The organism is Pseudomonas flavocrustae, from assembly GCF_029872515.1.
Lineage (GTDB): Bacteria > Pseudomonadota > Gammaproteobacteria > Pseudomonadales > Pseudomonadaceae > Chryseomonas > Chryseomonas aestiva.
The window spans coordinates 1-112,753 of record NZ_JAPDIQ010000005.1 but is presented as its reverse complement, the minus strand read 5'-3'; the positions used below and the strand labels follow the sequence as shown (position 1 = coordinate 112,753).

The window sequence follows — 112,753 nt, the reverse complement described above, 5'->3', positions numbered from 1 at the left end:
GCACCTGATCACGCTCCTCGAAGGTGACCTGGAACATCTTCATGTACTGGCGCAGCTGATCCTGGTCGTAGAAGGCCGAACCGTGATCGTTGTCGTCCAGGGTCGCCTGGATGCGCATGGCGTTCTTGCGCAGCCACTGCTTGTAGGGATGGCGCGCCTTGAGGCGATTGTCGATGTCGTCGGTCTGCAGCACCTCGCCGGTCTCGGTGTCCACGGCGAGGATCTGGCCCGGGCCGACCCGGCCCTTGGCGATGACGTCGTCGGGCTGGTAGTTCCAGACGCCGACTTCCGAAGCCAGGGTGATGTAACCGTTCTTGGTGGTCACCCAGCGCGCCGGGCGCAGGCCGTTGCGGTCGAGCAGGCAGACCGCGTAGCGGCCTTCGGTCAGCACCACGCCGGCCGGACCGTCCCAGGGCTCCATGTGCATGGAGTTGAATTCGTAGAAGGCGCGCAGATCGGCGTCCATGGTCTCGACGTTCTGCCAGGCCGGCGGAATGATCATGCGCACGGCGCGGAACAGATCCATGCCGCCGGTCACCAGCAGTTCCAGCATGTTGTCCATGCTGGAGGAGTCGGAACCGACGCGGTTGACCAGCGGACCGAGCTGATCGAGATCCGGGATCAGTTCGTTGACGAACTTGGTCCGCCGCGCCTGGGCCCAGTTGCGGTTGCCGGTGATGGTATTGATCTCGCCATTGTGGGCGAGATAGCGGAAGGGCTGCGCCAGCGGCCACTTCGGCAGGGTGTTGGTGGAGAAGCGCTGGTGGAAGACGCAGATGGCGGTGGCCAGACGCGGATCGCCGAGGTCCGGATAGAAGGCGGCGAGATCCGCCGGCATCATCAGGCCCTTGTAGACGATGACCCGGGACGACAGGCTGCAGATGTAGTGCTCGGCGTCCTCGGCGTTGCGCACCGAGGAACGGCGGCGGGCGGAGAACAGCTTGACGCCGAACTGCTGGTCGTCGAGACCCGGACCGGCGACGAACACCTGCTCGATGCGCGGCAGGCGGGCCAGGGCCAATTCACCCAGCACCGAGGTGTCGATGGGCACCTTGCGCCAGCCGACCAGGGTCAGGCCGGCGGCCTCGATCTCCAGGTTCATGTTGGCACGGGCCCGTTCGGCACGGGCCTCGTCCTGGTTGAAGAACACCACGCCGGCAGCGTACTGCTCGGGCAATTCGGCACCGAACTGCTCCTGGGCGATGGCGCGCAGGAAGGCGTCCGGCTTCTGCATGAGCAGACCGCAACCGTCACCGGTCTTGCCGTCCGCGTTGATACCGCCCCGGTGGGTCATGCAGGTCAGGGCTTCAATGGCCGTTTCCAGCAGGTCGTGGCTGGGCTCGCCCTGCATATGGGCGATCAGGCCGAAGCCGCAGTTGTCCTTGAAGCTATCGGGATTGAACAGGCCTGCTTTCATAGCGCTCTCACCGGCAATCAGGTTATTGCGAAGGCATCACAAAACGGTCCGCTTATTTGAACTTTTTTCGGACAGTCAAAGGCCGACCAGTGTAGCGAAAAAATCGCTTACGACAAACACTGATGACACCTGATGAAAATTTGGTGACGCAAAAAAGAAAGCCCCGGCATCACGCTCGTGATAGCACCGGGGCTTTATTTGCATTTCAGGCAAGAATCAGCGACTGGTGGCGATGTCCTGCTGGATGCTGGCGAAGGTCCGCGGCCAGGGTTTGCTGGCCTGCACCTTGGCCGGCAGCTGCTTGACCGCCGCTTCCGCCGCCGCCCGATTGGCGAAGTTGCCGTAGGTCACCACATAGAGCGCCTTGCCCTGGTAGCTCTTCTTGAAATAGCGGAAGTTGCCACTGTCGGACTGGCCGGCGATGAAGTCCTGCGCGGCCTTTTCGGTGCTGGTGCCCACCACCTGCAAGGCGTATTTGCTACCGGACTGGCTGCCGTACCAGCCCGCCGCGGCACTGCCGGCGTGGGCAGGCGCCGCCGTCGGGGCCGGCTTGGCCGGTGCCGGCGCGGCGGTAGGCGCAGGCGCGGTATGCCGGGGCGCCGGGGCAGCCACTGCCGGCGCACTGGGCGCTGGCGTGCGTGCCGGTGTCCGGCTGGGCAGTTCGTCTTCGTCACTGACCGGCGGGGCCTCGGTGGTCACGGTCGGCGGCACGCCGCCAGCGCCCATGTCGTTACCGGCCGCGGTACCCGCCTGCCGGCCACCAGCCGCTTCCGCCAGGGGTTCACGGATGACCGGCTGCGACTCACCCACCAGCGGCAGGGGCAGCGGCTTGGAAGAGCCGTCGAACTGGATGGGCGCCCCTTGGGCGTCCTTGCCGGCAGAGGCGGTGTTCTGGCCACCCATGGGCAGGTCCTGTCCGGCCGTGCCGGTGGCCGGGGCCTCGCTCTTGCCGCCCTTCAGCGACAGCGCCGCGGCGCCGACTGCCAGCACCACCACCCCGAGAATGACCAGGTGCTTGCGCGGCAGCGCCGCCAGCAGATTGCGCGAGCCCTTCGCCGGTGCGGCGGCCTTCTTGCGCCGGGCGCTCATGCCCGCCACCAGGACATCCCGGGCTTCTTCGTTGAGCCGACCGGGCCAGCCGCCGGAGCGCTGGTGGATGGTCGCGAGTTGCTCGTCGGTAAAGATCTCCAGGCCCTGGCCGGCACCCTCCAGGCGCTGGGCCAGATATTCCTCGGCCTCGCTCTCGCTGTAGGGCAGCAACTCGATGGCGTGATAGCGCTCTTCGCCCTGGGCGATGTCTTCCAGGCGCATCACCACTTCCGCTTCGCCGAACAGGAAGACGTGCAGGCGCTCCTTTTCGCCGCCACCGGCCAGTTCCAGCAGGGCTTCCAGCGCGGGGGTGGCCAGCGCCTCGGCGTCATCCACCAGGATGTAGACCTCCTGCCCCGCCAGGCGCACTTCCGCCGCCTGCGCGAGAATGGCCGCCGGCGTCTGGCTGTCGGCTCCCACGCCCTTGGCGACCTGGGCCAGCACGGTACGGGCGTCGCCGCCGTTCTGCGCGGAAATCACCACGCAGTGCACGGCCTCCTTTTTGGTACTGGCCGCCAGCGCCTGGCGCAGCAGCGTCTTGCCACTGCCCTCGGGGCCGCTGACTACCAGCAGCAGCTGGCTGTAGCGGGCCAGATGATGCAACTGGCCCAGCACCGGCTTGCGCTGCGCCGGAAAGAATTTGAAACCGGGAACGCGGGCGGCGAACGGGTCGTGAGTGAACTGATAGTGACCGAGGAAAGCTTCGTCGGCGTGCAGATTGGACATGGGACTCTCTTGTTCTCCTTACTGGGCGGTCAGCGCTTGGTAATCGGTACGCAGCGTCTGCTCGAGAATGTCGCGGGCGAAGTCGGCGGTCACCACGGCCTGGCCCAGGTCACTGAGCAGTACCAGCCGGAGTTGTCCATCCAGGACCTTCTTGTCCACCGCCATGAGGCGTTCGAAATCGGCCGGCTGCATGTCCGCCGGCGGTACCACGGGAAGTCCTGCCCGGACCAGCAGGCGCAGGGCGCGGTCGCGCTGGGCAGCCGTGAGCCAGCCCAGCAGCAGGGACATCTGCAACGCCATGACCATGCCGGCGGAAACCGCCTCGCCATGCAGCCAGACGCCATAGCCCTGGTGGGTCTCGATGGCGTGACCGAAGGTATGGCCGAGATTGAGGATGGCACGCAGGCCCGACTCGCGCTCGTCGCTGCCGACCACCTGGGCCTTGGCCGCGCAGGAACGCTCGATGGCTTGGGTGAGGGCCTGCTGGTCCAGCGCCAGCAGCGCCTCGACATGCTCTTCGAGCCAGCCGAGGAAGGGTTCGTCGCAGATCAGGCCGTACTTGATGACCTCGGCCAGACCCGCCGACAGTTCGCGCGCCGGCAGGGTCGCCAGGCTGTCGGTATCGATGACCACGGCCTTGGGCTGGTAGAAGGCGCCGATCATGTTCTTGCCCAGCGGGTGGTTGATGCCGGTCTTGCCACCCACCGAGGAATCGACCTGGGACAGCAGCGTGGTCGGCACCTGGATGAAGTCCACCCCGCGCTGATAGCAGGCCGCGGCGAATCCGCCCATGTCGCCGATCACCCCGCCACCGAGGGCGATGAGGGTGGTCTTGCGATCATGGCGATCCTGCAGCAGGCCGTCGAAGATCAGCTGCAGGGTTTCCCAGTTCTTGTGCGCCTCGCCATCGGGCAGCACGATCGAGCTGACCTGGCGGTCGCCCAGGGTGCGCAGCAGGCGCTCCAGATAGAGCGGCGCGATGGTTTCATTGGTGACGATCGCCACCTTGCGCCCGGCGAGATGGGGCAGGAAGCAGTCCGGCCGATCCAGGAGGCCCTGGCCGATGTAGATCGGGTAGCTGCGCTCACCGAGCTCGACGTGAAGAGTCCGCATGCCGTCACCTTGATTCAAAGGGCGCCTAGCATAGCGCAGAACGCACGCGGCTTTAATGCGGCGCCAGGGCTTTCAGACGGTCGAGTATCTGCAGCACGACCAGCCGGGGTGGCCGCTCGTCGGTCTCGATGATGATATCGGCGATCTCGCGGTACAGCGGGTCGCGCATGGCCATGAGATTGCGCAGCACCGCCGCGGGATCGGCGGTCTGCAGGAGGGGACGGTTGCGATCGCGGGAGGTGCGTTCGATCTGCTGCTCGATGGAGGCATGCAGATAGATGACCCGTCCGCCGTGCTTGAGCGCCTGGCGATTGTCCTCGCGCAGCACGGCGCCCCCGCCGGTGGCCATTACCAGGCCGTTTTCCGCGCACAGCTCGGCGATCGCGGCGCGTTCGCGCTCGCGAAAGCCCTGCTCGCCTTCCACATCGAAGATCCAGGGGATGTCGGCACCGGTACGTTCTTCGATTACCTTGTCGGAATCCTTGAACGGCAGCCGCAATTCCTTCGCCAGGAGCCGGCCGATGGTGCTCTTGCCCGAGCCCATCGGTCCTACGAGAAACAGATTACGCACTTATGTCATCGACCAACCGCTATCGCCTGGTTGTTCATGATACGCGGCGTGAGGAAGATCAGCAGCTCGACTTTGCTGTCGGTGACCGAATCCCGGCGGAACAGTCGGCCGACATAGGGAATATCCCCCAGCATCGGCACCTTGGTGGTGGACTTGGTCTGGGTATTGGAGAACACCCCGCCCAGCACGATGGTCTCGCCATCGCTCACCAGCACCTTGGCATTGACCTCGTTCTTGCTGATCGGCGGCACGCCGTTGAGGGCATTCTGGTAGTCAGGGGCATCCTTGTTGACCTTGACCTCCATGATGATGCGGTTGTCCGGGGTGATCTGCGGTGTGACCTCCAGCGACAGGGCAGCCTGCTTGAAGCTGGTGCTGGTGGCACCGCTGGAGCTGGCTTCCTGGTAGGGGATCTCGGTACCGCGCAGGATCTTGGCGGTCTCCTTGTCCGAGGTCACCACCTTGGGCTGGGAGATGATTTCACCATTGCCGCTGGATTGCAGCGCGGACAGCTGCAGGTCGAGCATCTTGCCACCGACCATGAAGCCGACGCCGATGCCCGAGGTGCTGCCGGAAACGCCCATGTCGACGAAGGGCGTGGGCGCGACGCCGTTGGTAGAAGTGAAATTACCCACGGTACTGGTGCCCGGCAGGAAGGCCTGACCGGTAGTAGGATCGACCGTGGTGGCGCCGTCCTTGCCATAGACCGCGAAGTTGCCCGAACTGGCGTTACCGCCCCAGCGCACGCCCAGCTGCTTGCTGTAGTCGACGTTGGCCTCCACCAGCCGCGCCTCGATCATCACCTGGCGCACCGGGATGTCCAGTTGCGAGACGATGCGCCGGAGTTCGTCCAGGCGATTCTGGGTCTGGTAGGCAATGATGCTGTTGGTGCGCTCGTCCACCGAGATGGAGCCGCGCTCGTCGGCGGTCTTGTCGGCGCTGGTCACCGACTGGAACAGCTTGGCGATATCGGCGGCCTTGGCGTAGTTGACCTGGATCAGGTCGCGACGCAGCGGGGCCAGTTGCTGGATCTGCTTCTGGGATTCCAGCTCCTGACGCTCGCGCGCGGCGATCTCGTCGGCCGGCGCCACCAGCAGCACGTTGCCGATCTGGCGCTTGTCGAGACCCTTGGTCTTGAGGATCAGATCCAGCGCCTGGTCCCAGGGCACGTTCTGCAGGCGCAGGGTGATGTTACCCTGCACGGTGTCGCTCGCCACCAGGTTGAGATTGGTGAAATCGGCGATCAGCTGCAGCACCGAGCGGACGTCGATGTCCTGGAAATTCAGCGACAGTTTTTCACCGGTATAGGTGAAGCGATCGGCTGCGCGCTTTTCCTTTTCCTCGGTGGTGAGCGGCTTGACGCTCAGGGTCAGACGATTGTTGGTCTGGTAGGCCAGGTAGTCGTAGGTCCCGGTCGGCTCGATGACGATGGACGCCCCGCCGCTGTCAGCGGAGGCGTTGACGAACTGCACCGGGGTGGCGAAGTCCTTGACGTCCAGGCGCACGCGCAGCTCTTCGGGCAGCTGGGTACCGGCGAAGGTCAGGCGGATCTTGCCGCCCTGCTCCTGGATGTCCGGGTTGATGCCGGTCTCGCTCAGGTCGATGACCACGTTGCCCTCGCCCTGGGGACCCCGCTGGAAATCGATATGGCGGATCGCCTTGCCGCGCAGTTGCGGCCGCGGCGCGGTCATGGCCGCTACGGTGGAAGTGGCCTGGGTCGGCGGCAGCGGCGTGCGGGCGACCGCACCGGGCAGGGGGGCGGACGAGGGTGCGGTCACGGTGGCCGGCGCGGCGGCGCGCGGCAGGTTGGGCGTCAGATTGGCCTGGGCGCTGGCAGTCTGGCGACCGGCGGTGCCGCCGATGGTGACGAACAGGTTGCGGCCGTCGGCCCGGGTGTCGTAGCTGGCCAGGTTGGTGAGGTTGATGATCAGGCGGGTGCGATTTCCCGCCTCGACCACCGTCACGCTGCGAGCATTGCCATTGCCCAGCTCGCGGCTCTTGGTACCCAGCTTGTTGGCCACGCCGGGCAGATCCAGGGCAATCCGCGCCGGCTGCTCGATGGTGTAGCCCTTGGGCACCGGCACCGGCTGATCGAAGGTCAGCTTGAGTTCGATACGATCCCCGGGCAGGGAGGCGACGTTCAAGGCCTGCAGATCGGCTGCCAGGGCCTGACCGGCCAGGCTGCTCAGCAGCAGGGCCAGTCCCAGTCGTCCCGCGATAGTAGTGTTCACAGTGCTCGCCCTGCCCATTTAAGTCTTTTCCTTCAAGGTGATGGTGCGCGGCCGTTCCAGCCAGCCACCCTCGCCATCCGGGACGATTTCGATCACGTCGATCTCGCCATCGGTAATCTTGGTGATGCGCCCATCGTTGCGCCCCAGGTAGTCCCCCACCTTGACGCGATGCACGCCCCCGGCACCGTTGACCAAAGCATAGCGGCCGCTGGCATTGGCCAGGATGCCGACCATGCTGAAGGTCTCGATGTTGAAGCCTTCGAGAAACTGCTTGGGCCGATTCGCGTCCGGCTTGATGTTGCCGGTTCCGCGCTGGCGCACCGTGGGATCGATGCGCACCGGCGCCTGGAAGGGGCTGCGCAGGGCCGCGGCGGCGTAGGTGAAGGGTTCGTAGGCGCGAAACTGCGGCAGCGGCTCGATGGAACCGCGCGGCTTGGCCCGGGTTTCGTCCATGAAGGCCTGCAGATCGCTGGTATCGCTGGAACCACAGCCGACCAGCACGCCGGTCAGCAGGCAAAGCAACAGGGGCGTCCTCATTTGCCGAGCCCCTTGTCGTTGTACCTGTAGGTCTTGGCCAGGACGTTCATGCGCAACTTGCCGCCGCCTCCGGAGACCGTACCGCCACCATTGGCATTCTTGTCGTCCACCGGCTTGAGATCGAAGTCGTGCAGGGTGACGATGCGCGGCAGGCTGGAGACGCTGCTGACGAAGGTCGCCAGGTCGTGATAGTTGCCCACCACGGTGATCTGGATCGGCAACTCGACGTAGAACTGCTGGGTGACTTCGGGCAGCAGCTTGATCTGCTCGAATTCCAGACCGCTGCCGAGACCGGTGCGGGTGATGTCTTCCAGCAGCGCCGGCACCTCGGTATCGCCGGGCAGTTGCCGCAGCAGGGCACCGAAGGACTCCTCCATCTCCACCATCTGCTGCTTGTAGGCATCCAGATTGGCGGCCTGGAAGGCCTTGCTGGCGTATTGCTGCTTGAGCGTCTCTTCCTGATTGCGCTGACTGTCCAGCTGGGCCTGCATGTCGCTGAGATGGAACTGATAGCCGAGCAGCAGCACCACCAGCATGATCAGCAGGCAGGCGATGACCTTGACCGGCTTGGGCCAGGAACCGAGGTTCTCCAGGCTGAGTTCGTTGATGTCAACCTTGCGCAGGCTGGCCAGGGAATCGGCGAGACTCATGGTTTGCCTCCCTTGGCGAGCGGGGCCGGGGCAACGGGGGCGCCGGGCTGGGTCTGCTTGACAGTGAGCTGGAAGGTGTTGGCCTGGTCCACCGCTCCGGCAGTGGTCGCCTTGACCTCGATCAGCGTAGGCGACGCGAACCAGTCGGAGGCATCCAGGTTACGCATCAGGTTGGAGACGCGGTTGTTGGATTCCGCCTCGCCGCTGATCGACAGGGTGTCGCCCTGCATCTTCAGCTCGCGGAAGTAGACGCCGTCCGGCAGGGTACGCACCAACTGGTCGAAGACGTGGCCGATGACCGGGCGGTTGCCTTGCAGGTCCTGGATGATCTTCATCCGCGCCAGCAGTTGCTGACGACGGGTCTTGAGTTCGCTGATCTCCTTGATGCGCACGTCCAGCTGGGCGATGTTCTGCTGGATGAAGGCGTTGCGCGCCTCCTGCCGGGCAATCTCGCCGGACAGGTACTGATCCCCGAGAAACACGGCGCCGCACGAGAGCACGAAGATACCGCCCAGGATCACCAGGAACTGCTTGCGCCTTTCTTCGCGCAGCTGCTCCCGCCAGGGCAAGAGGTTGATGCGGGCCATCTAGTCGAAACTCCTCATGGCCAGGCCGCAGGCGATCATCAGCGCCGGGGCGTCACCCGCCAGGGCTGCCGCATTGACCTTGTTGCTGACGGTCATGTCGGCGAAGGGATTGGCCAGGACCGTGGGGGTGCCGATTTTCTGCTGGATCAAGCGGTCGAGTCCGGAAATTGACGCGGTTCCTCCAGCAAGCAAGATGTAGTCCACATCATTGTATTGCCCGGCGGCGAAAAAGAACTGCAGCGAACGCGCCACCTGCTGCACCACGGCCTCGCGGAAGGGCGTCAGCACCTCGCTCTGGTAGTCGTCCGGCAATCCACCCTGCTTCTTGGCCAGACCGGCCTCCTCCACCGAGAGGCCGTAGCGGCGCTGGATTTCCTCGGTGAGCTGACGACCGCCGAACAACTGCTCGCGGGTATAGATGGTCTTGCCGTTGTGCAGCACGCTCAGGGTGGTCATGGTGGCGCCGATGTCGACCACCGCCACGGTCAGGTCGTCGACATGGCCGCCGAGCTGGTTGGCCAGCAACTGGTAGGCGCGCTCCAAGGCATAGGCCTCGACGTCGACCACCTTGGCCGCGACACCGGCCAGCGCCAGGGCCGCCTCGCGAACCTCGACGTTTTCCTTCCGGCAGGCGGCCAGCAGCACCTCGACGCGCTCGGCGTTGCGCGGCGACGGCCCCTGCACCTCGAAGTCGATGGCGACCTCGTCCAGCGGATAGGGAATGTACTGGTCGGCTTCCAGCTTGATCTGGTTTTCCAGCTCGTCGTCGGTCAGGCCGGCATCCATCTCGATGGTCTTGGCGATCACCGCCGAGCCGGAGACGGCCACCGCAGCGCTGCGCGCGGAGCTGCGCGCCTTGACCAGCACCCGGCCGATGGCCAGGCCCACGCCTTCGAGTTCGGCGATGTTCTTTTCCACCACGGCATTGGCCGGCAGGGGCTCGACCGCATAGGCCTCCACCCGGTAGCGTCCGCCTGAACGGCTCAACTCGATGAGTTTCACGGATGTCGAACTGACGTCGATACCCAGCAGCGTATTCGCCTTCTTTCTGAATAGCCCTAGCACATCAGTTCCCTATGAGCGACGGTGGTCTTCCGCGGACGGGCATTAGATAACAGACTTGACACCCGAGCAAATAGCGGCCAACCGCCAAACGCGCCTATAATGGCGACGCCGTGTAGGCTGACCCTCACCTGTCGCCCTTTCCTTCTTTCCATTCGAAAAGTCTCTTGATGCGTGTTCTGAAATTTTTCTGGTGGTCGTTGGTCGCCCTGGTCTGCAGCCTTTTGCTGGGTCTCAGCGGTGCCTTCCTCTACCTCAGCCCCAGCCTGCCCTCCATCGACGCCCTGCGAAACGTGCAACTGCAGATCCCTCTGCGGGTGTACAGCGCGGACGGCAAACTCATCGCCGAATTCGGCGAAATGCGCCGCTCGCCGCTGCGGTTCAACGAGATACCGCCCAACTTCATCCATGCCCTGCTCTCCGCCGAGGATGACAACTTCGCCAATCACTATGGCGTGGATGTGAAAAGCCTGGCGCGCGCAGTGAGCCAGCTGGTCAAGACCGGACATATCCAGACCGGCGGCAGCACCATCACCATGCAGGTCGCCAAGAACTACTTCCTGACCAGCGAACGCAGCTTCTCGCGCAAATTCACCGAGATCCTCCTGGCGCTGCAAATCGAGCGCCAACTGAGCAAGGACGAGATCCTCGAGCTCTACGTCAACAAGATCTACCTGGGCAACCGCGCCTACGGTATCGAGGCCGCCGCCCAGGTCTACTACGGCAAGTCCATCAAGGACCTGACCGTCGCCCAGATGGCGATGATCGCCGGTCTGCCCAAGGCGCCGTCGCGCTACAACCCGGTCGCTAATCCTGAGCGTAGCCTGGAAAGACGCAACTGGATCCTCGAACGCATGTTCAAGCTCGGTTATATCGATCAGGCGGCCTACCAGGCCGGCATCGCCGAGCCGCTCGAGGCCTACCACCACGTCGCCGTGCCTGAACTCAACGCTCCCTACATCGCCGAAATGGCGCGGGCGGAAATGGTCGGGCGCTACGGCGGCGACGCCTATACCGACGGTTATCAGGTCTATACCACCATCGACAGCCGGCTGCAGACGGACGCCTTCAACGCCGTGCGCGACGGCCTGACCGACTATGACCGCCGCCATGGCTATCGCGGCCCCGAGGCCCAGTGGCCCAACCGCAGCCGCCCCGAGTGGACCGCGCTGATCCAGAAGCAGCGCATTGTCGGCGGCCAGGATCCGGCCATCGTCACCCAGGTGGAGAAGAGCGGCATCCTGGTCCTGACCCGCGAGGGCAAGGAAGAGGCGGTCTCCTGGGACTCGATGAAGTGGGCACGCCCCTACCTCAGCGCCAACAGCCTGGGGCCGCGCCCGAACGGTCCGGCCGACGTGGTCAAGGTCGGCGACCTGATCCGGGTGCAGCGCCAGGACGATGGCAGCCTGAAGTTCTCGCAGATCCCCAAGGCGCAGAGCGCCCTGGTGTCGCTTGATCCCCAGGATGGCGCCATCCGCGCCCTGATCGGTGGTTTCTCCTTCGAGCAAAGCAACTACAACCGCGCGACCCAAGCCCGCCGCCAGCCCGGCTCCAGCTTCAAGCCGTTCATCTATAGCGCGGCCCTGGAGAAGGGCTTCACCGCCGCCAGCCTGGTCAACGATGCGCCCATCGTCTTCATGGACGAGAATCCCGACGAAGCCTGGCGACCGAAGAACGACAACAACACCTTCCTCGGCCCCATCCGCCTGCGCGAGGCGCTGTATCGCTCGCGCAACCTGGTGTCCATCCGGGTGCTGCAGGCCATCGGCATCGACTATGCGCTGGATTACGTCAGTCGCTTCGGCTTCGAGCGCGATCAGTTGCCGCGCAACCTGTCCCTCGCCCTCGGCACCCCGGGCCTGACGCCGCTGGAGGTGGCCACCGGCTGGTCGGTGTTCGCCAACGAAGGCTACAAGGTGACGCCCTACGTGGTCGATCACGTGACCGATCGCGACGGCAAGGTGGTCTATCGCACTGCCGCGCCGCGGGTGCCCCAGCAGGTGCAGGCCAAGGCCGCAGCCGGCGTCGAGGTCACACCGGTGGCCGATACCACCGCTGCCGATCCGGCCAATCCGCCGCCGGTGTTCGCGCCCCAGGTCATCGACCCGCGCAACGCCTTCATCATGAACAGCATGCTGCAGGACGTGATCAAGCGCGGTACCGGGCGCAAGGCGCTGGAACTGGGTCGCAACGACCTGGCCGGCAAGACCGGCACCACCAACGAATCCAAGGACACCTGGTTCTCCGGCTACAACGGCGACTACGTGACCACGGTCTGGGCCGGCTTCGATCAGCCCGAGACCCTGGGTCGCCAGGAATTCGGTGGCACCGTGGCCCTGCCGATCTGGATGAGCTACATGGGCGCGGCGCTCAAGGACAAGCCGCCGCATCAGCTCAAGGAACCGGACGGCATCGTTTCCATCCGCGTCGATCCCACCACGGGTCGCGCCGCGCCGCCCGGCACGCCCAACGCCTATTTCGAGCTGTTCAAGAGCGAGGACACCCCGCCGAGCCTGGACGAGCTGCCGCCCGGCGTCGCGCCCGGCACGCCACTGCCCTCCAGCGAAAACGTGCCCATGGACATCTTCTGATCCGCGCCCAATAAAAAACCCCGCCTTGGCGGGGTTTTTTTTGCTTCGGGCCTTACTTGGCGAAGACGTCATCCACCGACTTCAGCGGATAGTTCGCCGGATAGGGCAGCGTGGCCACGCCGGTCTCGATGGCGGCCTTGGCCACGGCATCGGATACCAGGGTGATCAGGCGCGCGTCCATCGGCTTGGGAATGATGTACTCGCGACCGAAGCTCAGGCTGTCGACGTTGTAGGCGGCGCAGACTTCCTTGGGCACCGGCAGCTTGGCCAGATCACGCAGGGCCAGGGCCGCGGCGATCTTCATCTCTTCGTTGATCACCCGGGCGCGAACGTCCAGGGCACCGCGGAAGATGAAGGGGAAGCCCAGCACGTTGTTGACCTGGTTCGGATAGTCGGAGCGACCGGTGGCCATGATCACGTCGTCGCGGGTGGCGTGGGCCAGCTCGGGGGTGATTTCCGGATCCGGGTTGGAGCAGGCGAAGACGATGGGGTTGGCCGCCATGCGCTTGAGGCCTTCCGCCGACAACAGGTTCGGACCGGACAGACCGACGAAGACATCGGCGCCTTCGAGGGCGTCGTCCAGGGTGCGCTTGCTGGTCTCGGTGGCGAAGGCCGCCTTGTACTGGTTCAGGTCGCTGCGACCGCTGTGGACCACGCCCTGACGGTCGATCATGTAGATGTTCTCGACCTTGGCGCCCATGCTGGCCAGGAGGCGCATGCAGGAGATGGCGGCAGCGCCGGCACCCAGGCAGACGATCTTGGCGTCTTCCAGACGCTTGCCGGCGATTTCCAGGGCGTTGAGCATGCCGGCGGCGGTGACGATGGCGGTGCCATGCTGGTCATCGTGGAAGACCGGGATGTCGCACTGCTCGATCAGGGCGCGCTCGATCTCGAAGCACTCGGGCGCCTTGATGTCTTCGAGGTTGATGCCGCCGAAGGTGATGGAGATGCGCTTGACGGTGTCGATGAAGGCCTGGGGGCTCTCGGCGTCCACCTCGATGTCGAAGACGTCCACACCGGCGAAGCGCTTGAACAGCACGCCCTTGCCTTCCATCACCGGCTTGGAGGCCAGCGGGCCGAGGTTGCCCAGGCCGAGGATGGCGGTACCGTCGGAGATCACGGCGACCAGGTTGCCCTTGCCGGTGTAACGGTAGGCCAGTTCGGGATCGCGACCGATCTCGCGGACCGGTTCGGCGACGCCGGGACTGTAGGCCAGGGACAGGTCACGGGCGGTCGCGGTGGGCTTGGTCAGCTCGACGCTGAGTTTGCCGGGGCGCGGTTGGGCGTGGTATTCGAGGGCGGCGGTTTTGAGATCAGACATTATTGGTATATCCGCGTGGTGTGGGTCTTGGGTCGGGCGAGAATACGCAAAGACTCAAGGTGCCACAAGCAATCGGCCATATGCCTGAAATCAATCGCAATACGACTTTCGGCTAAAACGATTCAACCCGCAAACCCAGCATGTGCGGGTCGCTCAGGGTCATCTGCCAGCGCCCGCGACCCGCTTCCTGGCGCCGACTGCGATCGACGATCCAGCCTCGGGCTTCGAGGTCGCGCCCTGTCCATTGGCGCAGCGGCACCTCGTCGAAGGCCGCGACGAAGCGCTCGGGGACATTGACCACCAGATCGCCTTCGAACTGCAGCCAGAGGCCGCCACGATTGCGCTCGACGTCCAGCAGACGCCCCCGCACCACGGCGAAACCACTCTCTTCCAAGCGGGTCGAGGCGATGGTCGGATCCTGCTTCCAGACGCCCCGTCGCGCCTTGCGCGCCTGGCTTTCCGCGGCGGCCTGACAGGCGGCCAGCCGGGTATTGGGCGCGATGGCGACGGCATAGCCGAAGCCCTCGGCTATCAGCCGGGCTTCCAGGTTGCCGCCCTGGCGATCATAGAGATGCGCCAGGGTGCGACCATAGTGGTCGGTCGCCTCGCTGCCCGGCACCAGCCGCAGGCGCTGGTCGCTGGCCGCGACCAGCTCAAGCAGCCGCCGACGCGCCGCCTCGGCATAGGGCTGGGCGGTACCGCCGGACGTGCCCAGCTCCGGAGCATTGACGCCGATCAGGCGCACCGAACGGCCGTCGACCAGGCGCAGGGTATCGCCGTCGACCACCTGGCGGACCACGACCTCCTGTCCGCCCGGCAGCAACGGACAGTCCGCCGCCTGGGCCACCGGGGCGCCAGCTAGGCCACAAACAAAAAAGGCGCCCCAGAGGGACGCCTTTTTCAGTGTCGAACCATGCAGAGATGGCCGACGGCAGCGCATTACTTGTTGCTGCCGAACACGCCGAAGCGCTGCTTGAAGCGATCGATACGGCCGCCAGCGTCCAGGACCTTCTGCTTGCCAGTGTAGAACGGGTGGCATTCGGAGCAGACGTCCAGGTGAATGTTCTTGCTCAGGGTCGAGCGGGTCTTGATGACGTTGCCGCAGCTGCAGGTGGCTTCGATGGCATCGTACTGCGGATGGATATCAGCTTTCATGGGACTATCCTCGGGGTCTAGCTGTGCCGCCACCCGGCGCCATTGCCGGATACCGCACAGATTTGGGCTGCAAATCATACCAGAGCAGATAGGAGGTGCAAGCAGCCCCCTCACCGCCCGTCTGCTACCATCGGGCTTTCCTCCTGCGAGCCCTGCCGTGCCCCTGATCCTGCGCCTGGCGCTGCCCTCCCCACTGCGCCGCCTGTTCGACTATCTGCCGCCCAAGGGAGTGGTCGAGGAGCAGTTGCGCCCGGGCGTGCGGCTGCGGGTACCCTTCGGTCGCCGCGAGGTGGTCGGGGTGCTGATCGAGGTGGCCCGGGAAACCGAGGTGCCGCCGGACAAGCTGCGCAAGGCACTGCAACTGCTCGACGAGCGTCCGCCGCTGCCCAGCGCGCTGTTCGAGCTCTGCCAGTGGTCTGCCCAGTACTATCAGCACAGCCTCGGCGACACCCTGAGCTGGGCACTTCCTGCCCTTTTGCGTCAGGGGGAGCCGGCCGAGCGACGACTGCAGCGCTTCTGGATCGCCCAGCCCGATGCGCGCCCGGAAGATCCACGCCTGGCCCGCGCGCCGCGCCAGCGCGAGGCACTCAAGACCCTGCGCCAGCACCCCCACGGGGTGCTGCACGAATTGCTCGGTCAGCTCGGCCTGGTCAAGGACAGTCTCGATCTGCTGCAGGCCAAGGGCCTGGTCACGGTGGAGACCCGCTATCACCAGCCGACGCGGCACCAGGGTTCCTGGCTGGCCCAGGCCGAGTTGCCACTCAACAGCGAGCAGCGCCTGGCCTACGAAGCGGTCCGCGCCGGCAGCGGCTTCCACTGCCATCTCCTGGAAGGGGTGACCGGCAGCGGCAAGACCGAGGTCTATCTGCAACTGATCCGCGCCACCCTGGAAGCGGGGCGCCAGGCGCTGCTACTGATCCCCGAGATCAACCTGGGCCCGCAGACCCTGGGGCGTTTCGAGCAGCGCTTCAATGCCCGCATCGCCCTGCTGCACTCGGCGCTGACCGATCGCGAGCGCATGGATATCTGGCTGGCCGCCCGCGATGGCGAACTGGACATCGTGGTCGGCACCCGCTCGGCGCTGTTCACCCCACTCAAACACCCTGGGCTGATCATCGTCGATGAGGAACACGACGCCTCCTATAAACAGCAGGAGGGCCTCAGGTACCACGCTCGCGACCTGGCGGTGGTTCGCGCGCGCTTCGAGAATCTGCCGGTGGTGCTGGGCTCGGCCACGCCCTCGCTGGAAAGCCTGCACAACGCCGACCAGGGGCGCTATGCCCACCTGCGCCTGTCGCTCCGTGCCGGTGGCGCCCAGCCGCCGCGCTTCGAGCGCCTGGACGTGCGCAGCCGTCCGCTGGACAGCGGCCTCTCCCAGCCACTGCTCAAGGCCATGGGCGCGACCCTGGAGCGCGGTCAGCAGGTGCTGGTGTTCCTCAATCGTCGCGGCTTCGCTCCCACCCTGCTCTGCCACGACTGCGGCTGGCTGGCCCAGTGCCCGCGCTGCGATGCGCGCATGACCTATCACCGCGGCTCCGGCGAATTGCGCTGCCACCACTGCGATCAGCGCCAGACGCCGCCGCGGCATTGCCCGTCCTGCGGCAAGCTCGACCTGCGCCCGGTGGGTGCCGGTACCGAACGCGCCGAGGAACGCCTGCAGCTGCTGTTTCCGGACGTCCCGGTGCTGCGCATCGACCGCGACACCACGGCACGCAAGGACGCCTTGGGCAAACTCCTGCGCACCATCCACAGTGGGGTGCCCTGCATCCTGGTCGGCACCCAGATGCTCGCCAAGGGGCACCACTTTCCAAAGGTGACCTTGGTGGCCGTGCTGGACGCCGACAGCGGGCTGTTTTCCGCCGACTTCCGCGCCAGCGAGCGCATGGCCCAGCAGATCGTCCAGGTGGCCGGTCGCGCCGGTCGCGCCGAGGAGCCGGGGCAGGTGCTGATCCAGACCCATCTGGCCGATCATCCGCTGATGGTGCAGCTGGCCGAGGAGGGTTATCCGGCCTTTGCCCGCCAGGCTCTGCAGGAGCGCCGCGCCGCCGGGCTGCCGCCCTTCGCCTATCTGGCGCTGCTGCGCGCCGATGCCCATCGCCAGGACCAGGTGGAGAATTTCCTGGAGGCGGCCTATCACGTCGCCGAGGGCCTGGCGGTCAATCTCGCCCTGCCTCAGGTGGAGTTGCTGGGGCCGGTACCGGCGCCGATGGAGCGCCGCGCCGGTCGCCACCGGGCCCAGTTGCTGCTGCAAAGCAGCAGCCGCGCGCCTCTGCATCGCCTGCTGGGCATCTGGGTCGTCCAGCTGGAAAGCCTGCCTGAAGCCCGTCAGGTGCGCTGGTCGCTGGACGTGGATCCCATCGATCTCTTCTAGTGGCATTGGCTTACCATTGGCAAGGCCGGGCTCGCCACGGATAATGCCGGGTTTTCATCGCAGTGCGCGCTCGGCGCACGCCGAAGGCCAATGACCATGAAAGACAGCATCCGCCAGCTCATCCAGCACGCCCTCGACCGCCTGATCGCCGACGGCACCCTGCCGGCCGACGTGGCTCCGGCCATCCAGGTCGAAAACACCAAGGACAAGAGCCACGGCGACTTCGCCAGCAACGTCGCCCTGCTGCTGGCCAAGCCGGCTCGCGCCAAGCCCCGCGACCTGGCCGAAAAGCTGCTCGCCGCCCTGCCCGCCGATCCGGCGGTCAGCAAGGTGGAAATCGCCGGCCCCGGCTTTCTCAACTTCTTCCAGAATCACGCGCAACTGGCCGCGCGCCTGGATGCCGCCTTTGCCGATCCGCATCTGGGGGTGCCCAGGCACGAGCCGCGTCAGCGCGTCGTGGTGGACCTTTCCTCGCCGAACCTGGCCAAGGAGATGCACGTCGGTCACCTGCGTTCGACCATCATCGGTGACGCCGCGGCGCGGGTGCTGGAATTCCTCGGCGACGAGGTGATCCGCCAGAACCACGTGGGTGACTGGGGCACCCAGTTCGGCATGCTGCTGGCCTACATGGAAGAGCAGCCGCAAGCCGCCGAAGGCGAGCTGGCCGATCTCGAGGTGTTCTATCGCGCCGCCAAGGGGCGCTTCGACGCCTCGCCGGAATTCGCCGCTCGCGCGCGCGAACTGGTGGTGGCGCTGCAGGCCGGCGATGCCCACTGCCTGCGACTCTGGGAACGCTTCAATGCCGTCTCCCTGTCCCACTGCCAGGAAGTCTACGACCGCCTCAACGTCCGCCTGACCCCGGCCGACGTCAAGGGCGAGAGCGCCTACAACGACGACCTGGCCCAGGTGGTGAGCGATCTGGACGCCGCCGGCCTGCTCACCGAGAGCGACGGCGCCCGCTGCGTCTTTCTCGACGAATTCAAGAACGCCGAGGGCAATCCCCTGCCGGTGATCGTGCAAAAGGCCGGTGGCGGCTATCTCTATTCCACCACCGACCTGGCCGCCATGCGCTACCGCAGCCGCCAGCTGCACGCCGATCGGGCGCTCTACTTCGTCGACCAGCGCCAGGCCCTGCACTTCCAGATGGTCTTCGAGGTGGCGCGCCGCGCCGGCTTCGTCGCACCGACCATGCAACTCGAGCACATGGGCTTCGGTACCATGAACGGTGCCGACGGTCGCCCGTTCAAGACCCGCGACGGCGGTACCGTCAAGCTGGTCGACCTGCTCGACGAAGCCGAGGAACGTGCCTACCAGCTGGTCAAGGAGCGCAATGCCGGTCGCGCCGAGCGTGGCGAGGCGCCCTTCAGCGAGGACGAACTGCGCCACATCGGCCGCGTGGTGGGCATCGCCTCGGTCAAGTACGCCGACCTGTCCAAGCACCGCACCAGCGACTACAGCTTCAACTTCGAGCAGATGCTCAGCTTCGAGGGCAATACCGCGCCCTATCTGCTGTACGCCTACACCCGCGTCGCCAGCGTGCTGCGCAAGGCCGAGCAGAGCGAACCCGCCGGCAGCATCCGCCTGGATGCCACGCAGGAGCAGGATCTGGGCGGTCGCCTGGCGCAATTCGGCGAAATCCTCGCCAGCGTTGCCGACAAGGGTACCCCGCACCTGCTGTGCAGCTACCTCTATGACCTGGCCGGCCTGTTCTCCAGCTTCTACGAGAATTGCCCGATCCTGACCGCCGAGGACCCCGCGCTGCGCCAGAGCCGCCTGCGGCTGGCGGCCCTCACCGGGCGCACCCTCAAGCAGGGTCTGGAATTGCTCGGCCTGCACACCCTGGAACGCATGTAAGAGACGGATCACCGCCTGATGGCTACCAAGAAAGCCCCACCCAAGCGCGGCGCCAGTCGCAACACCTCGACTCCCAAGAAACAGCCCCTGCCCGGCTGGGTCTGGCTTGCGTCGGGTCTGGCCATCGGGGCCTTCGTGGTGTTCCTGATGAAGCTCGAACCAGGCAACAAGGCGGTGCAGCGTGCCAAGCCGGAAGAAGGCCGCCCGGCCGCCACGGCGGGTAATGGCAAGTCGTCGACTGCTACCGGCAAGACCGAAGGCACGCCGCCCACGCCGATCAAGCCCAAGTACGACTTCTATACCCTGCTGCCCGAATCCGAGGTGATCGTGCCGCCGGACGCCGTGCCGCGCAATCCGGCCGCCAAGCCGACCACCCCGGCCAAACCGGATGCCGCCGCGACCCCGGCGCAACCCGGCCAGCCGGCGACCGCGACGTCGGCCACGCCCGCGACCACCCCGGGCCAGCCGGCCGCCACGCCGCCCAAGGAAGCCACCACCAAGGCCCAGCCGCCGGTAACCCTGTTCTTCCTCCAGGCCGGTTCCTTCCGCACCCAGGCCGATGCCGACCGGGTCCGCGCCCAGATCATCATGCTCGGCCAGGACGTGCGGGTGGAGTCGGGCAAGGTCAAGGACGACACCTGGTACCGGGTACTGGTCGGTCCCTACAGCGATCGCGACCAGCTGACCCAGGCGCAGAAACAGCTCGCCGGCAGCGGCTTCAAGAATCTGTTGCTGCAACAGCGACGCGGTCACTAAAGAGTCTGCCCATGGCCTGCTGCGAGTCAGCCAAAAGGCGTTGAAAACTCTCTCGGAATGCTCATTTACCACGCGTAAACTGCGCTTCCTCGAGAATTTTCGCCTGGTTTGGCTCCAGCTCGCGAGGCCGTGAACAGACTCTCACCTGCCGAATCCCCCCGCCGCGACGCTTGAAGGGCGCCGCGGCCATCCCCATATCTCCGCTTAACCGGGGCCGACGCCCCAAGCAACGCGGAGAGATTCCCTTGACCACCATCGTTTCTGTACGCCGCAACGGCAAGGTCGTGATCGGCGGCGACGGCCAGGTTTCCCTGGGCAACACCGTCATGAAAGGCAACGCCAAGAAAGTCCGGCGGCTGTACCGGGGCGAGGTGCTGGCCGGTTTCGCCGGCGGTACCGCCGACGCCTTCACCCTCTTCGAGCGCTTCGAGGCGCAACTCGAGAAGCACCAGGGCCACCTGGTCCGCGCCGCCGTCGAGCTGGCCAAGGACTGGCGCACCGACCGTGCCCTGCGCCGTCTGGAAGCCATGCTGGCGGTCGCCAACAAGGACGCCTCCCTGATCATCACCGGCAACGGCGACGTGGTGGAACCCGAAGAAGGGCTGATCGCCATGGGCTCCGGTGGCGCCTATGCCCAGGCCGCCGCTCGCGCCCTGCTCATGCACACCGACCTCAGTGCCCGCGAAATCGCCGAGACTTCCCTGAATATCGCCGGTGACATCTGCGTGTTCACCAATCGCAACCTGACCATCGAGGAGCTGGACGCGCCCCAGGCGTGATCCGGTTTAGAGACTGCCCATGTCCATGACCCCCCGCGAGATCGTCCACGAACTCAATCGCCACATCATCGGCCAGGACGACGCCAAGCGCGCCGTGGCCATCGCCCTGCGCAACCGCTGGCGGCGCATGCAGCTGCCCGTCGAGCTGCGTCCCGAGGTCACCCCCAAGAACATCCTGATGATAGGCCCCACGGGTGTGGGCAAGACCGAAATCGCCCGGCGCCTGGCCAAGCTGGCCAATGCGCCCTTCCTCAAGGTGGAAGCCACCAAGTTCACTGAGGTCGGCTATGTCGGCCGCGACGTCGAGTCCATCATCCGCGACCTGGCCGACGCCGCCGTGAAGATGCTGCGCGAACAGGAAATGGTGCGTAACCGCCATCGCGCCGAAGACGCCGCCGAAGAGCGCATCCTCGATGCCCTGCTGCCGCCGGCGCGGCCGTCGGTGGGCTTCAGCAACGAGCCCCAGCCGGCATCGACCGATAGCAACACCCGTCAGCTGTTCCGCAAGCGCCTGCGCGAAGGCCAGCTGGACGACAAGGAAATCGACATCGAGGTGGCCGATGCCCCCGCTGGCGTCGAGATCATGACCCCGCCCGGCATGGAGGAGATGACCAGCCAACTGCAGAATCTCTTCGCCGGCATGCACAAGGGCAAGACCAAGCAGCGCAAGCTCAAGGTCAAGGAAGCGCTCAAGCTGGTGCGCGACGAAGAAGCCGCGCGCCTGGTCAACGAGGAAGAACTCAAGGGCCGTGCCCTGGAAGCCGTCGAGCAGCACGGCATCGTCTTCATCGACGAGATCGACAAGGTCGCCAAGCGTGGCAACACCAGCGGTGCCGATGTCTCCCGCGAGGGTGTGCAGCGTGACCTGCTGCCGCTGATCGAAGGCTGCACCGTCAACACCAAGCTGGGCATGGTCAAGACCGACCATATCCTGTTCATCGCCTCGGGCGCCTTCCACCTGTCCAAGCCCAGCGATCTGGTGCCGGAGCTGCAGGGTCGTCTGCCGATTCGCGTCGAACTCAAGGCGCTGACCCCGCAGGACTTCGAGCGCATCCTCACCGAGCCGCATGCCTCCCTCACCGAGCAGTATCGCGAACTGCTCAAGACTGAGGGGCTGCTGGTGGAATTCGCCGCCGACGGCATCACCCGCATCGCCGAGATCGCCTGGCAGGTCAACGAGAAGACCGAGAACATCGGTGCCCGGCGCCTACACACCCTGCTGGAACGCCTGCTGGAAGAGGTGTCCTTCAGCGCCGCCGACCTCGCTGGCCAGCAGAATGGCGAGCCCATCGTCATCGACGCGGCCTATGTGAACGGCCACCTGGGCGAACTGGCGCAGGACGAAGACCTGTCGCGCTATATACTGTAACGGTAGGTTTGGTGCATTCGTAATCGCGGCCATGGGCCGCTCCTACAGGGTTCGATGTCTCCTGTAGGAGCGGCCCATGGCCGCGATGGCCTCAGGCAAAGACTGCAAAACCGCTCAGAGAACCTCACCATGCGTACTCCCACCGCCATCCAGCTCCACAAGGCTTCCAAGACCCTCAGCGTCAGCTATGGCGCGGAAACCTTCGAGCTGCCCGCCGAATTCCTGCGGGTGCACTCGCCTTCGGCCGAGGTCCAGGGACACGGCAATCCGGTATTGCAGTGGGGCAAGCAGCAGGTCGGCATCAGCGCCGTCGAACCGGCGGGGCGCTACGCCATCAAGCTGACCTTCGATGACGGCCACGACAGTGGTCTGTTCAGCTGGGACTATCTCTATGAACTGGGCAGTCGCCGCGACGAACTCTGGGCCGACTACCTGGAACAGCTGGCCCGCGCCGGCAAGACGCGGGACCCACACGTCAGCGCGGTCAAGCTGATGCTCTAGCCCTGGCTCAGGCCGCCAGGGCCTTGTCCAGCTTGCGCTCGATCTCTTTCTCGATCTGGCCACTGAGCATCGAGAACATCATGCCCAGGGTCGCCAGCACCCGCACCCGGTCTTCACCGACCTCGATCCGTCCATCCACGCCGCTGCGCGTGAATGTCAGGGTATCGCCTTCCCAGGCGCAGGCCACCCCATAGTCACGCGTGAGTTTTTCGGCCAGTTGATCGGCCTTCTGGCGAACGCCTTCCAAGCCAAGCGAATGGCTGCGTTCGATGGTGATCTGGGACATCGGGGAACTCCGGATAAGGGGCCCTGACTATAGCGAGGGCCCGCCACGTCGCCAATCGCGAGAACCGAGCGGTCAGCCCCGGTTTTAGCCGGGCATGCCGGGCGATCGGCCTGCTAGAATGCCCTCTTGTCCCTGTCCCAGGTGTAGCCCCATGAGCGATCCGCGCAAAGGCCCCGAGGCCGAATCCCAGACCCACTTCGGCTACCAGAGCGTTCCGGAGAGCCAGAAGGCTTACAAGGTCGCGGAGGTCTTCCATTCGGTGGCGGCCAAGTACGATGTGATGAACGACCTGATGTCGGCGGGCATCCACCGGCTGTGGAAGAGATTCACCATCGAGCTGTCCGGCGTGCGCCGTGGCAACCGCGTACTGGACATCGCTGGCGGCACCGGCGACCTGACCAAGCAGTTCGCCCGTCTGGTCGGCCCCACCGGCGAGGTGGTCCTGGCCGACATCAACGATTCCATGCTCCGGGTCGGCCGCGACCGCCTGCTCGACGAAGGCGTCGCCAGCAATGTGCGCTTCGTCCAGGCGGATGCCGAGAAGCTGCCCTTCCCCGACAACCATTTCGACTGCATCACCATCGCCTTCGGCCTGCGCAACGTCACCCACAAGGACCAGGCCCTGGCTTCGATGCTGCGCGTGCTCAAGCCGGGTGGCCGGCTGCTGGTGCTGGAGTTCTCCAAGCCCACCAATCCGCTGGTGTCCAAGGCCTATGACGCCTACTCCTTCGGTTTCCTGCCCCTGATGGGCAAGCTGGTGGCCGGTGACGCCGAAAGCTATCGCTACCTGGCCGAATCCATCCGCATGCACCCCGATCAGCAGACCCTCAAGGCCATGATGGAAGAGACCGGTTTCGCCCGGGTCACCTTCCACAACATGACCGGCGGCGTGGTCGCCCTGCATCGCGGCATCAAGCCCTGATGGCCCTCGTCACCCAGGCATTGCTGGCCGCGCTGGAGCGTGGCCTGAATCCACTACTGGCGCTCGACCCCGTGGCCTTGCCGCGGCTGGCCGGCCTGACCGGCCGGGTGATCGCGGTGCAGACCCGGCAACCGGCGCTGCGCCTGTACGTCCTGCCCGCGGGTGACGGCCTGCATTTCGCCGCCCATCACGAAGGCGATATCGACTGCACCCTGAGTGCCCCGGCGACACGTCTGGCCGAACTGGCCCTGGCCCGTGACAAGCAGCGGGTGCTGCACCAGCCGGACGTGCGTCTGGAAGGCGACAGCACCCTGCTGATCGAGCTGGCCAACATCCTGCAGAAGCTGGAGCTGGACTGGCAGCACGAGGTCAGTCGCTGGCTCGGCCCGCTGCCGGCGGCGCTGCTGGGCGATCTGGCCCGGCGCGGCCAGGCGCTCGGTGAACAGAGCCGTGACAGCCTGCAACTGACGCTGTCCAACTGGCTGAACGAGGAGAGCCGCCAGCTGGTGGGTCGTCTCGAAGGTGAGGCCCGCTTCGCCGAGATCGATGCCCTGCGCCTGGACGTGGATCGTCTCGACGCCCGTCTCGCCCGCCTGGGCACCGCCCGCAACACCAGGGATAACCCCGACGAATGAAGCTGTTCGCTGCCCTCAACCGCCTGTTGCGGATCTTCTTCGTGGTCATCCGCTATCGGCTTGACGACATCGTCTATGCCCTGCCGCTGCCCTGGTACCTGCGTGCCACCCGCTACGTGCTGCCCTGGCGCTGGTTGCCACGTCCGAGCAAGACCCTGCCGCGCGGCGCCCGTCTGCGCCTGGCGCTGGAAGGTCTGGGACCGGTGTTCGTCAAATTCGGGCAGATCCTTTCCACCCGGCGCGACCTCATGCCGGAGGATATCGCCGACGAACTGATGTTCCTGCAGGACAAGGTCCCGCCCTTTCCGCCGGAAAAGGCCGTGGCGCTCATCGAGTCCCAGCTCGGCGTACCCATCAAGCAGGCCTTCGCCCGCTTCGATCACCAGCCGCTGGCCTCGGCCTCGGTGGCCCAGGTCCATGCCGCCCAGCTGCGGACTGGCGAAGAGGTGGTGGTCAAGGTGGTGCGCCCGGGGCTTAAGAACATCATCAGCCAGGACATCGCCTGGCTGTTCCTGCTGGCGCGCCTGGCCGAACGGCTGTCCGCCGAAGCCCGCCGCCTGCACCCGATGGACGTGGTCAGCGACTACGAGAAGACCATCTACGACGAGCTGGACCTTTTGCGCGAAGCGGCCAACTCCAGCCAGCTCAGACGCAATTTCGACGGCTCCGAGCGCCTCTATGTGCCCCAGGTGTACTGGGACTGGTGCCGCGAGCGGGTGCTGGTCATGGAGCGCATCTACGGCATCCCGGTAACCGACCTGGCCGCCCTGCGCGACCAGGGCACCGACTTCAAGCTGCTGGCCGAGCGAGGGGTGGAGATCTTCTTCACCCAGGTCTTCCGCGACAGCTTCTTCCACGCCGACATGCACCCGGGCAACATCTTCGTCAGCACCGCCAAGCCCTGGGATCCGCTCTACATCGCGGTGGACTGCGGCATCATCGGCAGCCTGACCCCCGAGGACCAGGACTATCTGGCGCGCAACCTCTGGGCCTTCTTCCAGCGCGACTACCGCAAGGTCGCGCAGTTGCACATCGACTCCGGCTGGGTACCGGCCAACACCCAGGTCAACGAACTGGAAGCGGCCATCCGCACCGTCTGCGAACCCATCTTCGAGAAGCCGCTCAAGGACATTTCCTTCGGCCAGCTGCTGTTGCGGCTGTTCCAGGTGGCGCGCCGCTTCAACATGGAGATCCAGCCGCAACTGGTGCTCCTGCAGAAGACCCTGCTCAACATCGAAGGCCTGGGCCGCCAGCTCTATCCGGACCTGGATCTCTGGTCCACCGCCAAGCCCTACCTGGAAAAGTGGATGCGCAAGCGGCTGAGTCCGCCGCAGGTCGCCCGCAATATCCAGCAGCAACTGGAGCAGATCCCCCATCTGGCGCAGATGGCGCGCGATACCCTGGAACGCATCACCCAGCCGCATCGCAAGGATCCGCCCAATCCCTGGGGCAGACGCAACGACGACTGGATCGTGCGGGTGGTCGGCGCGGTCCTGCTGGTGGGTGCGGCACAACTGGGTCTCGAACCCCAGCCCCACGCCTGGCCGGCCTGGGCCATGCTGGTCGGCGGCCTGGTTCTGGTGATCAGGCGCTGAACTCCTTAAGCTGTAACCGTCCTGTCATTTTTATCGGGCGAAATACACGCCCTCAGCCACTGGTGCCCTGCCGCTGTATTCGAGTTGCGTCTTGTGCGAGGCTAGGGCCTGTCTGAAAAGTCGCCGAGCGAAGGTCAGGCAAGGCGCAACGACCAACGGGAGTAACAGCCAAGGGTTGGCCCGAAGGGTGAGCGCCAGCGAATCAAATCCGTGAGGAAGCGGAGTTTACGAACGGTAAATGAGCATTCCGAACGGATTTTTAACGCCACATGACCGAGCGCAGGCAATTTTCGGACAGAGCCCAGTACCCTAATTCGTAGTATTGAACAGACTCATGAGCGACTGGTTAGACGAGATCCACTGGAACAGCGACGGCTTGGTACCGGCTATCGCCCAGGACCCCACCTCGGGGCGCATCCTGATGATGGCCTGGATGAACCGCGAATCCCTGGCCCTGACCGCCGCCGAAGGCCGTGCGGTCTACTGGTCGCGCTCGCGCAACCGCCTGTGGCGCAAGGGCGAGGAGTCCGGTCACGTACAGCGCGTCATCGAACTGCGCCTGGATTGCGACGCCGACGTGGTGGTGCTGCAGGTGGAGCAACTTGGCGGCATCGCCTGCCACACCGGTCGGGAGAGCTGCTTCTATCGCGTGCTGCGCGATGGCGAGTGGACGACCGTCGACCCGGTGGTCAAGGATCCCCAAGCCATCTATGCCGGAGGGCACGGCCATGACTGACACCCTGGCGCGTCTGGCGCAGGTACTGGAAGAACGCAAGCAGGCCGCCCCGGATTCCTCCTATGTGGCCAGCCTCTATCACAAGGGCCTGAACAAGATCCTGGAAAAGGTCGGCGAAGAAAGCGTCGAGACCATTCTCGCGGCGAAAGACGCCGCCATCAGCCAGCAGTACGACGACGTCATCTACGAGACCGCCGACCTCTGGTTCCACAGCCTGATCATGCTCTCGGCCCTCGGCCAGCATCCCCAGGCCGTGCTGGACGAACTGGATCGTCGTTTCGGCCTCTCCGGGCACGCCGAAAAGGCCGCCCGCACTCAATCCTGACCCCAAGCTTCGCAACGAGGAAAGACCATGGGTATCTTCGACTGGAAACACTGGATCGTCATCCTGCTCGTCGTGGTGATCGTCTTTGGCACCAAACGCCTGAAGCATCTGGGCTCCGACGTGGGCGAGGCCATCAAGGGCTTTCGCAAGGCCATGCACACCGACGAGGACGACAAGGCCGAACAGCCGACGCCTACCACCAGCACGGCCAACCCGAATGCTCCCCTGAATCGCCCCCAGACCTTCGACGCCGAGCACCGCAAGGTCGAAGAGCCGGTGGTACGCAAGGACTAAGGCCCCGCCATGTTCGGAATCAGCTTTCCCGAAATGATGCTGGTGGGGTTCGTCGCCCTGCTGGTGCTGGGCCCGGAACGCCTGCCGGGTGCCGCACGCACCGCGGGGCTGTGGATCGGTCGCCTGAGGCGCAGCTTCAACAGCATCCGCCAGGAAGTGGAGCGCGAGATCGGTGCTGACGAAATTCGCCAGCAATTGCGCAACGAGCATATCCTGTCCATGGAACAGCGCGACAACCGGCCCAAGCCTGCCGCTTCCACGCCGGAAGTCCAGACACCGCCCGCCGCCGCTGCTCCGCCCATGCCCCAGGACGTGGTTGCCGAACGCCCGCAGGATCCGCCCCAGACGCCGCCAAGAGCACCATGAGCGACAAGCCCTCCGAACACGATGACCAGGAAATGCCCCTGGTCTCGCACCTCACCGAATTGCGCACCCGTATCCTCAGATGCGTGCTGGCGACCTTTCTGATCTTCCTCGGCCTGTTCTACTTCGCCCAGAAGATCTATGCCTTCGCTTCCGAGCCGATCCGCCGCGTCCTTCCCGAAGGCGCGACCATGATCTCCACGGACGTCACCTCGCCGTTCCTCGCACCCTTCAAGCTGACCCTGGTGGTGTCGCTGTTCATCGCCATGCCGGTGATCCTGCACCAGGTCTGGGGCTTCATCGCGCCGGGTCTTTATCGTCACGAGAAGAAGGTCGCCATCCCGCTGTTGATCTCCAGCATCGTGCTGTTCTACACCGGCATGGCCTTCGCCTACTTCCTGGTGTTCCCGATCATCTTCCACTTCTTCAGCAGCATCACGCCGGAAGGCGCTGTGATGATGCCGGATCTGAATGCCTACCTGGACTTCATCCTGACGCTGTTCTTCGCCTTTGGCGTGGCCTTCGAGATTCCGGTGGCCACCGTGCTGCTGATCTGGATCGGCGTGGTCGACGTCGCCTACCTGAAGAAGATCCGCCCCTACGTCATCATCGGCTGCTTCGTGGTCGGCATGATCCTGACCCCGCCGGATGTCTTCTCCCAGACCATGCTGGCCGTGCCCATGTGGCTGCTGTTCGAGATCGGCCTGCTGTTCGGTCGCTTCGTGCAGAAGCGCGAGCGCCCGCTCAGCGACGAAGATGCCAGTCCCGACGTCCAGCCGCCCGCCGAACGCCCGTGAATCTGATCCTGCTCGAGGCGGCCGACTTCACGGCCGCTGACCGGGTCGTGCTGCGCGATCCGCGCCGTCTCGCCCATCTGCGCGAGGTCCACCAGGCGGCCGCCGGCGACCGGATGCGCGTTGGCCTGCTGAACGGCCTGATGGGTACCGGCCACATCGAATCCCTCGATGCCGGCCAGGCCTGCCTGATCGTCACCCTCGATCAGCCGCCGCCGGCCAAGCTGCCGCTCACCCTGCTGCTGGCCCTGCCCCGCCCCAAGATGCTGCGCCGGGTGTTGCAGACCGTATCCGCCATGGGCGTCGCGCGGCTGGTGCTGCTCAACAGCTATCGCGTGGAAAAGAGCTTCTGGCAGACGCCGTTCCTGGCGCCCGAGGCCATCGAGGAGCAACTGCGCCTGGGGCTGGAGCAGGCCCGGGACACGGTGCTGCCGGAGGTGCTGATCGAAAAGAGATTCAAGCCCTTCGTCGAGGATCGCCTGCCCGCACTCGCCGCCGGCACCCGTGGCCTGGTTGGGCATCCGGGCAGCTATCCAGCCTGCCCTCGCGCGCTCAGCGAGCCCGTGACGCTGGCGATCGGGCCCGAGGGTGGTTGGATACCCTACGAGGTCGAGAAGCTGCAGGAAGCGGGCCTGGCGCCCGTGCAGCTCGGTGAACGCATCCTGCGCGTCGAGAACGCGGTACCCGCCCTCCTCGCCCGCCTGTTCTAGCCGGATCACGGACAAGAAAAAGCCCCGGTGTCTCGCGACACCGGGGCTTTTTCGCTGGCGGAGCGCCTCCTCAGGAGGCGGGTCGCGGGGTCATGCTGGCCGGACTGGCCGCGGCATCCGCCGCCGAATCGCTGTGGGAGCGCGGCCGCAGGGTGGCATAGGCCTCCCGCCAGTTGCGGTGCTCCTCGGCCTTCCACACCTGCAGGTGCAGTTGCGCCATGCCGTCCGGATCGCTGAGCAGGCGCCACTGGTCGTCGCCCTTGGTCTTCTCGGGACCGGCGGCCAGGACCCGCGCCACCCGCTCTTCGCGCAGCCGGCGGGCCGGCTCCACCACCTTGCCGTGGCGACCGCGGGCCATGCCGATGGCCAGGGCATTGAGCACCGGATCGACAGTGGCGCGCAGGAAGCCCTTGGTCAGGGCGTTGCGGTTGTTCAGGTGCAGGTACTCGTCGGTCGCCACCAGTTCGCGCGGCGGTGCGTACTCTTCCGGGATCAGGAACAGATGATGACGACGACTGCCCAGCCCCAGGTTGGTCCGACTGGAGATCACCGATACCGGCGCCGACAGGATCAGCGACACCACGATGGGCGACAGCCACCAGAGGAAGCGCGGGTCCAGCCAGGCCACGCCGGCGGTCCAGATCAGGCCGAGCAGCATCTGCGAACCATGGCGGCGGAAGGCTTCGCTCCAGGGCGTGTCGTTGTCGTCACGCTGGGGCGAATTCCACTGCACCGACCAGCCAAGGAAAGCGGCGGTCACGAACACCGTGTGGAAGAGCATCCGCACCGGTGCCAGCAGCACCGAGAAGAGCATCTCCAGCATCATGGAGAGGAACAGCCGCAACCCACCGCCAAACTCCTTCGCGCCCTTGGCGATGATCAGCACCACGCTGAGCAGCTTGGGCAGGAACAGCAGGATCAGGGTGGTGGAGAACAGGGCTATGGCCTGCTCCGGATGCCACTGGGGCCAGACCGGAAACAGCTGGCGGGGCTGGAAGAAGTACTGGGGTTCCAGCAGCTTGTGGATCGCCAGCAGCGCCGTGGACAGCACCAGGAAGAGGAACCACAGCGGCGCCGACAGGTAGGACATCACCCCGGTGAGGAACACCGCGCGGTGCACCGGGTGCATGCCCTTGACCAGGAACAGCCGGAAGTTCATCAGGTTGCCATGGCACCAGCGGCGGTCACGCTTGAGTTCGTCCAGCAGGTTGGGCGGCAGTTCTTCGTAGCTACCCGGCAGGTCGTAGGCGATCCACACGCCCCAGCCGGAGCGCCGCATCAGGGCGGCTTCGACGAAGTCGTGGGAGAGAATCGCACCGGCGAACGAACCCGTGCCCGGCAGTGGAGCCAGGGCGCAATGGTCGATGAACGGCTTGACCCGGATGATGGCGTTGTGGCCCCAGTAGTGGGATTCACCGAGTTGCCAGAAGTGCAGGCCGGCGGTGAACAGCGGTCCGTACACCCGGGTGGCGAACTGCTGCAGACGCGCGTACAGGGTATCCATGCCGGACGCCTTGGGCGCGGTCTGGATGATGCCGGCACGGGGATTGGCTTCCATCAGCCGGACCAGGCTGGACAGGCATTCGCCACTCATCACGCTGTCGGCGTCGAGCACCACCATGTACTTGTACTGGCTGCCCCAGCGACGGCAGAAGTCGTCGATGTTGCCGCTCTTACGCTTCACCCGACGGCGGCGGCGACGATAGAAGATGTGTCCGAAGCCGCCGACCTCGCGGCACAGCTCCAGCCAGGCCTTCTCTTCGGCCACGCATTTGTCGGGGTCGTTGCTGTCGCTGAGGATGAAGAAATCGAAGTGCTCCAGCTCGCCGCTGGCGCGGACCGACTCGTAGGTCGCGCGCAGACCAGCAAAGACCCGCGGCACGTCTTCGTTGGCGATGGGCATCACCAGGGCGGTACGCGACTGGGGATCGATCGGCTCGGTGCCGGTGGAGCTGGCCGAGATGCTGTACTTGTCACGTCCGCTGAGCAGTTGCCAGAAGCCCATCAGGGCGGTCCAGAAACCGGCGGAGACCCAGCAGAACAGCAGGGCGAAGAGCAACAGGATGCTGGTCTGCACCACATAGGGCAGCACCTGGCGGATGGACTCGCCCCAGCCCTGGCGGTAGACCTCGCTAAGATCGACCAGCGCCCAGCCCTGATAGGGCAGCACGGCCTTCATGTACCAGGTGGCGATGCCGGTCTGCACCAGCATCAGGATGAGCAGGATGAAGCGCCGGAAGGAACCCACCTTGCGCCAGTGCGCATGGGCATCGGCTTCGGGATCGGGCTGCCAGCGACTGTGGTCCTTGCGGCCGAGCAGACGCTTCCAGCTCCGCGCCACGGGATTGGTGCGCCAGGGATCGGGCACCATCATGGAGCGGGTCATGGGCGGGGTGGCCTTGATGAAGACACGCCCCTGGGCATCGCTGCCCAGCAGCTCGCCGTCGTCCAGCGTCTCGTCCCAACCGGCGGCCAGACGCGCCTCGGTGGAGGCGATCACCGCGTCGGCGCCCTGGGCGCCCTCGCCGCGGGCACCGGCCAGTTGCCGGTGCAGCGACTCGACATCGGTCGTCTGGTCCAGCGCCTGCCGCTGCCCGGTGGGCAACGGCAGGTGTTCGAGGTAGTCGCCAGTGGCGGCGACCGAGGTATCGCGGGTGGTGTTATTCATTGGCAGGTAGCTGGTAAGTCCAGGTTTCGCTGAGCGGTTTGTCACCCTGGGCGAGGTTGGCGCGCATTTCCACCGGCTTGGTCTGATCCTTGACCTTGAGTCTCAAGGTCAGGCGATAGCCCTTGGTAACCGGGTTGTAGCGCACAGAGTTCTCGACCAGTTCACCGTTGGCGTCCAGGCTGACCTGGGAGCCGACCTGCGAATCCTCGGGCAGATCGTCGAGATTCGGCCCTTCGAAATCGATGATGTAGGCCAGGCTGCCATCGGTCTGACGGACCAGGTTGGACTGCCGCACATCGCCGGTGGACAGGCGCGTCTGAGCGACCCAGGCCAGGTCCTTGGTGTGCAGGTTGGGTTCGTCGGTGGTGAAGTGCAGGCGATAGCTGACATCGATCGGCTGGCCCTTCTCCGGCAGGGTGTCCGGCGTCCAGAAGGCCACGATGTTGTCGTTGGTCTCGTCCGGGGTGGGGATTTCCACCAGTTCGACATGACCCTTGCCCCAGTCGCCCTTGGGCTCGACCCAGCCACTGGGACGCTTGTCGTAACGCTCGTCCAGATCCTGGTACTTGTAGAACTCGTGACCGCGCTGCAGCAGACCGAAACCGCGCGGATTCTCGATGGTGTAGGTGCTGACCGAGAGCCGACGCGGGTTGTTCAGCGGACGCCACAGCCACTCGCCGTTGCCGGCGTGGATCGCCAGGCCATTGGAGTCGTGCAGGGCCGGACGATAGTTGACCTGGGCGCTCGGCTGGTTGGGACCGAACAGGTACATGCTGGTCAGCGGCGCGATGCCGAGCTTGTTGACGTTGTCGCGCAGGAACACCTTGGCTTCGACGTCGACGGTGCTGTCCTTGCCAGGCGTCAGCACGAAGCGATAGGCACCGGTGGCCCGCGGCGAATCGAGCAGTGCATAGATCACCAGGTTGCGACGATCCGACTGGGGTTGTTCGACCCAGAACTCGGTGAAGCGCGGGAACTCCTCGCCGGACGGCAGGGCGGTGTCGATGGCCAGACCACGGGCGGACAGGCCATAGACCTGGTTCTTGCCGATCACGCGGAAATAGCTGGCGCCGAGCATGGTCATCAGCTCGTCATGCTTGTCCGCCTTGTTCAGCGGATAGAGCACCTTGAATCCGGCGAAGCCGAGATCCTTGAGCTGGGCCTGATCGATCTGCAGATTGCCGAAGTTGAACATCGAGGGATCGTATTTGATCTCTTCGACGTTGTTGGCGGTGACCTCGTTGATCTTCACCGGCACGCTGTAGTGCATGCCCTCGTGATAGAAATTCAGCCGGAAGGGCGTCTTGGCGTCCTTCCAGTAGGCCTTGTCCTGATTGAAGGTGATCTGCTGATAGTCGGCATACTTCATGCCGCTGAAGGATGCGGGCAGGTTGCTCTTGGGCGCGACGAACTTCTGGCCGGAGAGTTCTTTGGCCTTGGCGGCCACGTCGTCCAGGCTGAAGGCCAGGGCCTGGGCACTGAACAGACCCAGTGCGACGGAGAGCCCGATCAGGGCGAAGCCCTGCTTGCCCGGCTTAACTTTGGAATGAGATAACACGCAGCCTCCTAAATCAGCGTACGAATACGTTTGGCGACGGGTAGTCGCGAAACGGATAGGCAGTGGTCCGACTCCCTCGGGGGTCAATGATTCCCCAGTTGGACGACCGTTCAAACTCGAACTGCGCAATCATAGACACTTGGCAGGGCGCTGTAAGGGGCGCCCTCACTAAATCGACAATAAAAATGTCACCGGTCCGTCGTTGACCAGGGAAACCTGCATGTCCGCACCGAAACGCCCGGTCTGGACCTCGGGCTGGAGATCACGGGCGAGGCCCACCAGGTGACCGAACAGCCGTTCGCCTTGGGCCGGAGGCGCGGCGGTGGAAAAGCTCGGCCGCCGCCCGCTGCGGGTATCGGCAGCGAGGGTGAACTGGGAGACCAGCAGCAGACCGCCGCCGACATCCTGCAGGGATAGATTCATGCGCTGTTCGCCGTCGGCGAATACCCGGTATTCCAGCAGCCGCTTGAGCATCCGAGCACAGGCCGCTTCGTCATCCGCGGGTTCGATGCCGACAAAGACCAGCAGCCCCGGGCCTATGGCGCCGACCGTCTCTCCCTCCACCTCGACGCTGGCGCTGATGACCCTTTGCAGCAGCGCCTTCACTCGGCCTCCTGGGGCAGATCGAGCAGTTCACGGGCGATCTGGTCGGTCGCCCGCACCAGGGCGTCGCAGATACCGGGCTCGCTGGCCGCATGACCGGCGTCGCGGATGATCTGCAATTCGCTGCCCGGCCAGGCGTGGTGCAGGGCCCAGGCATTGTCCAGGGGACAGACCATGTCATAGCGGCCGTGCACGATTACCGCCGGGATATGGGCGATCCTGGGCATGTCGCGCAAGAGCTGGTCGGGTTCGAGAAAGGCAGCGTTGATGAAGTAGTGGCACTCGATACGGGCAATGGCCAGGGCATGCTCGCTGAATTTCTCCAGCACGTCGGGATTGGGCCTCAGGGTCACCGTACGGCCCTCCCAGCAGGACCAGGCGCGGGCGGCGGACATCTGCGCCAGTTCGTCCGGGCCGGTCAGGCGGCGATAGTAGGCTTGAATGAGATTGCCGCGTTCTTCCTCGGCGATGGGATGCAGATAGTCCTGCCAGAAGTCGGGAAAGAGTCGGCTCGCGCCTTCCTGGTAGAACCAGTGCAGATCCACCGGGCGGCAGAGAAAGATGCCGCGCAGGACCATGGCCTTGACCCGCTCGGGATGGCGCTGGGCATAAGCCAGGGCCAGGGTGGAGCCCCAGGAGCCGCCGAACAGTACCCACTGCTCGATGCCCAGGTGCTCGCGCAGGCGCTCGATGTCCTCGACCAGGTGCCAGGTGGTGTTGTTCTCCAGGCTGGCATAGGGGATGGAGCGACCACAGCCGCGCTGATCGAAGGTGACGATGCGATAGAGATTGGGATCGAAGAAGCGCCGGCTCAGGCGATCGCATCCGGAGCCGGGTCCGCCATGGATGAACAGCACCGGCAGACCATCCGGCGAGCCACTTTCGTCGGCATAGAGCACATGGGGGGCTTCGACGGCCAGCTCGTGGCGGGCGTAAGGCTTGATTTCCGGGTACAGATTCAGCATGTCGCGCTCCGCGGGGCAGGGTCGGCCCCTTCATCATAGACCTGCACCTTACCGGGTTTCCACGCTGCCCGGGCTTGCCTCGCGTCCAGCGGCGCCCGCACCATCGACAGCCCGTCACCAAGGAGATCGCCATGCCCCATGCCAAGCTGCACTTGCTGCTGATCGATCCGCAAAACGATTTCTGCGACCTGCCGGGGGCAGCCCTGCCGGTGCCCGGCGCAGTAGCCGGGCTGCAGCGTGTCGCCGCCCTGATCGAACGCCTGGGTGCCCGACTCACCGCGGTCCGGGTGACCCTGGATTCCCACCAGCCGCTGCACATCGCCCACCCGCACGGCTGGCAGGATGCCCGGGGCGGGCCGCCGGCGCCCTTTACCCAGATCAGCGCGGACGACGTGGCCAGCGGTCGCTGGCAGACCCGCGATCCGGCCGAGCACACCCGTGCGCTGGCCTATGTGCAGGCCCTGGAGGCCGGGGGTCGCTATCGCCTGGTGATCTGGCCGGAGCACTGCCTGGTGGGTGGCTGGGGCCATGGCGTACACCAGGATGTGCACCAGGCGCTCAATGGCTGGGGACGGCAGCAGGGACGCCTGGTGGAATTCATCGCCAAGGGCGGCAATCCCCACACCGAACATTATTCGGCCCTGCGCGCCGAGGTCCTGGATCCGGCGGACCCGGGCACTGTAGTGGACGCCGGACTGATCGCCCGGTTGCAGTCCGCCGACACCCTGCTGGTGGCGGGCGAGGCGCTGTCACACTGCGTGGCCAGTACCCTGCGCGATCTGCTGGAATACTGGCCGCGGGAGCGGCGCCAGGACCTGGTGCTGCTCACCGACTGCAGTCATTCGGTGCCGGGCTTCGAAGCCCAGGGCGAGGCGTTCCTGGCCGAGATGCGTGCGGCAGGCATCCGTCTGGCGATCTCGACGGACGAGTTCTAGCCCGTCCGCCCGCTGCCTCACTTGATCTCGTAGAGACCGGTGTAGGTGGCCGAAGCCAGCTGGTTGAGGTGGATCATGAAGCGGCCGACCGCATTGGTGGCGTCCGCCGGCACCGGCAGCTGATCGACCTTGAGCGCATGCAACTGGAAGATATAGCGGTGCGGCTTGTCGCCCTTGGGCGGCGCCGCGCCACCAAAGCCACGGGTGCCGTAGTCGTTGATCAGCTGCAGCGCACCTGCGGGCAGGCCCGAACCATCGGCGCGACCGGCGTCTTCCGCCAGACCCCGGGTGCCGACCGGGATGTTGACCACCACCCAGTGCCAGAAACCGCTACCGGTAGGGGCATCGGGATCGTAAACGGTCAGCGCGAGGCTCTTGGTATCGGCGGGTAGATCGGCCCACTGCAAGGCGGGCGAGATGTTCTCTCCGTGGGCGCCGAAATCGGCCACGTCGAATTCGTGGCGCTTGGGCATGAAGGCGTTATCGGAAAAGGCGTCGGTCCAGAGTTTCACGGGGGTGCTCCTGAGGCCTAGGGCATGTGGGCGTCGGTCTCGCGCCAGACCAGACGATTGAGGTTGTAGCCTTTCTCGCGGGCGATACGCAGCAGCTTCTCGCTCTGCGCCGAGGAAATCTCGGGCTTGCGCGCCAGCAACCAGAGGTACTTGCGATCCGGGCTGCCGACCAGGGCGGTCTTGTAGTCGTCATCGACATAGAGGATCCAGTAGGGTCCCTTGGCCACATTGGGCAGCACGCCACTGAACCAGGTGTCGAAACGCACTTCCAGGCGATCGGTCACGCCCGGCTTGATCGGGGTGGCGGTACCCGTGGCTTCCTGGACCTTGCCGTCCAGGGTGCGGCAGCGATTGAACACGGCCACCGAGCCATCGGCCATGACGTGATAGTTGGCGTCGGACTGGGCGCACTTGCGCTGGAAGAACATCGGCAGCCGCGCGACCTCGTACCATTGGCCCTGGTAACGCTGCAGATCGACATTGCCCGCGGTGAGCGGCGGGACCTCGCGCGGACCGCTGGCGCAGGCCGCTAGCAGTCCGGCGGCGCCCGCCAGCAGTAGAATCTTGGTAGAGGTTTTCATCGCAGACCCTGCCCGGCGAACATCGCCACCTTGTCGTTGAGATACTGCACGCTGATGAAGGAGCCGCGATCGCCCCAGGTACAGGTGGTGACGCCCAGGGCGCCCGCGCATTCCGTGGGTGCACCCAGGACCTGCTCCACCTCGGCCTTGGTCTGGCCGGCCTTGAGCCGGGAATAGTTTTCCTGATTGACCTTGCCGCAGCCGGCCAGCAGCAGACCGCCCACCAACAACAGCGCCATGCGCCCCTTCATAACTGCCTCCTCTCATCCTGACGGCAAGGCTATAGAGCCCGCCCCGCCGCCAGGGTTCGCTTCGTCAGAAGCTGTTCACGATCTCGCGAGCTAGAGCCAAGCAAGACGAAAATGCCGGAGAAAGCGGAATTTACAGATAGTAAATGAGCATTTCGAAGGCATTTTCAACGCCGCTTGGCCGACGCGCAGCAGATCGTGAGCGGCTTCTTAGCTGGCGAGATAGGAGGAACGGGTCAGGCCCAGGCGCATGGCGTCGAGGAACTGGGTGCGTTCGCGCGCGGTGAGGCGCGCGCTGGCGACCTTGTCGCGGTAGTAGGTCATCAGTTCCTCGGGCGAGAGGTGCACGTACCTGAGCATGTCCTCGATGGTGTCGTGGGTCTCGATGCCGCCGTGGCGCACGCTGCCGTCGGCGTCCTGGTAGACGTTCACCGAGTCGGTGTCACCGAACAGGTTGTGCATGTCGCCGAGGATCTCCTGATAGGCGCCCACCAGGAACACCGCCAGCAGATAGTCCTCGCCTTCGCGCACCTCGTGCACCGGCAGGCTGGTCTCGATGCTCTGCTCGTCGACGTACTGCTTGATCTTGCCGTCCGAGTCGCAGGTCAGATCCTGCAGCACGGCACGGCGCACCGGCTCCTCGTCCAGGCGGGTTAGGGGGACGATGGGCAGGATCTGGTCGATGGCCCAGGTATCGGGCAGGCTCTGGAACACCGAGAAGTTGCAGATGTACTTGTCGGCCAGCTTGTCGTTGAGCTCGTCGAGCACCTGGCGATGAGAGCGCTGGCGTGCCTTGAGCTGGTTGTAGAGGCGGCGACAGATGGCGAAGTAGCACTGCTCGGCCAGCGCCTTGTCGCTCAGGCTCAGGGTGCCGGAGGCGTACTGGGCGGCGGCTTCGCTGACGTACTGGGTGGCGCGCCAGTAGGTCTCGGTGACCATTTCCGGATCGGTGTCGCCCAGCAGTTCGGCCAGCCACTGCACCACCTCAGCCTTGCCTTCGAAGCGCTCACTGGCCGGCACGCTGTCGTTGTGGCGCTCGACGTCGGTGACCTGCATCACCAGCATGGCATGGTGCGCGGTCATGGCGCGGCCACTTTCCGAGAAGATGTTGGGATGCGGCAATTCCTGCTGGTCGCAGAATTCCTTGAGCATGCCGACCACGGTACCGGCGTAGTCGTCCATGTCGTAGTTGATCGAGCTGGCGTTGCGCGAATGGGTGCCGTCGTAGTCCACGCCCAGACCGCCACCGACATCGATGTGATCCAGCGGAAGGCCCAGGGCGCGCAGCTCGGCATAGTAGCGGATGGCTTCGCGGAAACCCTGGCGATAGTCGGCCAGGTTGGCGATCTGCGAACCCATGTGGAAATGCAGCAGGCGCACGCCTTGCTCCAGGCCGGCGGCGCGGAAGCGCTCGATCACCGACAGCAACTGAGCCGCGGAGAGACCGAATTTGGACTTCTCGCCACCGGTGTCGGCCCATTTGCTCGACGCCAGGGACGACAGCCGCACCCGCAGGCCGACCTGGGGCGTGACCTTGAGCTCGGCCGCCTCCTCGATCACCAGCGGGACCTCGGACTCCTTCTCGATGACGATGAAGACACTGTGGCCCAGTTTCTGGCCCATCAGCGCCAGGCGAATGAATTCGCGGTCCTTGTAGCCGTTGCAGACGATGGTGCCGCCCTTGGGCGCCAGCGCCAGCACCGCCATCAGCTCCGGCTTGGAACCGGCTTCCAGACCGATGGAGACGTCGCGGGTGGCGATGATGTTTTCCACCACCGCTTCCTGCTGGTTGACCTTGATCGGATAGAGGGCGGTGTAGCGGCCCTGGTAGTCGAGGCGCTCGATGTTGCGATCGAAGGCACCGGTCAGGTGGCGCACCTGGCCCTGGAGAATGTCGGGGAAACGCACCAGCAGCGGCAGCGACAGCCCCGCTTCGCGCAGCTGGCCGACCAGCACATGGAGGTCGATCGGCTGGCCGTCCGGGCCATGGGGGCGGACTTCGACGTTGCCGGCATCGCTGATGGCGAAGTAGCCGGCACCCCAGTGGCGAATACCATAGACGCTGCGGCTGTCCGCCACGGTCCACTGGCTGCCGTCATCTTTGCGCGTGCGTCGTGGGGACATTCGCGGGAATCTCCTGTAGGGAATCTTGCTTTGGATGGACCGCCGCCAGGGGCGGTAAGTTGTACGCGGAGGTTGGAAGGCCTGGCCTAGCCGCCCGACCGCCTGGTCTTGAAGCCGCGTTTTTCGAGTTCGCCGAGCAGCAGGTCGACATGGTCGCCCTGGATCTCGATGACGCCAGCCTTGAGCGCCCCGCCGGTGCCGCAGCGGCGCTTGAGCGCGCTGGCCAGGTCCTTGAGTGCGTCCTCGTCCAGGGGGACGCCGCTGACCGTGGTCACCGTCTTGCCGCCACGGCCCTTGGTCTCGCGCCGGACCCGGGCGATGCCGTCGCCGGTCGGGACCGGTGTCTGGGGTTCTTCCGGGCGAATGCGGCCGACGTCGGTGGAGTACACCAGCCGGCTGAGATCCGCCAGCGACGAGGTTTTCTTGCTCAGGGGACGGTCCTCCCAGTCTGGTTCAGACGCCGGGCGCCTGGAGGAAACCTTGGATACAGCGCCGGCCGGCACGGGCCGCGCTGGTCCGGGGCCGCGCAATGTAGCAGCATCGCCCACGGATGCTAAGGCGCGAATGCGAGAAATTAAGGCAGGGATGCGACATCTGCCCGGCTGATGACCAGGCGCAGGGCCTCCAGCGAATCCGGGCAATAGGGCTGCTGACGAGCCTCGGCGAGAATCGCCGCCGGAGCCAGGAAGCGGGCCTCCAGTACCTCTTCCGGCTGCAGCCGCAGCGGGCCGTTCCAGTGGGCGCTGAACACGCCGCCCCAGAGGCGATTGCCCGGCTCCTCGAAATAGAAGGTGCCGTGCTCGCGCAGGGGGACGCCGCTGACCCCCAGTTCCTCGGCCAGCTCCCGGGCCGCCGACTGCGCATAGCTCTCGCCCGGCGCCACCATGCCGCCGGCGGCCACGTCCCAGTAGCCCGGGTAGAGCGCCTTGCTCAGGGTGCGCCGGTGCACGCAGAATTCGCCGCGGTCATTGAACAGCAGGATGAAGGTGCAGCGACCGATCAGGCCGCGGGCACGCAATTCCGCCCGTGGCACCTCACCCTGGATGCGGTCGTCGCGATCGACCCACACCACTAGCTCCCGGTCGGAGGCGGCGCGATGCGCCGCTTCGCGAGCATCCGGTGTCATCAGCCCTGTTCCAGCAACTGGCGCAGGTCGATGATCGCGGCGTTGGCGCGGGAGATGTAGTTGGCGATCACCAGCGAATGGTTGGCCAGGATGCCGAAGCCGCTGCCGTTGAGGATCATCGGACTCCAGACCGGCTGCTGGGCCGCTTCCAGTTCGCGGATGATCTCGCGCACGTTCACCGTGGCGTTCTTCTTGGCCAGGGTGTCGGCGAAGTCCACCTCGATGGCGCGCAGGATGTGCGACAGCGCCCAGGCCTGACCGCGGGCCTCGTAGAAGACGTTGTCGATCTGCAGCCAGGGCGTCTCGACGCGCTGCTCGTGCACTTCCGGCACCTGGCCGGCGGGAATGTCCTGGTTCGGCCGTACCTCGGCGTCCAGGCGTACCCGGCCGACGCTGGCGGACAGCCGCTGGGACAGCGAACCCAGGCGGGTCTCGACGTCACCCAGCCAGTTGCGCAGGTTGTCCGAGCGCGAATAGAAGTAGGCGGTGGGCTGGCCCTGGGCATTCTGGCCACCCAGGCGCGCCAGGTAGCGATCCAGGGAAGCGATGCCGGCGCGGTATTCCGATTCCGACGAGGGCATGGCCCAGCTGTGGTTGTCGAAGTTGAAGCGCGGCTCGGCCTGAGCCAGGTCGACGTCCTCGGTGGACTGCGACTGGGAACGGGCGAAGTCCTTGCGCAGGGCGCGCGCCAGATCGCGGGTCTGCACCAGCACGCCGTATTCCCAGGACGGCATGTCGTCGAGCCAGAGGCCCGGCGGGAAGATGTCGTTGGAGAGATAGCCGCCCGGCTTGTCCAGCAGGGTGCCGGCCACCTGCTTGAGGGTCTCGACCGTGGTGTAGCCGAGCACCAGCTTGCGGCCACTGGCCGTGGCCGCCTCCTGGGCATGCTGCTGCACCGGGAAGAAATCCGGTTCGCGACTCCAGTACCAGCCTATCGCCAGGGTGACCAGCAGGTAGAGTGCGATCAGCACTGCCACCAGCCGGAGCCATCCCGACCTCAAGTTCCACTCCCGCATGGGCAATTCCTTGCAATGATTTCAAAGATGTTGGCGCTTGGACCCCCACCGGCGACGCCGGTTGCGCCGCCATCGCCGGCAGTGCGGGCACGACGCATCTGGACAGCCGCTTTCGAGACTAGGGTAACAGGCGACGGACGCTACTCCAGAAGCGACCGACAGTGTCCATGCGAGCGGCATAGCCGCCGCTAACCAGGGTACCGCCTCTCCCCTGCCAGCCAGCAATTGGTAGCATAGGGCCACCACCTCAAGAATGACGGAACAATTCGTGAGCGAACCAGATGATCCGAGCCGGGACCGCCTCAAGCTGCACTTCGCGCAACGGGTCATCCACCAGTCGCGTCAGGTGCTGGAGATCTGGCAACGGCTGCAGCGAGACGAGTGGACGGCCGGCAGCCTGGTCGAGCTGACCGACGCCAACGCGCGCCTGCTGCAATATGCCAAGCGCTTCGAGCAGCAGGGCCATGCCGAACTCGCCGAGGCCATCGGTGCCTCCCTGGCCCAGGTCACCGCCAATCGCGGTCGCCTCAACAGCCAGGCCATCACCGAACTCAGCCAGGCCATGCAGAGCCTGTCGCGCACCGGGCTGCGCCAGGGCGACCAGCTGGAGACCACCAGTCTGCCGCCGCTGCGCAAGCCGATCTACATCGCCCTGCTCGACAGCGAGCGCGCCGAGCGGCTGGCGCAGCAGATGGAATACTTCGGCGTCACCATCCAGATCATCCATGGCGCCGACGACTTCCGCGCGATGATGGACAACCGTCACCCGGCGGTCATCGTCATGGACGTGGACTTCGGCGGCGCGGGCGCCGGCATCCAGCTGGCGCTGGAGGCCCAGAGCGGTCTGGAGCGCAAGCTGCCGGTGCTGTTCTACAGCCACCAGGAAGCCGACACCCCCTTCCGCCTGGCCGCGGTGCGCGCCGGCGGTCAGGAGTTCTACACCGGCACCCTGGATTCGGCGCGGCTGCTGGAAAAGATCGAGACCCTCACCCGCACCGTCTACTACGACCCGATCCGCGCCCTGGTGGTAGACGACTCTCGCGCCCAGGCCATGGCCACGGAAATGGCGCTCAACAGCGCCGGGATCGTCACCCGCACCCTGATGCAGCCCGGCGCGGTGATGGCGCACCTGGCCGAATTCGTGCCCGACCTGATCATCCTCGACATGTACATGCCAGAGTGCACCGGCACCGAGCTGGCCAAGGTCATCCGTCAGCACGAACGCTATGTCAGCGTGCCCATCATCTATCTGTCGGCCGAGGACGACCTCGACAAGCAGCTGGACGCCATGAGCGAGGGCGGCGACGACTTCCTCACCAAGCCGATCAAGCCACGCCACCTGATCGCCACGGTGCGCACCCGCGCCGCCCGGGCGCGCAGCCTGCAGGCGCGCATCGTCCAGGACAGCCTCACCGGCCTGTACAACCACACCCACACCCTGCAGCTGCTCGAAGACGCCTGCTTCCGCGCGCGGCGCAGCCAGCGGCCGATCACCTTCGCCATGCTGGACATCGACCACTTCAAGCAGGTCAACGACCACTACGGCCACCCCATGGGCGATCGGGTGATCAAGAGCCTGGCGCTGTTCCTCAAGCAGCGCCTGCGCAAGTCCGACCATATCGGCCGCTATGGCGGCGAGGAATTCGCCATCGTGCTGCCCGATACCGACCTGGCCACCGCCACTCGCCTGATCGACGAGATCCGCCAGCGCTTCGCCGAGATCCACTATCCGGCGCCGCCCAAGGAACTCAGCTGCACCTTCAGTGCCGGCGTGGCGCAACTGCAGCCCGGACAGGAGATGCCCACGCTGGCCAAGCAGGCGGACGAAGCCCTCTATGCCGCCAAGCATGCGGGACGCAATTGCGTGCGCCAGTACGTCTAGCCAGACCAACCGGATGCCTCTGCTATGATCGGCCGCTGCCGATCGCCGAGAAGCCCATGCGTGTCCTGCTGTTCCTGCTCACCCTGCTGCTGACCCTGCCCGCCGCCGCCGGCCTGTTCGATGCGCCGCGCCCGACGGCCGCATTGGGCCTGGACGGTCAGCGTCCCAGTCAGCAATTCCTGCCGGTGGACCAGGCCTTTCGCCTGGAGCAGCGTCGCGACGCCGAGGGCCGCCCTCAGGTGCGCTTCATCATCGCCGAGGGTTATTACCTCTATCGGCAGCGCTTCGCCTTCGACGCCGACCCCGGCCTGCTGACCGCGCCGGTGGCCCTGCCACCTGGCGAGCCCAAGCACGACGAATGGTTCGGCGACGTCCAGGTCTATCACGCCGGCGTCGACATCCCCCTGCCCCTCGCGCCCGACCGCGGCGGCCGGATCCAGGTGACCTACCAGGGCTGCGCCGAACGCGGCCTCTGCTATCCGCCGGAAACCCGCACCCTGACTATCGCCGGCCCCGCGGCCGCCTCCGCGGCGAGCCCGGCGGTCGCCGCCCCGCCCCCTGACCAAGTGGGGTGGAACAGAATCCTGCTGGCCTTCCTCGCCGGCCTGGGACTGACCTTCACCCCCTGCGTCCTGCCGATGCTGCCCATCGTCTCGGCGGTGGTCCTGGCCGGCAAGGCGCGCCCGGGCCGTGGCCTGCTGCTGGCGCTGGCCTACGTGGTGCCCATGGCGCTGAGCTTCGCCGCCCTGGGCGCACTCATGGGCGTCTTTGGCGCCAGTCTCAACCTGCAGGCGCAATTGCAGTCGGCCTGGGTACTGATTCCCTTCGCCGCGCTGTTCGCGCTGTTCGCCCTGGCGATGTTCGGCCTCTTCGAACTGCGCCTGCCGGCGGCCCTGCGCGAGCGCCTGGAACAGCTCGCCAGCGGTACCCGTGGCGGCTCCCTGGGCGGCGCGGCCACCCTCGGCGTGCTCTCCAGCCTGATCGTCTCGCCCTGCGTCTCGGCGCCCCTGGCGGGCCTCCTGCTCTATATCAGCAGCACCGCCGACTGGCTCGGCGGCGGCCTGGCACTGTTCGCCCTGGGCCTGGGCATGGGCGCCCCGCTGATCCTCATCGCCGCCGGCGGCGGCGCCCTGCTGCCACGCAGCGGCGCCTGGCTGGTGGGCATGCGCAATGCGTTCGGCGTACTGCTGCTGGCGGTAGCCCTGTGGCTGCTTGAACGACTCCTTCCGGGCCCCCTGGCGCTGGCGGCCTGGGGCCTGCTGGCCGCCGGGGTCGGGCTGTTCCTCGGCGCCCTGGAATTCGTCCCCAAGCCGCCCTGCCAGCGCCTGTCACAACTGGCGGGCCTGGCCCTGGTGGTCTATGGCGCGGCCGCCGGCATCGGCGCCCTGCGCGGCGCCAGCGACCCCCTGCGGCCGCTGGGCGACGCCGCGGCACCCGCCGTGGCTGCCCGCGCAGAGGTCATGCGCAGCCTGAGCGATCCCGCCGCCCTGGCGAGCAGCCTCGGCAGCGGGCGACCCCTGCTGGTGGACGTCTATGCCGACTGGTGCATCAGCTGCAAGCTGATCGAGCGCGAGGTCTTCGGCAATCCCGAGATCCAGGCGCAATTGCGCGACTTCACGCTGATCCGTTTCGATATGACGCAAAGCACCCGGGAACAGCGCCAGTGGCTGGAGCAGCACGGCCTGTTCGGCCCGCCGGCGATCCTGTTCTACGATGCTAAAGGCCGGGAGCAGGCCAAGGCGCGCATCGCCGGCGAAATCGATGCTGCGGGCTTTCTCGCCCGACTCGACGAAGCAAAAAGGCTTATCACCAGCGATTAAAAGAATTTCGCCCAACGTGCGGGCATTTCCGGCAAACGTCTAGCGACTGGACAGTCACCTCCGGTTGCGGCATAGTCCGCGGCCAATCTGGTTGCGAAATCGCGAGGCAAGTGGCTATGGCGCATCTGCTGGTACTGCACGGGCCCAACCTGAATCTGCTGGGTACCCGCGAGCCGGGCGTCTACGGTGCCACCACCCTGGCCCAGATCAACGCCGACCTCGAAGCCCGCGCCACCGCGGCGGGGCATCGTCTGCAGTCGCTGCAGAGCAACGCCGAACACCTGCTGATCGAACGCATCCACGCCGCGCGCGACGAAGGGGTGGATTTCATCCTGATCAATCCGGCTGCCTTCACCCATACCAGTGTCGCCCTACGTGACGCCTTGCTCGCGGTGAGCATCCCATTCATCGAAGTGCACCTGTCGAACGTGCACAAGCGCGAAGCCTTCCGCCACCACTCCTATTTTTCCGATGTGGCGGTCGGTGTCATCTGCGGGCTCGGCGCCAGTGGCTATCGCCTGGCGCTGGAAGCCGCCTGCGAACAGCTCGCCGCACGCGGCTGAGCGCGACCCAATATCCAGAACATCACCTGAACCCGAGGGGAGAGCCAACGCCAATGGACATCCGTAAAGTCAAGAAACTGATCGAGTTGCTGGAAGAGTCCGGTATCGACGAGCTGGAAATCCGCGAAGGCGAAGAGTCCGTCCGCATCAGCCGCAACACCGGCCGCAACCAGGGCATGCAGACCGTCTACGCCGCCGCTCCCGCGCCGGTCGCCGCGCCGGCCCCGGCTGCCGCTCCGGCCGCTGCTGCGCCGGCTACCGAAGCCGCCGCTCCGCAACTGACCGGTAACGTGGCTCGCTCGCCCATGGTCGGCACCTTCTACCGCGCGTCCTCGCCCACCACTCCGGCCTTCGTCGAAGTCGGCCAGCAGGTGAAGAAAGGCGACATCCTGTGCATCGTCGAAGCCATGAAGATGATGAACCACATCGAAGCCGAAGCCAGCGGCACCATTGGCCAGGTGCTGGTCGAGAACGGTCAGCCCGTCGAATTCGACCAGCCGCTGTTCACCATTGTCTAAGCCCGTGGAGCCCACGATGCTGGAAAAAGTCCTGATCGCCAACCGCGGGGAAATCGCCCTGCGCGTGGTGCGTGCCTGCAAGGAGCTGGGCATCAAGACGGTGGCGGTTCATTCCACCGCCGACCGCGAACTGATGCATCTGTCCCTCGCCGACGAATCGGTGTGCATCGGCCCGGCCCCCTCGCCCCTGTCCTACCTGAACATCCCGGCCATCATCAGTGCCGCGGAAGTCACCGGCGCCACCGCCATCCACCCCGGCTACGGCTTTCTCGCCGAGAACGCCGACTTCGCCGAGCAGGTGGAGCAGTCCGGATTCGCCTTCGTCGGCCCCACCGCCGACGTGATTCGCCTGATGGGCGACAAGGTGTCCGCCAAGAACGCCATGAAGCAGGCCGGCGTGCCCACCGTACCGGGTTCCGACGGCGCCCTGCCGGATGACGAGGCCGAGTGCCTGCGCATCGGCCGCGAAGTCGGCTATCCGGTGATCATCAAGGCCGCCGGTGGCGGTGGTGGTCGCGGCATGCGCGTGGTCGAGGACGAGGCCGAGCTGATCAAGTCGATCAAGCTGACCCAGACCGAAGCCGGCGCCGCCTTTGGCAATTCCATGGTCTACATGGAGAAGTTCCTCGGCAATCCGCGTCACGTGGAAGTCCAGGTGCTCTCCGATGGCCAGGGCAATGCCGTGCATCTCTACGACCGCGATTGCTCGCTGCAGCGCCGGCACCAGAAGGTCATCGAGGAGGCGCCTGCGCCCCAGATCGACGAGAAGGCCCGCGAAGAGGTCCTGGCGCGCTGCGTCAAGGCCTGCATCGACATTGGCTACCGGGGCGCCGGCACCTTCGAGTTCCTCTACGAAGACGGCCGCTTCTACTTCATCGAGATGAACACCCGCGTGCAGGTGGAGCATCCGGTGACCGAGATGATCACTGGCGTCGACATCGTCAAGGAGATGCTCAGCATCGCCGCTGGCAACCCGCTGTCGATCAAGCAGGAAGACATCAAGATCACCGGCCACGCCATCGAGTGCCGGATCAACGCCGAAGACCCCAAGACCTTCATGCCCTCCCCGGGCCTGGTCAAGCACTACCATGCACCGGGCGGCAACGGCGTACGGGTGGATTCGCACCTGTACAGCGGCTACAAGGTTCCGCCGAACTACGATTCGCTGATCGCCAAGCTGATCACCTGGGGCAAGACCCGCGAAGAGGCCATGGCCCGGATGCGCAACGCCCTAGACGAGCTGATCGTCGACGGCATCAAGACCAACGCCGATCTGCATCGGATGCTGACCCGCGACCAGGCCTTCGGCCAGGGCGCGGTGAACATCCACTATCTGGAGAAGAAGCTCGGCATGCGCCACTAAGGACGTGACGGCTGCGCGTCGGCCAGGCTGCGTTGGAAATCGCCTGGATCGCCAGCCCGGCCTAGGCGGCCCCGTCGGAATGCCCATTTACCCTAGGGAGAATGGCCTCCTCGGCGATTTCCGCCTTGCCTGACCTGGCTCGCTCGCCCCGTCGGCTTCTTACCTAGCAAACGGGCTGCCCTCGGGCAGCCCGTTTTCATTTACCCTCCCCGCTTTGACCCGATTCAGGTAGCCCACCATGTCCTGGCTGCAAGTCCGCCTCGCCCTCACGCCCGCCCAGGCGGAAACCTACGAAGACCTCATGCTCGAACTGGGCGCCGTCTCGGTGACCTTCATGGACGCCGAGGACCAGCCGATCTTCGAACCGGATCTCGGCACCACCCCGCTGTGGTCCCAGACCCACCTGCTGGCGCTGTTCGAAGGCGATACCGACGCCGCCGCCCTGGAACAGCGCGTGCAACTGCTGGCCAACGGCCTGACCTACGAGGTGGAGCGCCTGGAAGACCAGGAGTGGGAACGCAGCTGGATGGACAACTTCCAACCCATGCGCTTCGGCCAGCGGCTGTGGATCGTCCCCAGCTGGCACGAGGCCCCGGAACCCGAAGCGGTCAATCTGCTGCTGGATCCGGGCCTGGCCTTTGGCACCGGCACCCATCCCACCACCTCGCTGTGCCTGCAGTGGCTGGACGGCGAACCGGTCGCCGGCCGGCAGGTGCTGGATTTCGGCTGCGGCTCGGGCATCCTCGCCATCGCCGCCCTGCTGCTGGGCGCCGAGCGCGCCGTGGGCACCGACATCGACGTCCAGGCCCTCGAAGCCTCGCGCGAGAACGCCAACCGCAACGGCATCGATCCGGCCCGCTTTCCGCTGTACCTGCCCGCTGATCTGCCAGGCGAGCAGGCCGACGTGGTGGTGGCCAACATCCTCGCCGGTCCGCTGGTCGGCCTGGCCGAGCAGATCACCCGCCTGACCCGCATCGGCGGTCGCCTGGCCCTCTCCGGCATCCTCGCCGAGCAGGCCGAGGACGTCCGCGCCGCCTACGCCGGCTGCTTCGACCTGGAACCCACCGCCACCCTCGACGGTTGGGTGCGCATCAGCGGGACCCGCCGCCGCTGATGCGCAGCGGCGCCACCGGTCCGCTCACCCGGCGGCCCGGTGGAGGCCCTTCTTTCGCCAGGGCCTTCGGGTACACTAGCGCGCTTCACTCCCTGGCTGTCGCCTCGCCATGACCGAATCCCTCGTCGCCCAGTGTCCGCATTGCCATACCCGCTTCCGTGTCACCCAGGAACACCTGGCCGCCGCGGATGGCGACGTACGCTGTGGCGTCTGCCTGGAAGTGTTCAACGCCAGCAACCAGGCCGCGCCCCTGACGGCCCCTGAACCCGCGCCCGCGCCACCCGTGGCCGCGCCGGCGCCCACGCCCAGCGAAGCGGCCTGGCCCCATGACGAACTGGACCTGAGCCACCTGGAGCTGGACGCCGAGGTCGCCCGCCTGGGCGCCCTGGAAGAACAGCGCCGCACGCCGGTCGCTCCCATGGCGCCTGCCGCCTTGGCCGCACCGCCCGCCATGACCACGCCGCAGGAAGAGCCGGCACCGGCCCTGGGGCTGGCTGCCCGTCGCCCCCAGGACGACGAAGAGGCCTACGAGCTGCCGTCGCTCGGCGCCGTCTCCGCCGAGCGCGAACCCGAGCCGGAGTCGCTGCGACTGCGGGCCGCGCCCGAGGCGGAGCCTGAGTCCGAGCCCCTGTCCCTTACCGCCGCCGAGCCGGAACCGCAACTCGAGCCCGAGCCCGAGCCGGCCTACGCACCGGTGCCCGAGACCGAGCCCGCCATCAGCCCCTTGCCTGCCGTAGCGCCGGTGGCTCCGCTCGCGGCCGTGCGCGCCCCGCTGAAGCCCGCCCCGGCTACGCCGCCCGCGCCCCTCACCGCCGCGCCGGCCGAACGCCAGGAGCCCGCGCTCGGCCGGGTCGAAGCCGACGACGACGAACGCGCCGAACCCGGCCTGGGCCGCCTCGACGACTGGCAGGAGCCGGCTGCCGAATCCCTCAGCGCCGCTCGCGACAGCGACGACGAGCCGCCGCCGGCCAAGGCCGCGAGCGGCCTGCGCAGCGAGCCGGAATGGCAGGACGATCCGCTGCTGGACCTGCACGACGAACCGCTGCAGCTGGACAGCCACCCGCAGCGCCCGCGCTGGGGTCGCCGCCTGCTGTGGATCCTGCTCTGCCTGCTGGCACTGCTCGGCCTGGCCGGCCAGTACGTCTATTACCACTTCGACGAACTGGCGCGGCAGGACAGCTATCGCCCGCTGTTCGTCCAGGCCTGTGCCAGCCTCGGCTGCAAGGTGCCGTCCAAGGTCGATGTGCAGCAGATCCGCAGCAGCAACCTGGTGGTGCGCAGCCACCCGCAGTTTTCCGGGGCGCTGCGCGTCGATGCCATTCTCTACAACCGGGCACCCTTCTCGCAGCCCTTCCCGCTGCTGGAATTGCGCTTCGCCGACCTCAATGGCCAACTGCTCGCCAGCCGCCGCTTCAAGCCGGGCGAATACCTGAATGGCGAACTGAAAGGCCAGGACGAGATGCCGCCGCAGACGCCGATCCACATCGCCCTGGACATTCTCGACCCCGGCCCGCGAGCCGTGAATTACAGCCTGAGCTTCTTCTCGCCAGAGTAGCTCCAGGGGGAATTGCTCATAAACTAGCCAACTCGCGCTTTATCCGGAGGCGGTGAGCGGGTATCATTCCCAACCCTTTTCAAGCACAGCAGCCCCTGTCCGCGGCCGGTTTCCGGCGCAGGCGGAACAGGCGCCTATTCGCCAGGGAAAAAGATATGTCGATGGTACGCATCGGCCCTTATACCTTGCCCAATCCGCTGATTCTCGCGCCCATGGCCGGGGTCACCGACCTGCCCTTCCGTCGCCTGTGCCTGGCACTCGGCGCCGGCATGGCCGTGTCGGAAATGGTGACCAGTGACGTGCGGCTCTACGACAGCCGCAAGTCGCGGCTGCGCCTGATCCACGCCAGCGAGCAGGAACCGCGTTCGGTGCAGATCGCCGGCGGCGATCCGGCGATGCTGGCCGAGGCGGCCCGGCGCAATGTCGAACTGGGTGCCCAGATCATCGACATCAACATGGGCTGCCCGGCGAAAAAGGTCTGCAACAAGGCCGCCGGCTCCGCGCTGATGAAGGATGAGGCCCTGGTGGCCGAGATCCTCGCCGCCGTGGTGGCCGCCGTCGACGTCCCCGTGACCCTGAAGATCCGCACCGGCTGGAATCCCGACAATCGCAACGGCCTGCGCATCGCGCAGCTGGCCGAAGCCGCGGGCATCCAGGCCCTCGCCGTGCATGGCCGCACCCGGGACGACCGTTTTCTCGGCGCCGCCGAGTACGACACCATCGCCGCCATCAAGCAGGCGGTCGATATCCCGGTGTTCGCCAACGGCGACATCGACAGCCCGGAAAAGGCCCGCTGGGTGCTCGAACACACCGGCTGCGACGGCCTGCTGATCGGCCGCGCCGCCCAGGGGCGCCCCTGGATCTTCCGCGAGATCGCCCACTACCTGGCGACCGGCGAGCACCTGGCGGCGCCCGGTGATGCCGAGGTGGAGGCCATCCTGCTGGAACACCTCGACGCCCTGCATGCCTTCTACGGCGCGGAAATGGGCGTACGCATCGCCCGCAAGCACGTCGGCTGGTACCTGGCCGACCGGCCGGGCGCCGCGGAATCGCGCGCCCAGTTCAACCGACTGCAAGACACCCAAGCCCAGCACGCCAGCATTCGCGCGTTCTTCGCGCAGCCCCCGACCGGGAAGCAGGTGGCATGAATTCGATGACCGAGACTTTGACTGGAACAGCGCCTGTGAGTGACAACGGCGACCTCAAGCAGCACCTGACCGCTCCCCTGCAGGAGGGTCAGACGCTGCGCGACAGCGTGGAAAAGGCGCTGCGCAACTATTTCGCCCACCTCGATGGGCAGCCGGTGACCGACGTCTACAACATGGTGCTCTGCGAAGTGGAAGCACCCCTGCTCGAAAGCGTGATGAATTACGTCAAGGGCAACCAGACCAAGGCATCGGAGATGCTCGGGCTCAATCGCGGCACCCTGCGCAAGAAGCTCAAGCAGTACGACCTGCTCTGATCCGCCTCATCGCCGGCGGCCCAGGGGGCTTGACCGGCGGTCTTTCTCCTCCTGATGGACATGACCATGACCGACCAGACCTCTCGCCTCCCCGTCCGCCGTGCGCTGATCAGCGTGTCCGACAAGACGGGCGTCGTCGACTTCGCCCGCGAACTCGCGGCCATCGGCGTGGAAATCCTGTCCACCGGCGGTACCTACAAGCTGCTGCGCGATGAAGGCATCCCAGCGGTGGAAGTCGCCGACTACACCGGCTTCCCGGAGATGATGGACGGTCGCGTCAAGACCCTGCACCCGAAGATCCACGGCGGCATCCTCGGTCGTCGCGGCGTCGACCACGAGGTGATGAGCGAGCACGGCATCCGCCCGATCGACCTGGTCGCGGTCAACCTCTATCCCTTCGCCGCCACCGTGGCCAAGCCGGGCTGCAGCCTGGCCGATGCCATCGAAAACATCGACATCGGCGGCCCGACCATGGTCCGCAGCGCGGCGAAGAACCACAAGGATGTCGCCATCGTGGTCAATGCCAGTGACTACGCGGCCATCCTCGACGACCTCAAGGCCGGTGGCCTGACCTATGCCCAGCGCTTCGATCTGGCGCTCAAGGCCTTCGAGCACACCGCCGCCTACGACGGCATGATCGCCAACTACCTGGGCAGTATCGACCAGCAGGCCGAGACCCTGACCACCGACGGCCGCGCCGCCTTCCCGCGGACCTTCAGCGCCCAGTTCATCAAGGCGCAGGACATGAGATACGGCGAGAATCCGCACCAGCAGGCGGCCTTCTATGTCGAGCACGCCAGCGAAGCCTGCGTGGCCACCGCCACCCAGCTGCAGGGCAAGGAACTGTCCTTCAACAACGTCGCCGACACCGATGCCGCCCTGGAAACCGTGAAGAGCTACGGGGAACCGGCCTGCGTCATCGTCAAGCATGCCAACCCCTGCGGCGTGGCCGTGGCCGGCGACATCCGCCAGGCCTATGAACTGGCCTATGCCACCGACAGCGAATCGGCCTTCGGCGGCATCATCGCCTTCAACCGCGAACTGGACGCCGAGACCGCCCGCGCCATCGTCGAGCGCCAGTTCGTCGAGGTGATCATCGCCCCGCGCGTCAGCGCCGAAGCCCGCGAAGTCGTCGCGGCCAAGGCCAACGTCCGCCTGCTGGAGTGCGGCGAGTGGCCCGCCGAGCGCAAGCCCGGCCTGGACCTCAAGCGCGTCAACGGCGGCCTGCTGGTGCAGAGCCGCGACATCGCCATGATCACCGCCGACGACCTCAAGGTGGTGACCCGCCGCGCGCCCAGCGAGCAGGAGCTGCAGGACCTGATCTTCGCCTGGAAGGTGGCCAAGTTCGTCAAATCCAATGCCATCGTCTACGCCAAGGGCCAGCAGACCGTGGGCATCGGCGCCGGCCAGATGAGCCGCGTCAACTCGGCGCGCATCGCCGCCATCAAGGCCGAGCACGCCGGTCTGGCCGTGGCCGGCGCGGTCATGGCCTCGGACGCCTTCTTCCCCTTCCGCGACGGCATCGACAACGCCGCGGCCAACGGCATCACCGCGGTGATCCAGCCGGGGGGCTCCATGCGCGACGCCGAGGTGATCGCCGCCGCCGACGAAGCCGGCATCGCCATGGTCTTCACCGGCATGCGCCACTTCCGCCACTAAGGCCCGCCACGGCGAGGGCCGCAGCCTTCGCCGTCGACCCATTTGCGTGGCGGACGTGCCCAGCGCCCGCCCAGAGGAAAGCTTCATGAACGTACTCATCATCGGCAACGGCGGTCGCGAACACGCCCTGGCCTGGAAGGTCGCCCAGGACACCCGGGTCACCAAGGTCTACGTCGCCCCCGGCAACGCCGGCACCGCCACCGAAGCCAAGTGCGAGAACGTCGCCCTCGACGTCCTGGCCCTGGAGCAACTGGCCGATTTCGCCGCCGCCAACGTCGAGCTGACCATCGTTGGTCCCGAGGCGCCGCTGGTGGCCGGCGTGGTCGACCTGTTCCGCAGCCGGGGCCTGCCCTGCTTCGGCCCCACCGCCGGCGCGGCGCAACTGGAAGGCTCCAAGGCCTTCACCAAGGATTTCCTCGCGCGCCATCAGATCCCCACCGCCGCCTACGCCAACTTCACCGAGGTGGAGCCGGCGCTGGCCTATCTGCGCGAGCAGGGTGCGCCCATCGTGATCAAGGCCGATGGCCTGGCCGCCGGCAAGGGCGTGATCGTCGCCATGACCCTGGCCGAAGCCGAGGACGCCGTGCGTGACATGCTCTCCGGCAATGCCTTCGGCGATGCCGGTGCGCGAGTGGTGATAGAGGAATTCCTCGATGGCGAGGAAGCCAGCTTCATCGTCATGGTGGATGGCAAGAACGTGCTGCCGATGGCCACCAGCCAGGACCACAAGCGCGTCGGCGACGGCGACAGCGGTCCCAACACCGGCGGCATGGGCGCCTACTCCCCGGCGCCGGTGGTGACCGCGGCGGTCCATGACCGGGTCATGCGCGAGATCATCGAACCCACCGTGGCCGGCATGGCCAGCGAAGGCAATGTCTACACCGGCTTCCTCTATGCCGGCCTGATGATCGACCAGAGTGGCGCACCCAAGGTCATCGAATTCAACTGCCGGTTCGGCGATCCCGAGACCCAGCCGGTGATGCTGCGCCTGCAGTCCAGCCTGGTGCTGCTGGTGGAGGCCGCCCTGGCCGAGGCCCTCGACAAGATCGAAGCCTGCTGGGATGCACGTCCGAGCCTGGGCATCGTCCTGGCCGCTGGCGGCTATCCGGGCGACTATGCCAAGGGTGACGCCATCGCCGGTCTCGAGGCCGCCGCAGCGCTGCCGGGCAAGGTGTTCCACGCCGGCACCGGCCTGCGCGACGGTCAGGTCGTCACCGCCGGCGGTCGGGTGCTGTGCGCCACGGCTCTGGGCGAAACGGTCTCCGCCGCCCAGCAGAACGCCGCTGCGCTGGCCCGGGAAATCTCCTGGCAGGGCTGCTTCTACCGCAGCGACATCGGCTACCGCGCCATCGCTCGCGAGCGACAGTGAAGCTCGCCTAAGGGATCAGCCTGTTACACTGTTACGTCAACAGACGTGACGGGCTGGTCTATACTCGACGTCCGCATTTGCGAAGGGAACTCTCGTGCACCGGCTCTGGATCGCCATAGGCTTTGTGGTCAGCTGGCTGCTGTTGCTGCTGGTGGCCAATTCCGTGCAAGCCGAGAATTCGCCGGATGCGGGCTGGGCGCAGTACGAGGACGTCACCGGCGAATTCTCGCTCGACGATGTCCGTGATCGGCTGTCCGCCTTCAAACCGCTGACCACCGCCAGGGCCCACCGCCCAGCCGGTTCCGGTGCGCTCTGGCTGCACACCCGCATCCAGCCCGACGCCCAGCAGCGGCTGCTGCGCATCATTTCGCCCAACGTCGGCTATCTGGATTTCTTCGCCTATCGCGATGACCAGTTGCTCAGCGAGATCCGCGACGGCCTGTCGCGGCCGCTGCTCAATCCGCAGCAACTCAGTCGCGACTTCGTCTTTCCGATTCCACAGAGCGATCAGCCGCTCGACCTCTTCCTGAGATTCGAATCGCCCCAGCCGATGCGGATCGCCCTGACCCTGAGCAGCAGTGCCGAAGCCGAGATCACCCATCGCCTGGTGATGTTCGGCGTGTTGCTCGGCTGCCTGGCCATGCTGGCGCTGTACAACGGCGCCCAGCTGCTCTACCACCGCAGTCGCGCCACCAGCGCCCTCACCCTGCTGCTGGTGATGCTGGTCTGCGTGGCCCTGAACATCTTCGGACTGAGCAAGTTCTTCCTGGGCACCTTCAAGGGCCAGACGCCGCTGCTGACCGATCTGTCGGTGCTGGCCTGCAGCGCCGCCGGGCTGAATCTCGTGGGCGCCTTCTTCGGCTGGCGACGGCTGCCGCTGTGGGTCCGCCGCACGCTGCGGGGTCTGCTGGCCCTGGTCGGCCTGGCCGCCGTGGTGCGTATCGCCGCCGGCGAATTCTATGTCGGCGACTGGCTGATGGCGGTCAATGGCCTGGCACTGTGCGCCTGCCTGATCATCGCGCTGGAGCGCTGGCACCAGGGCGCCCGCTATGGGCGGCTGTTGGTGATGAGCTGCGCCCTGCTGGCCCTGGCCGGGCTGATCGCGCTGCCGATCCTGGCCGGCTACGCCAATCCACCGGTGTGGATGGGCCGCGGCCTGATCGCCAGCTGCATGCTCAGCGGCATCCTGCTGACCCTGGCCCTGGAGGAGCGGCGTCGCTATCTGCGCGAGGAACATTTCACCCGTACCCGTGACAGAGCCACGGACCATGCGGAGCTCAAGGGCAAGGCCGAATTTCTCTCGCGCATCAGTCACGAGATCCGCACGCCCATGAACGGCGTGCTGGGCATGACCGAATTGCTGCAGGGCACGGCGCTGTCGGCCAAGCAGCGCGACTATGTGCAGACCATCCACAGCGCCGGCGCCGAGCTGCTCAACCTGATCAACGAGATCATCGACATCACCCGCCTGGAAAGCGGCCAGATCGAACTCGAGGAGGTCACCTTCGACCTCAATGCCCTGCTCGACGACTGCCTGGACATCTTCCGGCCGCGTGCCGAGGAGCACCGGGTCGAACTGCTCAGCTTCATCCAGCCCCAGGTGCCGCGCCGTTTCATCGGCGACCCGACCCGCTTGCGCCAGATCCTGCTCAACCTGCTGGAAAACGCCTTCCAGCGCACCGAGGAAGGCGAGATCCTGCTGGTGATCTCACTGGAAGAGGCCACCGGCCAGCCACCACGCCTGCGCATCTCGGTGCAGGACAGCGGCACGCCGCTGGACGCGGCGCTCAGTCGCCAGCTGCTGTCCACCCACCTCGACCGCCGCGACTTCCTCGCCAGCGACACCGAAAGCCTGGATTTCGGCCTGATCATCGCCCGCCAGCTGGTGCTGCTGATGCAGGGCGACTTCGGCATCCAGAACAACGCCGAGGGCGGTTCCAGCTTCTGGATCAGCCTGCCCATCCCGGCTCAGGCGCTGGTCCTGTCGCGCGGCGACAGCGACTATCCGCTGCAGGACGTGCGGGTGCTGGTGGTCGACGACAACGAACTCTGCCGCAAGGTCCTGCAGCAGCAGTGCAGCGCCTGGGGCATGCAGGCGGTGACCGCCGCCTCCGGGCGCGAGGCCCTGGCCCTGCTGCGTACCCAGTCGCACCTGCGGGAATACTTCGATGTGGTGCTGCTCGATCAGCAGATGCCGGGCATGACCGGCATGCAGCTCGCCGCGCGCATCAACGAAGACGAGAATCTCAACCACGACCTGCTGCTGATCATGCTCACCGGGCTGAGCAACGCGCCGAGCAAGGTCATTGCCCGCAACGCCGGCATCAAGCGGGTGCTGGCCAAGCCGGTGGCCGGCTATACCCTCAGAGCCACCCTGGCCGACGAACTGTCGCGCCGCGGCCAGCGGGTCAGCGAGCCCGAGCCCCAGGAACAGCCCAGCGGCATCCCCAGCGACTTCCGCGTGCTGGTGGCCGAGGACAACAGCATCTCGGTCAAGGTGATCCGCGGCATGCTGAAGAAGCTCGGCGTCGAACCCGATACCGTGAGCAACGGCCTGGAGGCCTTCGAAAAGCTCCAGCAGAACACCTACGACCTCATCCTGATGGATTGCGAGATGCCCCTGCTGGACGGCTTCGGCGCCACCCGCCGGCTACGTGCCTGGGAACAGCAGAATCATCGTTCGCGCACCCCGGTGGTGGCCCTGACCGCGCATATCCTCGCCGAGCACAAGGATCGCGCCCAGGAGGCCGGCATGGACGGCCACATGGGCAAGCCGATCGAACTCTCGCAACTGCGTGAATTGCTGCTCTACTGGGCCGAGCGGCGGCGCCTGGACGTGACCCGCGCCGGCCTCAAGGCGACTCCTTGAACCTGTCCTCGACATAGGTGATCCGGGTCTTGCCATGGGGCACCGGATTGCCTTCCTCGTCGAGATTGACGAAGACGATCTTGTCGATGGTGAGGATGCTCTTGCGGGTGATCTTGTTGCGCACCTCGCATCTCAGGGTGATGGAGGTACGCCCGAACTCGGTGGCGGTGATGCCCAGCTCGATGATGTCGCCCTGACGCGAGGCGCTGATGAAGTTGATCTCCGAGATGTACTTGGTCACCACCTTGGGATTTTCCAGCTGCACGATGGCGTAGATCGCCGCCTCCTCGTCGATCCATTTCAGCAGACTGCCGCCGAACAGGGTGCCATTGGCGTTGAGGTCTTCGGGTTTCACCCACTTGCGGGTATGGAAGTTCATCAGGGCTCCTTGAATTTCCAGGGGGGTTGGGGCATCAGATCAGGGTGCGCGCGGTAGATTCCGGTCGACATGAGGCAGAGCGCCACCCTTTGGGTTTATCGCGATCCTCGTTATACTGCCCGCGCATCGCGGCCACCAGGCCGCCCCGCCTTCCGTTCGAGGGGCGCTGCAGCACGCTGCGTTATCCCATCCTAGCCGACCCGCCGCTGGCGCGGGCATCACGGCCGGCATGACGTCAGACGTTGTCAGGCTCGAACGGAGCGTTATCAGAACGCATCAACGGCGCCCATTCGCACCTAACGAATGGAGACTCTTCAATGAGCGCTGTCCTCACGCCTGCCGCTTTCAACGATTTCAAGGTCGCCGACATCTCCCTGGCCGACTGGGGTCGTCGCGAAGTCATCATCGCCGAATCGGAAATGCCCGCCCTCATGGCACTGCGTGGCAAGTACGCCGGCGAACAACCCCTGGCCGGTGCCAAGATCCTCGGCTGCATCCACATGACCATCCAGACCGCCGTGCTCATCGAGACCCTGGTGGCCCTGGGCGCCGAAGTGCGCTGGTCCAGCTGCAACATCTTCTCCACCCAGGACCAGGCCGCCGCCGCCATCGCCGCCGCCGGTATCCCGGTGTTCGCCTGGAAGGGCGAGACCGAAGCCGAATACGAGTGGTGCATCGAGCAGACCATCCTCAAGGACGGCCAGCCCTGGGACGCCAACATGGTGCTGGACGACGGCGGTGACCTGACCCAGATCCTGCACGACAAGTATCCGCAGGTGCTGGAGCGCGTCCACGGCATCACCGAAGAGACCACCACTGGCGTACACCGCCTGCTGGACATGCTCAAGGACGGCACCCTCAAGGTCCCGGCGATCAACGTCAACGACTCGGTCACCAAGAGCAAGAACGACAACAAGTACGGTTGCCGCCACAGCCTCAACGACGCCATCAAGCGCGCCACCGACCACCTGCTGTCCGGCAAGCAGGCGCTGGTGATCGGCTACGGCGACGTAGGCAAGGGCTCGGCCGCCTCGCTGCGTCAGGAAGGCATGATCGTCAAGGTCTCGGAAGTCGACCCGATCTGCGCCATGCAGGCCTGCATGGACGGCTACGAGCTGGTCTCGCCCTATGTCGATGGCCTGAACGACGGCACCGAAGCCTCGGTGGATCGCGCCCTGCTGGGCAAGATCGACCTGATCGTCACCACCACTGGCAACGTCAACGTCTGTGACGCCAACATGCTCAAGGCGCTGAAGAAGCGCGCCCTGGTGTGCAACATCGGTCACTTCGACAACGAGATCGACACCGCCTTCATGCGCCAGCACTGGGGCTGGGAAGAGGTGAAGCCGCAGGTGCACAAGATCCACCGCACCGGTCTGACCGTCGACTCGGCCAACGACGACTACCTGATCCTGCTGGCCGAAGGCCGCCTGGTGAACCTGGGCAACGCCACCGGCCACCCCAGCCGCATCATGGACGGCTCCTTCGCCAACCAGGTGCTGGCGCAGATTCACCTGTTCCAGGAGAAGTTCGCCGACCTGCCGGTCGCGGAGAAGACCGCCAACGTCACCGTCATGGTCCTGCCCAAGAAGCTCGACGAAGAAGTGGCGCTGGAAATGGTGAAGGGCTTCGGTGGCGTGGTGACCCGTCTGACCGAAGCTCAGGCCAAGTACATCGGCGTGACCCAGGAAGGCCCCTTCAAGCCCGACAGCTACCGCTACTGATGGCCAGGCCACCCGTTCCCCGGAGCGGGTGGCCGCCCACGAGAGAGACGACGTGAAACCCAGTCTGAGTTTCGAATTCTTTCCCTGCAAGACCGAAGCGGGCCACGAGAAGCTGATCGCCACGGCGCGGCAACTGGCAAGTCATGGGCCGGAGTTCTTTTCCTGCACCTATGGCGCCGGCGGTTCGACCCGCGACGGTACCTATCGCACCGTGCGCCAGCTCAACGACGAGGTCGGGGTGCCGACCGCACCGCACCTGTCGTGCGTCGGTGACAGCAAGGCCAAGCTGCGCGAGTTGCTGCAGCAGTACCGGGAAGCCGGCATCAACCGTATCGTCGCCCTGCGCGGCGACCTGCCGTCCGGCATGGGCCTGTCCGGCGGTGGCGAATTGCGCCACGCCAGCGATCTGGTCGCCTTCATCCGCGAGGAAACCGGTGATCACTTCCATATCGAAGTCGCCGCCTATCCGGAAACCCATCCGCAGGCGCGCAGCTTTACGGACGACGTGCGCAATTTCGTGTACAAGATGCAGGCCGGTGCTGACCGCGCGGTCACCCAGTACTTCTTCAACGCCGATTGCTACTTCCATTTTGTGGAACGTGTCCGCAAACTGGGAGTCGAAGCCCCAGTGATCCCTGGCGTCATGCCGATCACCAACTACAGCAAGTTGGCGCGCTTCTCCGATGCCTGTGGCGCTGAACTGCCACGCTGGCTGCGGAAGCAACTGGAAGCCTACGGTGACGACACCCAGAGCATCCAGGCCTTTGGCGAAGAAGTCATGACCGACCTCTGCGAGCGACTGCTCGAAGGTGGGGCACCCGGTGTGCACTTCTATACCCTGAACCAAGCGGAGCCGTGTATCGCCATCTGGCGAAACCTCGGTTTTTGAAGTCGGCCAGGCGAACTGGCGGCGACTTTACCCAATCGTGATTACCGCTATCGGTCATCGTCCGACTCGTCATCCAGCGCAGGATGACGAGGGTGGGCGAGACGTCCCAAGCCTTTCGGACGTCAACCGGCAGCGCAACCGCGCCCCCACGTCGGCGGGACGCCGACAGAGACAGGAACCCCGCATGTCCTTCATTTCCCTCGGTCTCTCCGAGGCCCTTGCCCGCGCTGTGGAAGACGCTGGCTACACGAATCCCACGCCTGTTCAGCAACGCGCCATTCCGGCCGTCCTGCAGGGTCGCGATCTGATGGTGGCTGCCCAGACCGGCACCGGCAAGACCGGTGGCTTCGCGCTGCCGGTGCTCGAGCGCCTGTTTCCCAACGGTCATCCCGATGGTCACCACTATGTGGCCAAGCAGCCCCGCGTGCTGGTGCTGACGCCGACCCGTGAACTGGCGGCCCAGGTCCACGACAGCTTCAAGGTGTACGCCCGCGACCTGCCCATGCGCAGCGCCTGCGTCTTCGGTGGCGTCGGCCTCAAGCCGCAGGTCACCGCCCTGGCCAAGGGTGTCGACGTGCTCGTCGCCTGCCCGGGTCGCCTGCTGGACCTCGCCGGTCAGCAGAGCGTCGATCTGTCCGCCATCGAGGTCCTGGTGCTGGACGAAGCCGACCGCATGCTCGACATGGGCTTCATCCACGATGTGAAGAAGGTCCTGGCCCGTCTGCCGGCCCGCCGCCAGAACCTGCTGTTCTCGGCCACCTTCTCCAAGGACATCACCGACCTCGCCGGCAAGCTGCTGCAGGATCCCGAGCGGATCGAGGTCACCCCGCCGAATACCACCGTCGAGCGCATCGAGCAGCGGCTGTTCCGCATCCCCGCCAACCAGAAGCGCGCCCTGCTCGCCCACCTGATCACCCTGGGCGCCTGGGAACAGGTGCTGGTGTTCACCCGGACCAAGCACGGCGCCAACCGCCTGGCCGAGTACCTGAACAAGCACGGCCTGCCATCGGCGCCGATCCATGGCAACAAGAGCCAGAACGCCCGCACCAAGGCCCTGGCCGACTTCAAGAGCAATGAGGTTCGTGTCCTCGTCGCCACCGACATCGCCGCTCGCGGCCTGGACATCGATCAGTTGCCCCACGTGGTCAACTTCGAGCTGCCCAATGTCGAGGAAGACTATGTCCACCGTATTGGCCGCACCGGTCGGGCCGGTCGCAGCGGCGAAGCCATTTCGCTGGTCTCCCCGGACGAAGAGAAGCTGCTCAAGGCCATCGAGCGCCTGACCAAGCAGAGCATCCAGGACGGCGACATGCAGGGCTTCGACCCGCAGTCCGTGCCGCCCGAGCAGCCGGAAGTCCGGGCACCCCGCGAACCGCGTGGCAAGCCGCAGCAGAATCGCCAGAAGAAGGCCGACAAGCCGGCGCGCAGCGAAGGTAGAGGCCAGGGTCAGGGTCAAGCCCAGAACCCGGGCAAGGCCGCCGGTGGCGAGCAGTCCGGCGCTCAGCCCCAGGGCGAGCGCAAGGGGCGTTCCCGCAATCGTCGCGACCGCCGCGATCGCGATGACGCCGGCCAGGACAAGGCCGCCGTGCAACCCGGCCAGGCCGTTGCTCAGCAGCCGCGCAATCGTGATCCGGAAGAATTTCTGGATGACGCCTACGACAACTTCGGCAACAGCGTCGACTACGTGAGTCCCTACCAGGGCAAGGGCCGCAAGGGTCCGCGCAGTGGCAACGGCGGCAGCGCGCCGCGCGCCGCCACGACCGGCGGCCAGGGCCAGCCCCGTCAGGGTCAAGGCCAGGGCCAGGGCGCTGCCCGCGGTCCGCGCAGCCAGCAACAGCAGCAGCCCGGCAAGCGGCGTGGTCAGAACGGTCAGCCCCGTGCCGCCCGGCCCTATGAAGCCGCGCCCAGCGAGCCGCGCGCCTATGCCACGGAAGAGCGGGCGTCGAACAAGCCGCAGCCGAAGATCGTGCACAAGCCGTCGCGTGCCGATCGCCTGCCGACCCTGGAGCAGTTGGAAGAGATGCCAAGCCGGCCGCGCAGCGAGAAGCCCGCGCTGCTGACCCGCAACCGCGACGCCTGATGGCCGACGGGCCGCTCAGGCGGCCCGTTCACCAGGCAAAAAGAAACCCCGCCATGGCGGGGTTTCTTTTTTATGCGGCCATTTAGGCGTGGGCGGCGCGCAGGGCGTCGATGTAGGGCTCGGCCTGGCGATGACTACGGATCAGCTCGATGAAGTCTTCACCCTGGTCGTTACGGGCATCCAGGTCGTAGCCGGCCTCGACGAAGAAGCCGACGAAGCGCTCGAAGTCATCCGGGCGCAGGCCGCGATAGGCCTTGACCAGCTTGTGCAGAGACGCGGGGGTATCGTCCGCCGGCTCGACCGCGAGAAACAGCTTGATCTGCTCGTCGCTGATCTCTTCACCGATGACCTGCTTTTTATCCTTGCGCATCCTTTGGCTACCTGTGCTGGGGGATTCTTTGGAGAAAAGGAGGACCGATTCTAACCCCGCCCCTCGCCTGCCCGCCAGTGACAAACCGTGGTGATACCGCGACCCTGGTCGAAAGTTCAATCGAATTGAGCGCGCATCCAGCTGCGATAGCGCTCGGCGTCGGGCGCGCCCTCCAGCGGGGCCCAGGCCGGTCGTTCACCCTCGCCCAGCGGCACGAAGGGCCCGGCCTTGCATTCGAAGAACAGGCAGTCGCCCTCCAGGGCAACCAGCGCATGGTAGTGCCCGGGGGCGAGATCGACGCCCGGGCAACCGGCGCGCTGGGACAGCTCGCGGCGCAGCAGCACCTGTCCGTCTTCGCCGAAGGTCAGCAACCCGAGCCGGCCCTGCAGCACCAGCAGGCTCTCGGCCTTGTGCGGATCCAGGTGGCGATGGGGCGGTATGTAGCTGTCCTCGCACATCCCCACCACCAGGCGATGGCAGGGCTCGTCCATGAGATGCAGGTTGTGATGGGCGCGCCGTCGCGGGCTGGCCGCCGCCTGCCGGAGCAGGTCGGCGAACAGCGCCTGATCGAACAGCCGCGTGGTCACAGCCCCTTCACGGCATAGATGCCGGGCGCGTTGCGCCAGTAGCCCTTATAGTCCATGCCGTAGCCGAAGATGTAGCGATCGATGCAGGGCAGGCCGACGTAGGTGGCTTCCAGGCCCTTGACCTTGCGGTCGTGGGTCTTGTCGATCAGCACCGCGGTGTGGACTTCGCGGGCGCCGGCATGGCGGCAGAAGTCGATGATGGCCTTGAGGGTATGGCCCTCGTCGAAGATGTCGTCGACGATCAGCACATCGCGATCGATAAAGGACACCTCGGGCTTGGCTTTCCAGAACAGCTCGCCGCCGGTGGTCTCGTTACGATAGCGGGTGGCGTGCAGGTAGGACATTTCCAGCGGGAAATGCAGCCGGGTGGCCAGCTTGCCGGTCAGGATCAGGCCGCCGTTCATCACGCAGAAGACCACAGGATTGCGCTCGGCGAGATCGGCGGTGATAGACGCGGCGATCCGGTCGATGGCCGCTTCGACCTGGGCTTCGTCATACAGGCAATCGGCTTCCTGCATGATCTGGCGGATGTGGGCGAGATCGGCGGACATGGGGCTTCTCCGGGGGACGGGGCGCCTGCCTGATGGTTGGCGCGGATAAAAGGCGGCAAAGGTACAGACACCGCGAACCGATCTCAAGCGCCGCCAGGCGGCTACTATTGTCGCAGGGTACTGCCCACCTCGGGTCGGATGCTTTAATGTACCGCGGTTTTTTTGTGCGCCTGCCCTTCCTGCGGCAGGCCTTCGGGCCGCCGGTCGTACCGAAAACGTCCTCGATCCGCTGCCCTACCGTCTCTGGAGAATCCCATGCCCGTCCACGAAATCCGCCACCCGCTCATCCGTCACAAGCTCGGCTTGATGCGGCGCGCCGACATCAGCACCAAGAACTTTCGCGAACTGGCCCAGGAAGTCGGCGCCCTGCTGACCTACGAGGCGACCAAGGACCTGCCGGTGGAAGAGGTGGACATCGAAGGCTGGTGCGGCACCGTCAAGGTGGAAAAGATTTCCGGCAAGAAGGTCACCGTGGTGCCCATCCTGCGCGCCGGCATCGGCATGCTCGACGGCGTGCTCAGCCTGATCCCCAGCGCCCGGGTCAGCGTGGTGGGCCTCGCCCGCAACGAATCCACCCTGCAGGCCCACACCTACCTGGAAAAGCTGGTGGGTGAACTGGACCAGCGGATGGCCATGATCATCGACCCCATGCTGGCCACCGGCGGCTCCATGATCGCCACCATCGACCTGCTGAAGAAGGCCGGGGCCAAGGAAATCCGTGCCCTGGTGCTGGTGGCGGCGCCCGAGGGCATCGCCGCGGTCGAGGAAGCCCATCCGGACGTACGCCTCTACACCGCCTCCATCGACGAACGGCTCAACGAGCACGGCTACATCCTGCCGGGGCTGGGCGATGCCGGTGACAAGATCTTCGGCACCAAGCAGAAGGACGCCTGAGCGTGACCGCGCGGGAACCGCTCTGGCGGGAGATCCTGGTCGGCGCCCAGATGCTCTTCGTGGCCTTTGGCGCCCTGGTGCTGATGCCGCTGATCACCGGCATGGACCCCAATGTGGCCCTCTTCACCGCAGGCTTCGGCACCCTGCTGTTCCATCTCGTCACCGGCCGCCAGGTGCCGGTGTTCCTGGCGTCGAGCTTTGCCTTCATCGCCCCGATCATCGCCGCCAAGGCTGAATTCGGTCTGCCGGCGGTACTGGGCGGGGTGGTGGCGGCCGGCTTCGTCTACACCTTCCTGGGGCTGGCGGTGAAGGTGCGCGGCGTGGGCTTCATCGACCGCCTGCTGCCGCCGGTGGTGATCGCCCCGGTGATCATCTCCATCGGCCTGGGGCTGTCGCCGGTGGCGGCCAACATGGCCATGGGCAAGGCCGGGGACGGCAGCGCCCAGCTGGTGCCCTATGCCACGGCGATGATGATCTCCATGCCGGCACTGGTCACCACCCTGCTGGTGGCCATCTACGGCAAGGGCATGTTCCGCCTGGTGCCCATCCTCGCCGGGGTCTTCGTCGGCTACGCGCTGGCCTTCGTCTTCGGCATCGTCCATACCGAGGGCATGGCCGCCGCCCCCTGGCTGGCGATCCCGGCCTTCGTCGCGCCGGAATTCCACTGGGGCGCCATCCTGTTCATGGTGCCGGTGGCCCTGGCGCCGGCCATCGAGCACGTCGGCGGGGTGATCGCGGTGGGCGGCGTGACCGGCCAGAACTACCTCAAGCAGCCCGGGCTGCACCGCACCCTGCTGGGTGACGGCCTGGCCACCTCTTCCGCCGGGCTGTTCGGCGGGCCGCCGAACACCACCTATGCCGAGGTGACCGGCGCGGTGATGCTGACCAAGAACCACAATCCGCGAGTCATGCTGTGGGCCGCCGGCTTCGCCATGGTGCTGGCCTTCGTCGGCAAGTTCGGCGCGGCGCTGCAGACCATCCCGGTGCCGGTCATGGGCGGCATTCTCTGCCTGCTGTTCGGCTCCATCGCGGTGGTGGGGCTGAACATCCTGATCCGCCACCAGGTGGATCTGTCCGAGGCACGCAACCTGGTGATCGTCTCGGTGACCCTGGTGTTCGGCATCGGTGGCATCGTCTTCGGCAACGGCGAGATCGGCCTCAAGGGCATCTCCCTCTGCGGCCTGATCGCCATCGGCCTCAACCTGGTCCTGCCTGGGCACAACGCCTGGAAGAAGGACGCCGAACCGCCAGAGCGCCCGCTGCTCTGACGGCCAGCCCAGGATGCCGTTACGCCGGCATCCTGGGTTGTTCGATCGGCTGCGGCGGCAGCTCCGCCACTTCCTCGCACAACTCCACCAGCGCCCGGGCCCAGGCCGGGTCGTCGTTGACGCAGGGAATCAGCACCAGCTCCCGGCCACCGGCTTCGATGAACTGCTCGCGCCCGCGATCGCCGATCTCTTCCAGCGTCTCGATGCAGTCGGCGACGAACGCCGGGCACATCACCAGCAGGCGCTTGACCCCCGCCTTGGCCAGCGCGTCCAGCCGCGCCTCGGTGTAGGGTTCGATCCACTTGTCCTTGCCCAGCCGCGACTGGAAGGACACCGACCACTTGCCATCGGGAATGCCCAGGCGCCGGGCCACCAGTTCGGCGGTGCGCTGGCACTGGCTGCGGTAGCAGACGGCCAGGGCCTTGGCGGTGACCTTGCTGCTGTCGGGGGCGCGCAGGTCGTGCTTGCGATCCTTGACCAGCTTGCGGATATGCCGCTCGGGCAGGCCGTGGAAGGACAGCAGCAGGTGGTCGTAGGGCTCTTCGAGATAGGGCTCGACGCTGGCCGCCAGCGCCGCCTGGTATTCCGGACGGTCGTAGAACGGCGGCAGGATCTTCAGCGTCAGCGGCAGCTGGTGGGCCTCGATCACCCGCCGCGCCTCGACGATGGCGGTGGTGGTGGTGCTGTCGGCGAATTGCGGATAGAGCGGCGCATAGGTCACCTCGCGGATGCCCTGGCTGGCCAGGCGCTTGAGCACCGTTTCCACCGAGGGTTCGCCGTATCTCATGCACAACTCCACCGGACCGTGCCGCCAGAGTGGCCGTACGGCTTCCTGCAGCCGGCGGCTGAGCACGATCAATGGCGAGCCGTCGTCCCACCAGATCGACTCATAGGCCTCGGCCGAGGCGGCGGGTCGCTTGATCAGCACCAGGGATACCAGCAGACGGCGCAGCGGCCAGGGCAGATCGACCACATAGGGGTCCATCAGGAACTGGTTCAGATAGCGCTTCACGTCGGGGACATGGGGCGAATCGGGCGAACCCAGGTTGGCGAGCAGCAGAGCGTTGGTAGTCATCGTGAATCCTTGGCAGCGAGCAGGTCGGCCAGGGCCGCATCCAGCTCGGGATAGCGAAAGACATACCCGGCCGCGAGCAGGCGCTCGGGTCGGGCGCGCTGGCCACCCAGCAGGAGGATGGACAGCTCTCCCATCAGGCGCAGGGCGAAGGCGGGAATCAGCAATCGCGCCGGGCGCCGCAAGGCCCGTCCCAGCGCCTCGGTGAATTCCCGGTTGCGGACCGGCTGGGGGGCACAGAGATTATAGGGACCCTGGGCATCGCTTCGGTTGAGAAGAAAATCGATGGCCCCGATTTGATCCTGCAAATGAATCCAGGGCATCCACTGGCGTCCATTGCCCAGGCGCGCGCCCAGCCCGAAACGGAAGGGCGGCAGCAGGCGCAGCAGGAAGCCGTCGTCGGCGGCCAGCACCAGGCCGGTGCGCAGGTTGACCACACGGATGCCCAGCTTCTCGGCTTCGTTGGCGACCTGCTCCCAGGCCAGGCACAACTCGCCGGCGAAGTCGGGACCGGCCAGGCTGTCCGCCTCGCTCACCGGCTTCTCGCCGCTGTCGCCATAGAAGCCGATGGCCGAGCCGGACAGCAGGACCGCGGGTTTCTGCGGGCGGCCCTGCAGCCATTCGATCAGGCGCTCGGTGGTGCCGATGCGGCTCTGCCAGAGTTCGGCCTTGCGACCTTGGGTCCAGGGCTTGTCGGCGATGGGGGCGCCCGCCAGGTTGACCACGGCATCCAGGTGTTCGTCGCCCAGCGCCTCCAGTTGGGCGATGCCGCGCACGCCGGGTCCGCATTCGCGCGCCACCCGCCCCGGGTCGCGACTGAGCACGGTGAGTTGGTGCCCGGCGGCCGCCCATTGGCGGCACAGCGCACGGCCGATCAATCCGGTGCCACCGGTCAGCAGGATATGCATGTCGTCACTTCCTTCTCGTATTGCCCTGCCGCCCGTATGCATCTGAACGAAGGGAAGAGGATTGTTTGGTATGGTCGTGGGTCGAAAGATCCAGAACGGTTGCCAGTCGTAGCCGTAGAGCCCTTGCGCGCGCAAACGTTCGACAAGGGCGAATCGTCAGACAAGCGAGGTCCATCATGACTGCCCCCATCGCCATCGTTGGCGCAGGAATAGCCGGACTTGCCGCGGCCCAGACGCTGATTCGCGCCGGGCAGCAGGTCCAGATCTTCGACAAGAGTCGCGGCAGCGGCGGCCGCATGGCCAGCAAGCGCAGCGAAGCCGGCGCCCTCGACCTGGGCGCCCAGTATTTCACCGCCCGCGACCGGCGCTTCATCGATGCCCTCAACGAGTGGCGTCGAGCCGGTTGCGCGGCCGAATGGAACCCGGCGCTCTACCAGTATCGCGACGGTCGCCTGAGTCCGTCCCAGGACGAGCAGCCGCGCTGGGTCGGGGTGCCGCGCATGAGCGCCATCACCCGCCACCTGCTGGCCGATCTGCCGGTCACCTTCGACTGCCGCATCACCGAGGTCTTTCGCGGGGCCCAGCACTGGCACCTGCTGGATGCCGGCGGCGAGACCCACGGGCCCTTCGCCCAGGTCATCGTCGCCATGCCGGCGCCCCAGGCCACGGCGCTGCTGTCCAGCGTGCCCAAGCTGGCGGCCACCGTGGCCGGTGTCAGCATGGAGCCGACCTGGTCGGTGGCCCTGGCCTTTCCCACGCCCCTGCAGACCCCGGTGGAAGGCTGTTTCGTGCAGGACAGCGAACTGGACTGGCTCGCGCGCAATCGCTGCAAGCCCGAGCGCGACACCACCCTGGACACCTGGGTCCTGCATGCCACCAGCGCCTGGAGCAAGGCGCACCTCGACGCCTCCAAGGACGAGGTGATCGAACGCCTGCATGGCGCCTTCGCCGAACTGATCGGCTGCCCGTTGCCGGCGCCGACCTTCAGCCTGGCCCATCGCTGGCTCTATGCCCGCCCCGCGCAACCCCACCAGTGGGGCGCCCTGGGCGATCCCGACATGGGCGTCTTCGTCTGTGGCGACTGGTGCTCCAGCGGTCGGGTGGAAGGTGCCTGGTTGAGTGGTCATGAGGCCGCGCAGCAGCTCCTGGGCAGTCTGGATTAATCGACGAAGCGCACGCCGTCTGTAACCTGCAGCGAATCTTTTACCGCAGCCCCCTGTCGAAAGTTGCACCAAACTTGTACAAATAGGAAAACCTTGTACAAGAAAATACACGACAGGGGATCTCCATGGTTGCCAACGCCTCCTCCAGCCTGCCCCGCCCGCGCCTGGGTATCAGTGCCTGCCTGCTGGGTGACGAAGTCCGCTACAACGGTGGACACAAGGAATCCCGGCTCTGCAGCCAGACCTTCGCCGAGCACTTCGATTTCGTCCGGGTCTGCCCGGAAATGGCCATCGGTCTCGGCACGCCTCGCGAACCCATCCGTCTGGTGGGCGACTCCCAGGCGCCGCGCGCCGTGGGTACCGTCGACCCCAGCCTGGACGTGACCGCCGCCCTGACTGGCTACGGGGAAAAGATGGCAGGCGAGCTGACCGACCTGTCCGGCTTCATCTTCATGCAGAAATCGCCCTCCTGCGGCATGGAGCGCGTCAAGGTCTACCACGCCAACGGCCAGGGCAGCGAAACCGATGGTCGTGGTCTGTTCGCCGCCGCCATCATGCGTCTACAACCGGACCTGCCAGTGGAAGAAGCCGGCCGGCTGAACGATGCGGTGCTGCGGGAAAACTTCGTCACCCGCGTCTTCGCCCATGCCCACTGGCAGCAACTGCTGCAACAGGGTCTGACGGCGCGGGCGCTGCTGTCCTATCATTCGCGTTACAAGTACCAGCTCATGGCCCACGACGCCCATCGTGCGCGGGCCCTCGGTCAGCTGGTCGGCAGCATCGGCCAGCGCAACCTGGACGAGCTGGGGCAGGAGTATTTCAGCGGCCTGATGGCTGCCCTGAAGAAGTGCGCCACCCGTGGTACCCATTGCAATGTGCTCTATCATCTATTCGGTTATCTGCGTCGGGTCCTGAGCGACAGCGAGAAGCAGGAAATGCAGCAACTGATCGAGCAGTACCACGAGGGCATCGTGCCCCTGGTCGTGCCCCTGACGCTGCTCAAGCACCACTTCCGCCAGCATCCGGATCGTTATGTGAACGAGCAGGCCTATCTCCAACCGCACCCCGAACGTCTGAGTCTGCGAAATGCCATCTAGCGCCACCCCCTTGCCTTCGCCGTCGAACGGCGAAGATCAGGACTACCAGTCCGCTCTCCACGAGGGCTGGCTGCCCATCCGGGAAATCGCCCGGCGCACCGGTGTGAATGCCGTGACGCTGAGGGCCTGGGAGCGGCGCTATGGCTTGCTGGTCCCCAAGCGCACGCCCAAGGGCCATCGCCTGTACAGCGAGGCCCATGTGGTCCGCGTGCAGCAGGTCCTCGCCTGGATCGCCCGCGGTGTAGCGGTCAGCCAGGTCAAGGGGCTGCTCGACGAACAACGGCCCGCGGTGATCCCCAGCGATACGCCCTGGCAGGCCATTCACCAGGAGATGATTGACGCCATCGGCCGACTGGCCTCGCGTGCGCTGGATGAGGCCTACAACCGCGCCGCCTCGCTCTATCCACCGCGGGTGCTGCTGGACCAGTTGCTCTGGCCGCTGCTGCGGGAGCTGGAGCGTCTGAGCCAGGCGACCGACGATGGTCGCCTGCAACAGGTGTTCTTCCAGTCCTGGCTGCGCAGCAAGCTGGGTGCGCGGATCTACCACAGCCAGCACAGCCTCAGAGGCGCGCCCCTGGTGCTGCTGAATCTCGACGAGACCCCGATGAACACCTCGCTGTGGCTCTGCGCCTGGCTGATCAGCGCCGCGGAATGCCCGGTAGAACTGGTGGAGTGGTCGGTTCCCGCGGGCAATCTGGATCGCCTGGTCGAGCAGCTCGAACCCCGGGCATTGATCCTCTGTCGTGACAGCCGTCCCGACAGCGAGCTGCGGCGCCAGCTGCAGACCTTCGCCAATCGCCATGCGCGCCCCTGCCTGACGCTTGGTGCGCTGGGTGAATCCCTTACTGCCGATGCCGCGCCGGCGCGCAGCCCCGGCGAAGCCTTCGATCGCCTGCAGAGTGCCGGGCTGCTGCATCAGGAACGCCATGCATGAATCAGCTCGTCTGGTTTCGAACTGACCTGCGCACCCTCGATCATCCCGCTCTCCATGCCGCCACCGAACAGGGCCCGGTGGTCGCCGTCTTTCTGCTGAGTCCTGCCCAATGGCAGGAGCATGACGAGGCGGCGGTCAAGGTCGACTTCTGGCTGCGCAACCTTGCCGAACTGGGCAAGACGCTCAAGTCCCTCGGTATCCCCTTGCTGATCCGCAGTGCCGAGCACTGGGCGCAGGCCCCCCAGGTGCTGCTCGACCTGGCCCGGGAGCTGGGCGCCGAACACCTGCATTTCAATGACGAATACGGGATCAACGAAGCCGCCCGTGACGACGCCGTGGTCAAGGCCTTCGAAGACGCTGGCCTGGCGACCCATCGCTATCTGGACCAGACGCTGTTCGCGCCGGGGACGGTGCTGACCAAGAGCGGTGGCTACTTCAAGGTTTTCGGCCAGTTCAGGAAGACCTGCCTGGCCCGCCTGGAGACCGGTCTGCCGACGCCCCTGCCAGCCCCGGGCAAGCAGCGCAAGAGCCCGGTCCCTTCGGACAAGCTGCCCACCGCGGTCGAGGGTTTCGCAGCCACCGCCGCCGACCTGCAAGGGCTATGGCCGGCAGGGGAAGAGGAAGCACTGCAGCGTCTGGAAGCCTTCATCCGGGATGATCTGGAAGACTATCAGCGGGCGCGGGACATTCCCTCCGAACCCGGTACCAGCCAGTTGTCGGCCTATCTCAATGCCGGGGTGCTGACGCCTCGCCAGTGCCTGCAGGCGGCGGTCCGCGCCAACGATGGCCTGCTCAGCGGCGGCAAGCAGGGAGCGGTCACCTGGATCACCGAGTTGCTCTGGCGCGAATTCTATCGTCACGTGCTGGTGGGTTACCCGTGGGTTTCCCGGCACCAGCCATTCAACCGGGATCTGACCGCCCTGCCCTGGCGTGACGACCCCGAAGGCCTCGCAGCCTGGCAACAGGGGCGCACCGGGATTCCCATCATCGATGCCGCCATGCGCCAGCTCTTGCAGACCGGCTGGATGCACAATCGCATGCGCATGCTGACGGCCATGTTCCTGTGCAAGAACCTGCTGATCGACTGGCGCCAGGGTGAGCGCTGGTTCATGCGGCAGCTCATCGATGGCGACCTGGCCTCCAACAACGGCGGCTGGCAGTGGAGCGCCTCCACCGGTACCGATTCGGTGCCCTATTTCCGGGTATTCAACCCGCACACCCAGGCGTTGAAGATCGATGCCCGGGGCGACTATGTGCGGACCTGGATACCGGAATTGGCTGACCTCAAGGGCAAGGCCGTGCATACCCCGGGGGGCCGCTACCTGACGCCCCTGGTGGACCTGGGCGAGAGTCGTCAGCGCGCGCTGGCCGCCTACCGCGGCATGGCGCGGAAGAAGGACACGAAAAAGCCGGACTAGGTCCGGCTTTTTTCATATCAGCCCTGGATCAGAGAGTATGGCTGTAGAACAGCGCATAGGACTCGATGCCATCGTTGGGCTGCTTGATGCCGGCGTTGGAGTAGTGAGTCGCACGGATGCCGACGCGCTGGGTGTCGCCGATCTTCAGGCCCAGGCCGATACGGTCTTCGAAGTTGAAGGCAGAACCCAGGTCCTGCTCGCCAACCTTGGTGCTGGAGAAGACGGCGACGCCGATACCGGCTTCGACGAAGGGCTTCACCTGGCCCTGGCCGAATTCGTAGACGAACACCGGGGCGAAGGACAGCGAATGCTGGTCGGAAGACCGGCCGTTGTCACCTTCCCAGTAGGTGTAGCCCGCATCCCAGTAGCCAGTCAGGCGACCGGTGGAGCTCTGCCACCAGCTCCTGTCCCAATTCCAGCCGGCACCGATACGGTAGGTCATGCCGCTCTGGCTGGTGGCACCGACTGCCCCGGTGATTTCCACAGCCTGTGCCGATGCGATGCCACCCAGAGAAAGCGCGGCGGCTACTGCGAGGGAAAGCAATTTGTTCATGAGAGTGCCCTTATGGATGTTTCTAGTTTTTACGAACTGGGAGCATTGACCATCAAGACGTGAAGGTGTTCACAGCCCTGGATATCTTTACCTACAAGGTCGGATGCTAGTCGCTGGCCCGGCATTTGGCGAGTGAAACCCGGAGGGAAAAGTCAGACGAACGCCTTTACCTCGGCCCCTGCCGGCCAGAGCTGCGGCAACACGGCGCGAAGCTCGGCGGGGTCGCCCGAGGTCCAGAATCGCGTAGGGCCGGCCGGCCCTTCCGCCAGGCGTCCGTCCCGCGCCAGCAGACTGTGCAGGCGCCGCGCCACGGCGGCGCCGGTGTCCACCAGGATGACCTGCGGTGGCACCAGTTCGGCCAGCAAGGGACGCAGGAAGGGATAGTGGGTGCAGCCCAGGATCAGGGTGTCGCACTGCGCCGCCAGCAAGGGGGCGAGAAAGCCCTCCAGCAGGCGCCGGGTCTCGGGGCCGTGCAGATCGCCGCGCTCGACCTGTTCCACCAGTCCCGGACAGGGCTGGGTCAACACCTGGACGCCCAGGGCGAAGCGGTCCAGCAAGGCGGCGAACTTGGCGCTCTGCAGGGTACCGGTGGTCGCCAGCACCCCGACCCGGCCATTGCGGGTCGCCGCCGCGGCGGGCTTGACCGCGGGTTCCATGCCGACGATGGACCAGCGGGGATAGCGTTCGCGCAGATCGGCCACGGCCGCCACGGTGGCGGTGTTGCAGGCCACCACCAGGGCCTTGGCGCCCTGCGCGTGCAGCCGCGCCGCGATCAGCTGGCAGCGCTCGCGGATGAAGGCAGGGGTCTTTTCGCCATAGGGAATATGGCCGCAATCGGCGACGTAATGCAGGGTTTCCGCCGGTAGCAGCTGACGGATCTCCGCCAGCACCGACAGGCCGCCGACGCCCGAGTCGAAGACCCCGACCGGCGCCTCGTCAGCCATGGCGGGCGCCGCACACCGGGCAACCCGGATCGCGCTTGACCCGCAATTCGCGGAAGCGACTGCCCGCCGCATCCACCAGCAGCAGCCGCCCCACCAGGGGCTCGCCGAAGCCGGCCAGGAGCTTGAGCGCTTCCAGCGCCTGCAGACTGCCCACCAGCCCCACCACCGGACCCAGCACCCCGGCTTCGTTGCAACTGAGCTCGGCTTCGCTGCCCTCGCCATAGAGACAGTGATAGCAGGGGCTGTCGGCGCGACGCGGATCGAAGACGCTGAGCTGGCCTTCCAGGCGAATGGCGGCGCCGCTCACCAGCGGGCGTCCCTGAGCCACGCAGGCGGCATTCACCGCCGCCCGGGTGGTGAAGTTGTCCGAGCAGTCCAGCACCAGATCCACCAGGGCGATGCGCGCCGCCAGACTGTCGGCGTCCAGCGCTTCGCGCAGCGGCACCAGGCGCACTTCGGGATTGAGCGCCGCCAGCCGCTGCAGGGCGGAATCCACCTTGCCCTGGCCGATACGGCTTTCATCGTGCAGCACCTGGCGCTGCAGATTGCTCAGATCGACCTGGTCGAAGTCGGCCAGGTGCAATTCGCCGACGCCGGCGGCGGCCAGATAGAGCGCCACCGGCGAACCCAGACCGCCAAGGCCGACGATGAGCACCCTGGCGTCTTTCAGCCGCAATTGTCCGGCGATATCCACCTGGGCCAGCAGGATCTGCCGGCTGTAGCGCAGCAGTTCGCCGTCGCTCAGCATGGCCGACGCCCTCCGCTGATGCGTTCGTGACCACCCAGGTCCTGGCGACTCTCAACCTCGACGAAGCCCTGGCGAACCAGCAGATCGCGCACCGTGGCGGCCTGGTCGAAGCCGTGCTCCAGCCACAGCCAGCCATCCGGCTGCAGGTGCGCGGGCGCCGCCGCGACCAGTTCGCGGATATCGTCCAGGCCATCGACGCCGGCCACCAGGGCGCTGCGCGGCTCGAAACGCACGTCGCCCTCATCCAGATGGCGATCGCTGCCGGCGATATAGGGGGGATTGCTGACGATAAGGTCGAACCGCTGTCCGGCGAGGGCGCCGAACCAGTGACTCTGCTGAAAGACCGCATTGCCCAGGCGCAGGCGCTGGGCATTGCGTCGCGCCAGTTCCACCGCCGCCGCGATGCGATCCACGCCGCTGACCTGCCAGCGCGGTCGCTCATGGGCCAGGGCCAGGGCGATGGCACCGGTGCCGGTGCCCAGGTCCAGTACCCGCGCCTCGGCGGCCAGGGGCAATGCCAGGGCGGTTTCCACCAGCACCTCGGTATCGGGGCGGGGGATCAGGGTGTCGGGACTCACTTCCAGATCGAGCGACCAGAAGCCTTGCTGGCCAAGGATATAGGCCACCGGCTCACCCTGCCGGCGCCGTTCGAGATCGGCCCGAAAACGCGCCAGGGCCTCGCGCGGCACCAGCTTTTCCGGCCAGGTGCGCAGGTAGCTGCGCGGCTTGTCCAGGGCAGCGGCCAGCAGCAATTCCACGTCGAGCCGGGCGCTGGGTAAATCCGGCAGCTGGCTTTCGCGCAACAGGGCGCCGATGGTGGCCATGGCTTAGTCTCCCAGCGCCGCCAGCTGGTCGGCCTGGTATTCCTGCAGCAGCGGATCGATGATCTGCTGGACGTCACCGTTGACCACCTCGCCCAGCGAATAGAGGGTCAGGTTGATGCGGTGATCGGTCACCCGGCCCTGGGGAAAGTTGTAGGTGCGGATGCGCTCGGAGCGGTCGCCCGACCCCACCAGCAGCCGGCGGGTATCGGACATTTCCTTGTGCGCCGCCGCGTCCTGCTGGTCATTGAGCTTGGCCGACAGCCAGGCCATGGCCTTGGCGCGGTTCTTGTGCTGGGAGCGCTCTTCCTGGCACTCCACCACGATGCCGGTGGGCAGGTGGGTGATGCGCACCGCGGAGTCGGTCTTGTTGACGTGCTGACCGCCCGCGCCGGAGGAGCGATAGGTGTCGACGCGCAGATCGGCCGGATTGATCTCGATGGCCTGCTGTTCGTCCGGCTCCGGCAGCACCGCCACGGTGCAGGCCGAGGTGTGGATGCGGCCCTGGGATTCGGTCTCCGGGACCCGCTGCACCCGGTGCGCACCGGACTCGAACTTGAGCTTAGCGTAGACGCTGTCGCCTTCGACCCGGGCGATCACCTCCTTGAAGCCACCGTGCTCGCCCTCGTTCTCCGAGAGCACCTCAAGGCGCCAGCCCTGGCGCTCGGCATAGCGCGAATACATGCGGAACAGATCACCGGCAAAGATCGCCGCCTCGTCGCCGCCGGTACCGGCGCGGATTTCCAGGAAGACGTTGCGGCCATCATTGGGATCCCGCGGCAGCATCATGCGCTGCAGTTCGTCTTCCAGTTCCTGTAGCCGCGCCTTGGCGCTGGTCACCTCTTCCTCGGCCATCTCGCGCAGATCCGGATCGCTGTCCTTGAGCAGCGCCTGGGCGCCCTCCAGGTCGGCCTGCACCTTGCGGTATTCGGTGAACGCCTGGTTGACCGGCTCGAGTTCGGCGTATTCCTTGGAATAGGCGCGGAACTGGGTCTGGTCGCTGATGACTTCGGCGTCGCCCAACAGCGCGGTCAGCTCCTCGAAACGGTCCTGCAGACCGTCGAGCTTGTGCAACAGAGAGGTCTTCATGTCTTGTCCAAACCCTCGTCGAGGGCGAAGAGTTCCTGAGCCAAGGTCAGCGCATCGACGCGCCCCTCGGCGGATAGTTTCTTGAGCTGCACGCTCGGGGCGTGCATCAGCTTGTTGGTGAGGCTGCGTGCCAGGGCCGCCAGGGCTTCCTGGGGATCGACGCCATTGGCCAGCTGGCGCTGGGCGCGCGCCAGTTCGTCGTCGCGGATCTGCTCGCCCTGCTGGCGATAGGCGCGGACCACGTCCACCGCGGCGCGCTCGCGCAGCCGCTGCATGAAGTCCTCGACCCCGGCCAGCACCAGCTTCTCGGCCGCCTGGGCGGCGCCCTGGCGACTCTTGAGATTTTCCGCCACCACCTCGTGCAGGTCGTCCACCGTATAGAGGTAGACATCTTCCAGCTCGCTCACCTCCGGCTCGATGTCGCGCGGCACGGCGATGTCGACCATGAAGATGGGCTTGTGGCGACGCTGCTTGAGTGCGCGTTCCACCGCGCCCTTGCCGAGGATGGGCAACTGGCTGGCGGTGGAACTGATGACGATGTCGCTGTTGACCAGTTCGTCGGGAATGTCGGCCAGCAGCACGGTATGGGCGCCGAATTCTTCCGCCAGGTGGCTGGCGCGCTCCAGGGTGCGGTTGGCGACGACGATGCGCCGCACGCCCTGCTCGTGCAGATGGCGGGCGACCAGGGTGATGGTCTCGCCGGCGCCGATCAGCAGCGCCTGGCTGCGACTGAGGTCGCTGAAGATCTGCTTGGCCAGGCTGACCGCGGCGAAGGCCACCGACACCGGATTCTCGCCGATCGCCGTGTCGGTACGCACCGCCTTGGCAGTATTGAAGGTGGCCTGGAACAGCCGGCCCAGCAGCGGACCGACGGTGCCGGCCTCGCGCGCCACGGCATAGGCCGACTTGAGCTGGCCGAGGATCTGCGGCTCGCCCAGCACCATGGAATCCAGCCCCGCGGCCACCCGCATCATGTGGCGGACCGCAGCCTCGTCCTGGTGCAGATAGATGCTGGCGCGCAGGTCTTCCAGGGGCACCCGGTGATACTGGGCGAGCCAGGCCAGCACGGCTTCCGCCAGGCTGGGCTCCAGCTCCAGGTAGAGTTCGCTGCGATTGCAGGTGGACAGAATCGCCGCTTCGCGACTGTGGGTGGCCTGCTCCAGCTGGCGCAGGGCCTCGACCGTCTGCTCCGGAGTGAAGGCCACACGTTCGCGCACCTCAACCGAGGCGGTCTTGTGATTGATGCCGAGCGCGAGAAAGGCCATGGACGCAAGCAGTCGAACGGATTGGGGAAAGCCGAACATTGTCCTACGCGCGGGCGGTGGCGACAACCAGCAGCGACGAGACGTCGGACAATCGCCGTCATAGCCTGGGCGAATGAATCTTGCCGGGCAAAAGGCGTCAACAGCCTCGACCACCGCACTTCTCGGCCGGCCGCTGCGCATGCGCGACGCGGCCACGGCGACTCTTGTGGCATGATGGACCGACTGTAAAAAGGCCGCCTTGACCCTATGACCAGATACCTTGCGCTGCTGACGACCGCCCTGCTGCTCGCCGGCTGCCAGAACCTCGGCCGTCAGCCGACGCCCGCCGCCGCCATCCCGCCGCCCACCGCCAAGACCAGCACGCCGCAACCGGCCGGTTCCTTTCGCGAAGACACCCTCTATGACCTGCTGGTCGGCGAGCTGGCCGGGCAGCGCAACCGATTCGATATCGCCCTGACCAACTATGTCGAGCAGGCCAAGTCGACCCAGGACCCGGGAGTCGCCGAGCGCGCCTTCCGCATCGCCGAGTACCTGGGCGCCGATACCCCGGCGCTGGAAACCGCGCAGATCTGGGCGCGCAACGCCCCCGACAACCTGGATGCCCAGCGCGCCGCCGCCATCATGCTGGCCCGCGCCGGTCGCTATGACGAATCCATGGTCTACATGGAGCGCGTGCTCCAGGGCCAGGGCGACACCCACTTCGATTTCCTCGCCCTCTCGGCGGCGGAAACTGACGAGGCCACCCGCGCCGGCCTGCTCAAGAGCTTCGACCGGCTGCTGGCCAAGTATCCGCACAACGGCCAGCTGCTGTTCGGCAAGGCGCTGCTGCTGCAGCAGGACGGCCGTGCCGACGAGGCCCTCAAGCTGCTGGAGCGCAATCCGGCGGCCAGGCGCGAAGTCGCGCCGCTGCTCCTGCGCGCCCGCCTGCTGCAGAGCCAGGACCGCAGCGCCGAGGCCCTGCCGCTGCTCGAAGCCGGCATCCGCCAGCACCCGGAAGACCGCCGCCTGCGCCTGGCCCATGCCCGGCTGCTGGTGGAGCTGGATCGCCTGGACCAGGCCAAGCGCGAATTCGCCGAGCTGGTCACCCAGTTCCCGGATGACGATGACCTGAGATTCTCCCTGGCGCTGGTCTGCCTGGAGGCCCAGGCCTGGCGCGAAGCCCAGATCTATCTCAAGGAACTGATCGACCGCGGCAGCCACGTGGATGCCGCGCACCTCAACCTGGGTCGCAGCTACGAAGAACTCGACCAGCCCGAGCAGGCGCTGGCCGAATACACCCAGGTCGGGCCGGGCACCGACTACCTGGCCGCCCAGCAGCGCCAGGCGGAAATCCTGCTGGGCAGCGGGCGCATCGCCGAGGCCCGTCAACGCCTGGCCGAGGCGCGCAAGCGCCAGAGCGAATACGCCGTGCCGCTCTATCTGCTGGAAGTCGAAGGCCTGGCCAGTGCCGACCAGACCGCCCTCGCCGACCAGACCGTGCAGCAGGCCCTGCAGCAGTATCCCAATGACCTCAACCTGCTCTATGTCCGCTCCATGCTGGCGGAAAAGCGCGGCGACCTCGGTCAGCTGGAAGGCGATCTGCGCTACATCATCGCCCACGACCCCGACAACGCCATGGCGCTCAACGCCCTCGGCTACACCCTGGCCGATCGCACCCCACGGCTGGCCGAGGCACGCCAGCTGATCGACAAGGCGCACCAGTTGAGCCCGGACGACCCGGCCATCCTCGACAGCATGGGCTGGATCCGCTATCGCCAGGGCCAGCTGGCCGACGCCGAACGCTATCTGCGCCAGGCCTACGAACGCTTCCCCGACGCCGAAGTGGCGGCCCACCTGGGCGAGGTGCTCTGGGCCCAGGGCAAGCGCAGCGAAGCGCGCAAGGTTTGGCGCGTGGGCCTCGACGCCGACGCCGATGACGCCATCCTGCGCAGTACCCTCAAACGCCTGACTGGAAGCGAAACCCTCCGATGATCCGCGTGCGTACCTTCGTCACCCTGTTGCTGCTCGCCCTGCTGGCCGGTTGCGCCAGCACCTCTCGCCAGGAGGCCGTGGAAGGCCAGGGCAATGCCGCCCAGTGGCAGGCTCATAAAAAACGTATCGCCGCCCTCGACGGCTGGCAGATCGACGGCAAGGTCGGCATCCGCGCCCCGCGCGATTCCGGCAGTGGCACCCTGTTCTGGCTGCAGCGCCAGGACTATTACGACATCCGCCTGGCCGGCCCCCTGGGCCGCGGCGCCACCCGACTCACCGGCCGTCCGGGCGCCGTCACCCTCGATGTCTCCGGCCAGGGCAGCTATCAGGCCGATTCCCCCGAATCCCTGCTGGAACAGCAACTCGGCTGGCGCCTGCCGGTCTCGCACCTGCTCTGGTGGGTGCGCGGCCTGCCGGCGCCGGACAGTCGCAGCCAGCTGACCCTGGACGCCGACAGCCACCTGGCGCGTCTGGTACAGGACGGCTGGACCGTCGAATACACCCGCTACACCGAGCAGAACGGCTACACCCTGCCCGAGCGCCTCAAGCTCACCGGCAAGGACCTGGAAGTCATCCTGGTGGTGAAGACCTGGCAGCCGCGCGAGCTGGGCAAATGACCGCAGCGCCTGCCTTCACCCTGCCGGCACCGGCCAAGCTCAATCTGTTCCTGCACATCCTCGGCCGCCGCGCGGACGGTTATCACGAGCTGCAGACGCTGTTCCAGTTTCTCGACTGGGGCGACGACCTGGGCTTTGCCGGACGGGATGACGGCGAATTGCAACTGCACGACGGTCTGCCGGGCGTCGCCCCCGCGCAGAATCTCATCCTGCGCGCCGCCCGGCTGCTGCAGCAGGAAAGCGCCACGACCAAAGGCGCCGACCTCTGGCTGACCAAACGCCTGCCCATGGGCGGCGGTATCGGTGGCGGCAGTTCGGATGCCGCCACCACCCTGCTTGGCCTGAATCATCTCTGGGGCCTGGGCGCCAGCCTCGACGACCTGGCGGTGCTGGGGCTGCGCCTGGGCGCCGATGTGCCGGTATTCGTCCGCGGCCAGGCCGCCTTCGCCGAGGGCGTGGGGGAAAAGCTCACCCCGGTCACCCCCCCGGAACCCTGGTATCTCGTGGCCGTGCCGCAAGTCTCTGTAAGTACAGCAGAAATTTTTTCAGATCCGCTGTTGACACGGGACACTCCCGCCATTAAAGTTTGCGCCGTTCTCAAGTGGTCAGGTCGAAACGACTGCCAGAGTACGGTCGAAAGGCGTTACCCAGAAATTCGTAACGCTTTGATCTTGCTAAACAAATTTGTTTCAGCTAGATTAACCGGCACTGGAGGTTGCATATTTGGAAGCTTTCCAAATAAGACCGAAGCTGATACAGTAGCTAGCCAGCTACCAGCATCACTTCCAGGCTTCGTGGCCAAAGGTAGCAACACTTCCATGTTGCACCGGGCGCTAGCAAGCCTGACCAGAGAATGAGTACAGCTAGTACTCTGCAAGATACAGGGGCGTCGCCAAGCGGTAAGGCAGCAGGTTTTGATCCTGCCATGCGTTGGTTCGAATCCAGCCGCCCCTGCCATTTTCCTTCCAAGACCCACCTCAAGCCGCAGGAACTGCAGCGTGTCCAAGATGATGGTCTTCACGGGGAACGCCAACCCCGATCTGGCACGGCGCATCGTGCGCCAGCTGCATATCCCTCTCGGTGACGTCTCCGTCGGAAAATTCTCCGATGGCGAGATCAGCGTCGAAATCAACGAGAACGTGCGGGGCAAGGATGTCTTCATCATCCAGCCCACCTGCGAGCCGACCAACGACAACCTGATGGAACTGGTGGTGATGGCCGATGCCTTCCGCCGCTCCTCGGCCACTCGTATCACCGCAGTCATCCCCTATTTCGGTTATGCCCGCCAGGATCGCCGTCCGCGTTCCGCACGCGTCGCCATCACCGCCAAGGTCGTGGCCGACATGCTGACCGTGGTGGGCATCAATCGCGTGCTCACCGTCGATCTGCATGCCGACCAGATCCAGGGCTTCTTTGATATTCCCGTGGACAACATCTACGGCTCCCCCGCCCTGGTGGATGACATCGAAGACCAGCGTTTCGAAAATCTGATGATCGTCTCCCCGGACATCGGCGGCGTGGTGCGTGCGCGTGCCGTGGCCAAGAGTCTGGGTGTGGACCTGGCGATCATCGACAAGCGTCGTCCCAAGGCCAACCAGTCGGAAGTGATGCACATCATCGGTGACATCCAGGACCGCACCTGCGTGCTGGTCGACGACATGGTCGATACCGCCGGCACCCTGTGCCACGCGGCCAAGGCCCTGAAGGAACACGGCGCCGCCAAGGTCCTGGCCTACTGCACCCACCCGGTGCTGTCGGGTCGGGCCATCGAGAACATCGACAACTCCGTGCTGGACGAGCTGGTGGTGACCAACACCATTCCGCTGTCCGCCGCGGCTCAGGCCTGCAGCCGTATCCGCCAACTGGACATCGCGCCGGTGGTGGCCGAGGCGGTACGCCGGATCAGTAACGAAGAATCCATCAGCGCGATGTTCCGTTAAGGAACAGCCGCTCTGGAAGCGCCCTGGAAGGCCGTGACGGTCTACCGGGGCTTTTTAGTCGGTAGGGCCGTGGAACTGGTCGCAAGTCCCGGTCTGCCGATTCCTTATCCTGGAGATTCACAATGTCTGATTTCACTCTGAATGCCGAAGTGCGTTCCGACCTGGGGAAAGGTGCGAGCCGCCGCCTGCGTCGTAATGCCGGTAACGTTCCCGCCGTGATCTACGGTGGCGACAAGGCTCCGACGTCCATCACCCTGGTCGGCAAAGACCTGGCCAAGATGCTGGAAAGCGAAGCCGCCTTCGCCAGCGTCATCACCCTAAAGGTTGATGGCAGCAACGAAAGCGTGCTGGTCAAGGCCCTGCAGCGTCACCCCTCCAAGGGCTACGTCATGCACGCCGACTTCCTGCGCGTCATCGCCGGTCAGAAGCTGACCGCTCACGTGCCCCTGCACTTCATGAACCAGGAAACCTCCGTGGGCGTGAAGCAACAGGGTGGCGAGATCCTGCACACCATCAACGAAGTCGAAGTTTCCTGCCTGCCGAAAGACCTGCCGGAATTCATCGAAGTCGACATGGCCAAGGTCGCCCTGGACCAGATCGTTCACCTGAGCGACCTGAACGTCCCGGCTGGCGTCGAGCTGGTGTCCCTGGCCCACGGCAGCGATCTGCCGGTTGCCAGCATCCACATGCCGCGCATCCGTGAAGAAGCTGCTGACGGCGCTGCCGAAGAAGGCGCTGCCGAGTAAGTTCTCGCACGCCTGAAAGAGAAGGGCTCCTGACATGACTGCCGTCCAACTGATCGTCGGCCTGGGTAATCCGGGCCCCGAATACGACCAGACTCGGCACAATGCAGGGGCCCTTTTCGTTGAGCGACTGGCAGCCGCCCAGGGCGCGAGCCTGGCTGTCGACCGCAAGTATCATGGCCTGGTGGGGCGCTTCCGCCACGCGGGCAACGATGTTCGTCTACTCATCCCCACCACCTACATGAACCGCAGCGGCCAGGCCGTGGCGGCGCTCGCCGGCTTTTTCCGCATCCCGCCGGCAGCCATCCTGGTGGCCCACGATGAACTCGACCTGCCACCCGGCACCGCACGCCTCAAGACCGGCGGCGGCCATGGGGGGCACAACGGACTGCGCGACATCATCGCCCAGCTCGGCAATCAGAACGGCTTCCAGCGTCTGCGCCTAGGCATCGGCCATCCGGGGCATGCCAGCCTGGTCTCCAACTTCGTGCTGGGCCGCGCACCGCGCAGCGAGCAGGACCTGCTCGACACCAGCATCGATGCCGCCCTGGAGGTGGTTCCGGAGCTGCTGACCGGTGACCTGACCCGAGCCATGCAACGCCTGCACAGCCGCAAGGCCTGACCTACCCCCTACCCTCTTCCTTTTCTTCCGCGAGGACACACACCATGGGATTCAATTGCGGCATCGTCGGCCTGCCCAACGTCGGCAAGTCCACCCTGTTCAATGCCCTGACCCAATCTGGTATCGCGGCAGAAAACTTTCCCTTCTGCACCATCGAGCCCAACAGCGGCATCGTGCCCATGCCCGATGCGCGACTGAACGCCCTGGCGGAGATCGTCAAACCCGAGCGGGTGATCCCCACCACCATGGAGTTCGTCGACATCGCCGGGCTGGTGGCCGGCGCCTCCAAGGGTGAAGGTCTGGGCAACAAGTTTCTCGCCAACATCCGCGAGACCGACGCCATCGCCCACGTGGTGCGCTGCTTCGAAGACGAGAACGTCATCCACGTGTCGAACTCGGTGGACCCCAAGCGGGACATCGAAGTGATCGACCTGGAGCTGATCTTCGCCGACCTCGACAGTTGCGAGAAGCAACTGCAGCGGGTGACCCGCAACGCCAAGGGCGGTGACAAGGAAGCCCTGGCGCAGAAGGCCCTGCTGGAACAGCTGATCCCGCATTTCGAGGCCGGCAAGCCTGCCCGCAGCCTGCTGAAGGGCCTGGACGAGGAGCAGAAGCGCCTGGTGCGCAGTTTCCATCTGCTGACCAGCAAGCCGGTGATGTACATCGCCAACGTCGCCGAAGACGGCTTCGAGAACAACCCGCACCTGGATGTGGTCCGGGCCATCGCCGAAGAAGAAGGCGCCGTGGTGGTGCCGGTCTGCAACAAGATCGAGGCGGAAATCGCCGAACTGGACGACGACGAGGAAAAGCAGATGTTCCTCGAGTCCATGGGCATGAAAGAGCCGGGCCTGAATCGGGTGATCCGCGCCGGCTACGAACTGCTCAACCTGCAGACCTACTTCACTGCCGGGGTGAAGGAAGTCCGTGCCTGGACCGTCCGCGTCGGCGCCACCGCGCCCCAGTCGGCCGCCGCCATTCACACCGATTTCGAAAAGGGCTTCATCCGCGCCGAAGTGGTGGCCTATGCCGACTTCATCGCCTTCAAGGGCGAGAACGGCGCCAAGGAAGCGGGCAAGTGGCGCCTGGAAGGCAAGGAGTACATCGTCAAGGACGGTGACGTCATGCACTTCCGCTTCAACGTCTAAGCGACGGCGAACGCCAGAACCCCCTCCTCACCGCAAGGTGGCGAGGGGGTTTTCTTTTGCCCGTTCGCCAACGGCCTGGCTGACACCGGACGCCTGGCGATTTGGCACAATGACGGCGATCCGACCGCCGTCGAACGTCTCCCGCTGCCTGGATGCCGCCATGAATTTCGAAGACCTGCGCCTGTTCGTCACCACCCTGAACGAGGGCAGCTTCACCGCCGCCGCCGACAAGCTGGGGCTGTCCAAGCAATACGTCAGCCGGCGGACCCTGTTGCTGGAGGAAAGTCTTGGCGTGCGGTTGATCAACCGCACCACGAGGCGTCTGCAGGCGACCGAGCTGGGGATGCTGCTCTACGAGCGAGCCGTGAAGATCCTCGAAGACGTCAACGACACCGAGGAATTGCTCTCCAGCCGGCGGACGGTGCCCCAGGGGGTGCTGAGAGTCAGTGCGCCCATGACCTTTGGCACCCTGCACCTGAGTCCCCTGCTGCCGGATTTTCTCTCGGCCTATCCGCAGATCCGCCTGGAGCTGGATCTCAATGACCGGGCGGTGGATCTGCTCGCCGAGGGCTACGACATGTCGATCCGCATCGGCACCCTGGCCGATTCCAGTCTGATCGCCAAGCGACTGACCGAGATGCAGCTGGTGACCTGTGCCAGTCCGGATTATCTGCAGAAGGCGCCGCCGCTGCTGCAACCGGAGGATCTGGCCGAGCACAGCTGTCTGCTCTATGGCCATGGTCGCCAGGTGGAATGGCGCTTTCAGCGTGGAGGCAAGCCGCTGGTGCTGCCCATGCAGGGTCAGCTCAGGGCCAACAACGGAGAGGTGGTGCGGGACGCGGCCATCGCCGGTCAGGGCATTGCGGTGCTGCCGACCTTCATCATCGGCGCGGCGCTGGCCTCAGGGGCGCTGGTGCAGGTGCTGGAAGACTTCGCCCTGCCCAGCGCGGCGGTCTATGCGGTCTATCCCCAGCATCGTCAGTCGGCGCGCATCGTCCAGCTGTTCTCGGACTATCTGCGCGACCGCCTGACGGTCGGGCCGACTCACGCCACGGCGCCGCGGGTCGGTTGACGCTGGGGCCACTGCTGGAGGGTTCGCTCAGCGCCGTCGGCAGCCAGGCGCTGGCCATCCAGACGCTGCTGCTGACGCTGGATCGCCGGCTGCAGACTGCGCTCGGCGCCGTTTTCAGCCAGGGCACGCCGCGGGTCGAGACGCTGCTGCTGGCGCTGGATCGACGGCTGCAGGCTGCGCTCGGTGCCGTTCTCGGCCAGGGTACGATCCTGCTGCTGGTGCTTTTCGATCAGCGAACCCAGGGGGCGCAGGGCGCTTTCCTCGGCCTGGGCGGATTGGGCGATGGCGGTGGTGAGCAGAGTGGCGGCGAACAGAGCGGTGAGGGCTTTCATGGCGAGTACCTGTGTCGGGTGGGTGTGGACTCATTGTCGCCAGCCCACCCCGCGCCTAGAAATCGTCCCGCGGGATAGCGATCATCGACCGCGCTGATGATGGCGCTCAGGCCCGCGCCTGACGCTGGCGCAGCAGGAACAGGCACCAGACGGCCAACGCCGTGGCGGCCAGCAGGCAGCCGGCCAGGCTGACGCCGGTCCAGCCAAAGTGCTCGTACAGCCGCGCCGACAGCAGCGAACCCAGGGAGCCGCCAAGGAAGTAGCCGGTCATGTAGCCGGCGTTGAGGCGGCTGCGCGCCTCCGGGCGCAGCCGATAGACCACGTTCTGGTTGCTGACGTGGCTGAGCTGCACGGCGAGATCCAGCACCAGGATGCCGACCAGCAGCGCCGCCAGCGACTGCTGGGCGAAGGCCAGGGGCAGCCAGGCCAGGGTCAGGGAAGCCAGGCCGATGCTGGTGGCGAGACCACCCTTGCCCTGGTCGGCCATGCGCCCGGCCAGGTTGGCGGCCAGGGCGCCCACCGCGCCGGCGAGACCGAACAGGCCGATGGTGCCGTCGCTGAAGCCATAGGGTTCGGCGGCGAGCAGAAAGGCCAGGGGCGTCCAGAACATTGCGAAGACGGCGAAGCCCAGAAAGCCCAACAGGGTGCGCAGGCGGTGCAGGGGCTCGTCGCGCAAGAGCACGAACACCGAACCCAGCAGCCGTGGATAGCTCAGGCCCGCCGACTGCTGATAGCGCGGCAGCGCCAGGCGCAGGGCCAGGGCGGTGGCCAGCATCAGACCGGCCGCCACGGCATAGACGGTGCGCCAGTCGCCCAGGGACGAGAGCGCCCCGGCCACGGTGCGGGCCAGCAGGATGCCGAGGATGAGTCCGCTCATCACCGTGCCCACCGCCCTGCCCCGCTGCTCCGGCGCGGCCAGGGTCGCGGCGAAGGGCACCAGCACCTGGGCCACCACCGAGAAGAGCCCGGTCATGGCGGTGCCCAGCAGCAGCCAGGTGAGGCTGGTGGCGGTGGCGCTCAGGGCCAGGCCGGCGGCGGCGATCACGCTCATGGTGACGATCAGCCGGCGGCGCTCCAGCAGATCGCCCAGGGGCACCAGCAGCAGGAGACCGGCGGCGTAGCTGAGCTGGGCGGTGGTGACGATGCTGCCGGCCTGGGTGTAGCTGAGGTCGAAGCGCTGGGCGATGGTGTGCAGCAACGGCTGGTTGTAGTAGTTGCTGGCCACGGCGATACCGGTGGCGACGGCCATGAGCAGGGTCAGCCAGCGGCTGAGAGGAGGCGTGGGGTTCGACATCCGCAGGGTCCGGCAAGGGAAAGGCTGGTCAGTATCGGACAACGGCAGCCATCGGTTAAATGAATCGTTAAGATGGTTTCGATCTCATTTCAAGATAGCGCCATGAACCTCAAGCAACTGGAATTCGCCGTCGCCCTGGCCGAGGAGCGCCAGTTCACCCGCGCTGCCGAGCGTTGCCATGTGGTGCAGTCGGCGCTCAGTCACCAGATCGCCCGCCTGGAAGCCGAACTGGGTGCCACCCTGTTCGAACGCCTGCCGCGGCAGGTGCGCCTCACCCCCGCCGGCGAAGCGCTGCTGGTCCAGGCGCGGCAGGCGCTGGCCGCGGTGGAAAGGCTGCAGCAGGACGTGGCCGCCGCGATCGGCGCCATTCGCGGCACCCTGACACTGGGCCTGATCTCCTCGGTGCCACGCCTGGATATCGTCGAGTTGCTGGCCACCTTCCATGCCCGCCATCCCCAGGTGGACATCCGCCTGCGCCAGGACAAGAGCGAGACGCTGCTGACGGCGGTGCGCGAGCGACAACTGGATTTCGCCCTGATCGGCCTGTCGCGCCAGGTGGCCCTGGAGGCGGTGGCCAGCCGCCTGCTGCTCAGCGAGGAGCTGGTGGCGGTGCTGCCGGCCGCGCACGCCCTGGCGGGGCGGGAAAGGCTGTCGCTGCACGAGCTGGTGGATCTGCCGCTGGTGGACCTGCCCGCCGGCAGCGGCGCCCGGCAGCAGACCGACGAGGCCTTCGCCGCCCTGGGCCTGCCTCACCGGGTGCGTTTCGAGACGGGCAACATGCAGTTGCTGGAACGCTTCGTCGGCCGTGGCCTGGCGATCGGCCTGGTACCTCAGAGTATCGCCAGCACCTTTGCCGGCCTGGCCCGGGTGCCGGTCAGCGATGCCCCGCAGCGCAACGTCCATGCCATCTGGTCGCCGCTGCCGACGCCGGCGACGCGGGAATTTCTCAAGGTCCTGGAAGAGGCGCTGGTGGACTAGCCCGCGCTCACTGGCCGGCGGTGCCGCCATTAAGGCGATACGCGAGTGACTGCCTGGCGACAGCGGCTTGCTAAGCTGTCAGGCCCTTACCGCCAGAGATTTCGTCCATGCAGATCACGCGCATCGTACCGAACATCGCCACCGAGCAATTGGCCGCCGCCAGGGTCTTTTACGGCGAGTTGCTGGGGCTGACGCTGGCGATGGACCACGGCTGGATCCTGACCTTCTTCGGCGCGGGCCAGGCCAGTCCCCAGGTCAGTTTCGCGGTGGAGGGTGGCTCGGGCACGCCGGTGCCGGAGTTGTCGCTGGAAGTCGATGACCTGGACGAGGTCTTGCGTCGACTGGCCGGCGCGGGCTACGTGCCGGAGTACGGTCCGGTGACGGAACCCTGGGGCGTGAGGCGCTTCTTTGTCCGCGATCCCGGTGGACGGCTCCTGAATTTTCTTGAGCACGCTTGAGGACTGACCGCCGTCCGCTCGCCTGGTTGTCCGCCGGTGCGACCGCGCCTTGAGGCCCGCGTAGGTTGGGTTGAGCGTAGCGAAGCCCAACATTGCCCAAGGCTGAACCTCCCCGTTGGGCTTCGACGATGGAGCCGTCTCAACCCAACCTACGGGTCTGCTCGCGTGGTGGTCCGCCGATGCGACCGCGGCTAAGAACCCGCGTAGGTTGGGTTGAGCGCAGCGAAGCCCAACATTGCCCAAGGCTGAACCTCCCGGTTGGGCTTCGACGATGGAGCTGTCTCAACCCAACCTGCGGGTCTGCTCGTCTGGTGGTCCGCCGATGCGACCGCGTCTTGAGGCCCACGTAGGTTGGGTTGAGCGCAGCAAAGCCCAACATTGCCCAAGGCTGAACCTCCCCGTTGGGCTTCGACGATGGAGCTGTCTCAACCCAACCTGCGGGTCTGCTCGTCTGGTGGTCCGCCGATGCGACCGCGTCTTGAGGCCCACGTAGGTTGGGTTGAGCGCAGCGAAGCCCAACATTGCCCAAGGCTGAACCTCCCCGTTGGGCTTCGACGATGGAGCTGTCTCAACCCAACCTGCGGTCTATCGCAGCCATGGCCAGAGCCTTTTCCAGGGGTGACGTCGCTGTGCAGGGCGTGCCCTCACCCCGACCCTCTCCCGGAGGGAGAGGGGGTTGTTCGAGCAGGCATTCAGCTCTATCGGAGCCGTAGCCTGGAAAACGGCGCAGCCTTTTCCGGGAGTGACTTCAGTGTGCGGGGCGTGCCCTCACCCCGACCCTCTCCCGGAGGGAGAGGGGGTTGTTCGAGCAGGCGTTCAGCTCTATCGGAGCCGTAGCCTGGAAAACGGCGCAGCCTTTTCCGGGAGTGACTTCAGTGTGCGGGGCGTGCCCTCACCCCCGACCCTCTCCCGGAGGGAGAGGGGGCTGTTCGAGCAGGCGTTCAGCTCTATCGGAGCCGTAGCCTGGAAAGCGGCGTAGCCTTTTCCAGGAATGACGTCGTTGTGCGGGGAGCGCCTTCACCCCAACCCTCTCATAGAGGGAGAGGAGAACCGAGCAGGTGTTCAGCCGCTGTGAAACGCTCGACAGCCTGCCGACCTGCCCTCAACCCTCGCTAACCGGCAGCCGGCGGACGAAGGTGCCCACCCGCCAGGCCAGCTGCTCGCCCTGGCACTGCACCAGCAGATTGCGTACCGGATAGGACTGGCCGGCAATGCTGGCCTCGGCTTCCGCCTCGCTGGCGCCGTCAAGGTGGTTGCGGGCCAGCACCTGATAGCTGCCGGTGGCGCAACGCTCGGCAGCTTCGCCCGCGCAGCCGGACCAGCTGCCGAATACCCCGTTGCACTGCACCAGGTAGGCGGTGCGGCCATCCTGCAGGTAGGCGGTGTGGGAGCTGGCACAGCCGGCCAGGAGGGCGAGCGAGCCGGCGCAGGCCAGCAGGCGGAGGGTATTGCGAAGGGCGGCGAGGGACATGGGAGTGGCTCCAAACAATATGGAGCCATCGTAAGAAGCCAACGCCCTCGTCCATAAATCGTACCGGCGGATAGCGCTTATCGACGCGGCTGATGGTGCCCCCGGACGTCTCCGGTCAGGCGCGGACTTTTGTGATGCTCACCTTAAGGTTCTCGTAAGCGCTCCGGGGAGAGGCTAGCGATACAACCACTACAACCAAGGCTGCCTCCCCACTGACCCCGCGAGCCGCCAGGGCGTCGACAGCCCTTCGAGCAAGGAGATTGGCCATGTCTACCTGGACTTCTACACAGCGCAACGTGGCCTTCGCCACCTTTGCCAGCTGGACGATGGATGCATTCGACTTCTTCATCCTGGTCTTCGTCCTCAGCAACCTGTCGACGTATTTCCACAACTCGGTGACCGATGTCTCCCTGTCGATCATGCTGACCCTGGCGGTGCGTCCGATAGGCGCCCTGATCTTCGGGCGCCTGGCCGAGCGGCATGGGCGCCGGCCGATTTTGATGCTCAACATCGTGCTGTTCTCGGTGTTCGAGCTGCTGTCCGCCTGGTCGCCGACCTTCATGGCGTTCATGGCTTTCCGTCTTCTCTACGGCGTGGCCATGGGCGGGGTCTGGGGCGTGGCTTCGTCGCTGGCGATGGAAACCATCCCCGATCGCGCGCGCGGGCTGATGTCGGGGATCTTCCAGGCCGGCTATCCCTGCGGCTACCTGCTCGCCTCCATCGTCTTCGGCTTGTTCTTCACCACGGTGGGTTGGCGCGGCATGTTCCTGATCGGCGCCCTGCCGGTCCTGCTGCTGCCCTTCATCTACTTCAAGGTGCCGGAGTCGCCGGTGTGGCTGGCCGCGCGCGAGCGCAAGGAGAGTACTGCCCTGCTGCCAATCCTGCGCCAGCACTGGAAGATCTGCCTGTACATGGTGCTGCTGATGGCCTGCTTCAATTTCTTCAGCCACGGCACCCAGGACCTCTATCCCACCTTCCTCAAGGTACAGCACCAGTTCGATGCCCATACCGTGAGTCTGATCGCCATCGGCTACAACATCGCGGCGATGCTCGGCGGCGTGCTCTTCGGTTCGCTGTCGGAACGCATCGGCCGCAAGAAGGCGATCATGCTGGCCGCACTGCTGTCGTTACCGGTCCTGCCGCTGTGGGCCTTCTCCAGCGGCTCCTGGACGCTGGGCATCGGCGCCTTCCTGATGCAATTCATGGTGCAGGGCGCCTGGGGCGTGGTGCCCAGCTATCTCAACGAACTGGTGCCGGGCAATGTGCGCGCCGTGCTGCCGGGCTTCGTCTACCAGATGGGCAACCTGCTGGCCTCGGTCAACGCTACCCTGCAGGCGCATATCGCGGCGGCCCACGGCGGCAACTATGGCCTGGCCATGGCGCTGGTGGCAGGCACCGTGGCGGTGCTGATCATCCTCTTCGTGGCCTTCGGCAAGGAGACCCGTGGCATGCAGATTTCCGGAGCGGTGGCCGAGCAGCCGGCTGGGCTCACGCAGCCGGGTCGCCCATGAATCTGATGATCTCGCCGCGCAGCCAGCGCTCGCCCGGGTCCTGGTCCTGGGCCGCGCGCCAGACCAGCGACAGCTTGGCCGGAACGATGGGAAACGGTGGTTGCTCGATGCGCAGGCCGCCGCCCGCAGCCAGCGCCCGGGCGGCGTAGTCGGGCACCGTGGCGAGCAATTCGCTGCCGGCCAGCAGGGCGCCGAGACCGTTGAAGTGGGGCACGCCCAGGGCCACCTTGCGACTGCGGCCGAGGCGCGCCAGGTCGTCGTCGATGTTGCCGCAGAGATCGCCGGACATGGACACCAGCACATGGGGCCGCGCGCAATAGTCATCCAGGGTCAGGGGCGCGGGATCGCGGTCGGCGCGCACCACCAGGGCGCGGATGTGCCTCAGGGTGCGGCACCTGGCATTGGCCGGCAGCTGGGTGGTGTAGCTGATGCCCAGGGACACCTCGCCACTGGCCAGCAGCCCGGGCAGCAGCAGGAAGTTGGCGTTGCGCACCACCAGCACGCAGTGCGGCGCCACCTCGCGCAGATGGGCCAGCAGCGGCGGCAGCAGGCCGCACTCGACATCGTCGGACATGCCCAGGCGAAACACCGCGCGACTGGCGCCGGGGTCGAAGTCGTCGACCTCGCTGAGGGCATTTGACAGGCCGTCCAGCGCCGGGCGCAGCCGTTCGAGAATGGCCAGGGCCCGCGGCGTGGGCTCCATCGCCCGCCCACTGCGCACCAGCAGCGGATCGTCGAAGAATTGCCGCAGGCGCACCAGGGCGGCACTGATGGCCGGCTGGCCGAGAAAGAGCTTTTCCGCGGTGCGGGTGAGATTGCGCTCGTGCATCAGGCTTTCGAACACCACCAGCAGGTGCAGGTCGATGCGGCGCAGGTCGTTGCGGTTCACGGCATCCCTCCGCGAAGGTCAGGCGCCGGGAGGGGCGCCTGACTGTCGTTACCTTAGAGTCTGTTCAAAGTCTCGCGAGCTAGAGCCAAACAAGGCGAAGAGGCCTGAGGAAGCGGAGTTTACAAATAGTAAATGAGCATTCCGAAGGCCTCTTCAACGCCGTTTGGCCGACGCGCAGCAGACTTTGGATAGGCTCTTACTTGGCGGCCAGCTTGGCGTAGCTCGTCATCAGGTTGCGGTAGTTGGGGATGTGGTTGGACAGCAGAGCGCCCAGGCCCTCGATGTCGTTGCGCCAGTCGCGGTGCAGCTCGCAGGCCACGCTGAACCAGTTCATCAGCTGCACGCCAGCGGCGCTCATGCGTGCCCAGGCGGCCTGTTGCACGGTCTTGTCGAAGGTGCCGGAGGCATCGGTCACCACGAAGACGTCAAAGCCTTCGGCGATGGCCGCCAGGGCCGGGAAGGTCACGCAGACGTCGGTCACCACGCCGGCGATGATCAGCTGCTTGCGGCCGGTGGCCTTGATGGCGGCGACGAAGTCTTCGTTGTCCCAGGCGTTGATCTGGCCGGGGCGGGCGATGTACGGCGCCTCGGGGAACAGCTCGACCAGCTCGGGCACCAGCGGGCCGTTGGGGCCCTGCTCGAAGCTGGTGGTGAGGATGGTGGGCAGGCCGAAGAACTTGGCGCTGTTGGCCAGGGCCAGGACGTTGTTCTTGAAGTCGCTGGGTGTGAAATCCTGGACCAGCGAGATCAGACCGGCCTGGTGGTCGATCAGCAGGACGACGGCATCGTTCTTGTCGAGACGGTTGTAGGGCTTGCTCATGGTGGAGTCCTCAGGGAGTGGTTTGGGGGTTGCGGGTGAAGGGCGGCATCAGGCGCCGCCCAGGAGATGGCGAATGGCGACGGGTACGCCGGGGGTCTGGTACTGGCGCGCCGCCGCTTCCAGGCGCTGTTCGCCCTGGGTGACGCGGTGGTGGTGGCGCAGGTGTTCCAGCCAGGATTCGTCGCAGAAGAATTCCTGCCAGCGGCGCGGCTCGGCGCTGTCCTGCAGCAGCGCCCAGGAGAAGGCGCCGTTGCGCCGGCGCATGGCGCCCACCGCCTGCATGGCCTGGCGAAAGGCCGGACCATGCTCGGGGGCGATGTCGTACTCCAGGGTGACCATCACCGGGCCGCGCTCGCGATCCAGGGAGTCGTCGAGGATCGGCGCCGGCCAGTGCAGCGAAGGGGCGATATCGGCGGCCGGGGTGACCGGCAGACGCAGGCGCCAGGTCACCCCGATGCCGGCCAGCAGCACCCCGGCCGCCGCGCTCAGGGCAAGACTCAGGGAGAAGTGACTGGCCAGGGCGCCCCAGAGCAAGCCGCCCAGGGCGCTGGTGCCAAAGAACACCAGGATGTAGACGGCCAGGGCACGGGCGCGCACCCAGGTGGGCACGGCGGTCTGGGCCGCCACCTGCAGACTAGAGAGCACGGCGATCCAGGCCAGGCCGCTGACCAGCATGACCGGCAGCAGCCAGGCGAAGTCGCGAATCCAGGCAAGGCCGAGCAGCACGCCGGCATAGAGCGCACTGGCACCCGCCACCAGCAGGTCGCTGGACAGCCGTTCGCGCAGCCGCGGCAGGAGCATGGCGCCGCCGATGGCACCCAGGCCGACGCACCCGAGCAGGATGCCGAAATCCAGGGCGGTACCCTGCAGGGCCTGGCGCACCAGCAGTGGCAACAGGGCCATGCCGGCGCTGGCGCCGAGGAAAAACGCGGCGGTCCGGGCCAGCACCACCTGCAGCTGGAGCGAGCTGCGGGCATAGCGGAGGCCGACCCGGACGGCGCCCAGCAGGCGCTCCGCGGGCAGCACGGCGGCTGCAGGTTGGCGTCGCCAGGTCAGGAGCGCGACGATCACGGCAAGGAAGGAAACGGCATTGAGGGCGAAGGTCAGCCAGGGACCGGCCAGGCTGACCAGCACCCCGGCGAGCGCCGGGCCGAGGGCACGGGCCACGTTCATGCCCAGGCTGGACAGGGCGATGGCCGCGGGCAACTCGCTTTTATCGACCAGCTCGGGGGTCAGCGCCGACCAGGCCGGCAGCATCAGCGCCGTGCCCACGCCCATGGCCAGGGTCAGGCCCAGCAGCAGCGGCACGGTCATCCAGCCGGCCAGGGTCAGCCCGGCCAGAGCCAGGGCTACCGCGGCCATCCACAGCTGCACGCCGAGCAGGTAGCGCCGGCGGTCGACGATGTCGGCCAGGGCGCCGGCCGGCAGTGCCAGCAAGAACATCGGCAGCGCCCCCGCCACCTGGACCAGGGCCACCGCCAGGGGGCTGGCCGACAACGAGGTCATCAACCAGCCGGCGCCCACCTCGTGCATCCAGGTACCGATGTTGGAGGCGATGCTGGCCAGCCACAGCCAGCGGAAGGTGCGCTGACGCAGGGGCTGCCAGGGCGAGGCGGTGGTGGAAGTCAGGGCGGCGGCGGTCATGGCGGACGCTCCTCAGAAGCTGAAGCAGGAGCAGCCGAAGGCGCCCCAGAAGCCACTGAAGTCGCTGACCGGCACCCGGCTCTGGCGCGCCCGCTCATGGCCGTGGCCATGCACGGAACAGGCGCCGGCGCACTGGTGCACGGCGGCCTGCAGGGGCGCGCCGGGCTTCCAGTGGCCGGGCACCTTGACCACCGGCGACCAGTCCGGGGTGACCGGCAAGGGCGGCGGACCCAGGCGATCGAATTCCTCGGCGCCATGGACGATACGACCACCGACCACGGTCAGCACCGACTCCAGGTGCTTGATGGCCTCTTCCTCGACCGTGAAGAAGTCCGCCGAGAGCACCGCCACATCGGCCAGCTGGCCTACCCGCAGCTGGCCCTTCTTGCCCTGTTCCGAGGAGAACCAGGCGCTGCCCTGGGTGAACAGCTGCAGGGCGGTGGCCCGTGGCAGGCCTTCCTGGTAGAGCGCCAGGCCGCCGACGGTACGGCCGCTGACCAGCCAGTACAGCGAGGTCCAGGGGTTGTAGCTGGAGACGCGGGTGGCATCGGTCCCCGCCCCTACCGGTACGCCTTCGGCGAGCATCCGCTGGATCGGCGGGGTCTGCTCGGCGGCCTGGGCACCATAGCGGTCGACGAAGTATTCGCCCTGGAAGGCCATGCGGTCTTGGATGGCGATGCCGCCGCCGAGGGCCTTGACCCGCTCGATGTTGCGCGGACTGATGGTCTCGGCGTGGTCGAAGAACCAGGGCAGCCCGTTGAAGGGCACGTCGCGATTGACACGTTCGAAGACGTCGAGCATGCGCGAGATGGATTCGTCGTAGGTGGCGTGCAGGCGGAACGGCCAGCGCTGCTCCACCAAGTGACGCACCACCGGTTCCAGATCGGCCTCCATGGTGGGCGGCAGGTCCGGGCGCGGTTCGAGGAAGTCCTCGAAGTCGGCCGCGGAGAAGGCCAGCATCTCGCCGGCGCCGTTGTGGCGGAGGAAGTCGGTGCCCTGGTGCAGGGTGACGCTGCTGGTCCAGTTCCTGAAGTCGGTCAGCTCTTCCTTGGGCCGCTGGGTGAAGAGGTTGTAGGCGATGCGCACGGTGAGCTGGTCGGCATCGGCCAGTTCCTGGATCACCTGGTAGTCGTCCGGGTAGTTCTGGAAGCCACCGCCGGCGTCGATGGCGCTGGTCAGGCCCAGGCGATTGAGCTCGCGCATGAACTGGCGAGTGGAGTTGACCTGGTATTCCAGCGGCAGCTTGGGCCCCTTGGCCAGGGTGGCGTAGAGGATCATGGCATTGGGTCGGGCGATGAGCATGCCGGTGGGCTCGCCGCGGGCATCGCGCTGGATCTCGCCACCTGGCGGATTGGGCGTCTCCTTGGTGTAGCCCACGACACGCAGGGCGGCGCGGTTGAGCAGCGCCCGGTCGTAGAGGTGGAGGATGAACACCGGGGTGTCCGGCGCGGCCTGGTTGAGCTCCTCCAGGGTCGGCAGCCGGCGCTCGGCGAACTGGAATTCGTTCCAACCGCCCACCACCCGCACCCACTGGGGCGCCGGGGTGCGCTCGGCCTGGTCCTTGAGCATGCGCAGGGCATCGGCCAGCGAGGGCACGCCCTCCCAGCGCAGTTCCAGGTTGTAGTTGAGGCCACCGCGGATCAGGTGCAGGTGGGAGTCGTTGAGGCCGGGGATGGCGCGGCGCCCGCGCAGGTCGACCACCTGGGTGCCCGGGCCGCGATGGGCCATGACGTCGCTGTCGCTGCCCACGGCAAGAAAGACGCCGTCCTTGATGGCGACCGCGGTCGCCTCGGGGCGCTCGGGATCGACGGTGTGGAGCTTGCCGTTGTGCAGAATCAGATCGGCGTGTTGCATGTGGCCTCCGGGACCAGGATCAGAAGTCCGGGCGCGAGGCGCCCGGGAAGGCTCAGCGGGCGACGAAGGCCAGCAGGTCGCGGTTCAACTGCTCGGCGTGAGTCACCGCGAAGCCGTGGGGGGCGCCGGCGTACACCTTGAGCTCGGCGCCACGGATCAGCTCGGCGGCCAGCTTGCCGGTGGTCGCGAAGGGCACCACCTGGTCGGCGTCGCCGTGGATCACCAGGGTCGGCACGTCGATCTTGGCCATGTCCGGCCGGAAGTCGGTCTCGGAGAAGGCGGTGACGCAATCCAGGGTGCCTTTCAGCGAAGCCAGCAGGGCGATGTTGAGGGTCTGGGTGAAGACGCCCGCGGAGACCGTCTGGCCCTGGTTGGTGCCATAGAACACCGGGGCGAAGTCGGCGAGGAACTGGGCGCGGTCCTTCAGCAGACCACCGCGGATACCGTCGAAGACGCCCTGGTCGACGCCCTGGGGGAAGTCCGGCTTCCGCCCGAACAGCGGGGTGACGGCGCCGAGCAGCGCCAGCTTGGCGACCCGCGCCGAGCCATGGCGCGCCAGGTAGCGGCTGACGTCGCCCCCGCCCATGGAGAAGCCCACCAGGGTGACGTCGCGCAGGTCCAGGTGCTCGATCAGCTCGCCGATGTCGTCGGCGAAGGTGTCGTAGTCGTAGCCATTCCACGGCTGGCCGGAGCGCCCGAAGCCGCGGCGGTCGAAGGCGATGGCGCGATAGCCGTGGCTGGCCAGATGGTGCATCTGGTAGTCCCACATGTCGGCGTCCAGCGGCCAGCCGTGGCTGAACAGCACGGGCTTGCCGCTGCCCCAGTCCTTGAAATAGATCTCGACGCCGTCGCGGGTGGTGAAGGTGCTCATGGTTGCTCGCCTCTGTGGGTGGAAGGAGTGGAAAAGGCGCCCGAGCGGGCGTTGAGCCAGGGCGCGCACAGGCGGCTCACCCTCGGCATGATCAGGAATACCACCAGCGGCACGATGCACAGGGTGATCAGCAGGTTGCTCGGCACAGTGCCGGCCAGCAGCGGATAGCGCGCGAACAGCGGCTGCCACAGTGGTGGGATCAGCATCGTCAGGGGCGCGATGACCAGGTAGGTCAGCACCGCCTGCTTCCAGGCCGGCGGCGGGCGCACGCCGGGGCGCGGCGGGTTGAACCAGAATTCGGCGTCGGCATGCACCTCGGGCGCATCGGCCTCGCGCAGCAGCGGCGCCACCTCGGCGATCAGCGCCTGGCGTTCGGGCGAGGCCAGCCAGGCCTGGAGCTGGTCGACGTCGGCGAAGCGCACCAGGGTGGTGAAGGCGGCGCCCTCCTCCGCCGGCGGGATGACATCCACGCCCAGGTGGCCGCAGGCCGCGCGGGCGGCGGTGACCGCGCGCTGCAGCCAGCGCTGGTAGGCGTCCTGCTGGTCGGCCAGGGGCTGGTGGCGGATCACCAGGGTGACGATGCGGCTGTGGGCCTGCTGCAGGTCCTGCCCGAGTGCGGCACTCATGACAGCGCCCTCGCGAAACCACCCTGGGTGGCTTGACGCCTGGCCAGCCGCGCCTCCAGCGAATAGCGACCCGGCCCGGTGAGCGCCAGGGTGCCGAACAGCACCAGCAGCAGCCAGCCGAACTGGCCTTCTTCCAGGGACCACTGCGGATGCACCACCAGCAGCGCAATCAGCAGCACGCCGAGGATCGGCAGGCAGGCCAGGCGCGTCGCCCAGCCCAGGGCGATCAACAGCGGGCAGACGACCTCGGCGAAAACCGCGAAACCCAGGGTCGGCCAGGCACCCAGGTGCAACGGGTCCTCGATCAAGCCGAGTTGCTGGCGGAAATGCAGCGCCTTGGGCAGACCATGCACCGCCAGGAGCAGTCCGGCGCCACCCAGGCGCAGGAACAAGAGTCCCAGATCCAGTCGCAAGCGTTCCATGGCCCAGCCTCCCGCGAAAAGAATCGGCTGCGAGAAGACCCCGCGCCGTCGATGGAGCGGACTTTCACCCGGACGACGCTGGGCGGCCTTGGACGTCTGTGCTGGTTTTTGTACGCCTGTGCTGTGGCGTGCAGGTGAAAGGATTCAGGTCACAGTACGGATCAGTACGCCGGAAATAGTCAACTCTTGAGAGACTATGAAACGCGGAACGGCTACTTAATCGAATTCAGGGTGGACAGTAACCTGGCCCCATCGCATCCACACCGGATGCCGGACCTCACCAAGGACAGTCGACGATGAACACTCAAGCCCTCACCGCCACCACCGGCCGCCTGCTGCTCGCCAGCCTCTTCCTGTTCAGCGGCGTGGGCAAACTGCTCGCTCCGGCGGCCACCAAGGGCTACATCGCCGCCATGGGCCTGCCCTTCCCGGACCTTGCCTACCTCGGCGCCCTGGCGGTGGAGCTGGGACTCGCCAGCCTGCTGCTGATCGGCTATCGCACCCGGCCGGTGGCGCTGGCCATGGCCGCCTTCACCCTGGTGACTGCCCTGGTGTTCCACCACAACTTCGCCGACCAGAACCAGCTGATCCACTTCCTCAAGAATGTCGCCATCGCCGGTGGCCTGCTGCAGGTGGCCGCCTTCGGCGCCGGGGCCCTGAGCCTGGATGGCCGGCGGCCGGCGCGGTCGGCCCGCCTCGCCTGATCGCCCTCGCTCGATGCGCCCGCCCGATCCTTGCGTTCAGGCGGGCGCTGTCACATCCAGCATCCTGGCGCAGGCCTCGCGCACCAGTTCGAGAAACAGGCGCAGCCGCGCCGGGTAGACGCGGGCATAGGGATAGATGAGATAGAGCGGCAGGGGCGCGGCCTGCCACTCGGGGAGCAGATGGACCAGGCGCCCCGCAGCGACGTCCTCGCGCACCATCCAGTGCGACAGTGCCGCGCAGCCCAGGCCGCGCACCGCGGCATGCCGGGCGACAAAGAGGCTCTCGGTGGCCAGCCGTGGCCGCAAGGGGACCAGCCGGCTTTCGCCAGTGGCGCCCAGCTGCAGGCGCAGTTCGGTCTGGTAGAACTGGGTCATGGCGATCCAGGGCAGCGCCGTCAGCTCCTCGGGTGTCTGCAGGGCGCTCGCCAGCTCCGGCGCCGCCACCAGGATGCGCTGGACGTCGCCCAGGCGCACCGCCACGGTGTCCGGATCCTCCACCACCCCCACCCGGATGGCACAGTCGACGCCATCGGCGACGAAATTCGGTGCCCGGTCGCTGAGCACCCAGTCCACCTGCATCCCCGGATAGCGCCGCAGATAGGTCTCCAGCGGATCGAGCAACTGCTCCTGGCCGAAGGCATGGGGCATCACCACCCGCAGCCGTCCCTCGGGCTCGGCATGGGCGCCGTGCAGGGCGGCGGCGAAGGCCTGCCAATCGCCGAGCAGTTGCTGGGCCTGGCGATAGCAGCGCTGGCCGTCCTCGGTCAGGCGCAGGGCGTGGGTCGAGCGCTGCACCAGGCGCACCTGCAGCGCGGCCTCCAGCGCCTGCAGGCGCCGACTGACGGTGGGCTGGGTAGTGCCGAGCTGGCGTGCCGCCGCCGACAGGCTGCCGGCCTCGACGATGCGCACGAAGGTTTCCAGCAGATCGAGACGATCATGGGTAAAGGTGGTGTTCATACGGCCTACGTATACCCCCTGTACCCGGCGTTCGGCTACAGGTGGCGATGGCTCTGGTGAAGAATGCGTTCATCGTCTTCCCACCGGATGAACCGCCATGACCGACATTCCAATTCCGCATAGCCAGACCTCGCTTCACCGCGGCAGTCTGTCCCCGGCCCTGCTCGGCCTGCTGGCCACCGGCGCCGGGCTGAGCGTGGCCAACCTCTATTACAGCCAGCCGCTGCTCGGCATTCTCGCGGGTGCCCTGCCAGCACCAGCCGCCGACGTGGGACTGATCCCTACCCTTACCCAGCTCGGCTATGCCCTGGGGCTGCTGCTGCTGGCGCCCCTGGGTGATCGCTTCGACCGCCGCCGCATCATCCTGGCCAAGCTGGCCGTGCTGCTGCTGGCATTGCTGGGCGCCAGCCTGGCGCCGGGGCTGCACGGGCTGCTGCTGGCCAGCCTGGTGACCGGGCTGGCCGCCACCGTGGCCCAGGACCTGGTCCCTGCCGCCGCGACCCTGGCGCCGCCGGCCGCGCGCGGGCGCATCGTCGGCACGGTGATGACCGGCCTGCTGCTGGGCATCCTGCTGTCCCGGGTGGTCAGCGGCCTGGTGGGCGAGTGGTTTGGCTGGCGGGCGGTCTATCTGCTCGCCGCCCTGAGCATCGCCGCCATCGGCGTGGCGGTGTGGCGCGGCCTGCCCGCCTTCGCCGCCACCACCCGACTCAGCTATCCGGCCCTGCTCGGCTCCCTGGGCGCGCTCTGGCGCCGGCATGCCGCACTGCGCCGGGCGACCCTGGCGCAAGGCCTGCTGTCGGTGGGCTTCAGTGCCTTCTGGTCGACCCTCGCCCTCTATCTGCACGCCGGGCCCTTCCAGCTGGGCAGCGCCGCCGCCGGCGCCTTCGGCCTGGCCGGTGCTGCCGGTGCCCTGGCCGCGCCCTGGGCCGGCCGCCTGGCGGATCACCATGGCTCGGAATGGGTGACGCGCCTGGGCATCGGCCTGGCGGCCCTGGCCTTCGCCAGCCTGCTCCTGCTGCCCTGGTTGCCGGGCGTGGCCGGTCTGGTACTGCTGGCGCTGGCGACGGTGATCTTCGACCTGGGCGTCCAGGCCACCCTGATCGCCCACCAGGCCCAGGTCTACGGCCTGGAACCCGAGGCGCGCAGCCGGCTCAACGCGGTGCTCTTCACCGGCATGTTCATCGGCATGGCTAGCGGCGCGGCCCTGGGCAGCCTGCTGCTGGCGCGGCTGGGCTGGAGCGGCGTCGCCGGCCTGGCGCTGGCGACCGCTTTGCTGGCGCTGACCGTCCGGCTCTGGCCAGCCGGTCAGCGCCGGGTTCGATAAGCGCGGCGCCGAAGGTGACGCCGGCCAGCCAAGACCATCGTCAACCAAAACAGGACGACCATTCTCCTTCCAGCTCGTTAATCAAACCCGGACGCCACAGTAGGATGACTTCCATGGCGTCGGAACAGACCGCGCCCCACTCAGACAAGGAGCCTCATCATGCTGGCCATTCGTAAAGCTTCCGATCGCGGCGCCGCCAACCACGGCTGGCTCAAGTCCTTCCACACCTTTTCCTTCGCCAGCTATCGCAATCCGGCGGAGCAGGGCTTCTCCGACCTGCTGGTGATCAACGACGACACCGTGACCGGAGGCCAGGGCTTCGGCGAGCATCCGCACCGCGACATGGAGATCTTCTCCTATGTGCTCGAAGGCGCCCTGGAGCACCAGGACAGCCTGGGCACCGGCTCGGTGATTCGCCCTGGTGACGTCCAGCTGATGAGCGCCGGCAGCGGCGTCAGTCACAGCGAGTACAACCACTCGGAGCGCGAGAGCGTGCACTTCCTGCAGATCTGGATCGTGCCCAACGTGCGCCGCGCCGAACCGCGCTACCAGCAGCAGCACTTCAGCGCCGCGGCCAAGCGTGGCCGCCTGGCCCTGATCATCTCGCCGGACGGCGCCGAGGGTTCGCTGGAAGTGCGCCAGGACGCCCGGGTCTACGCCGGTCTGTTCGACGGCAGCGAAGGCGCCACTCTGCAACTGGCCCCCGAGCGCCATGCCTATGTGCACGTCGCCCGCGGCAGCCTGGAACTGAACGGCGTCCTGCTGCAGGCCGGTGACGGCGCCAGGCTGCGCGGCGAGCGCGAACTGCAGCTGGCCCACGGCACCGACGCCGAGGTGCTGGTGTTTGATCTGCGGCCCAACGAACTGCCGCAAATGCCCTGACTACGATTTGCTCGCGAAATCGTAGGCCCTGTTTGCGCTAGGAGGCCGCTCCAACGGCCTCCCCTTGCCGAGAACGCGCCATGAGCACCCAAGCCCTGACCTCCCTGGTGGCCGGTAACGCCACCCTCTGGCTGACGCTGAACGTCTTTGGCGAACAGCTGGGCCTGCCGGTACCGGCCTATCCGTCGCTGGTGGTGATGGGCGCCGCGGCCGATGAAGCCGAATTGCTCCTGGCGCTGCTGGCTACCGTGGCGGTCACCGGCGTGGCCGATCTGCTCTGGTACTGGGCCGGCCGGCGACATGGCGCCTGGCTGTTGCGCCACCTGCCTGGCCACGTCCCGGCGGCTACCCGCCTGCCCGGCCTGCTGCTGGTGGCCAAGTTCGTCCCCGGCGCCGCGGCCCTCGCCACCCTCAGCGCCGGTGCCAGCGCCATGCCCCTGCGGCGCTTCCTGGCCTACGACCTGGGCGGCGCCACCCTGTGGATCGGCTCCGGCCTGGCCCTGGGAAAGCTGTTCGAAGAACACATCCTGGCCCTGCTCGACAGACTCCAGGCCTATGGTCCGGCGCCCCTGCTGATCGCCGGACTGCTCGGCCTCGCCCTGCTGGGCTGGCACCTGCTGGCCCGGCGGCACCCTCGGCCAGCTCCGGCGCGACAGTATTGCGCCTAGAGCGTTGCCGCCTTAACGCTAATTAACGATAGGCAACTCGCACGTCAGACAGCTGCAGGGAATCATTCTCATCCAGACGGTCGCGCGACGCGGCTGGTTTGATAGGGAGAGCGCCATGTCCATGACCGTCGATAGCACCCTGGCTCTATCCAGCACCCGACTGATCGGTTTGGCCGCCTGGCAGGAACGGCTGGCCAAGGAGGTCCTGCTGCAGCATCTGGAGCGCGGTATCAGCGTCAGTCAGGTAGCCTCCGTCTGCGGCCTGTCGCGCAGTCACTTCACCCGCCAGTTCAAGCTCAGTGCCGGGCTCGCTCCACTGGAATGGTTGCGGCAGCAGCGCATCCACCGCGCCCAGCAATTACTCGCCGAGCGCGAATTGCCCCTGGCGGCGATCGCCCTGGAATGCGGCTTCTTCGATCAGGCGCATCTGAGCCGGGTATTCACCCGCGCCATCGGGGTCCCGCCGCTGGCCTGGCAGCAGCAGGCCCTGGAGCGGCGGTTGCTGGCGGAACTGCCGCAGATGCAGCCGCAGCATGGCCAGCAGGCGGTAGCCTAGCGTCGCCCCGCTGCCTTCCACCAGGATCAGCGACTTCTCCACCAGTTGCCCCAGCAGGGGGATGAAGTGCGCCTCCTCCAGCCCGCGCTGCGCCGCCAGCGCCAGGGCCTCGCTGCGACTGAAGCGCTCGCCGGCCTCGGCCAGGGTCGCCAGCACCGCGAATTCCGACTCGCCCAGGCTGTGCAGACTCCAGTCCAGCATGGCGCCGAGACTGCGTTGCCGCTGCGCCGCGGTCCGCCGCCCCTGGACACTGAGGTAGTAGCCGCCTTCGAGTTGCGCCAGCACTCCGTTCAGGCCCTGGGCCGCCACCTGCTCGGCGAGGATCTCCAGCGCCAGGGGCACGCCCTCGCTGCGCCGACAGATCTCGCCGACCAGTTGCACGTCGGCCGGCTGCAGTCGCAGCCCCGGCAGCCGCGCCCGGGCGCGTCGGACGAACAGGCGAAAGGCCGGTTCGCGCATGGCCTCGCGCAGGTGGTGCGAGGATGGATTCGCGATCGGCAACGGTGCCAGGCGCAACACGGCCTCTCCCTCCACCCGCAGGGCCTCGCGACTGGTGACCAGCACCCTGAGCTGCGAACAGCCTTGCAGCAGATTTTCCACCAGCCAGGCCGCCGGCTCGACCAGCCGCTCGGCATTGTCCAGCACCAGCAGCAGGCGGCGAGTGGCCAGGGCTTCCTGCAGCGCCGGCAGACCGCTGCCGCTGGCGAGGCCCAGGTCGCTGGCGAGGCGCTCCACCAGCGCCATCATGTGGCCCAGTGCGGCGAGATCGAGACTCTGTATCCCGTCGGCAAAGTCCTCCGCCAGCACGGGCAGCAGATGCTGGACCAGCAGCGACTTGCCGACACCGCCGGTGCCCACCACCGACACCAGGCGGCGCTGGGCAAGCAACCGGCGCAGTTCGACCAGGCTGGTGTCGCGACCTTCCAGGGGCGTCAGCGGCGGTGACGTCTCGACCAGGGGTATCAGGTCGCCTTCGCCCAGCCGCTCCACCGGCGGCGCGAAGCCGTAGCCGCGCTGGCGGACGCTGAGGATGGGATCGTCGGCGCTGTAGGGGCGCAGCACCCGGCGCAGGGCCGAGATGTGCACCCGCAGATTGATGTCCTCGACGACGCTCCCGGGCCAGACCCTCGTCATCAGGATCTGCTTGTCGACCAGCTCCCCAGGGTGTTCCAGCAGCACCCGCAGGATGTCCAGCGCCCGCCCGCGCAGGGGCAGCACGCGCTCGCCATCGAGCAACAGGCGCCGTCGCGCATCCAGGACCAGGCCGCAGAAGCGGAAGGCACTGGCGTCTTCCAGGGACTTGAGCTCTTGCATGACCATGCCGCGCCACGCCGCCATGGGTCGCCGGGGGTACTCCTTCCCGGCGCCCGCGGGCGTCTGCGCCTCTCCTTAGCCGATAGGTAGGACCATTCTGGCCGCTGCCCAGGCAGGTTGTACGACGATCTACGGCCAGAAGCTGCCATCGATGGGCGTGATACCGCCATCAGCCGCCGATTTCAGCTGAATTGATAGCGGTACTGCGCCGGGGTCAGGCCCAGATGGCTCTGGAAGGCAGCGCGCATGCAGCGGTCGCTGGCGAAGCCGCTGCGAAAGGCCACCGTCTTCAGCGGCAGCTCGGAGGTCTCCAGCAATCCACGGGCGTGATCGATGCGCGCGCGCAGGACGAACTCCAGCGGCGTCATGCCGGTGTCGCGCTTGAACACCCGGGCGAAGTTGCGGGTGCCCATGGTCGCCAGCTCGGCGAGCCGGCTGATCGAATAGGCCTGGTCGATGTTCGCCACGACATGGTGCTGCACCCGGGTGATGGCGGTGGCCGCCTCAGGTTCGTCGAACAGCGGACTGAACTGGGCCTGCTTGCCCTGCCGCTGGGTCACCACCACCAGCACCTTGGCCACCTCCCGGGCGATGGCCTTGCCATGGTCCTCGGCCACCAGCGCCAGCGCCAGGTCGATGCCGGCGGTGACCCCGGCCGAGCTCAGCAGCGGGCCATCGCTCAGGTAGATGTCATCGGCGGTCACCTGGGCACGGGGAAAGCGCCGCGCCAGGCGCTCGCGATAATTCCAGTGGGTGGTCACCCGCCGGCCATCGAGCAGGCCGGCACTGCCCAGCAGAAAGGTACCGGTGCAGACCGCCCCGTAGCGCGCGCACTGCGCGGGCACCTGGCGCAGCCAGGCCGCGACGTCCGGATGGGGCTCCAGATAGGCGCCCGGCCCGCCGGGCACCAGCAGCAGGTCATAGGCCGCGGGCGGCTGCTGGGTGGTGAGCTCCGTGCGTATCGTCATGCCATTGGAACAACGCAGGGTCCGTCGCCGCCCGGCGGCGATGGTCACGATGCGATAGTGGTCAGCCGCGGCCAGATAGCGATTGGCGATGGAAAACACCTCCACCGGCCCGGCGAAATCCAGCATCAGCACCTCGGGGACCAGCAAGAAAGCCACTGTCCTCGTCATGGCGATACATCCTTATCCGTGTAGCAGTTGGTCCTTGAACGCTGGGGCGTCCGGGTGAAAGCAGGGACGAGGATAAGGATCTGTCCCCTGAGGACAAGCAGTGGCAAAAGGCCATCTATCTGCCTTTTGCCTTGCGCGATCAGGGCTCGAAGCGCCCAGGGGCTCTGGGTCGGGATTCCTGGCGTGCCGGATGCGGATACCGCCGCTTCGCCTGCCGCTACCCTTTTCGCAACCTGATCAGGGTGATCTCGCTCGGCGCGCCGAATCGCAGCGGTGGGCCCCAGTAGCCGGTGCCGCGGCTGATGTAGACGGTCAACCGATCCAGGCGGTGGATGCCGGCGACCCAGGGTTGCTGCAGGCGCACGAAGTGCATCCAGGGCCAGAACTGGCCGCCGTGGGTGTGGCCGGAGAGCTGCAGGTCGGCGCCGGCGGCGGCGGCCTTGGGCGCCGAGCGCGGCTGGTGGGCCAGCAGCAGGCGGAACAGCCCTTGCGGGGCGTTGGCGAAGGCGGTCGCGGCGTCGCTGCGGTGGCTCGGCACATAGAGCGGCGCCGAGTAGTCGGTGATGCCGGCCAGTACGAAGGGCGTGCCCTGGTGCTGTAGCACCCGATGCTCGTCGAGCAGCACGGTCAGGCCCTGCTCGCGCCAGGTGCGTACCCAGGCTTCGGCGCCGGAATAGTATTCGTGATTGCCGGTGATGGCATAGGTGCCCAGGCGCGCCTTGAGTTGTTGCAGCGGCAGGAATTCCTGGCGCAGTTCGGCCACCTTGCCGTCCACCAGGTCACCGGTGATGGCCACCAGGTCGGCGTCCAGACCGTTGACCCGCTCGACGATGCGTTGCAGATAGCCGGCCTTGATGGTCGGGCCGATGTGCAGGTCGCTGAGCTGGACGATGCGCAGGCCGTCCAGGCCAGCGGGGAGCGTCGGCAAGGCCACGTCCACCTCTTTGACCTTGGCGGTACGGCGGGCGTTGTAGACGCTGCGCAGCGCCACCAGCAGCACCAGCCCCAGCACCACCCAGGCGCTGCCGACGCGCCAGGCGGCGTCCAGCGGGTGGCCGACCAGGCTGGCGAGCGCCACCACCAGGCCGCGCAGCAGACTGAACACCGCCAGGCTGGAAAACACGCCCATGGCGATCAGCGCCGCCCAGGCCAGCAGGCGCGAGTTCATGTCCCGCGAGCGAAAGCCCAGGGGCACCAGGACGAAGGACAGGATCAGCAGGGCCCAGAACGGCAGCTGGGCGACAGGCGACAGCCCGAGGTTACCGATGACACTGAGGCCGATGAACAGGTGCAGGGCGAACAGGACCAGGTACATCATGGCGCGGGAGCGGAACATGGAGGGCCTTGAGGCAGGAAGAAGGCCTTACCTTAGCACCCTGCAGGGCGCCTCTCGGAGCCCCGGGTTGTTTCCGGCTACAACGATTCAGCCGGTATTCAGCGCCGCTCCGCCTCGTCGGCCTGGGCCGCCTGGTCAGCCCGCCGGCCCAGGTAGAAGCCGAGCCAGGCCCAGAGCGCCGCGCAACCGGCGCCCACCAGCGCCGGCAGCCAGGCGCCATGGCCGAGCAGGTCCAGCAGACTCTTGGCCCAGCCGCTGGCGGCGTCACCGGCGCGATAGACCACGGTGTCGATGAAGTTCTTGGCCTTGTACTGGGTCTCGGCGTCCAGCGGCGCGAAGAGCATCTCGCGGCCCGGGCGGATGAAGGCGTATTCGCCGATCCGCCTGACGATCATCAGCCCCGCCAGCATGGCGAAGGTGGGCAGCAGCGCGAGGCCCAGGAAGCCGATGCACATCAGCAGCGGCACCCCGGCCAGGAGCACCCGCACCCCGAGGCGCTGGGCCAGGCGGCCGGTGATCAGCACCTGGCTGGCCAGGGCGCCGGCCTGGACCACGAAATCCAGCAGGCCGAACACCTGCACCTGACGGGCGCGATCGGGAAACAGCTCGGCCACCAGGCGTGCCTGTTCGAAGTAGAGAAAGGTGCTGACCGTGGCCAGCAGGATGACGAAGGCGCTCACCGCCAGCAGATAGGGGGAGGCCAGCACCCGGGTCAGGCCGCTGAAGGGATTGCCGGCGACCGGGCGCCGCGGGCTTTCGGTCGGTGGCGCCCCTGGCCGCCCGGCGCCCCGGGTCTCGCGCCAGCCCATCAGATAGGCCTTGAGCCTGAGCGCCAGAAGCAGCAGCACGGCGGCCAGCAGCGCCAGGCCCGCCTCGCCGACCCGGGGCGCCAGGGCGGCGGCCAGTACCGGCCCGAGCAGCCCGCCGACACTGGCCCCGGCGGCGATGAAGGCGAACAGCCGCCGCGCCTGGGCGCCGTCGAAGACATCGGCCATCAGACTCCAGGCTACCGAGACCACGAAGAGGTTGTAGACCGATATCCAGACATAGAAGGCACGCGCCAGCCAGACGCTGTCGCCCAGGCTGGCGAAGCAGGCGGCGAACGCCAGCAGGTTGAGCGCGAAGCAGCCGTAGACCCAGTCGACGAAGCGAATCCGCGCCACCCGCGAGTTGAGCCAGGCGAACAGCGGCACGGCGAGCAGCATCACCAGGAAGGTGGCGGTGAACAGCCACTGCAGATTCTCCACGCCACCGGCGATGCCCATGGCCTCGCGGATCGGCCGCAGCATGAAGTAGCCGGCGAACAGGCAGAGAAACAGCGCAAAGCCGGCCAGGGCCGCGGACGACTCGCCGGCGCGGGCGTCGAGGACGCGACCGAGCCAATCCTTCATCTAGGCGAACAGCCCGGCGATGGCCTCACGCTGGCGTGCATCAGGCAGGCGACCGCGACCGGCCTGGAGGTTATCGATCATGTAGCGTGGGTTGCTGGTGGCCGGGATCACCGCGGTCACCGCCGGGTCGGCGAGGATGAACTTGAGCAGCAGTTGCGCCCAGCTGGTCGCGCCCAGTTCAGCGGCCAGGGCTGGCAGCGGCTTGCCACGGGTGCCGGAGAGCAGATTACCGCGCTGGAAGGGGCGATTGATCAGCACGGCGATGCCCTGGTCGCGGCAATAGGGCAGCAGGCGTTTCTCGGCTTCGCGCTCGCCCACCGAATAGTTGAACTGCACGAAGTCGACCTTTTCCTGCTTCAGCGTGGCGAGCAGATCGTCCAGCGCCGCTTCGCGATAGTGGGTGACACCGACATAGCGCACCTTGCCGCCCTGCTGCTGTTCGCGCAGCAGGGCCAGTTGGTTGGCGGTGTCCTGCAGATTGTGCACCTGGACCAGGTCCAGGCGTTCGGTCTGCAGGGCCTTGAAGCTGGCGGCCAGTTGCGCCGCGCCGCGTTCGCGCCCGGTGGACGACACCTTGGTGGCGAGAAAGACCCGCTCGCGAGCCTGGGCCCGCTTCACCAGCTCGCCGGCCACCCGCTCGGAATTGCCATAGCTGGGCGCGGTGTCGATGAGGGTGCCGCCGCCGTCGAGCAACGCCTTGAGTACCTCCTGCAGTGGCGCCAGGGCGGCATCGTTCAGCTCGACATCGAGATTGCCCGAGGTGCCCAGGCCGATGACGGGCAGGGCTTCGCCGCTGAGCGGGATCTTGCGGGTCAGCAACGGCTCGGCGGCCTGGGCGCTCTGCCACAGCCAGGGCGCGGCGGTGACCGCGGCGGCCAGGGCGGTGGTGGTCTGCAGGAAATGGCGACGGGTCGGCATGGCGGGCCTCGCGACGATCGAATTCGGAAGGATGACCCTTGAGTTAAGCGGTTCTTCCAGCCGACCGCCCACCGGGCTCATTGCGGCATGTTGCGAATGAAGGCCCGCCCGTAGGTTGGCGCTGAGCGCAGCGAAGCCCAACGGTGCCCAGGGTTGAAACTCTCCGTTGGGCTTCGACGATGAAGCCGTCTCAGCGCCAACCTACGTACCGAATCCCGTAGCGTGGACAACGGCGAAGCCTTGTCCACTGGTTAGCTCTGACTGCCCAGTGGAAAACGCTGCGCGGTTTTCCGCGCTACGGGTTGGCGGCATCCTGGCCCGCAAGAATCCCGTGATCCGCCGGCGGCAGCGTGCCGTCGCCACCCAGGTAGCGATCGTAGAAATCCCGCACCGTGACGTTCTTGTGCTTGGCCTCGAACATGATGTCGAAGCGGTCGAGAAACTGGCAGGCGTAGCGGTTGCACCAGTCGTTCCACATCATGTCGCTGTGGGCATAGAGCAGCCGCTTGCTGATCTGCTGCAGCAGGAACCTGATGTCGATCCGCTCGCTGGGCGAAACGCCCATTTCCATCAGGGCTTCCGGCGGCTGGGAGTAGTGCATGGCCGGCCGCACGCCGCGCCAGCTGTCGATGATCCTGGCCACCCGTGGCTCCCAGGGATCGATGTAGGCCTCTTCGTGGATCCAGCAGTGGTGGATGTCCAGCACCACCGGGGCGAGATCGGCCAGTTGCAGGCAGTCGTCGACGCCATAGGTCTTTTCATCGTTCTCGAAGGTGATGCAGTTTCGCGCCTCGTTCGACAGGCGCGACCAGATCGCGCGGATGCCGGGCACGCCCAGGCGGCCAGCGATGTGCACATTGCACTTGAAGTCCTGGAATTTCTGGCCGTAGCCCATCAGGCGGATCATGTCGGCGTGGTATTCGAATTCCTTCAGGCTGTTCTCCACCACCTCGGGGCGATCCGAGCCCAGCACGCAGAATTGCCCGGGGTGCAGCGACAGCCGCACATCGCGGCGGCGGGCCAGTTCGCCCAGCCGGCCGAAGCGATCCTCCAGCAACGCCTGGAGCTCCTGGGAACGATAGAAGTAGGCGAATTCGGCGTGGCTGTAGAAGGGCAGCAGATCGCTGCTCAGGCGCAGCATGCGCAGATTGTCCGGCAGGTCGGCGACGTGCTCGACGAATCTCAGCTGGGCATCCAGGTTGTGGGTGACCACGTCCAGCAACTTGGCCTCGGCGGCGGCGCGTTCGACGCTGCCGAGCCAGCGCAGGGTAGTGGTGCGGGTATTGAAGGCCCGCTCGACCTGCTCCAGCGCCTTGAGCGACAGACTGCGCTCGGGATGACGGTACATGCAGGCAAAGCCGATTCGATACATGGGACGCTCGGTACAAGGACTATAGGGATTAGTCCGCGCGGCGCCGTCTGGGTGCGGGTGGGGTGATGGGTGGAGGGGGCTTGGCGTCTGGCGTCCGGGTTTGCCCTCACCCCGGCCCTCTCCTAGGGGGAGAGGGGCTGGCCTGGCAGCAGGGCTTAGCTATGGGTGCTCAGGGCTATCGCGGCCATGGCGGTCCGCCGATGCGGTCGATTGGGTTTGGTTTATCGCGGCCATGGGCCGCTCCTACAGGCTCGGGTTTAGTGTAGGAGCGGCCCATGGCCGCGATCGAGCCCCTACCCCGGCCCCGGCCC

Annotated in this window: 106 protein-coding genes, 1 tRNA gene, 1 pseudogene and 1 riboswitch (1 of these 109 cut by a window edge); of the genes and pseudogenes, 55 read left to right on the top strand and 53 right to left on the bottom strand. The window is 66.5% G+C overall.

The window, feature by feature from the left end:
• From gltB to OMP44_RS12855, 9 genes are all read right to left on the bottom strand, one after another.
• Positions 1-1,417 carry the beginning of a glutamate synthase large subunit gene (gene gltB / locus OMP44_RS12895; protein ID WP_273861872.1) on the bottom strand. Its footprint begins 3,032 nt before the window's first position, so the window shows 1,417 of its 4,449 coding nt (coding positions 1-1,417); the start codon lies at positions 1,415-1,417; the stop codon falls past the left edge of the window.
• A gap of 216 nt (positions 1,418-1,633) precedes the next feature.
• Entirely contained in the window at positions 1,634-3,232 is a 1,599-nt protein-coding gene (locus tag OMP44_RS12890; RefSeq protein ID WP_187980376.1) for an AAA family ATPase, read from the bottom strand.
• A gap of 18 nt (positions 3,233-3,250) precedes the next feature.
• Positions 3,251-4,345, bottom strand: coding sequence for a 3-dehydroquinate synthase (gene aroB / locus OMP44_RS12885; protein ID WP_280308672.1), 1,095 nt, complete (start codon positions 4,343-4,345; stop codon positions 3,251-3,253).
• Between the two features lie 52 nt (positions 4,346-4,397).
• The gene (gene aroK / locus OMP44_RS12880) at positions 4,398-4,916 is read right to left on the bottom strand and encodes a shikimate kinase AroK (RefSeq protein WP_133861489.1); all 519 of its coding nucleotides are present in this window, start codon (positions 4,914-4,916) and stop codon (positions 4,398-4,400) included.
• A 5-nt stretch (positions 4,917-4,921) separates the two neighbouring features.
• Positions 4,922-7,147 carry a type IV pilus secretin PilQ gene (locus OMP44_RS12875; protein ID WP_187980378.1) on the bottom strand — a complete coding sequence of 742 codons (2,226 nt, stop codon included), beginning with the start codon at positions 7,145-7,147 and terminating at the stop codon, positions 4,922-4,924.
• A gap of 18 nt (positions 7,148-7,165) precedes the next feature.
• Positions 7,166-7,684 carry a pilus assembly protein PilP gene (locus OMP44_RS12870; RefSeq protein WP_133861491.1) on the bottom strand — a complete coding sequence of 173 codons (519 nt, stop codon included), beginning with the start codon at positions 7,682-7,684 and terminating at the stop codon, positions 7,166-7,168.
• Positions 7,681-8,334, bottom strand: a complete 654-nt coding sequence (gene pilO / locus OMP44_RS12865) for a type 4a pilus biogenesis protein PilO (protein ID WP_187980379.1) — start codon at positions 8,332-8,334, stop codon at positions 7,681-7,683. Before pilO ends, OMP44_RS12870 begins: the two co-directional genes overlap by 4 nt.
• Entirely contained in the window at positions 8,331-8,921 is a 591-nt protein-coding gene (locus OMP44_RS12860) for a PilN domain-containing protein (protein WP_158893530.1), read from the bottom strand. The genes pilO and OMP44_RS12860 overlap by 4 nt, the downstream gene beginning before the upstream one ends.
• Positions 8,922-9,986: a pilus assembly protein PilM gene (locus tag OMP44_RS12855; protein WP_133861494.1), complete on the bottom strand. Its 1,065-nt coding sequence runs from the start codon at positions 9,984-9,986 to the stop codon at positions 8,922-8,924.
• Between the two features lie 167 nt (positions 9,987-10,153).
• Between OMP44_RS12855 and OMP44_RS12850 the strand changes: the two genes are divergently transcribed.
• Entirely contained in the window at positions 10,154-12,574 is a 2,421-nt protein-coding gene (locus OMP44_RS12850) for a penicillin-binding protein 1A (protein WP_187980380.1), read from the top strand.
• Positions 12,575-12,626: 52 nt separating this feature from the next.
• On the opposite strand, the gene OMP44_RS12845 is transcribed toward OMP44_RS12850, so the two are convergent.
• The 3 genes from OMP44_RS12845 to rpmE form a co-directional block, all read right to left on the bottom strand.
• Positions 12,627-13,895 carry a malic enzyme-like NAD(P)-binding protein gene (locus OMP44_RS12845; RefSeq protein WP_133861496.1) on the bottom strand — a complete coding sequence of 423 codons (1,269 nt, stop codon included), beginning with the start codon at positions 13,893-13,895 and terminating at the stop codon, positions 12,627-12,629.
• A 112-nt stretch (positions 13,896-14,007) separates the two neighbouring features.
• A complete protein-coding gene (locus tag OMP44_RS12840) occupies positions 14,008-14,835 on the bottom strand; it encodes a thermonuclease family protein (protein WP_187980381.1) in 828 nt (275 codons plus the stop codon).
• Positions 14,835-15,050, bottom strand: coding sequence for a 50S ribosomal protein L31 (gene rpmE, locus OMP44_RS12835; RefSeq protein WP_133861498.1), 216 nt, complete (start codon positions 15,048-15,050; stop codon positions 14,835-14,837). Before rpmE ends, OMP44_RS12840 begins: the two co-directional genes overlap by 1 nt.
• 157 nt (positions 15,051-15,207) lie before the next feature.
• Here rpmE and OMP44_RS12830 point away from each other — a divergent pair, with 157 nt between their 5' ends.
• The 6 genes from OMP44_RS12830 to OMP44_RS12805 all read left to right on the top strand — a co-directional run bounded on the left by OMP44_RS12830 (position 15,208) and on the right by OMP44_RS12805 (position 22,680).
• Positions 15,208-17,421 (top strand): primosomal protein N', encoded by a 2,214-nt coding sequence (locus OMP44_RS12830; protein ID WP_187980382.1) that lies wholly within the window; start codon positions 15,208-15,210, stop codon positions 17,419-17,421.
• 96 nt (positions 17,422-17,517) lie between these two features.
• Positions 17,518-19,275: an arginine--tRNA ligase gene (gene argS, locus OMP44_RS12825; RefSeq protein ID WP_280308664.1), complete on the top strand. Its 1,758-nt coding sequence runs from the start codon at positions 17,518-17,520 to the stop codon at positions 19,273-19,275.
• Positions 19,276-19,293: 18 nt separating this feature from the next.
• Positions 19,294-20,031 (top strand): SPOR domain-containing protein, encoded by a 738-nt coding sequence (locus OMP44_RS12820; protein ID WP_280308662.1) that lies wholly within the window; start codon positions 19,294-19,296, stop codon positions 20,029-20,031.
• A 245-nt stretch (positions 20,032-20,276) separates the two neighbouring features.
• Positions 20,277-20,810, top strand: coding sequence for an ATP-dependent protease subunit HslV (hslV, locus tag OMP44_RS12815; protein ID WP_017641034.1), 534 nt, complete (start codon positions 20,277-20,279; stop codon positions 20,808-20,810).
• Positions 20,811-20,829: 19 nt separating this feature from the next.
• Positions 20,830-22,179: an ATP-dependent protease ATPase subunit HslU gene (hslU, locus tag OMP44_RS12810; protein ID WP_042136625.1), complete on the top strand. Its 1,350-nt coding sequence runs from the start codon at positions 20,830-20,832 to the stop codon at positions 22,177-22,179.
• A 129-nt stretch (positions 22,180-22,308) separates the two neighbouring features.
• On the top strand, positions 22,309-22,680 hold the full coding sequence (locus OMP44_RS12805) for a gamma-butyrobetaine hydroxylase family protein (RefSeq protein WP_133861502.1): 372 nt from the start codon (positions 22,309-22,311) through the stop codon (positions 22,678-22,680).
• A 7-nt stretch (positions 22,681-22,687) separates the two neighbouring features.
• Here the strand turns inward: OMP44_RS12805 and OMP44_RS12800 are convergent, their stop codons facing one another.
• On the bottom strand, positions 22,688-22,966 hold the full coding sequence (locus tag OMP44_RS12800; protein ID WP_133861503.1) for a polyhydroxyalkanoic acid system family protein: 279 nt from the start codon (positions 22,964-22,966) through the stop codon (positions 22,688-22,690).
• Between the two features lie 151 nt (positions 22,967-23,117).
• Between OMP44_RS12800 and ubiE the strand changes: the two genes are divergently transcribed.
• The 9 genes from ubiE to OMP44_RS12755 all read left to right on the top strand — a co-directional run bounded on the left by ubiE (position 23,118) and on the right by OMP44_RS12755 (position 29,340).
• The gene (ubiE, locus tag OMP44_RS12795; protein WP_017641038.1) at positions 23,118-23,888 is read left to right on the top strand and encodes a bifunctional demethylmenaquinone methyltransferase/2-methoxy-6-polyprenyl-1,4-benzoquinol methylase UbiE; all 771 of its coding nucleotides are present in this window, start codon (positions 23,118-23,120) and stop codon (positions 23,886-23,888) included.
• Positions 23,888-24,523, top strand: a complete 636-nt coding sequence (locus OMP44_RS12790) for a ubiquinone biosynthesis accessory factor UbiJ (RefSeq protein ID WP_280308654.1) — start codon at positions 23,888-23,890, stop codon at positions 24,521-24,523. The genes ubiE and OMP44_RS12790 overlap by 1 nt, the downstream gene beginning before the upstream one ends.
• Positions 24,520-26,118, top strand: coding sequence for a ubiquinone biosynthesis regulatory protein kinase UbiB (ubiB, locus tag OMP44_RS12785; RefSeq protein WP_133861505.1), 1,599 nt, complete (start codon positions 24,520-24,522; stop codon positions 26,116-26,118). Before OMP44_RS12790 ends, ubiB begins: the two co-directional genes overlap by 4 nt.
• A gap of 334 nt (positions 26,119-26,452) precedes the next feature.
• A complete protein-coding gene (gene hisI, locus OMP44_RS12780; RefSeq protein WP_133861506.1) occupies positions 26,453-26,854 on the top strand; it encodes a phosphoribosyl-AMP cyclohydrolase in 402 nt (133 codons plus the stop codon).
• Positions 26,847-27,179, top strand: coding sequence for a phosphoribosyl-ATP diphosphatase (locus OMP44_RS12775; protein WP_007161606.1), 333 nt, complete (start codon positions 26,847-26,849; stop codon positions 27,177-27,179). Before hisI ends, OMP44_RS12775 begins: the two co-directional genes overlap by 8 nt.
• Positions 27,180-27,206: 27 nt before the next feature.
• Entirely contained in the window at positions 27,207-27,473 is a 267-nt protein-coding gene (locus OMP44_RS12770) for a twin-arginine translocase TatA/TatE family subunit (RefSeq protein WP_059230854.1), read from the top strand.
• Between the two features lie 9 nt (positions 27,474-27,482).
• Positions 27,483-27,839 (top strand): Sec-independent protein translocase protein TatB, encoded by a 357-nt coding sequence (gene tatB, locus OMP44_RS12765; protein WP_208693831.1) that lies wholly within the window; start codon positions 27,483-27,485, stop codon positions 27,837-27,839.
• Positions 27,836-28,633, top strand: coding sequence for a twin-arginine translocase subunit TatC (gene tatC / locus OMP44_RS12760; protein ID WP_187980386.1), 798 nt, complete (start codon positions 27,836-27,838; stop codon positions 28,631-28,633). The genes tatB and tatC overlap by 4 nt, the downstream gene beginning before the upstream one ends.
• Complete coding sequence (locus OMP44_RS12755; RefSeq protein ID WP_280308642.1) at positions 28,630-29,340, top strand: 16S rRNA (uracil(1498)-N(3))-methyltransferase; 711 nt, start codon at positions 28,630-28,632, stop codon at positions 29,338-29,340. The genes tatC and OMP44_RS12755 overlap by 4 nt, the downstream gene beginning before the upstream one ends.
• 70 nt (positions 29,341-29,410) lie before the next feature.
• Here OMP44_RS12755 and mdoH read toward each other — a convergent pair whose 3' ends face one another.
• The 4 genes from mdoH to pip form a co-directional block, all read right to left on the bottom strand.
• Positions 29,411-32,008 (bottom strand): glucans biosynthesis glucosyltransferase MdoH, encoded by a 2,598-nt coding sequence (gene mdoH / locus OMP44_RS12750; RefSeq protein WP_280308640.1) that lies wholly within the window; start codon positions 32,006-32,008, stop codon positions 29,411-29,413.
• Positions 32,001-33,521 carry a glucan biosynthesis protein G gene (locus OMP44_RS12745; protein ID WP_178121676.1) on the bottom strand — a complete coding sequence of 507 codons (1,521 nt, stop codon included), beginning with the start codon at positions 33,519-33,521 and terminating at the stop codon, positions 32,001-32,003. Before OMP44_RS12745 ends, mdoH begins: the two co-directional genes overlap by 8 nt.
• A gap of 213 nt (positions 33,522-33,734) precedes the next feature.
• Positions 33,735-34,172: a D-aminoacyl-tRNA deacylase gene (gene dtd / locus OMP44_RS12740; RefSeq protein WP_187980389.1), complete on the bottom strand. Its 438-nt coding sequence runs from the start codon at positions 34,170-34,172 to the stop codon at positions 33,735-33,737.
• The gene (gene pip, locus OMP44_RS12735; protein ID WP_187980390.1) at positions 34,169-35,134 is read right to left on the bottom strand and encodes a prolyl aminopeptidase; all 966 of its coding nucleotides are present in this window, start codon (positions 35,132-35,134) and stop codon (positions 34,169-34,171) included. Before pip ends, dtd begins: the two co-directional genes overlap by 4 nt.
• 131 nt (positions 35,135-35,265) lie before the next feature.
• On the opposite strand from pip, the gene OMP44_RS12730 reads away from it, so the two are divergent.
• Positions 35,266-36,069, top strand: coding sequence for a cysteine hydrolase family protein (locus OMP44_RS12730; protein ID WP_187980391.1), 804 nt, complete (start codon positions 35,266-35,268; stop codon positions 36,067-36,069).
• A 17-nt stretch (positions 36,070-36,086) separates the two neighbouring features.
• Here the strand turns inward: OMP44_RS12730 and OMP44_RS12725 are convergent, their stop codons facing one another.
• From OMP44_RS12725 to OMP44_RS12695, 7 genes are all read right to left on the bottom strand, one after another.
• Complete coding sequence (locus OMP44_RS12725) at positions 36,087-36,581, bottom strand: YbhB/YbcL family Raf kinase inhibitor-like protein (RefSeq protein WP_252977208.1); 495 nt, start codon at positions 36,579-36,581, stop codon at positions 36,087-36,089.
• A 17-nt stretch (positions 36,582-36,598) separates the two neighbouring features.
• The gene (locus OMP44_RS12720; RefSeq protein ID WP_133861517.1) at positions 36,599-37,162 is read right to left on the bottom strand and encodes a lipocalin family protein; all 564 of its coding nucleotides are present in this window, start codon (positions 37,160-37,162) and stop codon (positions 36,599-36,601) included.
• A complete protein-coding gene (locus tag OMP44_RS12715) occupies positions 37,159-37,413 on the bottom strand; it encodes a hypothetical protein (protein WP_133861518.1) in 255 nt (84 codons plus the stop codon). The genes OMP44_RS12720 and OMP44_RS12715 overlap by 4 nt, the downstream gene beginning before the upstream one ends.
• Before the next feature lie 207 nt (positions 37,414-37,620).
• Positions 37,621-39,534 carry an arginine decarboxylase gene (speA, locus tag OMP44_RS12710; protein ID WP_133861519.1) on the bottom strand — a complete coding sequence of 638 codons (1,914 nt, stop codon included), beginning with the start codon at positions 39,532-39,534 and terminating at the stop codon, positions 37,621-37,623.
• Between the two features lie 86 nt (positions 39,535-39,620).
• A complete protein-coding gene (locus tag OMP44_RS12705) occupies positions 39,621-39,965 on the bottom strand; it encodes a translation initiation factor Sui1 (protein WP_280309015.1) in 345 nt (114 codons plus the stop codon).
• Positions 39,966-40,108: 143 nt separating this feature from the next.
• Positions 40,109-40,660 carry an NUDIX hydrolase gene (locus tag OMP44_RS12700; protein WP_280308635.1) on the bottom strand — a complete coding sequence of 184 codons (552 nt, stop codon included), beginning with the start codon at positions 40,658-40,660 and terminating at the stop codon, positions 40,109-40,111.
• Positions 40,660-41,676: a DUF2333 family protein gene (locus OMP44_RS12695; protein ID WP_133861522.1), complete on the bottom strand. Its 1,017-nt coding sequence runs from the start codon at positions 41,674-41,676 to the stop codon at positions 40,660-40,662. The genes OMP44_RS12700 and OMP44_RS12695 overlap by 1 nt, the downstream gene beginning before the upstream one ends.
• Positions 41,677-41,944: 268 nt before the next feature.
• On the opposite strand from OMP44_RS12695, the gene OMP44_RS12690 reads away from it, so the two are divergent.
• The 12 genes from OMP44_RS12690 (at position 41,945) to OMP44_RS12635 (ending at position 57,850) form a co-directional block, all read left to right on the top strand.
• Positions 41,945-43,558, top strand: a complete 1,614-nt coding sequence (locus tag OMP44_RS12690) for a response regulator (RefSeq protein ID WP_133861523.1) — start codon at positions 41,945-41,947, stop codon at positions 43,556-43,558.
• A 56-nt stretch (positions 43,559-43,614) separates the two neighbouring features.
• Positions 43,615-45,378, top strand: a complete 1,764-nt coding sequence (dsbD, locus tag OMP44_RS12685; RefSeq protein ID WP_280308632.1) for a protein-disulfide reductase DsbD — start codon at positions 43,615-43,617, stop codon at positions 45,376-45,378.
• 116 nt (positions 45,379-45,494) lie between these two features.
• On the top strand, positions 45,495-45,941 hold the full coding sequence (aroQ, locus tag OMP44_RS12680; protein ID WP_017641056.1) for a type II 3-dehydroquinate dehydratase: 447 nt from the start codon (positions 45,495-45,497) through the stop codon (positions 45,939-45,941).
• A 53-nt stretch (positions 45,942-45,994) separates the two neighbouring features.
• Entirely contained in the window at positions 45,995-46,459 is a 465-nt protein-coding gene (accB, locus tag OMP44_RS12675; RefSeq protein ID WP_187980397.1) for an acetyl-CoA carboxylase biotin carboxyl carrier protein, read from the top strand.
• A 16-nt stretch (positions 46,460-46,475) separates the two neighbouring features.
• On the top strand, positions 46,476-47,822 hold the full coding sequence (gene accC, locus OMP44_RS12670; protein WP_187980398.1) for an acetyl-CoA carboxylase biotin carboxylase subunit: 1,347 nt from the start codon (positions 46,476-46,478) through the stop codon (positions 47,820-47,822).
• 238 nt (positions 47,823-48,060) lie between these two features.
• The gene (gene prmA / locus OMP44_RS12665) at positions 48,061-48,936 is read left to right on the top strand and encodes a 50S ribosomal protein L11 methyltransferase (protein ID WP_158890978.1); all 876 of its coding nucleotides are present in this window, start codon (positions 48,061-48,063) and stop codon (positions 48,934-48,936) included.
• Positions 48,937-49,045: 109 nt separating this feature from the next.
• Positions 49,046-50,491, top strand: coding sequence for a DUF3426 domain-containing protein (locus tag OMP44_RS12660; protein WP_280308627.1), 1,446 nt, complete (start codon positions 49,046-49,048; stop codon positions 50,489-50,491).
• A 155-nt stretch (positions 50,492-50,646) separates the two neighbouring features.
• Positions 50,647-51,639 (top strand): tRNA dihydrouridine synthase DusB, encoded by a 993-nt coding sequence (gene dusB, locus OMP44_RS12655; RefSeq protein ID WP_187980400.1) that lies wholly within the window; start codon positions 50,647-50,649, stop codon positions 51,637-51,639.
• Entirely contained in the window at positions 51,636-51,953 is a 318-nt protein-coding gene (fis, locus tag OMP44_RS12650; protein ID WP_026083845.1) for a DNA-binding transcriptional regulator Fis, read from the top strand. The genes dusB and fis overlap by 4 nt, the downstream gene beginning before the upstream one ends.
• A gap of 66 nt (positions 51,954-52,019) precedes the next feature.
• The gene (gene purH, locus OMP44_RS12645) at positions 52,020-53,612 is read left to right on the top strand and encodes a bifunctional phosphoribosylaminoimidazolecarboxamide formyltransferase/IMP cyclohydrolase (protein ID WP_133861530.1); all 1,593 of its coding nucleotides are present in this window, start codon (positions 52,020-52,022) and stop codon (positions 53,610-53,612) included.
• 85 nt (positions 53,613-53,697) lie between these two features.
• The gene (gene purD / locus OMP44_RS12640) at positions 53,698-54,981 is read left to right on the top strand and encodes a phosphoribosylamine--glycine ligase (protein WP_280308618.1); all 1,284 of its coding nucleotides are present in this window, start codon (positions 53,698-53,700) and stop codon (positions 54,979-54,981) included.
• 94 nt (positions 54,982-55,075) lie between these two features.
• Positions 55,076-57,850 (top strand): hybrid sensor histidine kinase/response regulator, encoded by a 2,775-nt coding sequence (locus tag OMP44_RS12635; RefSeq protein WP_280308616.1) that lies wholly within the window; start codon positions 55,076-55,078, stop codon positions 57,848-57,850.
• On the opposite strand, the gene OMP44_RS12630 is transcribed toward OMP44_RS12635, so the two are convergent.
• Entirely contained in the window at positions 57,834-58,229 is a 396-nt protein-coding gene (locus tag OMP44_RS12630; RefSeq protein ID WP_064309293.1) for an acyl-CoA thioesterase, read from the bottom strand. The genes OMP44_RS12635 and OMP44_RS12630 overlap by 17 nt on opposite strands.
• 152 nt (positions 58,230-58,381) lie before the next feature.
• Positions 58,382-58,524: riboswitch (S-adenosyl-L-homocysteine riboswitch) on the top strand.
• Between the two features lie 22 nt (positions 58,525-58,546).
• Between OMP44_RS12630 and ahcY the strand changes: the two genes are divergently transcribed.
• From ahcY to rhlE2, 3 genes are all read left to right on the top strand, one after another.
• Positions 58,547-59,953, top strand: coding sequence for an adenosylhomocysteinase (gene ahcY / locus OMP44_RS12625; RefSeq protein WP_133861533.1), 1,407 nt, complete (start codon positions 58,547-58,549; stop codon positions 59,951-59,953).
• 52 nt (positions 59,954-60,005) lie between these two features.
• Entirely contained in the window at positions 60,006-60,842 is an 837-nt protein-coding gene (gene metF, locus OMP44_RS12620; RefSeq protein WP_280308609.1) for a methylenetetrahydrofolate reductase [NAD(P)H], read from the top strand.
• 184 nt (positions 60,843-61,026) lie between these two features.
• The gene (rhlE2, locus tag OMP44_RS12615) at positions 61,027-62,922 is read left to right on the top strand and encodes an RNA helicase RhlE2 (protein ID WP_133861535.1); all 1,896 of its coding nucleotides are present in this window, start codon (positions 61,027-61,029) and stop codon (positions 62,920-62,922) included.
• An 82-nt stretch (positions 62,923-63,004) separates the two neighbouring features.
• Here the strand turns inward: rhlE2 and OMP44_RS12610 are convergent, their stop codons facing one another.
• The 3 genes from OMP44_RS12610 to OMP44_RS12600 all read right to left on the bottom strand — a co-directional run bounded on the left by OMP44_RS12610 (position 63,005) and on the right by OMP44_RS12600 (position 64,430).
• Positions 63,005-63,292 carry a PA4642 family protein gene (locus tag OMP44_RS12610; protein ID WP_007161573.1) on the bottom strand — a complete coding sequence of 96 codons (288 nt, stop codon included), beginning with the start codon at positions 63,290-63,292 and terminating at the stop codon, positions 63,005-63,007.
• A gap of 116 nt (positions 63,293-63,408) precedes the next feature.
• Entirely contained in the window at positions 63,409-63,879 is a 471-nt protein-coding gene (locus OMP44_RS12605; RefSeq protein WP_133861536.1) for a WbuC family cupin fold metalloprotein, read from the bottom strand.
• On the bottom strand, positions 63,876-64,430 hold the full coding sequence (locus tag OMP44_RS12600; protein ID WP_133861537.1) for a hypoxanthine-guanine phosphoribosyltransferase: 555 nt from the start codon (positions 64,428-64,430) through the stop codon (positions 63,876-63,878). Before OMP44_RS12600 ends, OMP44_RS12605 begins: the two co-directional genes overlap by 4 nt.
• Positions 64,431-64,685: 255 nt before the next feature.
• Between OMP44_RS12600 and upp the strand changes: the two genes are divergently transcribed.
• Positions 64,686-65,324, top strand: coding sequence for a uracil phosphoribosyltransferase (gene upp, locus OMP44_RS12595; protein ID WP_017641072.1), 639 nt, complete (start codon positions 64,686-64,688; stop codon positions 65,322-65,324).
• A gap of 2 nt (positions 65,325-65,326) precedes the next feature.
• On the top strand, positions 65,327-66,592 hold the full coding sequence (locus tag OMP44_RS12590; protein ID WP_133861538.1) for a uracil-xanthine permease family protein: 1,266 nt from the start codon (positions 65,327-65,329) through the stop codon (positions 66,590-66,592).
• A 19-nt stretch (positions 66,593-66,611) separates the two neighbouring features.
• Here OMP44_RS12590 and OMP44_RS12585 read toward each other — a convergent pair whose 3' ends face one another.
• Positions 66,612-67,667, bottom strand: coding sequence for a ferrochelatase (locus OMP44_RS12585; protein WP_187980406.1), 1,056 nt, complete (start codon positions 67,665-67,667; stop codon positions 66,612-66,614).
• On the bottom strand, positions 67,664-68,572 hold the full coding sequence (locus tag OMP44_RS12580; protein WP_280308589.1) for a TIGR01777 family oxidoreductase: 909 nt from the start codon (positions 68,570-68,572) through the stop codon (positions 67,664-67,666). The genes OMP44_RS12585 and OMP44_RS12580 overlap by 4 nt, the downstream gene beginning before the upstream one ends.
• 65 nt (positions 68,573-68,637) lie before the next feature.
• Here OMP44_RS12580 and OMP44_RS12575 point away from each other — a divergent pair, with 65 nt between their 5' ends.
• From OMP44_RS12575 to OMP44_RS12560, 4 genes are all read left to right on the top strand, one after another.
• A complete protein-coding gene (locus OMP44_RS12575) occupies positions 68,638-69,735 on the top strand; it encodes an NAD(P)/FAD-dependent oxidoreductase (RefSeq protein WP_133861541.1) in 1,098 nt (365 codons plus the stop codon).
• Positions 69,736-69,860: 125 nt separating this feature from the next.
• On the top strand, positions 69,861-70,832 hold the full coding sequence (locus OMP44_RS12570) for a YbgA family protein (protein WP_187980407.1): 972 nt from the start codon (positions 69,861-69,863) through the stop codon (positions 70,830-70,832).
• A gap of 10 nt (positions 70,833-70,842) precedes the next feature.
• Positions 70,843-71,766: a MerR family transcriptional regulator gene (locus OMP44_RS12565; protein ID WP_280308587.1), complete on the top strand. Its 924-nt coding sequence runs from the start codon at positions 70,843-70,845 to the stop codon at positions 71,764-71,766.
• The gene (locus OMP44_RS12560; RefSeq protein WP_280308584.1) at positions 71,763-73,184 is read left to right on the top strand and encodes a cryptochrome/photolyase family protein; all 1,422 of its coding nucleotides are present in this window, start codon (positions 71,763-71,765) and stop codon (positions 73,182-73,184) included. Before OMP44_RS12565 ends, OMP44_RS12560 begins: the two co-directional genes overlap by 4 nt.
• A gap of 28 nt (positions 73,185-73,212) precedes the next feature.
• On the opposite strand, the gene OMP44_RS12555 is transcribed toward OMP44_RS12560, so the two are convergent.
• The 6 genes from OMP44_RS12555 to hemA all read right to left on the bottom strand — a co-directional run bounded on the left by OMP44_RS12555 (position 73,213) and on the right by hemA (position 78,604).
• Positions 73,213-73,737: an acyloxyacyl hydrolase gene (locus OMP44_RS12555; RefSeq protein ID WP_133861545.1), complete on the bottom strand. Its 525-nt coding sequence runs from the start codon at positions 73,735-73,737 to the stop codon at positions 73,213-73,215.
• Between the two features lie 152 nt (positions 73,738-73,889).
• A complete protein-coding gene (gene murI, locus OMP44_RS12550; protein WP_133861546.1) occupies positions 73,890-74,681 on the bottom strand; it encodes a glutamate racemase in 792 nt (263 codons plus the stop codon).
• The gene (locus OMP44_RS12545; protein WP_280308581.1) at positions 74,674-75,429 is read right to left on the bottom strand and encodes a molybdopterin-synthase adenylyltransferase MoeB; all 756 of its coding nucleotides are present in this window, start codon (positions 75,427-75,429) and stop codon (positions 74,674-74,676) included. The genes murI and OMP44_RS12545 overlap by 8 nt, the downstream gene beginning before the upstream one ends.
• Positions 75,423-76,253 (bottom strand): peptide chain release factor N(5)-glutamine methyltransferase, encoded by an 831-nt coding sequence (gene prmC, locus OMP44_RS12540; RefSeq protein WP_280308579.1) that lies wholly within the window; start codon positions 76,251-76,253, stop codon positions 75,423-75,425. Before prmC ends, OMP44_RS12545 begins: the two co-directional genes overlap by 7 nt.
• A 3-nt stretch (positions 76,254-76,256) precedes the next feature.
• The gene (prfA, locus tag OMP44_RS12535) at positions 76,257-77,339 is read right to left on the bottom strand and encodes a peptide chain release factor 1 (RefSeq protein WP_187980411.1); all 1,083 of its coding nucleotides are present in this window, start codon (positions 77,337-77,339) and stop codon (positions 76,257-76,259) included.
• Entirely contained in the window at positions 77,336-78,604 is a 1,269-nt protein-coding gene (hemA, locus tag OMP44_RS12530; protein ID WP_133861550.1) for a glutamyl-tRNA reductase, read from the bottom strand. Before hemA ends, prfA begins: the two co-directional genes overlap by 4 nt.
• Before the next feature lie 246 nt (positions 78,605-78,850).
• On the opposite strand from hemA, the gene OMP44_RS12525 reads away from it, so the two are divergent.
• The 9 genes from OMP44_RS12525 to OMP44_RS12485 all read left to right on the top strand — a co-directional run bounded on the left by OMP44_RS12525 (position 78,851) and on the right by OMP44_RS12485 (position 86,714).
• Complete coding sequence (locus OMP44_RS12525) at positions 78,851-80,575, top strand: tetratricopeptide repeat protein (RefSeq protein WP_280308575.1); 1,725 nt, start codon at positions 78,851-78,853, stop codon at positions 80,573-80,575.
• Entirely contained in the window at positions 80,572-81,192 is a 621-nt protein-coding gene (lolB, locus tag OMP44_RS12520) for a lipoprotein insertase outer membrane protein LolB (RefSeq protein WP_431312640.1), read from the top strand. Before OMP44_RS12525 ends, lolB begins: the two co-directional genes overlap by 4 nt.
• Positions 81,189-82,049, top strand: coding sequence for a 4-(cytidine 5'-diphospho)-2-C-methyl-D-erythritol kinase (ispE, locus tag OMP44_RS12515; protein WP_187980413.1), 861 nt, complete (start codon positions 81,189-81,191; stop codon positions 82,047-82,049). The genes lolB and ispE overlap by 4 nt, the downstream gene beginning before the upstream one ends.
• Positions 82,050-82,074: 25 nt before the next feature.
• Positions 82,075-82,149: transfer RNA gene (locus tag OMP44_RS12510), tRNA-Gln, on the top strand.
• A 41-nt stretch (positions 82,150-82,190) separates the two neighbouring features.
• Positions 82,191-83,132, top strand: coding sequence for a ribose-phosphate pyrophosphokinase (locus tag OMP44_RS12505; protein ID WP_007161553.1), 942 nt, complete (start codon positions 82,191-82,193; stop codon positions 83,130-83,132).
• A 122-nt stretch (positions 83,133-83,254) separates the two neighbouring features.
• Positions 83,255-83,878: a 50S ribosomal protein L25/general stress protein Ctc gene (locus tag OMP44_RS12500; RefSeq protein WP_133861554.1), complete on the top strand. Its 624-nt coding sequence runs from the start codon at positions 83,255-83,257 to the stop codon at positions 83,876-83,878.
• Between the two features lie 34 nt (positions 83,879-83,912).
• Positions 83,913-84,497: an aminoacyl-tRNA hydrolase gene (gene pth / locus OMP44_RS12495; protein ID WP_133861555.1), complete on the top strand. Its 585-nt coding sequence runs from the start codon at positions 83,913-83,915 to the stop codon at positions 84,495-84,497.
• 44 nt (positions 84,498-84,541) lie between these two features.
• Positions 84,542-85,642, top strand: a complete 1,101-nt coding sequence (gene ychF, locus OMP44_RS12490; protein ID WP_280308561.1) for a redox-regulated ATPase YchF — start codon at positions 84,542-84,544, stop codon at positions 85,640-85,642.
• Between the two features lie 160 nt (positions 85,643-85,802).
• Positions 85,803-86,714, top strand: coding sequence for a LysR family transcriptional regulator (locus tag OMP44_RS12485; RefSeq protein WP_133861557.1), 912 nt, complete (start codon positions 85,803-85,805; stop codon positions 86,712-86,714).
• On the opposite strand, the gene OMP44_RS12480 is transcribed toward OMP44_RS12485, so the two are convergent.
• Both OMP44_RS12480 and OMP44_RS12475 read right to left on the bottom strand, forming a co-directional pair.
• On the bottom strand, positions 86,687-87,046 hold the full coding sequence (locus OMP44_RS12480) for a hypothetical protein (protein ID WP_208693789.1): 360 nt from the start codon (positions 87,044-87,046) through the stop codon (positions 86,687-86,689). The genes OMP44_RS12485 and OMP44_RS12480 overlap by 28 nt on opposite strands.
• Positions 87,047-87,152: 106 nt before the next feature.
• Positions 87,153-88,340: an MFS transporter gene (locus tag OMP44_RS12475; protein WP_280308555.1), complete on the bottom strand. Its 1,188-nt coding sequence runs from the start codon at positions 88,338-88,340 to the stop codon at positions 87,153-87,155.
• Positions 88,341-88,442: 102 nt separating this feature from the next.
• Between OMP44_RS12475 and OMP44_RS12470 the strand changes: the two genes are divergently transcribed.
• Positions 88,443-89,318, top strand: a complete 876-nt coding sequence (locus OMP44_RS12470; RefSeq protein WP_280308552.1) for a LysR substrate-binding domain-containing protein — start codon at positions 88,443-88,445, stop codon at positions 89,316-89,318.
• A gap of 107 nt (positions 89,319-89,425) precedes the next feature.
• Complete coding sequence (locus tag OMP44_RS12465; RefSeq protein ID WP_280308550.1) at positions 89,426-89,776, top strand: VOC family protein; 351 nt, start codon at positions 89,426-89,428, stop codon at positions 89,774-89,776.
• 1,102 nt (positions 89,777-90,878) lie between these two features.
• Here the strand turns inward: OMP44_RS12465 and OMP44_RS12460 are convergent.
• Positions 90,879-91,247 (bottom strand): YgdI/YgdR family lipoprotein, encoded by a 369-nt coding sequence (locus OMP44_RS12460; RefSeq protein ID WP_133861560.1) that lies wholly within the window; start codon positions 91,245-91,247, stop codon positions 90,879-90,881.
• Between the two features lie 266 nt (positions 91,248-91,513).
• Between OMP44_RS12460 and OMP44_RS12455 the strand changes: the two genes are divergently transcribed.
• Positions 91,514-92,758 (top strand): MFS transporter, encoded by a 1,245-nt coding sequence (locus OMP44_RS12455; RefSeq protein WP_280308547.1) that lies wholly within the window; start codon positions 91,514-91,516, stop codon positions 92,756-92,758.
• Here the strand turns inward: OMP44_RS12455 and OMP44_RS12450 are convergent.
• From OMP44_RS12450 to OMP44_RS12420, 7 genes are all read right to left on the bottom strand, one after another.
• On the bottom strand, positions 92,736-93,647 hold the full coding sequence (locus OMP44_RS12450; RefSeq protein WP_280308544.1) for a LysR substrate-binding domain-containing protein: 912 nt from the start codon (positions 93,645-93,647) through the stop codon (positions 92,736-92,738). The two genes, OMP44_RS12455 and OMP44_RS12450, sit on opposite strands and share 23 nt — an antisense overlap.
• Before the next feature lie 196 nt (positions 93,648-93,843).
• Positions 93,844-94,467: an isochorismate family cysteine hydrolase YcaC gene (gene ycaC / locus OMP44_RS12445; protein WP_059313433.1), complete on the bottom strand. Its 624-nt coding sequence runs from the start codon at positions 94,465-94,467 to the stop codon at positions 93,844-93,846.
• A gap of 48 nt (positions 94,468-94,515) precedes the next feature.
• Entirely contained in the window at positions 94,516-96,111 is a 1,596-nt protein-coding gene (locus OMP44_RS12440; RefSeq protein ID WP_280308540.1) for an MFS transporter, read from the bottom strand.
• Positions 96,112-96,123: 12 nt separating this feature from the next.
• The gene (locus OMP44_RS12435) at positions 96,124-97,965 is read right to left on the bottom strand and encodes an amidohydrolase (RefSeq protein WP_280308538.1); all 1,842 of its coding nucleotides are present in this window, start codon (positions 97,963-97,965) and stop codon (positions 96,124-96,126) included.
• A 52-nt stretch (positions 97,966-98,017) separates the two neighbouring features.
• On the bottom strand, positions 98,018-98,836 hold the full coding sequence (locus OMP44_RS12430) for an alpha/beta fold hydrolase (protein WP_280308536.1): 819 nt from the start codon (positions 98,834-98,836) through the stop codon (positions 98,018-98,020).
• The gene (locus OMP44_RS12425; protein WP_187980422.1) at positions 98,833-99,462 is read right to left on the bottom strand and encodes an antibiotic biosynthesis monooxygenase; all 630 of its coding nucleotides are present in this window, start codon (positions 99,460-99,462) and stop codon (positions 98,833-98,835) included. Before OMP44_RS12425 ends, OMP44_RS12430 begins: the two co-directional genes overlap by 4 nt.
• Positions 99,459-99,884, bottom strand: a complete 426-nt coding sequence (locus tag OMP44_RS12420) for a DoxX family protein (RefSeq protein ID WP_187980423.1) — start codon at positions 99,882-99,884, stop codon at positions 99,459-99,461. Before OMP44_RS12420 ends, OMP44_RS12425 begins: the two co-directional genes overlap by 4 nt.
• A 296-nt stretch (positions 99,885-100,180) precedes the next feature.
• Here OMP44_RS12420 and OMP44_RS12415 point away from each other — a divergent pair, with 296 nt between their 5' ends.
• Positions 100,181-100,588 carry a DoxX family protein gene (locus OMP44_RS12415; protein ID WP_187980424.1) on the top strand — a complete coding sequence of 136 codons (408 nt, stop codon included), beginning with the start codon at positions 100,181-100,183 and terminating at the stop codon, positions 100,586-100,588.
• A gap of 36 nt (positions 100,589-100,624) precedes the next feature.
• Here the strand turns inward: OMP44_RS12415 and OMP44_RS12410 are convergent, their stop codons facing one another.
• On the bottom strand, positions 100,625-101,545 hold the full coding sequence (locus OMP44_RS12410) for a LysR family transcriptional regulator (RefSeq protein ID WP_133861569.1): 921 nt from the start codon (positions 101,543-101,545) through the stop codon (positions 100,625-100,627).
• 97 nt (positions 101,546-101,642) lie between these two features.
• On the opposite strand from OMP44_RS12410, the gene OMP44_RS12405 reads away from it, so the two are divergent.
• The 4 genes from OMP44_RS12405 (at position 101,643) to OMP44_RS12390 (ending at position 104,975) form a co-directional block, all read left to right on the top strand.
• Positions 101,643-102,869 (top strand): MFS transporter, encoded by a 1,227-nt coding sequence (locus OMP44_RS12405; protein WP_280308530.1) that lies wholly within the window; start codon positions 101,643-101,645, stop codon positions 102,867-102,869.
• Positions 102,870-103,028: 159 nt separating this feature from the next.
• Positions 103,029-103,751 carry a pirin family protein gene (locus OMP44_RS12400; RefSeq protein ID WP_133861571.1) on the top strand — a complete coding sequence of 241 codons (723 nt, stop codon included), beginning with the start codon at positions 103,029-103,031 and terminating at the stop codon, positions 103,749-103,751.
• A gap of 80 nt (positions 103,752-103,831) precedes the next feature.
• The gene (locus OMP44_RS12395; RefSeq protein ID WP_133861572.1) at positions 103,832-104,419 is read left to right on the top strand and encodes a DedA family protein; all 588 of its coding nucleotides are present in this window, start codon (positions 103,832-103,834) and stop codon (positions 104,417-104,419) included.
• Positions 104,420-104,534: 115 nt separating this feature from the next.
• Complete coding sequence (locus tag OMP44_RS12390) at positions 104,535-104,975, top strand: helix-turn-helix domain-containing protein (RefSeq protein WP_133861573.1); 441 nt, start codon at positions 104,535-104,537, stop codon at positions 104,973-104,975.
• A gap of 618 nt (positions 104,976-105,593) precedes the next feature.
• On the opposite strand, the pseudogene OMP44_RS12385 reads toward OMP44_RS12390, so the two are convergent.
• The 6 genes and pseudogenes from OMP44_RS12385 to uvsE form a co-directional block, all read right to left on the bottom strand.
• Positions 105,594-106,289 (bottom strand): annotated as a pseudogene (locus OMP44_RS12385) (winged helix-turn-helix domain-containing protein); the annotation flags it as partial.
• A 182-nt stretch (positions 106,290-106,471) separates the two neighbouring features.
• Positions 106,472-107,425: a GlxA family transcriptional regulator gene (locus OMP44_RS12380; RefSeq protein WP_273861895.1), complete on the bottom strand. Its 954-nt coding sequence runs from the start codon at positions 107,423-107,425 to the stop codon at positions 106,472-106,474.
• 217 nt (positions 107,426-107,642) lie between these two features.
• On the bottom strand, positions 107,643-108,761 hold the full coding sequence (locus OMP44_RS12375) for a metallophosphoesterase (protein WP_280308523.1): 1,119 nt from the start codon (positions 108,759-108,761) through the stop codon (positions 107,643-107,645).
• Between the two features lie 98 nt (positions 108,762-108,859).
• On the bottom strand, positions 108,860-110,152 hold the full coding sequence (locus tag OMP44_RS12370) for an NTP/NDP exchange transporter (protein ID WP_280308520.1): 1,293 nt from the start codon (positions 110,150-110,152) through the stop codon (positions 108,860-108,862).
• Complete coding sequence (locus tag OMP44_RS12365) at positions 110,153-111,070, bottom strand: aldo/keto reductase (RefSeq protein ID WP_280308517.1); 918 nt, start codon at positions 111,068-111,070, stop codon at positions 110,153-110,155.
• A gap of 295 nt (positions 111,071-111,365) precedes the next feature.
• Positions 111,366-112,442, bottom strand: coding sequence for a UV DNA damage repair endonuclease UvsE (gene uvsE, locus OMP44_RS12360; RefSeq protein ID WP_280308514.1), 1,077 nt, complete (start codon positions 112,440-112,442; stop codon positions 111,366-111,368).
• Positions 112,443-112,753 lie beyond the last annotated feature (311 nt).

What these genes read in the sequence shown, in the direction of transcription:
- OMP44_RS12630 (WP_064309293.1), bottom strand. Translation starts at nt 58,229, where the DNA reads ATGAACTTCCATACCCGCAAGTGGGTGAAACCCGAAGACCTCAACGCC.
- pilO (WP_187980379.1), bottom strand. Translation starts at nt 8,334, where the DNA reads ATGAGTCTCGCCGATTCCCTGGCCAGCCTGCGCAAGGTTGACATCAAC.
- ispE (WP_187980413.1), top strand. Translation starts at nt 81,189, where the DNA reads ATGACCGCAGCGCCTGCCTTCACCCTGCCGGCACCGGCCAAGCTCAAT.
- dsbD (WP_280308632.1), top strand. Translation starts at nt 43,615, where the DNA reads ATGCGTGTCCTGCTGTTCCTGCTCACCCTGCTGCTGACCCTGCCCGCC.
- OMP44_RS12420 (WP_187980423.1), bottom strand. Translation starts at nt 99,884, where the DNA reads ATGGAACGCTTGCGACTGGATCTGGGACTCTTGTTCCTGCGCCTGGGT.
- OMP44_RS12850 (WP_187980380.1), top strand. Translation starts at nt 10,154, where the DNA reads ATGCGTGTTCTGAAATTTTTCTGGTGGTCGTTGGTCGCCCTGGTCTGC.
- OMP44_RS12480 (WP_208693789.1), bottom strand. Translation starts at nt 87,046, where the DNA reads ATGAAAGCCCTCACCGCTCTGTTCGCCGCCACTCTGCTCACCACCGCC.
- dusB (WP_187980400.1), top strand. Translation starts at nt 50,647, where the DNA reads ATGTCGATGGTACGCATCGGCCCTTATACCTTGCCCAATCCGCTGATT.
- OMP44_RS12465 (WP_280308550.1), top strand. Translation starts at nt 89,426, where the DNA reads ATGCAGATCACGCGCATCGTACCGAACATCGCCACCGAGCAATTGGCC.
- OMP44_RS12695 (WP_133861522.1), bottom strand. Translation starts at nt 41,676, where the DNA reads ATGCGGGAGTGGAACTTGAGGTCGGGATGGCTCCGGCTGGTGGCAGTG.
- ahcY (WP_133861533.1), top strand. Translation starts at nt 58,547, where the DNA reads ATGAGCGCTGTCCTCACGCCTGCCGCTTTCAACGATTTCAAGGTCGCC.
- OMP44_RS12415 (WP_187980424.1), top strand. Translation starts at nt 100,181, where the DNA reads ATGAACACTCAAGCCCTCACCGCCACCACCGGCCGCCTGCTGCTCGCC.
- argS (WP_280308664.1), top strand. Translation starts at nt 17,518, where the DNA reads ATGAAAGACAGCATCCGCCAGCTCATCCAGCACGCCCTCGACCGCCTG.
- OMP44_RS12720 (WP_133861517.1), bottom strand. Translation starts at nt 37,162, where the DNA reads ATGAAAACCTCTACCAAGATTCTACTGCTGGCGGGCGCCGCCGGACTG.
- OMP44_RS12435 (WP_280308538.1), bottom strand. Translation starts at nt 97,965, where the DNA reads ATGCAACACGCCGATCTGATTCTGCACAACGGCAAGCTCCACACCGTC.
- OMP44_RS12560 (WP_280308584.1), top strand. Translation starts at nt 71,763, where the DNA reads ATGAATCAGCTCGTCTGGTTTCGAACTGACCTGCGCACCCTCGATCAT.
- ychF (WP_280308561.1), top strand. Translation starts at nt 84,542, where the DNA reads ATGGGATTCAATTGCGGCATCGTCGGCCTGCCCAACGTCGGCAAGTCC.
- tatB (WP_208693831.1), top strand. Translation starts at nt 27,483, where the DNA reads ATGTTCGGAATCAGCTTTCCCGAAATGATGCTGGTGGGGTTCGTCGCC.
- prfA (WP_187980411.1), bottom strand. Translation starts at nt 77,339, where the DNA reads ATGAAGACCTCTCTGTTGCACAAGCTCGACGGTCTGCAGGACCGTTTC.
- OMP44_RS12525 (WP_280308575.1), top strand. Translation starts at nt 78,851, where the DNA reads ATGACCAGATACCTTGCGCTGCTGACGACCGCCCTGCTGCTCGCCGGC.
- hisI (WP_133861506.1), top strand. Translation starts at nt 26,453, where the DNA reads ATGAGCGACTGGTTAGACGAGATCCACTGGAACAGCGACGGCTTGGTA.
- OMP44_RS12475 (WP_280308555.1), bottom strand. Translation starts at nt 88,340, where the DNA reads ATGTCGAACCCCACGCCTCCTCTCAGCCGCTGGCTGACCCTGCTCATG.
- ubiE (WP_017641038.1), top strand. Translation starts at nt 23,118, where the DNA reads ATGAGCGATCCGCGCAAAGGCCCCGAGGCCGAATCCCAGACCCACTTC.
- OMP44_RS12715 (WP_133861518.1), bottom strand. Translation starts at nt 37,413, where the DNA reads ATGAAGGGGCGCATGGCGCTGTTGTTGGTGGGCGGTCTGCTGCTGGCC.
- OMP44_RS12555 (WP_133861545.1), bottom strand. Translation starts at nt 73,737, where the DNA reads ATGAACAAATTGCTTTCCCTCGCAGTAGCCGCCGCGCTTTCTCTGGGT.
- hemA (WP_133861550.1), bottom strand. Translation starts at nt 78,604, where the DNA reads ATGGCCTTTCTCGCGCTCGGCATCAATCACAAGACCGCCTCGGTTGAG.
- OMP44_RS12570 (WP_187980407.1), top strand. Translation starts at nt 69,861, where the DNA reads ATGGTTGCCAACGCCTCCTCCAGCCTGCCCCGCCCGCGCCTGGGTATC.
- OMP44_RS12840 (WP_187980381.1), bottom strand. Translation starts at nt 14,835, where the DNA reads ATGCGCTGCCGTCGGCCATCTCTGCATGGTTCGACACTGAAAAAGGCG.
- pth (WP_133861555.1), top strand. Translation starts at nt 83,913, where the DNA reads ATGACTGCCGTCCAACTGATCGTCGGCCTGGGTAATCCGGGCCCCGAA.
- OMP44_RS12460 (WP_133861560.1), bottom strand. Translation starts at nt 91,247, where the DNA reads ATGTCCCTCGCCGCCCTTCGCAATACCCTCCGCCTGCTGGCCTGCGCC.
- OMP44_RS12370 (WP_280308520.1), bottom strand. Translation starts at nt 110,152, where the DNA reads ATGAAGGATTGGCTCGGTCGCGTCCTCGACGCCCGCGCCGGCGAGTCG.
- OMP44_RS12390 (WP_133861573.1), top strand. Translation starts at nt 104,535, where the DNA reads ATGTCCATGACCGTCGATAGCACCCTGGCTCTATCCAGCACCCGACTG.
- mdoH (WP_280308640.1), bottom strand. Translation starts at nt 32,008, where the DNA reads ATGAATAACACCACCCGCGATACCTCGGTCGCCGCCACTGGCGACTAC.
- prmA (WP_158890978.1), top strand. Translation starts at nt 48,061, where the DNA reads ATGTCCTGGCTGCAAGTCCGCCTCGCCCTCACGCCCGCCCAGGCGGAA.
- OMP44_RS12365 (WP_280308517.1), bottom strand. Translation starts at nt 111,070, where the DNA reads ATGCCGACCCGTCGCCATTTCCTGCAGACCACCACCGCCCTGGCCGCC.
- OMP44_RS12585 (WP_187980406.1), bottom strand. Translation starts at nt 67,667, where the DNA reads ATGACTACCAACGCTCTGCTGCTCGCCAACCTGGGTTCGCCCGATTCG.
- uvsE (WP_280308514.1), bottom strand. Translation starts at nt 112,442, where the DNA reads ATGTATCGAATCGGCTTTGCCTGCATGTACCGTCATCCCGAGCGCAGT.
- OMP44_RS12660 (WP_280308627.1), top strand. Translation starts at nt 49,046, where the DNA reads ATGACCGAATCCCTCGTCGCCCAGTGTCCGCATTGCCATACCCGCTTC.
- fis (WP_026083845.1), top strand. Translation starts at nt 51,636, where the DNA reads ATGAATTCGATGACCGAGACTTTGACTGGAACAGCGCCTGTGAGTGAC.
- OMP44_RS12485 (WP_133861557.1), top strand. Translation starts at nt 85,803, where the DNA reads ATGAATTTCGAAGACCTGCGCCTGTTCGTCACCACCCTGAACGAGGGC.
- OMP44_RS12455 (WP_280308547.1), top strand. Translation starts at nt 91,514, where the DNA reads ATGTCTACCTGGACTTCTACACAGCGCAACGTGGCCTTCGCCACCTTT.
- OMP44_RS12425 (WP_187980422.1), bottom strand. Translation starts at nt 99,462, where the DNA reads ATGAGTGCCGCACTCGGGCAGGACCTGCAGCAGGCCCACAGCCGCATC.
- OMP44_RS12845 (WP_133861496.1), bottom strand. Translation starts at nt 13,895, where the DNA reads ATGTCTGATCTCAAAACCGCCGCCCTCGAATACCACGCCCAACCGCGC.
- OMP44_RS12600 (WP_133861537.1), bottom strand. Translation starts at nt 64,430, where the DNA reads ATGTCCGCCGATCTCGCCCACATCCGCCAGATCATGCAGGAAGCCGAT.
- pip (WP_187980390.1), bottom strand. Translation starts at nt 35,134, where the DNA reads ATGCTGAATCTGTACCCGGAAATCAAGCCTTACGCCCGCCACGAGCTG.
- upp (WP_017641072.1), top strand. Translation starts at nt 64,686, where the DNA reads ATGCCCGTCCACGAAATCCGCCACCCGCTCATCCGTCACAAGCTCGGC.
- hslU (WP_042136625.1), top strand. Translation starts at nt 20,830, where the DNA reads ATGTCCATGACCCCCCGCGAGATCGTCCACGAACTCAATCGCCACATC.
- OMP44_RS12470 (WP_280308552.1), top strand. Translation starts at nt 88,443, where the DNA reads ATGAACCTCAAGCAACTGGAATTCGCCGTCGCCCTGGCCGAGGAGCGC.
- ubiB (WP_133861505.1), top strand. Translation starts at nt 24,520, where the DNA reads ATGAAGCTGTTCGCTGCCCTCAACCGCCTGTTGCGGATCTTCTTCGTG.
- aroB (WP_280308672.1), bottom strand. Translation starts at nt 4,345, where the DNA reads ATGCGGACTCTTCACGTCGAGCTCGGTGAGCGCAGCTACCCGATCTAC.
- speA (WP_133861519.1), bottom strand. Translation starts at nt 39,534, where the DNA reads ATGTCCCCACGACGCACGCGCAAAGATGACGGCAGCCAGTGGACCGTG.
- aroQ (WP_017641056.1), top strand. Translation starts at nt 45,495, where the DNA reads ATGGCGCATCTGCTGGTACTGCACGGGCCCAACCTGAATCTGCTGGGT.
- ycaC (WP_059313433.1), bottom strand. Translation starts at nt 94,467, where the DNA reads ATGAGCAAGCCCTACAACCGTCTCGACAAGAACGATGCCGTCGTCCTG.
- OMP44_RS12440 (WP_280308540.1), bottom strand. Translation starts at nt 96,111, where the DNA reads ATGACCGCCGCCGCCCTGACTTCCACCACCGCCTCGCCCTGGCAGCCC.
- OMP44_RS12375 (WP_280308523.1), bottom strand. Translation starts at nt 108,761, where the DNA reads ATGTTCCGCTCCCGCGCCATGATGTACCTGGTCCTGTTCGCCCTGCAC.
- OMP44_RS12790 (WP_280308654.1), top strand. Translation starts at nt 23,888, where the DNA reads ATGGCCCTCGTCACCCAGGCATTGCTGGCCGCGCTGGAGCGTGGCCTG.
- prmC (WP_280308579.1), bottom strand. Translation starts at nt 76,253, where the DNA reads ATGGCCACCATCGGCGCCCTGTTGCGCGAAAGCCAGCTGCCGGATTTA.
- OMP44_RS12700 (WP_280308635.1), bottom strand. Translation starts at nt 40,660, where the DNA reads ATGACACCGGATGCTCGCGAAGCGGCGCATCGCGCCGCCTCCGACCGG.
- OMP44_RS12610 (WP_007161573.1), bottom strand. Translation starts at nt 63,292, where the DNA reads ATGCGCAAGGATAAAAAGCAGGTCATCGGTGAAGAGATCAGCGACGAG.
- OMP44_RS12430 (WP_280308536.1), bottom strand. Translation starts at nt 98,836, where the DNA reads ATGAGCACCTTCACCACCCGCGACGGCGTCGAGATCTATTTCAAGGAC.
- OMP44_RS12395 (WP_133861572.1), top strand. Translation starts at nt 103,832, where the DNA reads ATGAGCACCCAAGCCCTGACCTCCCTGGTGGCCGGTAACGCCACCCTC.
- OMP44_RS12800 (WP_133861503.1), bottom strand. Translation starts at nt 22,966, where the DNA reads ATGTCCCAGATCACCATCGAACGCAGCCATTCGCTTGGCTTGGAAGGC.
- OMP44_RS12500 (WP_133861554.1), top strand. Translation starts at nt 83,255, where the DNA reads ATGTCTGATTTCACTCTGAATGCCGAAGTGCGTTCCGACCTGGGGAAA.
- purD (WP_280308618.1), top strand. Translation starts at nt 53,698, where the DNA reads ATGAACGTACTCATCATCGGCAACGGCGGTCGCGAACACGCCCTGGCC.
- OMP44_RS12405 (WP_280308530.1), top strand. Translation starts at nt 101,643, where the DNA reads ATGACCGACATTCCAATTCCGCATAGCCAGACCTCGCTTCACCGCGGC.
- murI (WP_133861546.1), bottom strand. Translation starts at nt 74,681, where the DNA reads ATGGCTGACGAGGCGCCGGTCGGGGTCTTCGACTCGGGCGTCGGCGGC.
- OMP44_RS12775 (WP_007161606.1), top strand. Translation starts at nt 26,847, where the DNA reads ATGACTGACACCCTGGCGCGTCTGGCGCAGGTACTGGAAGAACGCAAG.
- purH (WP_133861530.1), top strand. Translation starts at nt 52,020, where the DNA reads ATGACCGACCAGACCTCTCGCCTCCCCGTCCGCCGTGCGCTGATCAGC.
- tatC (WP_187980386.1), top strand. Translation starts at nt 27,836, where the DNA reads ATGAGCGACAAGCCCTCCGAACACGATGACCAGGAAATGCCCCTGGTC.
- OMP44_RS12545 (WP_280308581.1), bottom strand. Translation starts at nt 75,429, where the DNA reads ATGCTGAGCGACGGCGAACTGCTGCGCTACAGCCGGCAGATCCTGCTG.
- accB (WP_187980397.1), top strand. Translation starts at nt 45,995, where the DNA reads ATGGACATCCGTAAAGTCAAGAAACTGATCGAGTTGCTGGAAGAGTCC.
- accC (WP_187980398.1), top strand. Translation starts at nt 46,476, where the DNA reads ATGCTGGAAAAAGTCCTGATCGCCAACCGCGGGGAAATCGCCCTGCGC.
- OMP44_RS12805 (WP_133861502.1), top strand. Translation starts at nt 22,309, where the DNA reads ATGCGTACTCCCACCGCCATCCAGCTCCACAAGGCTTCCAAGACCCTC.
- OMP44_RS12730 (WP_187980391.1), top strand. Translation starts at nt 35,266, where the DNA reads ATGCCCCATGCCAAGCTGCACTTGCTGCTGATCGATCCGCAAAACGAT.
- OMP44_RS12380 (WP_273861895.1), bottom strand. Translation starts at nt 107,425, where the DNA reads ATGACGAGGACAGTGGCTTTCTTGCTGGTCCCCGAGGTGCTGATGCTG.
- rpmE (WP_133861498.1), bottom strand. Translation starts at nt 15,050, where the DNA reads ATGAAAGCTGATATCCATCCGCAGTACGATGCCATCGAAGCCACCTGC.
- OMP44_RS12890 (WP_187980376.1), bottom strand. Translation starts at nt 3,232, where the DNA reads ATGTCCAATCTGCACGCCGACGAAGCTTTCCTCGGTCACTATCAGTTC.
- OMP44_RS12400 (WP_133861571.1), top strand. Translation starts at nt 103,029, where the DNA reads ATGCTGGCCATTCGTAAAGCTTCCGATCGCGGCGCCGCCAACCACGGC.
- OMP44_RS12580 (WP_280308589.1), bottom strand. Translation starts at nt 68,572, where the DNA reads ATGCATATCCTGCTGACCGGTGGCACCGGATTGATCGGCCGTGCGCTG.
- lolB (WP_431312640.1), top strand. Translation starts at nt 80,572, where the DNA reads ATGATCCGCGTGCGTACCTTCGTCACCCTGTTGCTGCTCGCCCTGCTG.
- OMP44_RS12770 (WP_059230854.1), top strand. Translation starts at nt 27,207, where the DNA reads ATGGGTATCTTCGACTGGAAACACTGGATCGTCATCCTGCTCGTCGTG.
- OMP44_RS12410 (WP_133861569.1), bottom strand. Translation starts at nt 101,545, where the DNA reads ATGAACACCACCTTTACCCATGATCGTCTCGATCTGCTGGAAACCTTC.
- OMP44_RS12820 (WP_280308662.1), top strand. Translation starts at nt 19,294, where the DNA reads ATGGCTACCAAGAAAGCCCCACCCAAGCGCGGCGCCAGTCGCAACACC.
- OMP44_RS12860 (WP_158893530.1), bottom strand. Translation starts at nt 8,921, where the DNA reads ATGGCCCGCATCAACCTCTTGCCCTGGCGGGAGCAGCTGCGCGAAGAA.
- OMP44_RS12870 (WP_133861491.1), bottom strand. Translation starts at nt 7,684, where the DNA reads ATGAGGACGCCCCTGTTGCTTTGCCTGCTGACCGGCGTGCTGGTCGGC.
- rhlE2 (WP_133861535.1), top strand. Translation starts at nt 61,027, where the DNA reads ATGTCCTTCATTTCCCTCGGTCTCTCCGAGGCCCTTGCCCGCGCTGTG.